This window comes from Streptomyces sp. NPDC001401 (assembly GCF_042895385.1).
Taxonomy (GTDB): domain Bacteria; phylum Actinomycetota; class Actinomycetes; order Streptomycetales; family Streptomycetaceae; genus Streptomyces.
The window spans coordinates 1-111,016 of the sequence record NZ_JBIAWI010000010.1 but is presented as its reverse complement, the minus strand read 5'-3'; the positions used below and the strand labels follow the sequence as shown (position 1 = coordinate 111,016).

113 protein-coding genes, 1 tRNA gene and 2 pseudogenes (1 of these 116 cut by a window edge) are annotated in these 111,016 nt (G+C 69.9%); 43 read left to right on the top strand and 73 right to left on the bottom strand.

Going from position 1 to position 111,016, the window contains the following annotated elements:
• Positions 1–387, bottom strand: partial view of a HAMP domain-containing protein gene (locus ACFY10_RS30160; protein WP_390668352.1) — the 5' portion only. The gene continues 1,464 nt to the left of window position 1, outside the view; the window shows 387 of its 1,851 coding nt (coding positions 1–387); it begins with the start codon at positions 385–387; the stop codon falls past the left edge of the window.
• A 555-nt stretch (positions 388–942) separates the two neighbouring features.
• On the opposite strand from ACFY10_RS30160, the gene ACFY10_RS30155 reads away from it, so the two are divergent.
• Positions 943–1,881, top strand: coding sequence for a hypothetical protein (locus ACFY10_RS30155; protein ID WP_390668351.1), 939 nt, complete (start codon positions 943–945; stop codon positions 1,879–1,881).
• Between the two features lie 10 nt (positions 1,882–1,891).
• On the opposite strand, the gene ACFY10_RS30150 is transcribed toward ACFY10_RS30155, so the two are convergent.
• Positions 1,892–2,182: a DUF3303 family protein gene (locus ACFY10_RS30150; protein WP_390668350.1), complete on the bottom strand. Its 291-nt coding sequence runs from the start codon at positions 2,180–2,182 to the stop codon at positions 1,892–1,894.
• 184 nt (positions 2,183–2,366) lie between these two features.
• Between ACFY10_RS30150 and ACFY10_RS30145 the strand changes: the two genes are divergently transcribed.
• Positions 2,367–3,224: an NAD(P)H-binding protein gene (locus ACFY10_RS30145; protein WP_390668349.1), complete on the top strand. Its 858-nt coding sequence runs from the start codon at positions 2,367–2,369 to the stop codon at positions 3,222–3,224.
• Between the two features lies 1 nt (position 3,225).
• On the opposite strand, the gene ACFY10_RS30140 is transcribed toward ACFY10_RS30145, so the two are convergent.
• Together ACFY10_RS30140 and ACFY10_RS30135 are read right to left on the bottom strand one after the other, a co-directional pair.
• The gene (locus ACFY10_RS30140; RefSeq protein WP_390668348.1) at positions 3,226–5,052 is read right to left on the bottom strand and encodes a bifunctional metallophosphatase/5'-nucleotidase; all 1,827 of its coding nucleotides are present in this window, start codon (positions 5,050–5,052) and stop codon (positions 3,226–3,228) included.
• A 157-nt stretch (positions 5,053–5,209) separates the two neighbouring features.
• The gene (locus tag ACFY10_RS30135) at positions 5,210–6,493 is read right to left on the bottom strand and encodes an adenylosuccinate synthase (protein ID WP_389072110.1); all 1,284 of its coding nucleotides are present in this window, start codon (positions 6,491–6,493) and stop codon (positions 5,210–5,212) included.
• 195 nt (positions 6,494–6,688) lie between these two features.
• Between ACFY10_RS30135 and ACFY10_RS30130 the strand changes: the two genes are divergently transcribed.
• On the top strand, positions 6,689–7,516 hold the full coding sequence (locus ACFY10_RS30130) for a diacylglycerol kinase family protein (protein ID WP_390668347.1): 828 nt from the start codon (positions 6,689–6,691) through the stop codon (positions 7,514–7,516).
• Here ACFY10_RS30130 and ACFY10_RS30125 read toward each other — a convergent pair.
• From ACFY10_RS30125 to ACFY10_RS30115, 3 genes and pseudogenes are all read right to left on the bottom strand, one after another.
• A pseudogene (locus ACFY10_RS30125) lies at positions 7,508–7,852 on the bottom strand (Uma2 family endonuclease); the annotation flags it as partial. The gene ACFY10_RS30130 and the pseudogene ACFY10_RS30125 overlap by 9 nt on opposite strands.
• Before the next feature lie 37 nt (positions 7,853–7,889).
• Entirely contained in the window at positions 7,890–8,660 is a 771-nt protein-coding gene (gene eutC, locus ACFY10_RS30120; RefSeq protein ID WP_390668346.1) for an ethanolamine ammonia-lyase subunit EutC, read from the bottom strand.
• Positions 8,657–10,051: an ethanolamine ammonia-lyase subunit EutB gene (locus ACFY10_RS30115; protein WP_390668345.1), complete on the bottom strand. Its 1,395-nt coding sequence runs from the start codon at positions 10,049–10,051 to the stop codon at positions 8,657–8,659. Before ACFY10_RS30115 ends, eutC begins: the two co-directional genes overlap by 4 nt.
• 171 nt (positions 10,052–10,222) lie before the next feature.
• Here ACFY10_RS30115 and ACFY10_RS30110 point away from each other — a divergent pair, with 171 nt between their 5' ends.
• Positions 10,223–11,734, top strand: a complete 1,512-nt coding sequence (locus ACFY10_RS30110; RefSeq protein WP_390668344.1) for an APC family permease — start codon at positions 10,223–10,225, stop codon at positions 11,732–11,734.
• On the opposite strand, the gene ACFY10_RS30105 is transcribed toward ACFY10_RS30110, so the two are convergent.
• The gene (locus tag ACFY10_RS30105) at positions 11,735–12,226 is read right to left on the bottom strand and encodes a GbsR/MarR family transcriptional regulator (RefSeq protein WP_390668343.1); all 492 of its coding nucleotides are present in this window, start codon (positions 12,224–12,226) and stop codon (positions 11,735–11,737) included.
• Positions 12,227–12,300: 74 nt separating this feature from the next.
• Between ACFY10_RS30105 and ACFY10_RS30100 the strand changes: the two genes are divergently transcribed.
• The 3 genes from ACFY10_RS30100 (at position 12,301) to ACFY10_RS30090 (ending at position 15,360) form a co-directional block, all read left to right on the top strand.
• Positions 12,301–13,203, top strand: coding sequence for an ATP-binding cassette domain-containing protein (locus ACFY10_RS30100; protein WP_390668342.1), 903 nt, complete (start codon positions 12,301–12,303; stop codon positions 13,201–13,203).
• Positions 13,200–14,801: an ABC transporter permease gene (locus tag ACFY10_RS30095; protein ID WP_390668341.1), complete on the top strand. Its 1,602-nt coding sequence runs from the start codon at positions 13,200–13,202 to the stop codon at positions 14,799–14,801. The genes ACFY10_RS30100 and ACFY10_RS30095 overlap by 4 nt, the downstream gene beginning before the upstream one ends.
• Before the next feature lie 136 nt (positions 14,802–14,937).
• Positions 14,938–15,360 carry a hypothetical protein gene (locus ACFY10_RS30090; protein ID WP_390668340.1) on the top strand — a complete coding sequence of 141 codons (423 nt, stop codon included), beginning with the start codon at positions 14,938–14,940 and terminating at the stop codon, positions 15,358–15,360.
• Here the strand turns inward: ACFY10_RS30090 and ACFY10_RS30085 are convergent.
• The 3 genes from ACFY10_RS30085 to ACFY10_RS30075 are packed head-to-tail and all read right to left on the bottom strand — an operon-like array spanning position 15,323 to position 17,589.
• Entirely contained in the window at positions 15,323–16,528 is a 1,206-nt protein-coding gene (locus ACFY10_RS30085; RefSeq protein ID WP_390668339.1) for a cytochrome P450, read from the bottom strand. The two genes, ACFY10_RS30090 and ACFY10_RS30085, sit on opposite strands and share 38 nt — an antisense overlap.
• Before the next feature lie 9 nt (positions 16,529–16,537).
• Positions 16,538–16,738 (bottom strand): DUF397 domain-containing protein, encoded by a 201-nt coding sequence (locus ACFY10_RS30080; protein ID WP_390668338.1) that lies wholly within the window; start codon positions 16,736–16,738, stop codon positions 16,538–16,540.
• Entirely contained in the window at positions 16,738–17,589 is an 852-nt protein-coding gene (locus tag ACFY10_RS30075; protein ID WP_390668337.1) for a helix-turn-helix domain-containing protein, read from the bottom strand. The genes ACFY10_RS30080 and ACFY10_RS30075 overlap by 1 nt, the downstream gene beginning before the upstream one ends.
• A 223-nt stretch (positions 17,590–17,812) precedes the next feature.
• Between ACFY10_RS30075 and ACFY10_RS30070 the strand changes: the two genes are divergently transcribed.
• Positions 17,813–18,229 carry an ATP-binding protein gene (locus ACFY10_RS30070; protein WP_390668336.1) on the top strand — a complete coding sequence of 139 codons (417 nt, stop codon included), beginning with the start codon at positions 17,813–17,815 and terminating at the stop codon, positions 18,227–18,229.
• Between the two features lie 22 nt (positions 18,230–18,251).
• On the opposite strand, the gene ACFY10_RS30065 is transcribed toward ACFY10_RS30070, so the two are convergent.
• From ACFY10_RS30065 to ACFY10_RS30055, 3 genes are all read right to left on the bottom strand, one after another.
• Positions 18,252–18,854: a DUF1326 domain-containing protein gene (locus tag ACFY10_RS30065; RefSeq protein WP_390668335.1), complete on the bottom strand. Its 603-nt coding sequence runs from the start codon at positions 18,852–18,854 to the stop codon at positions 18,252–18,254.
• A gap of 122 nt (positions 18,855–18,976) precedes the next feature.
• On the bottom strand, positions 18,977–19,201 hold the full coding sequence (locus ACFY10_RS30060; protein ID WP_390668334.1) for a helix-turn-helix domain-containing protein: 225 nt from the start codon (positions 19,199–19,201) through the stop codon (positions 18,977–18,979).
• Positions 19,201–19,809, bottom strand: coding sequence for a DUF2975 domain-containing protein (locus tag ACFY10_RS30055; protein ID WP_390668333.1), 609 nt, complete (start codon positions 19,807–19,809; stop codon positions 19,201–19,203). The genes ACFY10_RS30060 and ACFY10_RS30055 overlap by 1 nt, the downstream gene beginning before the upstream one ends.
• Before the next feature lie 161 nt (positions 19,810–19,970).
• On the opposite strand from ACFY10_RS30055, the gene ACFY10_RS30050 reads away from it, so the two are divergent.
• Positions 19,971–20,774 carry a class I SAM-dependent methyltransferase gene (locus ACFY10_RS30050; RefSeq protein ID WP_390668332.1) on the top strand — a complete coding sequence of 268 codons (804 nt, stop codon included), beginning with the start codon at positions 19,971–19,973 and terminating at the stop codon, positions 20,772–20,774.
• A gap of 159 nt (positions 20,775–20,933) precedes the next feature.
• Here the strand turns inward: ACFY10_RS30050 and ACFY10_RS30045 are convergent, their stop codons facing one another.
• From ACFY10_RS30045 to ACFY10_RS30015, 7 genes are all read right to left on the bottom strand, one after another.
• A complete protein-coding gene (locus ACFY10_RS30045; protein ID WP_390668331.1) occupies positions 20,934–21,599 on the bottom strand; it encodes a response regulator in 666 nt (221 codons plus the stop codon).
• A complete protein-coding gene (locus ACFY10_RS30040) occupies positions 21,596–22,936 on the bottom strand; it encodes a sensor histidine kinase (RefSeq protein ID WP_390668651.1) in 1,341 nt (446 codons plus the stop codon). The genes ACFY10_RS30045 and ACFY10_RS30040 overlap by 4 nt, the downstream gene beginning before the upstream one ends.
• 167 nt (positions 22,937–23,103) lie before the next feature.
• The gene (locus ACFY10_RS30035; protein WP_390668330.1) at positions 23,104–23,787 is read right to left on the bottom strand and encodes a response regulator; all 684 of its coding nucleotides are present in this window, start codon (positions 23,785–23,787) and stop codon (positions 23,104–23,106) included.
• Complete coding sequence (locus ACFY10_RS30030; protein ID WP_390668650.1) at positions 23,784–25,172, bottom strand: sensor histidine kinase; 1,389 nt, start codon at positions 25,170–25,172, stop codon at positions 23,784–23,786. Before ACFY10_RS30030 ends, ACFY10_RS30035 begins: the two co-directional genes overlap by 4 nt.
• A 25-nt stretch (positions 25,173–25,197) precedes the next feature.
• On the bottom strand, positions 25,198–26,379 hold the full coding sequence (locus tag ACFY10_RS30025) for an acyltransferase (RefSeq protein ID WP_390668649.1): 1,182 nt from the start codon (positions 26,377–26,379) through the stop codon (positions 25,198–25,200).
• A 214-nt stretch (positions 26,380–26,593) separates the two neighbouring features.
• Positions 26,594–27,688 (bottom strand): alpha/beta hydrolase, encoded by a 1,095-nt coding sequence (locus tag ACFY10_RS30020; protein ID WP_390668329.1) that lies wholly within the window; start codon positions 27,686–27,688, stop codon positions 26,594–26,596.
• 150 nt (positions 27,689–27,838) lie between these two features.
• On the bottom strand, positions 27,839–28,723 hold the full coding sequence (locus ACFY10_RS30015; protein ID WP_390668328.1) for an alpha/beta hydrolase family protein: 885 nt from the start codon (positions 28,721–28,723) through the stop codon (positions 27,839–27,841).
• Between the two features lie 359 nt (positions 28,724–29,082).
• On the opposite strand from ACFY10_RS30015, the gene ACFY10_RS30010 reads away from it, so the two are divergent.
• Entirely contained in the window at positions 29,083–31,020 is a 1,938-nt protein-coding gene (locus ACFY10_RS30010; RefSeq protein WP_390668327.1) for an FHA domain-containing protein, read from the top strand.
• Positions 31,017–31,376: a hypothetical protein gene (locus tag ACFY10_RS30005; RefSeq protein WP_390668326.1), complete on the top strand. Its 360-nt coding sequence runs from the start codon at positions 31,017–31,019 to the stop codon at positions 31,374–31,376. The genes ACFY10_RS30010 and ACFY10_RS30005 overlap by 4 nt, the downstream gene beginning before the upstream one ends.
• On the opposite strand, the gene kynU is transcribed toward ACFY10_RS30005, so the two are convergent.
• The 10 genes from kynU to ACFY10_RS29955 form a co-directional block, all read right to left on the bottom strand.
• A complete protein-coding gene (gene kynU, locus ACFY10_RS30000) occupies positions 31,369–32,565 on the bottom strand; it encodes a kynureninase (RefSeq protein WP_390668325.1) in 1,197 nt (398 codons plus the stop codon). The two genes, ACFY10_RS30005 and kynU, sit on opposite strands and share 8 nt — an antisense overlap.
• Positions 32,558–33,403 (bottom strand): tryptophan 2,3-dioxygenase family protein, encoded by an 846-nt coding sequence (locus ACFY10_RS29995; RefSeq protein ID WP_390668324.1) that lies wholly within the window; start codon positions 33,401–33,403, stop codon positions 32,558–32,560. The genes kynU and ACFY10_RS29995 overlap by 8 nt, the downstream gene beginning before the upstream one ends.
• 156 nt (positions 33,404–33,559) lie before the next feature.
• Positions 33,560–33,973 carry a DUF3151 domain-containing protein gene (locus ACFY10_RS29990; protein ID WP_030942162.1) on the bottom strand — a complete coding sequence of 138 codons (414 nt, stop codon included), beginning with the start codon at positions 33,971–33,973 and terminating at the stop codon, positions 33,560–33,562.
• A gap of 97 nt (positions 33,974–34,070) precedes the next feature.
• Complete coding sequence (locus ACFY10_RS29985; RefSeq protein WP_390668323.1) at positions 34,071–35,537, bottom strand: MFS transporter; 1,467 nt, start codon at positions 35,535–35,537, stop codon at positions 34,071–34,073.
• Between the two features lie 90 nt (positions 35,538–35,627).
• Positions 35,628–36,650, bottom strand: a complete 1,023-nt coding sequence (gene fbaA / locus ACFY10_RS29980) for a class II fructose-bisphosphate aldolase (RefSeq protein ID WP_275778211.1) — start codon at positions 36,648–36,650, stop codon at positions 35,628–35,630.
• Between the two features lie 177 nt (positions 36,651–36,827).
• Positions 36,828–37,376, bottom strand: coding sequence for an orotate phosphoribosyltransferase (pyrE, locus tag ACFY10_RS29975; protein ID WP_390668322.1), 549 nt, complete (start codon positions 37,374–37,376; stop codon positions 36,828–36,830).
• Between the two features lie 10 nt (positions 37,377–37,386).
• Entirely contained in the window at positions 37,387–38,175 is a 789-nt protein-coding gene (locus ACFY10_RS29970) for an aldose 1-epimerase (RefSeq protein WP_390668321.1), read from the bottom strand.
• A 33-nt stretch (positions 38,176–38,208) separates the two neighbouring features.
• The gene (locus ACFY10_RS29965) at positions 38,209–39,072 is read right to left on the bottom strand and encodes an SRPBCC domain-containing protein (protein ID WP_390668320.1); all 864 of its coding nucleotides are present in this window, start codon (positions 39,070–39,072) and stop codon (positions 38,209–38,211) included.
• Between the two features lie 97 nt (positions 39,073–39,169).
• Positions 39,170–40,807 carry a polyamine aminopropyltransferase gene (locus ACFY10_RS29960; RefSeq protein ID WP_390668319.1) on the bottom strand — a complete coding sequence of 546 codons (1,638 nt, stop codon included), beginning with the start codon at positions 40,805–40,807 and terminating at the stop codon, positions 39,170–39,172.
• A gap of 99 nt (positions 40,808–40,906) precedes the next feature.
• Positions 40,907–41,443, bottom strand: a complete 537-nt coding sequence (locus ACFY10_RS29955) for a DUF2617 family protein (RefSeq protein ID WP_390668318.1) — start codon at positions 41,441–41,443, stop codon at positions 40,907–40,909.
• A gap of 861 nt (positions 41,444–42,304) precedes the next feature.
• On the opposite strand from ACFY10_RS29955, the gene ACFY10_RS29950 reads away from it, so the two are divergent.
• Both ACFY10_RS29950 and ACFY10_RS29945 read left to right on the top strand, forming a co-directional pair.
• The gene (locus tag ACFY10_RS29950; RefSeq protein WP_390668317.1) at positions 42,305–43,495 is read left to right on the top strand and encodes a pyridoxal phosphate-dependent aminotransferase; all 1,191 of its coding nucleotides are present in this window, start codon (positions 42,305–42,307) and stop codon (positions 43,493–43,495) included.
• 99 nt (positions 43,496–43,594) lie between these two features.
• Entirely contained in the window at positions 43,595–44,785 is a 1,191-nt protein-coding gene (locus ACFY10_RS29945) for a hypothetical protein (protein ID WP_390668316.1), read from the top strand.
• 8 nt (positions 44,786–44,793) lie between these two features.
• On the opposite strand, the gene ACFY10_RS29940 is transcribed toward ACFY10_RS29945, so the two are convergent.
• Together ACFY10_RS29940 and clpB are read right to left on the bottom strand one after the other, a co-directional pair.
• Positions 44,794–45,327: a YbjN domain-containing protein gene (locus ACFY10_RS29940; RefSeq protein WP_390668315.1), complete on the bottom strand. Its 534-nt coding sequence runs from the start codon at positions 45,325–45,327 to the stop codon at positions 44,794–44,796.
• Between the two features lie 75 nt (positions 45,328–45,402).
• On the bottom strand, positions 45,403–48,012 hold the full coding sequence (clpB, locus tag ACFY10_RS29935) for an ATP-dependent chaperone ClpB (RefSeq protein WP_390668314.1): 2,610 nt from the start codon (positions 48,010–48,012) through the stop codon (positions 45,403–45,405).
• Between the two features lie 132 nt (positions 48,013–48,144).
• Here clpB and ACFY10_RS29930 point away from each other — a divergent pair, with 132 nt between their 5' ends.
• Positions 48,145–48,558 (top strand): pyridoxamine 5'-phosphate oxidase family protein, encoded by a 414-nt coding sequence (locus ACFY10_RS29930; protein ID WP_390668313.1) that lies wholly within the window; start codon positions 48,145–48,147, stop codon positions 48,556–48,558.
• 175 nt (positions 48,559–48,733) lie between these two features.
• Here ACFY10_RS29930 and ACFY10_RS29925 read toward each other — a convergent pair whose 3' ends face one another.
• Positions 48,734–49,069 (bottom strand): hypothetical protein, encoded by a 336-nt coding sequence (locus ACFY10_RS29925; RefSeq protein ID WP_016437222.1) that lies wholly within the window; start codon positions 49,067–49,069, stop codon positions 48,734–48,736.
• 397 nt (positions 49,070–49,466) lie between these two features.
• On the opposite strand from ACFY10_RS29925, the gene ACFY10_RS29920 reads away from it, so the two are divergent.
• Positions 49,467–50,411, top strand: a complete 945-nt coding sequence (locus ACFY10_RS29920; protein ID WP_390668648.1) for a helix-turn-helix transcriptional regulator — start codon at positions 49,467–49,469, stop codon at positions 50,409–50,411.
• On the top strand, positions 50,411–51,385 hold the full coding sequence (locus ACFY10_RS29915) for a LuxR C-terminal-related transcriptional regulator (RefSeq protein ID WP_390668312.1): 975 nt from the start codon (positions 50,411–50,413) through the stop codon (positions 51,383–51,385). The genes ACFY10_RS29920 and ACFY10_RS29915 overlap by 1 nt, the downstream gene beginning before the upstream one ends.
• Positions 51,386–51,683: 298 nt before the next feature.
• On the opposite strand, the gene ACFY10_RS29910 is transcribed toward ACFY10_RS29915, so the two are convergent.
• Positions 51,684–52,730 carry a LuxR C-terminal-related transcriptional regulator gene (locus tag ACFY10_RS29910; protein ID WP_390668311.1) on the bottom strand — a complete coding sequence of 349 codons (1,047 nt, stop codon included), beginning with the start codon at positions 52,728–52,730 and terminating at the stop codon, positions 51,684–51,686.
• A 265-nt stretch (positions 52,731–52,995) separates the two neighbouring features.
• On the opposite strand from ACFY10_RS29910, the gene ACFY10_RS29905 reads away from it, so the two are divergent.
• The 3 genes from ACFY10_RS29905 to ACFY10_RS29895 are packed head-to-tail and all read left to right on the top strand — an operon-like array spanning position 52,996 to position 56,313.
• Positions 52,996–54,540: a circularly permuted type 2 ATP-grasp protein gene (locus ACFY10_RS29905; protein ID WP_390668310.1), complete on the top strand. Its 1,545-nt coding sequence runs from the start codon at positions 52,996–52,998 to the stop codon at positions 54,538–54,540.
• Positions 54,537–55,469, top strand: a complete 933-nt coding sequence (locus tag ACFY10_RS29900) for an alpha-E domain-containing protein (RefSeq protein WP_390668309.1) — start codon at positions 54,537–54,539, stop codon at positions 55,467–55,469. Before ACFY10_RS29905 ends, ACFY10_RS29900 begins: the two co-directional genes overlap by 4 nt.
• A 1-nt stretch (position 55,470) precedes the next feature.
• A complete protein-coding gene (locus tag ACFY10_RS29895; RefSeq protein ID WP_390668308.1) occupies positions 55,471–56,313 on the top strand; it encodes a transglutaminase domain-containing protein in 843 nt (280 codons plus the stop codon).
• Here ACFY10_RS29895 and ACFY10_RS29890 read toward each other — a convergent pair.
• A complete protein-coding gene (locus ACFY10_RS29890) occupies positions 56,297–57,241 on the bottom strand; it encodes a LysR family transcriptional regulator (protein WP_390668307.1) in 945 nt (314 codons plus the stop codon). The genes ACFY10_RS29895 and ACFY10_RS29890 overlap by 17 nt on opposite strands.
• A 172-nt stretch (positions 57,242–57,413) precedes the next feature.
• Between ACFY10_RS29890 and ACFY10_RS29885 the strand changes: the two genes are divergently transcribed.
• The 8 genes from ACFY10_RS29885 (at position 57,414) to ACFY10_RS29850 (ending at position 66,702) form a co-directional block, all read left to right on the top strand.
• Positions 57,414–57,866 (top strand): pyridoxamine 5'-phosphate oxidase family protein, encoded by a 453-nt coding sequence (locus ACFY10_RS29885; protein WP_390668306.1) that lies wholly within the window; start codon positions 57,414–57,416, stop codon positions 57,864–57,866.
• A gap of 67 nt (positions 57,867–57,933) precedes the next feature.
• Positions 57,934–59,262: an acetyl-CoA carboxylase biotin carboxylase subunit family protein gene (locus ACFY10_RS29880; RefSeq protein WP_390668305.1), complete on the top strand. Its 1,329-nt coding sequence runs from the start codon at positions 57,934–57,936 to the stop codon at positions 59,260–59,262.
• The gene (locus tag ACFY10_RS29875) at positions 59,255–60,547 is read left to right on the top strand and encodes an MFS transporter (RefSeq protein WP_390668304.1); all 1,293 of its coding nucleotides are present in this window, start codon (positions 59,255–59,257) and stop codon (positions 60,545–60,547) included. The genes ACFY10_RS29880 and ACFY10_RS29875 overlap by 8 nt, the downstream gene beginning before the upstream one ends.
• 210 nt (positions 60,548–60,757) lie before the next feature.
• On the top strand, positions 60,758–62,560 hold the full coding sequence (locus ACFY10_RS29870; RefSeq protein ID WP_390668303.1) for a GH3 auxin-responsive promoter family protein: 1,803 nt from the start codon (positions 60,758–60,760) through the stop codon (positions 62,558–62,560).
• Positions 62,557–63,432 carry an alpha/beta hydrolase gene (locus ACFY10_RS29865; RefSeq protein WP_390668302.1) on the top strand — a complete coding sequence of 292 codons (876 nt, stop codon included), beginning with the start codon at positions 62,557–62,559 and terminating at the stop codon, positions 63,430–63,432. The genes ACFY10_RS29870 and ACFY10_RS29865 overlap by 4 nt, the downstream gene beginning before the upstream one ends.
• Positions 63,429–64,706 carry an enolase C-terminal domain-like protein gene (locus ACFY10_RS29860; protein ID WP_390668301.1) on the top strand — a complete coding sequence of 426 codons (1,278 nt, stop codon included), beginning with the start codon at positions 63,429–63,431 and terminating at the stop codon, positions 64,704–64,706. Before ACFY10_RS29865 ends, ACFY10_RS29860 begins: the two co-directional genes overlap by 4 nt.
• Entirely contained in the window at positions 64,703–65,902 is a 1,200-nt protein-coding gene (locus tag ACFY10_RS29855) for a PLP-dependent aminotransferase family protein (RefSeq protein ID WP_390668300.1), read from the top strand. Before ACFY10_RS29860 ends, ACFY10_RS29855 begins: the two co-directional genes overlap by 4 nt.
• A 14-nt stretch (positions 65,903–65,916) precedes the next feature.
• The gene (locus ACFY10_RS29850) at positions 65,917–66,702 is read left to right on the top strand and encodes a carbon-nitrogen hydrolase family protein (RefSeq protein WP_390668647.1); all 786 of its coding nucleotides are present in this window, start codon (positions 65,917–65,919) and stop codon (positions 66,700–66,702) included.
• On the opposite strand, the gene ACFY10_RS29845 is transcribed toward ACFY10_RS29850, so the two are convergent.
• A complete protein-coding gene (locus ACFY10_RS29845) occupies positions 66,695–67,810 on the bottom strand; it encodes a sugar ABC transporter substrate-binding protein (RefSeq protein WP_390668299.1) in 1,116 nt (371 codons plus the stop codon). The two genes, ACFY10_RS29850 and ACFY10_RS29845, sit on opposite strands and share 8 nt — an antisense overlap.
• Positions 67,811–68,105: 295 nt before the next feature.
• Here ACFY10_RS29845 and ACFY10_RS29840 point away from each other — a divergent pair, with 295 nt between their 5' ends.
• Positions 68,106–69,764, top strand: a complete 1,659-nt coding sequence (locus tag ACFY10_RS29840; protein WP_390668298.1) for a PA14 domain-containing protein — start codon at positions 68,106–68,108, stop codon at positions 69,762–69,764.
• 86 nt (positions 69,765–69,850) lie between these two features.
• Here the strand turns inward: ACFY10_RS29840 and ACFY10_RS29835 are convergent, their stop codons facing one another.
• From ACFY10_RS29835 to ACFY10_RS29815, 5 genes are all read right to left on the bottom strand, one after another.
• Entirely contained in the window at positions 69,851–70,300 is a 450-nt protein-coding gene (locus tag ACFY10_RS29835; protein WP_266518527.1) for a heat shock protein transcriptional repressor HspR, read from the bottom strand.
• A 5-nt stretch (positions 70,301–70,305) separates the two neighbouring features.
• Positions 70,306–71,484: a molecular chaperone DnaJ gene (dnaJ, locus tag ACFY10_RS29830; RefSeq protein WP_390668297.1), complete on the bottom strand. Its 1,179-nt coding sequence runs from the start codon at positions 71,482–71,484 to the stop codon at positions 70,306–70,308.
• A 57-nt stretch (positions 71,485–71,541) separates the two neighbouring features.
• Positions 71,542–72,201 (bottom strand): nucleotide exchange factor GrpE, encoded by a 660-nt coding sequence (grpE, locus tag ACFY10_RS29825; RefSeq protein WP_390668296.1) that lies wholly within the window; start codon positions 72,199–72,201, stop codon positions 71,542–71,544.
• Positions 72,198–74,042: a molecular chaperone DnaK gene (gene dnaK / locus ACFY10_RS29820; protein ID WP_390668295.1), complete on the bottom strand. Its 1,845-nt coding sequence runs from the start codon at positions 74,040–74,042 to the stop codon at positions 72,198–72,200. The genes grpE and dnaK overlap by 4 nt, the downstream gene beginning before the upstream one ends.
• A 96-nt stretch (positions 74,043–74,138) precedes the next feature.
• Positions 74,139–75,173, bottom strand: coding sequence for an MraY family glycosyltransferase (locus ACFY10_RS29815; RefSeq protein WP_390668294.1), 1,035 nt, complete (start codon positions 75,171–75,173; stop codon positions 74,139–74,141).
• Between the two features lie 231 nt (positions 75,174–75,404).
• Between ACFY10_RS29815 and ACFY10_RS29810 the strand changes: the two genes are divergently transcribed.
• Positions 75,405–77,687 carry a (Fe-S)-binding protein gene (locus ACFY10_RS29810; protein WP_390668293.1) on the top strand — a complete coding sequence of 761 codons (2,283 nt, stop codon included), beginning with the start codon at positions 75,405–75,407 and terminating at the stop codon, positions 77,685–77,687.
• Positions 77,688–77,761: 74 nt separating this feature from the next.
• Here the strand turns inward: ACFY10_RS29810 and ACFY10_RS29805 are convergent, their stop codons facing one another.
• Positions 77,762–78,088, bottom strand: a complete 327-nt coding sequence (locus tag ACFY10_RS29805) for an antibiotic biosynthesis monooxygenase family protein (protein ID WP_390668292.1) — start codon at positions 78,086–78,088, stop codon at positions 77,762–77,764.
• Positions 78,089–78,189: 101 nt separating this feature from the next.
• Here ACFY10_RS29805 and ACFY10_RS29800 point away from each other — a divergent pair, with 101 nt between their 5' ends.
• The 3 genes from ACFY10_RS29800 to ACFY10_RS29790 all read left to right on the top strand — a co-directional run bounded on the left by ACFY10_RS29800 (position 78,190) and on the right by ACFY10_RS29790 (position 82,201).
• Positions 78,190–79,479 carry an FG-GAP repeat domain-containing protein gene (locus ACFY10_RS29800; protein WP_390668291.1) on the top strand — a complete coding sequence of 430 codons (1,290 nt, stop codon included), beginning with the start codon at positions 78,190–78,192 and terminating at the stop codon, positions 79,477–79,479.
• A 181-nt stretch (positions 79,480–79,660) separates the two neighbouring features.
• Positions 79,661–81,142 carry an FG-GAP-like repeat-containing protein gene (locus tag ACFY10_RS29795; protein ID WP_390668290.1) on the top strand — a complete coding sequence of 494 codons (1,482 nt, stop codon included), beginning with the start codon at positions 79,661–79,663 and terminating at the stop codon, positions 81,140–81,142.
• An 84-nt stretch (positions 81,143–81,226) separates the two neighbouring features.
• Positions 81,227–82,201: a YIP1 family protein gene (locus ACFY10_RS29790; protein WP_390668289.1), complete on the top strand. Its 975-nt coding sequence runs from the start codon at positions 81,227–81,229 to the stop codon at positions 82,199–82,201.
• Positions 82,202–82,612: 411 nt separating this feature from the next.
• Here the strand turns inward: ACFY10_RS29790 and ACFY10_RS29785 are convergent, their stop codons facing one another.
• The 16 genes from ACFY10_RS29785 to ACFY10_RS29710 all read right to left on the bottom strand — a co-directional run bounded on the left by ACFY10_RS29785 (position 82,613) and on the right by ACFY10_RS29710 (position 91,221).
• On the bottom strand, positions 82,613–83,146 hold the full coding sequence (locus ACFY10_RS29785) for a DinB family protein (RefSeq protein WP_390668288.1): 534 nt from the start codon (positions 83,144–83,146) through the stop codon (positions 82,613–82,615).
• A 475-nt stretch (positions 83,147–83,621) separates the two neighbouring features.
• Positions 83,622–85,040 carry a recombinase family protein gene (locus ACFY10_RS29780; protein WP_390668287.1) on the bottom strand — a complete coding sequence of 473 codons (1,419 nt, stop codon included), beginning with the start codon at positions 85,038–85,040 and terminating at the stop codon, positions 83,622–83,624.
• 126 nt (positions 85,041–85,166) lie between these two features.
• A complete protein-coding gene (gene repSA / locus ACFY10_RS29775; protein ID WP_390668286.1) occupies positions 85,167–86,567 on the bottom strand; it encodes a replication initiator protein RepSA in 1,401 nt (466 codons plus the stop codon).
• Between the two features lie 4 nt (positions 86,568–86,571).
• Positions 86,572–86,760, bottom strand: coding sequence for a hypothetical protein (locus ACFY10_RS29770; RefSeq protein WP_390668285.1), 189 nt, complete (start codon positions 86,758–86,760; stop codon positions 86,572–86,574).
• The gene (locus ACFY10_RS29765; RefSeq protein ID WP_390668284.1) at positions 86,753–86,995 is read right to left on the bottom strand and encodes a hypothetical protein; all 243 of its coding nucleotides are present in this window, start codon (positions 86,993–86,995) and stop codon (positions 86,753–86,755) included. Before ACFY10_RS29765 ends, ACFY10_RS29770 begins: the two co-directional genes overlap by 8 nt.
• A gap of 5 nt (positions 86,996–87,000) precedes the next feature.
• On the bottom strand, positions 87,001–87,183 hold the full coding sequence (locus ACFY10_RS29760) for a hypothetical protein (protein ID WP_390668283.1): 183 nt from the start codon (positions 87,181–87,183) through the stop codon (positions 87,001–87,003).
• Between the two features lie 94 nt (positions 87,184–87,277).
• The gene (locus tag ACFY10_RS29755) at positions 87,278–87,496 is read right to left on the bottom strand and encodes a hypothetical protein (protein ID WP_390668282.1); all 219 of its coding nucleotides are present in this window, start codon (positions 87,494–87,496) and stop codon (positions 87,278–87,280) included.
• 1 nt (position 87,497) lies between these two features.
• The gene (locus ACFY10_RS29750; protein ID WP_390668281.1) at positions 87,498–87,803 is read right to left on the bottom strand and encodes a SpdD protein; all 306 of its coding nucleotides are present in this window, start codon (positions 87,801–87,803) and stop codon (positions 87,498–87,500) included.
• 24 nt (positions 87,804–87,827) lie between these two features.
• Entirely contained in the window at positions 87,828–87,983 is a 156-nt protein-coding gene (locus ACFY10_RS29745) for a hypothetical protein (RefSeq protein ID WP_390668280.1), read from the bottom strand.
• Positions 87,984–87,997: 14 nt separating this feature from the next.
• The gene (locus ACFY10_RS29740) at positions 87,998–88,186 is read right to left on the bottom strand and encodes a mobile element transfer protein (RefSeq protein ID WP_390668279.1); all 189 of its coding nucleotides are present in this window, start codon (positions 88,184–88,186) and stop codon (positions 87,998–88,000) included.
• Between the two features lie 19 nt (positions 88,187–88,205).
• Positions 88,206–88,859, bottom strand: a complete 654-nt coding sequence (locus ACFY10_RS29735) for a DUF2637 domain-containing protein (protein ID WP_390668278.1) — start codon at positions 88,857–88,859, stop codon at positions 88,206–88,208.
• Between the two features lie 74 nt (positions 88,860–88,933).
• Entirely contained in the window at positions 88,934–89,113 is a 180-nt protein-coding gene (locus ACFY10_RS29730) for a pRL2-8 (protein ID WP_390668277.1), read from the bottom strand.
• A 31-nt stretch (positions 89,114–89,144) separates the two neighbouring features.
• A complete protein-coding gene (locus ACFY10_RS29725; RefSeq protein ID WP_390668276.1) occupies positions 89,145–89,315 on the bottom strand; it encodes a hypothetical protein in 171 nt (56 codons plus the stop codon).
• 5 nt (positions 89,316–89,320) lie between these two features.
• Positions 89,321–89,557 carry a hypothetical protein gene (locus tag ACFY10_RS29720; RefSeq protein ID WP_390668275.1) on the bottom strand — a complete coding sequence of 79 codons (237 nt, stop codon included), beginning with the start codon at positions 89,555–89,557 and terminating at the stop codon, positions 89,321–89,323.
• 12 nt (positions 89,558–89,569) lie between these two features.
• Complete coding sequence (locus ACFY10_RS29715; RefSeq protein ID WP_390668274.1) at positions 89,570–90,889, bottom strand: FtsK/SpoIIIE domain-containing protein; 1,320 nt, start codon at positions 90,887–90,889, stop codon at positions 89,570–89,572.
• Positions 90,890–90,891: 2 nt separating this feature from the next.
• Positions 90,892–91,221, bottom strand: a complete 330-nt coding sequence (locus ACFY10_RS29710; protein WP_390668273.1) for a hypothetical protein — start codon at positions 91,219–91,221, stop codon at positions 90,892–90,894.
• Between the two features lie 190 nt (positions 91,222–91,411).
• Here ACFY10_RS29710 and ACFY10_RS29705 point away from each other — a divergent pair, with 190 nt between their 5' ends.
• Positions 91,412–92,170, top strand: coding sequence for a GntR family transcriptional regulator (locus ACFY10_RS29705; protein ID WP_390668272.1), 759 nt, complete (start codon positions 91,412–91,414; stop codon positions 92,168–92,170).
• A 539-nt stretch (positions 92,171–92,709) separates the two neighbouring features.
• Here the strand turns inward: ACFY10_RS29705 and ACFY10_RS29700 are convergent.
• The 4 genes from ACFY10_RS29700 to dcd all read right to left on the bottom strand — a co-directional run bounded on the left by ACFY10_RS29700 (position 92,710) and on the right by dcd (position 96,415).
• Positions 92,710–92,886, bottom strand: a complete 177-nt coding sequence (locus ACFY10_RS29700) for a hypothetical protein (protein ID WP_266582281.1) — start codon at positions 92,884–92,886, stop codon at positions 92,710–92,712.
• Positions 92,887–93,708: 822 nt separating this feature from the next.
• Positions 93,709–94,526, bottom strand: a protein-coding gene (locus tag ACFY10_RS29695) for an IS5 family transposase (protein WP_390668271.1) whose coding sequence is annotated in 2 segments (ribosomal slippage) — positions 93,709–94,184 and positions 94,184–94,526 — 819 coding nt in all. Because the reading frame shifts where the segments join, the coding sequence is not laid out codon by codon here.
• A gap of 789 nt (positions 94,527–95,315) precedes the next feature.
• The gene (locus ACFY10_RS29690) at positions 95,316–95,825 is read right to left on the bottom strand and encodes a phosphoribosyltransferase (RefSeq protein ID WP_390668646.1); all 510 of its coding nucleotides are present in this window, start codon (positions 95,823–95,825) and stop codon (positions 95,316–95,318) included.
• Positions 95,826–95,839: 14 nt separating this feature from the next.
• Positions 95,840–96,415, bottom strand: coding sequence for a dCTP deaminase (dcd, locus tag ACFY10_RS29685; protein ID WP_390668270.1), 576 nt, complete (start codon positions 96,413–96,415; stop codon positions 95,840–95,842).
• A gap of 523 nt (positions 96,416–96,938) precedes the next feature.
• Between dcd and ACFY10_RS29680 the strand changes: the two genes are divergently transcribed.
• Together ACFY10_RS29680 and ACFY10_RS29675 are read left to right on the top strand one after the other, a co-directional pair.
• Positions 96,939–97,012, top strand: a tRNA-Gly gene (locus tag ACFY10_RS29680).
• An 82-nt stretch (positions 97,013–97,094) separates the two neighbouring features.
• Positions 97,095–97,241, top strand: coding sequence for a hypothetical protein (locus ACFY10_RS29675; protein WP_275778267.1), 147 nt, complete (start codon positions 97,095–97,097; stop codon positions 97,239–97,241).
• 537 nt (positions 97,242–97,778) lie between these two features.
• Here the strand turns inward: ACFY10_RS29675 and ACFY10_RS29670 are convergent.
• On the bottom strand, positions 97,779–98,606 hold the full coding sequence (locus ACFY10_RS29670) for an oxidoreductase (protein ID WP_275778269.1): 828 nt from the start codon (positions 98,604–98,606) through the stop codon (positions 97,779–97,781).
• Between the two features lie 95 nt (positions 98,607–98,701).
• Between ACFY10_RS29670 and ACFY10_RS29665 the strand changes: the two genes are divergently transcribed.
• Positions 98,702–99,154 (top strand): MerR family transcriptional regulator, encoded by a 453-nt coding sequence (locus ACFY10_RS29665; RefSeq protein ID WP_390668269.1) that lies wholly within the window; start codon positions 98,702–98,704, stop codon positions 99,152–99,154.
• Between the two features lie 185 nt (positions 99,155–99,339).
• On the opposite strand, the gene ACFY10_RS29660 is transcribed toward ACFY10_RS29665, so the two are convergent.
• Together ACFY10_RS29660 and ACFY10_RS29655 are read right to left on the bottom strand one after the other, a co-directional pair.
• Positions 99,340–100,161 carry a phosphotransferase gene (locus ACFY10_RS29660; RefSeq protein WP_390668268.1) on the bottom strand — a complete coding sequence of 274 codons (822 nt, stop codon included), beginning with the start codon at positions 100,159–100,161 and terminating at the stop codon, positions 99,340–99,342.
• A 42-nt stretch (positions 100,162–100,203) separates the two neighbouring features.
• On the bottom strand, positions 100,204–100,797 hold the full coding sequence (locus ACFY10_RS29655; RefSeq protein ID WP_275778272.1) for a TetR/AcrR family transcriptional regulator: 594 nt from the start codon (positions 100,795–100,797) through the stop codon (positions 100,204–100,206).
• A gap of 165 nt (positions 100,798–100,962) precedes the next feature.
• Here ACFY10_RS29655 and ACFY10_RS29650 point away from each other — a divergent pair, with 165 nt between their 5' ends.
• The gene (locus ACFY10_RS29650) at positions 100,963–102,108 is read left to right on the top strand and encodes an FAD-dependent oxidoreductase (RefSeq protein ID WP_390668267.1); all 1,146 of its coding nucleotides are present in this window, start codon (positions 100,963–100,965) and stop codon (positions 102,106–102,108) included.
• Positions 102,109–102,192: 84 nt separating this feature from the next.
• On the opposite strand, the gene ACFY10_RS29645 is transcribed toward ACFY10_RS29650, so the two are convergent.
• The gene (locus ACFY10_RS29645) at positions 102,193–102,498 is read right to left on the bottom strand and encodes a hypothetical protein (protein ID WP_390668266.1); all 306 of its coding nucleotides are present in this window, start codon (positions 102,496–102,498) and stop codon (positions 102,193–102,195) included.
• Between the two features lie 234 nt (positions 102,499–102,732).
• On the opposite strand from ACFY10_RS29645, the gene ACFY10_RS29640 reads away from it, so the two are divergent.
• From ACFY10_RS29640 to ACFY10_RS29625, 4 genes and pseudogenes are all read left to right on the top strand, one after another.
• The gene (locus ACFY10_RS29640; RefSeq protein WP_390668265.1) at positions 102,733–103,740 is read left to right on the top strand and encodes a terpene synthase family protein; all 1,008 of its coding nucleotides are present in this window, start codon (positions 102,733–102,735) and stop codon (positions 103,738–103,740) included.
• A 51-nt stretch (positions 103,741–103,791) separates the two neighbouring features.
• Positions 103,792–104,403 carry a winged helix-turn-helix transcriptional regulator gene (locus ACFY10_RS29635; protein WP_390668645.1) on the top strand — a complete coding sequence of 204 codons (612 nt, stop codon included), beginning with the start codon at positions 103,792–103,794 and terminating at the stop codon, positions 104,401–104,403.
• Between the two features lie 24 nt (positions 104,404–104,427).
• Positions 104,428–104,571 (top strand): annotated as a pseudogene (locus ACFY10_RS29630) (IS5/IS1182 family transposase); the annotation flags it as partial.
• A 109-nt stretch (positions 104,572–104,680) separates the two neighbouring features.
• Positions 104,681–105,400 carry a hypothetical protein gene (locus ACFY10_RS29625; RefSeq protein ID WP_390668264.1) on the top strand — a complete coding sequence of 240 codons (720 nt, stop codon included), beginning with the start codon at positions 104,681–104,683 and terminating at the stop codon, positions 105,398–105,400.
• Between the two features lie 36 nt (positions 105,401–105,436).
• Here the strand turns inward: ACFY10_RS29625 and ACFY10_RS29620 are convergent, their stop codons facing one another.
• The 5 genes from ACFY10_RS29620 to ACFY10_RS29600 all read right to left on the bottom strand — a co-directional run bounded on the left by ACFY10_RS29620 (position 105,437) and on the right by ACFY10_RS29600 (position 109,130).
• Positions 105,437–106,135 (bottom strand): DUF4232 domain-containing protein, encoded by a 699-nt coding sequence (locus ACFY10_RS29620; protein WP_390668263.1) that lies wholly within the window; start codon positions 106,133–106,135, stop codon positions 105,437–105,439.
• A gap of 215 nt (positions 106,136–106,350) precedes the next feature.
• Positions 106,351–106,497 (bottom strand): DUF4333 domain-containing protein, encoded by a 147-nt coding sequence (locus ACFY10_RS29615; protein WP_275778281.1) that lies wholly within the window; start codon positions 106,495–106,497, stop codon positions 106,351–106,353.
• A 236-nt stretch (positions 106,498–106,733) separates the two neighbouring features.
• Positions 106,734–107,156 (bottom strand): organic hydroperoxide resistance protein, encoded by a 423-nt coding sequence (locus ACFY10_RS29610; protein WP_275778283.1) that lies wholly within the window; start codon positions 107,154–107,156, stop codon positions 106,734–106,736.
• Positions 107,157–107,262: 106 nt separating this feature from the next.
• Positions 107,263–108,321, bottom strand: coding sequence for a hypothetical protein (locus tag ACFY10_RS29605; protein ID WP_390668262.1), 1,059 nt, complete (start codon positions 108,319–108,321; stop codon positions 107,263–107,265).
• Between the two features lie 377 nt (positions 108,322–108,698).
• Complete coding sequence (locus ACFY10_RS29600; RefSeq protein WP_390668261.1) at positions 108,699–109,130, bottom strand: hypothetical protein; 432 nt, start codon at positions 109,128–109,130, stop codon at positions 108,699–108,701.
• Between the two features lie 130 nt (positions 109,131–109,260).
• Here ACFY10_RS29600 and ACFY10_RS29595 point away from each other — a divergent pair, with 130 nt between their 5' ends.
• Both ACFY10_RS29595 and ACFY10_RS29590 read left to right on the top strand, forming a co-directional pair.
• Positions 109,261–110,181, top strand: a complete 921-nt coding sequence (locus ACFY10_RS29595) for a helix-turn-helix domain-containing protein (RefSeq protein ID WP_390668260.1) — start codon at positions 109,261–109,263, stop codon at positions 110,179–110,181.
• Positions 110,151–110,387 carry a hypothetical protein gene (locus ACFY10_RS29590; protein WP_275778288.1) on the top strand — a complete coding sequence of 79 codons (237 nt, stop codon included), beginning with the start codon at positions 110,151–110,153 and terminating at the stop codon, positions 110,385–110,387. Before ACFY10_RS29595 ends, ACFY10_RS29590 begins: the two co-directional genes overlap by 31 nt.
• Positions 110,388–110,703: 316 nt before the next feature.
• On the opposite strand, the gene ACFY10_RS29585 is transcribed toward ACFY10_RS29590, so the two are convergent.
• On the bottom strand, positions 110,704–110,883 hold the full coding sequence (locus tag ACFY10_RS29585) for a hypothetical protein (RefSeq protein ID WP_390668259.1): 180 nt from the start codon (positions 110,881–110,883) through the stop codon (positions 110,704–110,706).
• Positions 110,884–111,016 lie beyond the last annotated feature (133 nt).

Below are 111,016 nucleotides of genomic sequence, written 5' to 3'. Positions count from 1 at the left end.
GTCCCGTACGTGCGGGCCGCCGGGCACCTCCCCGCGCCCGATGACGTAGTACCGGCCGCCCGCGCGCCGTACATCGAGATCCCAGTCCTGTACGGCCTTCCGCAGCCCGGCATCGCCCGCGTGCGGTCCGGACGCCAGGACGGTGCGGCCGTGCGCGTCGGTGACGTAGGCGCTGCGGCCGCCGTACTGGTCCGGCAGCCGCAGCGGCCCGGAAGCGACGACCAACTGCTCGGTGCCGTCGGCCCGTTCGAGCCGGGCGGCGGACACCAGCCGGGGTGCGCCCGAGCCACCGCCGACGAGGCGGGAGCGCGGCTCGTCCGGGTCGAGGCCGTCCAGCGGTATGTGTTCCCCGCGGGAGGCGAGCAGCTTGCCCGAGCCGGGGTCCACGACCGCGAGTCCGCGCCACTTGCCGTAAGCGGTTGCAAGGGAGGCCAGAACGGCGTTCGGGGACTTGCGCCCACCCCGCTCCAGCAGGGAGACGGCGTCGTGCAGATCCGCCGAACTCTGCTCCAGGGAGGCGCCCAGAGAACGCGCGGAATCGACCGCGATATCTCCCTGTGAATCGACGATCGCACGTGAAACTGCCTGGTCGTCAGAGTTCCCGACCGTGAATGAAGTAAGGCAGCAAACGGTTACCAACAAAGTGAGCAGAACCGCTACGGGAGGCCGGACACCGCCGAGCAACGGCATGTCCACGCGCCTTCTCCGCAGCAGGCGTCGGCGACGGGCAGGCCCGACTGCCTGCATGAAATCACTCCTGAGTGGGGGACCAGAAGGACAGGTGAATTTCCCGGACCGAAAGGCCCGGCAAGCGACCTGCAAGACGAGGCAAGACGCGCGCAGGTTCATCAGCACCAGCAAATTAATGCTCAGTTGACGCTGTGATCGACCCCACGCCATTCACAGGCAACCAGGGTCTACGCTCGGCGCATCATGCAATTCGTGAGCGAGTTTCAGCCACGCCGCCGCACCCTCCTGATCGCCCTCGCCGCGGCGGGCGCGGCGGCGGCCGTGCCGACGACGTACGCCCTGCTCTCCCCGGAACCCCCCACCACCCCGAAGCTCCACCTCACCGACGAACTCCGCGCATACGTCGAGCACTTCCCCCGCAACGGCGGCTACCGCACCCCCACCAGCAGCGAACGCACAGCCGTGGCCGAGGCCGTGACAGGCACCCTGCACGGCAGTCGCTCCATCGCCGCACAGCACCTGCTGCGGCAGATCGACTACGGCCTGACGAGACATCAACTGGCAGGCTCCGGCCGCGAGGTGGCCGAGATCGCCGAGCCGACCGAGCACATGACGGGAACGGGCCGCGGCTGGGGCCGCGTCTACGTGGACCTCAGCGCCCCCGTCCGCTGGAGCGTCCAGATCCCGCACCCCCGCTCGGACCTGCACACCGAGCTGATCGGCGCCGACCTGTTCGCCCGTGTGCCCGGCGGCGTGCTCGTCCTCGCCGGTGCGCCCCGCGACGCCGCCGCGGGCCGCACCGCCGACATGGCTCATCGCAGCCATACGGTCTTCAACGCGGTGTGCGACGCCCTGGTCACCCGGCGCATCCCCGCCCTCCAGGTGCACGGCTTCGCCGACGCCAGCTCCCCCGGCCACGACGTGGTGCTCTCGACGGGCCCCGCCGGGCGCACCCCGACGGCCGTCGCGGCGGCCGACCGGATCGCGGCACAGGGCTTCGAGGTCTGCCGGGCCTGGTCCGGCGACTGCGGCGGGCTGGAGGGCCGGACGAACGTCCAGGCCGGTACGGCGGCCGACCTGGGCGTGGAGTTCCTGCACGTGGAGAACAGCTACAGCGTCCGCTCCGACCCGGCCGCCCGGGCCCGCCTCGTCACGGCGCTCGGCGAGGTCGCGCAGGGCTGGTCGGGCTGATCACACGTGGTCAGCGCAGCTGGGAGAGGCCCTTCTGCAGGTCCTCCAGGTTCATCACCGGGGTGTAGGTGATCTCGGCGTCCAGGTTCACGAAGAGCGGCTCGGCGAACACCGGCATCTGGGAGCTGTCCTGCATGTCGAAGACCAAGAAGGCGGTGCGCTTGCCGTGGTCGGCAGTGAAGTAGGCCGCCTCGGGCTTGATCTGTTCCACTGACTCCTGCATCAGTTTCGTCAGGGTGCCGTTCCGGATGGCCTCGTTCGACTTCTCCGTGTCGAAGGACGCCTTGAGCAGCATGCGCATAGCACTCACCTCTTCTGTATCTGCTGACGCACACGCACGTACAGCATCAGAATATGCCCGTTAAGCCCGTTATGTTCTGTCGGTACTTCCCCGGGAGCAGAGGGGATGCCTCCGCGTGTGCGACGCGCAGGGGAGGCGGGCGCGCGCAGTCTGAAGTCATCGGCATCGACGAGAGGAGACGGCGATGATCCTGGTGACGGGCGCGACGGGGCATGTGGGCGGCGAGCTGGTACGACGACTGGCCGCCGCCGCCCACCCGGTACGGGCGATGACCCGCCGCCCGGCCGAGGCACGCTTCCCTGCCGGCGTCGAGACGGTGTACGGCGACGCGGACGACCCGGCGAGCCTGGACGCGGCGTTCGCGGGTGCGGAGGCCGCCTTCCTGATGTCGGCGCAGGGCGTCGGCACGGCCCCCGGACCGACCCACGACCTCGCCCTCGCGGCAGCGGCGGCGAGGGCGGGGCTACGGCGCCTGGTGAAGCTGTCGGTACTGGACGGCGGCGCGGGCTCCGACGTGATCGCCCGCTGGCACGCAGAGGCCGAGGCCGCGGTGACGGACCCGTCCCGGGACTGGACCTGGACCCTGCTCCGCCCCGGCCGCTTCATGTCGAACGCCCTGCAGTGGGCGGGCCAGATCCGCGCGGGCGACGAGGTGTCCGTCCCCTTCGCGGACCGCCCGGCGGCGAGCATCGACCCGGCGGACGTGGCGGAGATCGCGGCACTGGCCCTGACCACCGACGAACACGCGGGCGCCGCCTACGAGTTGAGCGGCCCGGAATCCCTCACCCCGGCGGACGAACTGGCCGTCCTGGGCAAGACGTTGGACCGCGACCTGCACCTGCGCCCCGTCCCGGACGACGCGGCGCGCACGGGCATGACGCGGTACGGCTTCCCCCCGGAAGTCGTCGACGCGATCATGCAGCGCACCCTGGAAAGCGACCGGGGCGCAGAGGTGCTTGCGACCGTGGAGAAGGTGCTGGGGCGCCGGCCGCGGACGTTCACGGAGTGGGCCGGCGCCCATGTGTCAGCCTTCGGCGGCTGACCTAGAAGACCGCCGTCCCGTCCTGCGTCAGCTTCCAGTTGGCGACGGCGAAGTCCGCCGGGTTCAGCGTGCCCTTCGCCGTCACGTAGTCGATCATCAGCTGGCGGATCTCGTTGGTCGAGCTGTAGGCGATGTCGGCGGTCGCGATGTGCGGGTATCCGGAGCCGCCGTTCGCGCGGTAGTTGTTGACCGCGACGACGAAGACCTGGTCGTCGGCGACCGCCTTGCCGTTGTACGTGAGGTTCTTGATCCGCGAACCCTCGGCCTGCGCGATGTCGATGTCGTACGAGACGCCGGCGGCGGTGTCGTACATGTAGTCCCAGAACTTGTTGGCGTTCGTCAGCGTCGAGGTGTCGACCTTCGTGCCCGACGGCACCTGGTAGTAGTACTTCGCCGCGAACTCCAGGTAGTCCTTCAACTGCGCACCCGTGAGCTTCTTGCCGTAGAGCGTGTTGTCGTAGATGTACAGGCCGGCGATGTCCTTGATGGTGACGCTGCCCGCGGGGATGTCGGCGGTGCGGCTGAAGGGTGCGGCGACGGAGATCAGGGGCAGGGCGGCATCACTCGTCGACAGGCCCGCCTTCACCGACTGCATCTGGACCTCGTGGATGAAGTCCATGATGGGGACGTCCTTCCAGCAGGACTCCGCCGCCGAGAGGTCCTGGGTGCAGGTGCCCACGGCCGTGTTGACGTACTTCACCACGAGGTCGTGGTCGGCCTTGAGGAGCTTGGTGATCTCCGGGTCCTCCTCGACGTCCTTCGGGTTGAGGGTCTGGGCCGTCTTCTTCGTCACCTTCCACTGGCCGTGGTGGAGTTCGAGCTCGAAGTCGAAGACGGTGAGGCGGTAGCCCCAGCAGTACGGCTCGGAGAGCAGGACCTCCTCGCCGGTCTCCTCGTTCTTGACGGTGTACGAGGACACCTCGGTGTGCGTGTGGCCGACCAGGATCGCGTCGATGCCGGGGACCTGCTCGGCGACGAGGTTGGAGGCGTTCTCGACGTACGGCAGGGAGTCGCCCCACGACGTCGAACCGTCCAGGCCCGAGTGGTCGGTCAGGAAGACGACGTCGCAGCCGAGCGCGCGCAGCCGCGGCACGTACTTCTTCGCCTGCTCGACGAGCCCCGGGAAGACCATCTTCCCGCTGACGTTGTCCTTGTCCCAGAGCGCGATTCCGGGGTTGGTCAGGCCGAGGATGCCGACCTTGATGTCCGGGGCGCCGGGGACGCAGATGCGCTTCACCGTGTACGGGTGGAAGGCAGGCCGCAGGGTCTTCGCGTCGAGGGCGTTCGCGCCGAGCAGCGGGAAGTGGCACTGCTTCTCGAACTTGCGCAGCGTGTCTATGCCGTAGTTGAACTCGTGGTTGCCGAGGGCGGCGGCGTCGTAGCGCATGTGGTTCATGGCGACGGCCATGGGGTGCTTGGGCCCCCTCTTGCCGTCCTTGCCGGTGATCGGGTCGACGCGCGCGAAGTAGTACGCGAGCGAGGTGCCCTGGATGATGTCGCCGGCGTCGACGAGCAGGACGTGCTCCTCGCCCTTGGCCTCGCGCTGCTGCTTGATGAGGGTGGCGACGCGGGCGACGCCGACGGAGTTGCCGGCCTTGTCGCTGTAGGCGGCGTCCTTGTAGTAGTCCCAGTCGAAGACGTGGCTGTGCAGGTCGGTGGTGCCCAGGATGGAGAACGACCAGGTCTTGGGGGCCTTGGCGGCGTTTTCGGGCGTGCGGTCGGCGGCCTGTGCAGGGCCTGCCGCGACGGTCCCGGCCGCGGCGACGGCCGCCCCGGTGACGGCCGACTTCTTCACGAACTCCCGGCGGTTCAGCGGACTGACGGGCATACGGGGCTCCTGGTCATGGAGAGGAACTGGAGGCGGGCGCGGCGGGACTACCCGCGTAGATAGTTGCGCCCCTCTAGTTACATTCGGAACCAGGAACAAGCCATGGACCGGTCAAGGAAGTCCATGACCGGCCCAACAGCTAGCGGACATACGGGATTTACAGGAACGAATTGATCTCGATCGTCTCGTCCCGGCCGGGGCCCACACCGATCGCGGAGATCGGCGCGCCCGACATCTCCTCGAGCGCCTTCACGTAGTTCTGCGCGTTCTTCGGCAGGTCGGAGAAGGACTTCGCCTTGGTGATGTCCTCCGACCAGCCCGGCAGGGTCTCGTAGACCGGCTTCGCGTGGTGGAAGTCCGACTGCGAGTACGGGAGTTCCTCGACCCGCTTGCCGTCGATCTCGTACGCCACGCAGACCGGGATCTCCTCCCAGCCCGTGAGGACGTCGAGCTTGGTGAGGAAGAAGTCGGTCAGGCCGTTCACGCGGGTCGCGTAGCGGGCGATGACGGCGTCGAACCAGCCGCAGCGGCGGTCACGGCCGGTCGTCACGCCCCGCTCGCCGCCGATGCGGCGCAGCGCCTCGCCGTCCTCGTCGAAGAGCTCGGTCGGGAAGGGGCCGGAGCCGACGCGGGTCGTGTAGGCCTTGAGGATGCCGATGACCCGGCTGATCTTCGTGGGGCCCACGCCCGCGCCCGTGCACGCACCACCCGCGGTGGGGTTGCTGGACGTGACGAAGGGATAGGTCCCGTGGTCGATGTCGAGGAGCGTGCCCTGGCCGCCCTCGAACAGCACCACCTTGTCCTGCTCCAGCGCCTGGTTGAGGACGAGGACCGTGTCGGCGACGTACGGCGCGAGCTTGTCCGCGTAGCCCAGCAGCTCCTCGACCACCTGGTCGATGGCGATCGCGCGGCGGTTGTAGAGCTTGGTGAGGATCTGGTTCTTGACGTCGAGGGCCGCCTCCACCTTCTGGGTGAGGATGGACTCGTCGTAGAGATCCTGTACACGAATGCCGACGCGGTTGATCTTGTCCGCGTAGGTCGGGCCGATGCCGCGCCCGGTGGTGCCGATCTTCCGCTTCCCGAGGAAGCGCTCGGTCACCTTGTCCACCGTCACGTTGTACGGCGTGATGATGTGAGCGTTACCGCTGATCAGGAGCTTGGACGTGTCGACGCCGCGCTCGTTCAGCCCGTTCAGCTCGGAGAACAGGACCGACGGGTCGACGACGACACCGTTGCCGATGACCGGGGTGCACCCCGGGGACAGGATTCCGGAAGGGAGCAGGTGAAGGGCGTACTTCTGGTCGCCCACGACTACCGTGTGGCCGGCGTTGTTGCCGCCTTGGTAGCGCACCACATAGTCGACGGAGCCGCCTAGCAGGTCCGTCGCCTTTCCCTTGCCTTCGTCACCCCACTGAGCACCGAGCAGCACAAGTGCGGGCACGCGCGTACACCCCTTCCGGGCGGGGCATGTCCAAGGTCAGGGGCGTACGCGTAAGGTTCACCGCCGCGTGCACCGCGGCCGTCGTTGGCCGCAAACCGTCGGACCGGATGCCCCGGAATAGACGAAGCCCCTGGCGCAATAGCGCAAGGGGCTCTTGCACAAAGATGCTACCCGAGGAAGCGAGGCAGGACCGAGGTGGCGACTTCCGCGACTTCCGACCAGCTGCTGGTGGTCATCGATCCGGTGGCCCGACGGACGGACGGGGAGTCGGTACGCATCGCAAAAGACGTGCTCAGCGCGGGTGCGCAGACGAAGGTGTGCCTGCCGGAGGGTCCGGAGGAGTTCGCCCGGGCACTGGCCCGGCGGGGGTCGCGGCGACCGGTGGTCGTCGGCGACGACCGGGCGCTGGTCCGTGCGGTGTCCCTTTTGCACCGGCAGCGGGAGCTGGCCGGATGTGCACTGTCGGTAGTGCCGGTGGGCAGCCTGCTCTCCGTGGCCTGTTCGCTGGGGGTGCCCACGGGGGCGGTGGCGGCGGCGCGGGCGGTCCTCGACGGGGTCGTGCGGCGGCGGGATCTGCTGGTGGACGAGAGCGACGGCGTGGTGCTCGGCGCGCTCCACATCCCGCCGATGACCGCGCAGGCCCCGTCCGTGGAGGCGGGGCGGCCCTGGCTGCGCACGGCCCAGTCCCTCGTACGGACCCTGGTACCGGCCCGGGAGGTCCCGGTCCCGGCGCCTCGGCCGGCCCGCCTGCGGGTGGAGGTCGACGGCGTGACGCTGCTGGACCTGGACCAGCCGGTGGAGGCGGTCTCGGTGACACCGGGCGACGCGGGCCTGGCGGAGGTCGAGGTACGTCCGCTGTCGGTGGGCGCGGAGGCTTCGCCCCTGCGGGCACTGGGACGGACCGTGAGCGTGTCCGGGGCGGATTTCCGCTACCGGGCGGATGCGGGGGTGTGGGGGCCGGTGCGGAGGCGGACGTGGACGGTTTGGGAGGGGGCTTGGGGGTTGACGGTGCCGTCAGCCTGAGCCGGGCCGTTGGAAGCCGCCGGTGTCGAGCGGGCAGTCGAACGGCTCCGGGATGTGCAGTTTCTCGCCGAACGGCGCGGTGAAGCGCCCCTGGTATCCCAGCGGTGAGGGGGACCAGAAAACGGTGGCCTGTTCTTCCTGCATGTCCAGGAGCAGGTAGACGGGGATTCCAGCCTTGCCGTACGTCTCGACCTTGTCGGTACGGTCGTCGTCCCGGGTGGAGGGAAGGGTCAGCTCCACAACGAAGGAAAGCGCCTTGCCGTCCACACGGTTGCTCATCGTCTCGTAGGTACGGCGGTGCACCGCGTGGATGTCCGGTTCGTAGGCGCGCTCCGCGCTCGAGGACCTCCCCGCGCCGCGAACTAGCTGCGACTCAGAGTAGTTGCTCAGACACCGCACTGTGATCGGATTCGTCCTTCAGTGCCACGCCCGTGACCCCCAACTCCCGCCCCCTCCCCATCAACCCCGCCAACTTCCCCGCCGCCCCCTCGTACGTCAGCCCCAGCGGCGGCCGGATGTTGCTCAGGCAGTTCCTGTCGGCGTCCGTCGTCACACCCGGTGTCGGCCGGTACGTCAGGTACGCGCCCAGGGAGTCCGCCGCCGACATGCCGGGGCGTTCGCCGACCAGGACGACGACCATCGTCGCCCCCATCGCGTGGGCGATGTCGTCGCCGAGGGCCACTCGGGCCTGTTCGGCGAGGACGACGGGGGCGATGCTCCACCCCGCAAGCCGCGCCGCCGTCTCCCGCACCACCGCCGCGGCATGCTCGTGCACCGCCCGGCTGGACAGCCCGTCGGCGACGACGAAGACGACGTCCCAGTCCCCGGCGGGAAGGTGCGCACGGTCCGTGGGGTGCAGGCGGCGGCCCAGGTCGGGGCGCTGGAGGTAGGTGAGCCGGTCACCGGCGGCGCTGCGGACCCGTACCGTCGGCATCCCCGCCAGCCCCGCCGCGACCGCATCCGGCTCGAACGGCGAGTGCACCGCGTCCCTGGCGGCCGCATGCGCGGTCTGGAGTTCCAGACGGTGCCGGGTCGGGAGGGCCGAGCCCGCGCGGCCGAGGCCGATCCGGGCCTGGGTGTGCCGGCGCATGGCGGCCCACAGCGCCAAGTCGTCCGTAAGCACTGCTACTTGACGATCCGTCATGCCGCCAGCTCCCTTCCGATAGCCGTCAGGGGATGGGCCCCTGATGCGCCCGACACGTCCTTGATCGACCCGCTCTCGTCCAGCAGCCCGATCGACCCCAGCCACGCCTCGAACTCCGGCGCCGGGCGCAGCCCCAGCACCTCGCGCAGGTACAACGCGTCGTGGTACGAGGCCGATTGGTAGTTGAGCATGATGTCGTCGCCGCCCGGCGTGCAGATCACGAAGGACGCGCCCGCGACGCCGAGCATCGTCAGCATGGTCGCGACGTCGTCGTCATCGGCGTCCGCGTGGTTCGTGTAGCAGATGTCCAGGCCCATCGGCAGGCCGAGCAGCTTGCCGCAGAAGTGGTCCTCGAGGGCCGCTCGGAGGATCTGGCGGCCGTCGTAGAGGTACTCCGGGCCTATGAAGCCCACCACCGTGTTCACGAGCAGGGGGTCGTAGCGGCGCGCCACCGCGTACGCCCGTGCCTCCACCGTCTGCTGGTCCACCCCGTGGTGCGCGTCCGCCGACAGGGCGCTGCCCTGCCCCGTCTCGAAGTACATGACGTTGTCGCCGACCGTCCCCCGCCCCAGTCCGCGCGCCGCCTCGTACGCCTCGTCCAGCAGGCCCAGCGTCACGCCGAAGGAGGCGTTCGCGGCCTGTGTGCCCGCGATGGACTGGAAGACCAGGTCCACCGGTGCACCGCGCTCCATCAGGTCCACGCTCGTCGTGACATGGCACAGGACGCAGGACTGGGTGGGGATGGAGTAGCGGTCGATCACGCCGTCCAGCAGTTCCAGCAGGTCCCGTACCGCCTTCGGGCTGTCCGTCGCCGGGTTGATGCCGATCACCGCGTCGCCGGAGCCCAGCAGCAGGCCGTCGAGCAGCGCGGCCGCCACGCCCGCCGGGTCGTCGGTGGGGTGGTTGGGCTGCAGGCGCGTGGCCAGGCGGCCCGGCAGGCCGATCGTCGAGCGGAAGGCGGTGACCACCTGCACCTTGCGGGCGACGGCCACCAGGTCCGCGTTGCCCATCAGCTTCGAGACCGCCGCGACCATCTCCGGCGTCAGTCCCGGCGCCACCGCCGCCAGCGACTCGCTCTCCGCCGCCAGCAGCCACTCCCGGAACTCCCCGACGGTCATCCCGGCCACCGGCGCGAAGGCGCCCGCGTCATGGGTGTCCACGATCAGCCGGGTCACGTCGTCGGTCTCGTACGGGATCACCGGCTCGGCCAGGAAGGCCGCCAGCGGCACCTCCGCCAGCGCCCAGCGCGCCGCGACCCGCTCCTGGGCGCTCGCGGCGGCGAGGCCCGCCAGCCGGTCGCCGGAGCGTTCCGGGCTCGCGGCGGCCAGCAGGCGCGCGAGGGAGTCGAAGCGGTACCGGTGGCCGCCGAGGGTGGAGGAGTACGAGCTCATGGCGGCGACCGTACGAGCCGCTTGTTGCCGCCAGATTGCGTCAGATTTCTAAAGGTCTGGTTGACAAACATTTAACGCGCCGACACCCTTGACCGACTCATTCGGGCTACAGAGTTCCGGTCCAGTGCACCAACTGCGCCACAGCGGATCACCAGGAGAGGGGCCACCCCGATGGCAGTGGATGAGGGCGTCGCCCCGGCGACGAAAACAGACGGCGAAGGCACGGTTCACCGGCTCAAGCCCAACGCGATCGGCCTGCTGGGCGTGGTCTTCATGGCCGTCGCGACCGCCGCCCCGATCACCGCGATGACGGGCAATGTGCCCTTCATGGTGTCGTCCGGCAACGGCATCGGCGCCCCGGCGAGCTATCTCGTCGCAATGGTCGTCCTGGCAATCTTTTCCGTCGGCTTCACGTCGATGGCGAAGCACATCACGTCGACGGGCGCCTTCTACGGCTTCATCTCCTACGGCCTCGGACGCACCGCCGGGCTCGCTTCCGGCCTCCTCGCGACCTTCGCGTACGCCGTCTTCGAGCCGGCACTGATCGGCATCTTCTCGACGTTCGCCACCGGAACCCTCAAGGACCAGACGGGACTTGACATCCCGTGGTGGGCCTTCGCGCTGCTCATGCTCGCCGTCAACGCGACGGGCACCTGGTTCGGCGTCTCGGTCGCCGAGAAGCTCCTCGTGGTCCTGCTCGGCACCGAGGTGACCGTCCTCGCCGCGATGGCCATCTCGGTCGCCCTGCACGGCGGCGGTCCGCACGGCTTCACCCTCGGCCCGGTCAACCCGGTCAACGCGTTCAAGGGCACGTCCGCGGGCCTCGGTCTCTTCTTCGCCTTCTGGTCGTGGGTCGGCTTCGAGTCGACGGCGATGTACGGCGAGGAGTCCCGCGACCCGAAGAAGATCATCCCCAAGGCGACGATGATCTCGGTCCTCGGCGTCGGCGTCTTCTACGTCTTCGTCTCCTGGATGGCCATCATCGGCAACGGCGAGACAGAGGCCGTCAAGGTCGCCTCGTCGGCGAACCCGCTCGCACTGTTCTTCAACCCCACCGAGCACTACGTCGGCCACTGGGCGGTCGACCTCATGCAGTGGCTGATGATCACCGGCTCGCTCGCCTGTGGCATGGCCTTCCACAACTGCGCCGCCCGCTACATGTACGCGCTGGGCCGCGAGGGAGTCCTCCCCTCCCTGCAGAACACCATCGGCCGCACCCACCCCCGGCACGGCTCCCCGCACATCGCGGGCCTGGTCCAGACGGTCGTCTCCGCCGTCCTGATCGTCGCGTTCTGGGCCACGAGCAAGGACCCGGCCAACGCCCTCTACGTCCTGCTCGCCATCCTCGGCACGATGGCGATCCTGATCGTGCAGGCGGTGTGCTCGTTCGCCGTCCTGGTCTACTTCCGCAAGAACCACCCCGAGAGCCGGCACTGGTTCAAGACCTTCGCCGCCCCGCTCATCGGCGGCGTCGCGATGCTCGCAGTGGTGCTGCTCCTGGTGTCCAACATGAGCGTCGCGGCCGGCTCGGAGTCCGGCTCGCTGCTGCTGAAGGCGACGCCGTGGCTGGTGGCCCTGGTCGCGGCGACGGGCATCGGCTACGCGCAGTACCTCAAGCGCCGGTCGCCGGAGCGGTACGCGCTGCTGGGGCGGACGGTGCTGGAGGAGACCAAGGAGCGGTAACTACCGGTCCCCGAAAGTCTGTTGGCGGTGCACCCGCCACCGCTCCATCATGGCCGAGACCTCGCCCTCGATGAACTCGAAGAAGGCGAGCGTCTCGGCCATGCGGCGTCCGGCGGGCGTATCGGCGCCGAGGCTGCTCACGCCGTCGCGCAGGGCGACCTCCCACCGCTTGATGATGGCCTCGCGGTTGGTCAGGGCCTCGTACCACTGGTCGCCGTGCACCCGGTAGCGCTCGCGGCGTGAACCGGGCTCGCGCTCGCGCGAGACCATGTGCGTCATGGTCAGATAGCGCACCGCGCCGGAGACCGCCGCCGGGCTGATCTGCAGCTGCTCCCCCAGCTCGGCCGAGGTCATCGAGCCCTCGTCGGAGGCGAGCAGCGCGGCGAAGACACGGGCGGGCATGCGCTGCATCCCGGCCTCGACCAGCTGCGCCGCGAAACCCTCCACGAACTTCGAGACCGCCTCCGGGTCACGCCCCGCCTCATCCCTCATGGTCACCACCCTAACCGGGCTTCATACGCTTCCTTAACTTCACAAATTTCTGAAAGAAGCGTACGTTCTGAAGCATGACGAAGGCAAACCCCGCTATCGAGGTATCCGGGCTGCACAAGTCGTTCGGCCGCACCCACGCCCTGGACGGCCTCGACCTGGAAGTGGAGACCGGCGAGGTCCACGGCTTCCTCGGCCCGAACGGCGCCGGCAAGTCCACCACCATCCGCGTCCTGCTCGGCCTGTTGCGTGCGCAGTCAGGCGCCGCGCAGGTGCTGGGCCGCGACCCGTGGCAGGACGCGGTGGAGGTGCACCGCCGGATCGCGTACGTCCCCGGCGACGTGACCCTGTGGCGGAATCTGTCGGGCGGCGAGGTCATCGACCTCTACGGCCGCCTCCGCGGCGGCCTCGACGCCGCCCGCCGCGCCGACCTGATCGACCGCTTCGAGCTGGACCCGACGAAGAAGGGCCGCACGTACTCGAAGGGCAACCGCCAGAAGGTGGCTCTGGTCGCCGCGTTCGCCTCGGACGTCGACCTGCTGATCCTGGACGAGCCCACCTCCGGCCTGGACCCGCTGATGGAGGAGGTCTTCCAGCGCTGCGTGGAGGAGGAGCGGGACAGGGGCCGGACGATCCTCCTCTCCTCCCACATCCTCAGCGAGGTCGAGGAGCTCTGCGACCGCGTGAGCATCATCCGCAAGGGCCGGACGGTCGAGTCCGGCTCGCTCGCCGACCTGCGCCACCTGACGCGGACGAGCGTGACGGCCGAACTGGCCGGTCCCCCCAACGGGTTGACGCACCTGCCGGGCGTCCACGACCTCGACGTACAGGGAAAGCGGGTGCGGCTGCAGGTCGACACCGACAAACTCGACGCCGTGCTGCGCTCGCTCAGCGAGTCGGGCGTACGGTCGCTGACCTCGACGCCGCCCACGCTGGAGGAGCTGTTCCTGCGCCACTACCAGGACGAGGTGTCACGATGACGAGCCTCGCCGTACGCACGACCGGCGGCTCCCGCCAACTGGCAGGCACCGCAACCCTGTTGCGCTTCGCCCTGCGCCGTGACCGCGTGATGATCCCGGTCTGGGTCGGCGTGAACGCGCTCATGGTCCTCTCCATGCCGAACACCCTGAAGAACCTGTACGGCACCCCGGCCGAACGCACCGACCTGATCCATCAGGTGGCGACCAACGCCTCCTTCCGCGCACTGATCGGCCCGGTCTTCGACACCTCGATCGGCGCACTGACGGCCTGGCGCGTCGGCGTGTATGCGGGTGCGCTGGCCGCCGCGACGAGCCTGATGATCGTCGTACGGCACACCCGGGACGAGGAGGAGAGCGGCCGCCAGGAGCTGGTGGCGTCCGGGATGGTGGGCCGCCGGGCCTCGCTGACGGCGGCCCTGTTGGCCGCGGGGGTGGCAAATGCCGTACTGGCGCTGCTGGTTGTGGCCGGACTTGCCACCCAGGGAGCCGTGGGCGCCCTCGCCTTCGGCCTCGGTCTCACGGCCGTCGGCATGGTCTTCGCGACGATGGCGGCGATCGTCGCGCAGCTGACGGAGAGCGCGCGGCTGGCCCGCGGGCTGACGGCGGGCGTCCTGGGCGCGGCCTTCGTCCTGCGCGCGGCGGGCGACGCGGCGGCGGACGACGGCTCCTCCGCCCTGACTTGGCTGTCCCCCCTCGGCTGGCTGGAGAACCTGCGCCCCTACGCCGACGAACGCTGGTGGGTGCTGCTGCTGTTCGCGGCGGCGGTGGCCCTCCAGGCCGCGGTGGCATACGGCCTCGCAGGCCGCCGGGACGTGGGCATGAGCTTCCTGCCGACGCGCCCCGGACCGCCGGCCGGCCGCCTGGCCACGGCGGGCGCGCTGGCCTGGCGACTCCAGCGGGGCAGCGTCCTGGGCTGGTCGATCGGGTTCTTCCTCGCCGGCGTCGTCTACGGCGGTCTGACGGACGGGGTGGCCGACCTCGTCGGCGACAACAAGAACGCCCGCGAGATCTTCGAACGGATGGGAGGCCACAGCGGGCTGACCGACGCCTTCCTGGCGTCGATGGTCGGCATGCTGGGCCTGATCGCCGCGCTGTACGTCGTGGCGTCCGTGCTCCGCCTGAACGGCGAGGAGACATCGGGCCGGGCGGAGCCTCTGCTGGCCAACGCGGTGGGACGCCTGCGCTGGGCCGCGGGCCACCTGACGATCGCCTTCGGCGGCTCCGTACTGATCATGCTGCTCGCCGGCCTCGGCTTCGCAGTCGGCTACGGCGAGGAGGTCGGCCCGATACTCGGGGCGTGCCTGGTGCAGGTGGCCGCGGTGTGGGTGGTCGGCGGGCTGGCGGTGCTGCTGTACGGCGTGCTGCCGCGGGCGGCGATGGCGGCGTGGGGTGTCGCGGGTGCAGTCCTGCTGATCGGCTGGGTGGGACCGGCCCTGGACGTCCCGCAGGCGGTGCTCGACGTGTCCCCCTTCGGCCATCTGCCGAAGCTGCCGGGCGGGGGGATGGAGTGGGGACCGGTGCTGATCCTGCTCCTGGTATCGGTCGCGCTGGTGGCCGGCGGACTGGCGGGGCTGCGGCGGAGGGACATGACGACGTGACCGACGGCACCGACGGCCCGGGTGCGGGCCGGGCTCCGCGGTCTTGTTCTGCCGTACACCCCGGCCCTAGCATTTGAGCGACTGCTCAACCGAGGGCCCGGGGACACGCGCTCGATGTTCCGGGCGAGGAGGACGGATGAGAACCAGCAGTTGGCCGTGGTTCGGTGCCTGGTTCATCGTGGGTGGACTGGCCTCGCTCAGCCTTCTGACCGCCCTCACCATCGGCGTCTACCTGCTGCCCGTCACCGTCGTGGCGGCCGCCCTCCTGGTCACCGCCCGGCGCAACTCGTCGGTCGGGCTTCCCGGCCTGGTCTCCGGACTCGGAATACCGCTCCTCTACGTGGCCTTCCTCAACCGCGGCGGCCCGGGCAACGTGTGCACGACGACGGCCACCGGCCAGTCGTGCGTGGACGAGTACAACCCCTGGGCGTGGCTGGCCGCAGGGGTGGCCTTCCTCCTCTGCGGAATCGTGCTCGGCGCGGTCCTGCAGCGCAGGACGACCCGCGCCGACTCACGCCCGCTCACCGGACCGAGACGGCCAGGCCATCCAGGCCCCTGATGACGAAGTTCGGCTTACGCTCCGGCTCCGCCGTCAGGCTCAGCCCCGGGGCCCGCTCCAGCAGCGCCCGCATTGATGCCGCCAGTTCGATCCTCGCGAGCGGTGCGCCGATGCAGTAGTGGATGCCGGCGGAGAAGGAGATGTGCGGGTTCTCCTTGCGGGTGAGGTCGAGCGACTCGGGGGCCTGGAACACCTCCGGATCGTGGTTGGCGGACCCGAAGAGCATGGCGATCTCCGCGCCGCGCGGGATGGTCGTACCGTCGATCTCGATCTCGTCCAGGACCCAGCGCTCGAAGAGCTGGAGCGGAGTGTCGTAGCGCATCAGCTCCTCGATGGCGGAGGGGATGAGGCTGTGGTCGGCGCGCAGGGCAGCCAACTGCTCCGGGTTGCGGAACAGGGCGTACCAGCCGTTGACGGTCGCGTTGACCGTGGCTTCGTGCCCGGCGTTCAGCAGGAGCACACAGGTCGAGATCATCTCCTGCTCGGTGAGGCGGTCGCCCTCGTCGTGGGCGGCGATGAGGCCGGAGATCAGATCGTCCCCCGGCTCCTTGCGCCGCTCGGCGATGAGCTCGCGCAGATAGTCGGAGAACTCGACCGATGCGCGGACCGCCTTGGCCGCGACGTCCTCCGGCGGGTTCAGCTCGTACATCCCGCAGATGTCCGCCGACCAGGGGCGGAGAGGAGCCCGATCGGCCTCCGGAATACCCAGCATCTCCGCGATGACGGCGACGGGGAGCGGTTCGGCGACATCGCTGAGCAGGTCGCCGCCGCCCCGCTGCACGAGCCCGTCGACCAGCTCCCCCGCGAGCTTGGCGACGTACGGCTTGAGCTGCTCGACGGTCCGCGGTGTGAACGCCTTCGAGACCAGCCGCCGGATGCGGGTGTGGTCCGGCGGCTCCAGATCCAGCATCCCGTGGTCGTTGAGGGTGTGGAACGGCTCGTGTTCGGCAGGCGGGGCCGTACGCCCGAAGTCCTCGTGCGAGAAGCGGTGCTGGTACGTCCGCCCGAGCCGCCGCTCCCGCAGCAGCGCGGAGACGTCCGCGTGGTGCGGGACGAGCCACTGCCCGGTCGGCTCGTAGTAGTGCACGCGGCCCCGGGCACGGAGCTCGGCGTAAGCGGGGTAGGGGTCGGCGAGGAAAGCCGGGTCCCAGGGGTCGAAAGCTGCCATGCGGGGACGCTAACCCGGTATCTGCCCCTCTGACCAGGGGTGTTCCTTCAGGTGGTCGATCAGGGCGGTGAAGGCGGGTGCGGGGAAGGAGAGGGTGGCGCGGGTGGGGAACTTGGAGTCGCGGATGGCTATGCGGGTGGGGAGCTCGGCGATCTCGACGCAGCTGTTGCCCTCGGAGCCGCCGGAGTAGGTGGACTTTCGCCAGTTCATCAGAGTTCCTTCGTCAAACGGTGGATGAAGTCCCGGGACCCCGAGGGGTCGAGCGACGACTTCTTCACCGTGCGGAAGAGTGTTCGGAGCCGATTCAAGTGCGCTTCGGCATCGATGAACAGGGACCCGGTGGGGGAGTCGAGGTGCCCCGTGTCCAGCTTCGGCACCGGACCACCCATGTACAGCAGCGAGGCGTCGGCACCGGCGAACCCGTCCCGGTCAAGCGGGATGACCCGCACGGTGGCGTGCCCCTTCTCGATCTCGTCCAGGATGAGGCGGAGCTGAGACACGGACGTCTGACGGTCGGCCACGCGGATACGCAGGACACACTCGTGGACGACCGTCTCGTACGGGGTCGGGTCGTCACCCTCGATGACGACGCGCCGCCTCATCCGATGCTCCACCCGGGGCGTCAGCTCGCTCTCGGGCAGATCCGGGCGCATGTACCTGAAGACCGCGCGCGCGTAGTCCGGAGTCTGCAGCAGACCGGGGACGTAGGACATCACGACTTCACGCAGGAACGTCGCTCGATGCTCCGCCTCCGCCAAGTCCAGGTTCACCTGGGGCAGGACTCCGCGGTAGTCGTCCCACCAACCACGTGAACGTTCACCGGCCATGGCCGCGAGGGCGTCGACGAACGCCTCGTCCGCACAGCCGTAATGAGCCGCAAGCCGACGGACGCGCTCTTCGCTGACCCCGGAGATACCTGCCTCTATCTGGCTCATCTGCGCCGAAGTCGAGTCCAGGAACGCCGCCACCTCACGCGCCTTCAGGCCCGTCGACTCGCGCAGCTTGCGCAACTCGGCCCCCAGACGCACCTGCCGAGCGGTGGGGTTGCTTCTCGGCGCCATTCGTTCTCCCGTCCCCAACGCCCTTGCAGACGTTCCACGTTCGGGTGCCAGATTACGACAGCAGGTTGCGCGAGGAGAAAATTCTCCTCTACCGTCGGTGACGCGACGCACACGCTGCGAATCCCCGGGGCACCGGAAGCGCACCGCTCCGTCCTGCCATGACGGACGCGGCACTGCCACCGACCCCTCTCCTCAACTCCCCTCTCCCCCACAGGAGTTACCCATGCCCGAATCCGAACCGTCGGCCCCCTGGGAGTACTCCCTCTACATCCCCAACGACCCCCGAGCGGTCACGGTCTGCCGCCGCACGCTCCGCCTGATCCTGACCCTGCACGGCCTGATCACCTTGGTCGACACCGCCGAACTCCTGGCCACCGAGTTGGTCTCGAACGCCGTACTGCACACGAAGGGCCCCGCCGCCCTACGGGTCCACTGCTCGGCAGGCGTACTGCGCCTCGGCGCATGGGACGCGGACCCCGAACCGCCGGACCCGCCACGCGCGTTGGACCACCTCACCGAAGCCGAAAGCGGCCGCGGCCTCGCCTTGGTCCGCGCCTGCGCCGACGTATGGGGCTGGCAGCCGCAGTCCAGAAACGGCAACCGAGGCAAGTACGTCTGGTGCGAACTGGCAGCAGCGTGAGTCGTCTCCCCCGGCGAGGCCGTCAGACGGACCAGGCGAACGGCGCGGAGTGCCCGTTGCGACCCGCCAGGTCGAGGTCGAGACCGAACGCCCGTATCCGGGCGACATTGGACTTCGCGATCGTCACGACCGGGTTGGGCGTGATGGTCATGCCATGCAGAGTCGCGCCTTCACTCGCGCCTTCGTGGAAGAAGTCCTCGACCTCGATGTCGACCGAGTCCCCGATGGTGACGCGGTGGATCCGGCCCTCGGAGTCGAACGTGATCGGAGCGGTTTCCACCCCGACGATCTCGCCCACCAGGGGAGTGAGGACCTCCGGCGGCCCGCCCATCGCTCCGCTGAACACCGCCTGCAGCTTCTCGGCCTGCTCGGCCGAGGCCGCCTCGTCGAGGAACAGTCCCACGCGCCAGCCGCCCAGGGACATCTGTCCCGGCGCGTCCGCCAGCAGCGCGACGGTGAGCCCACCGACGTCGACACCTTCGACGTCCCCCCGGTCGACGTGGAACACCAGCGTCACCTGACACCGCTCGGTGTCCGCCGGCATCGCCAAGGCCGAGACGGTGCACGGACACACCACGTCACAAGGACATGCTTCGAAATACCGGCCTTCCAGACTCCATCCCATAGCCCGCTCCGCTTCACTACTCGTCGGCACTCAGACGGGATCCGTTCTCCGGATACGGCTCCAGCATATGTCTTATATATGATGCATATGTCAGGACATTGCCTTCACAAGGCATTCCTTGCCTATGCGTCGCGGTAGCTCAACAGGTCACCGGGCTGGCACCCCAGTTCCCGGCAGATCGCACCGAGCGTGGAGAAGCGGATCGCCTTGGCGCGGTCGTTCTTCAGAACGGAGAGGTTGACCACCGTGACACCGACCCGTGCCGCCAGTTCGGCCAGGGTCATGCCGCGTTCCGCGAGCAGTCGGTCGAGGTGGACCTCGATGCGGTGGTCTTCCTCCGATGGCATCAGACGAGCCCCTCGGTGTCCTCGCGCAGCCGCGTGCCCTGCCGGAATACCTCGGCCAGCGCCGCGACGAGCAGGCCCAGCAGGAGCGGCGCGGCCGAGACGGTGTAGGCGAAAGGCACTGCGGGACTGACGGCCGTACCGCTGATCAGGAGGTGGGTGGTGATCGCGTCCACCGCCGGACCGAGTACGCCCATGGCGACGATCGCCGCCGCGATGACCTGCAGCCGCCGGGCGTTCTCCGGCACGAAGACGTCCCCTTCGCGCAGCGTACGGGCCATGCGGAGCAGGAGAGCGAGAACCAGGATCAGCAACGCACCGTAGAAGAGGTCGGGCAGAGCCAGCAGTATCCGCTGCTGGACATCGGGATGGGCCAGGGCGATCTCCGCCCGGTGGGTGCCGTGGAGCGTCACCGGTCCGCTCGACACTGCGGCCGGCACCCGGGTGACGGCTTCGATCGTCACGTCACGCGCCCTGCTGGAGTCGAAGGGCCCGGTCACCCCGAGGAACGGCAGGAACACCCCGAAGATTCCCGCCAGCGCCAACGCCAGACCAAGGACGACCTCCAGCAGCCGACCACCACGCCTGACCTGCAAAGACTCCACGCTCACGATTCCCCCGTCAAGACAATCCATCCACCGACCTATCGTTTATCGATAGTATCGATAAACGATAGGTCGAGCAATCCAGGCAACGCGCACAGGCGGAAGGCAGTACCGGTACGGTGTCCAGCTCACTGGACACCGGCCACCCCGCCCTCCCGAGGAGCCCCATGCCTCAAGCGCCCATGACGCCGGCCGAGTACTGGGACAAGTACAAGCCGTACAAGGGTGAGGGTTCCCAACCGGCGCCATTGGCCGACCGGTTCGACTGGACGCAGTATCCAGGTCACGGCCCTGGGGCCGAAGTCCTCGGCCACCCCCTTCGCGCTCTGGAGCTCGGCCCGGCTGAAGGCAAGGAAGCCGCTCATCTGGCCCGCCAGGGTGTTGAGGTGATCGGGGTCGACTTCTCCTCTGTCCAGGTCGAGCGCGCCCGCACTTGGTGGAAGGGCACTCCCGGGCTGTCCTTTGTCCAGAGCGAGGCCTGCGCCTACCTCACGTCTGTCTCCACTACGTACGACGCGATCTATTCGGTATGGGGGGCCGTGTGGTTCACGGACCCTGAGGAGTTGTTCCCGTGTGTCCTCAAGCGGCTGACACCCGGTGGGGTCTTCGCGTTCTCGCAGGCCGAACCAGTCGCCGGTTCGTACGGCCCTCAGCAGATGCGGGGCAAGTGGCTCGAAGGCCGCGAGCGCGAACTGACCGTGCTTCGCTGGCAGTACACCCCCGAGACGTGGGCGGACATCCTCAAACGGCACGGCTTCACCGACATCGACGCCCGCGTCCTCCAGGCTCCGGAACCCGGGAACCTGGGCACCCTCCTGGTGCGTGCCCACGCACCTACGACGAGTTCTGCAGCAGTGCCAGAACCACGGCACGTCACCGTGTCCGGCGGCGCGCCCGCTGCGGCCATCTCACCGCTGAGCGGATCCGCCACCACAGCTTGCGTACTCCAGGGGTCTCGGTGGAGTAGGTGACCTTCGCCGCCGACTCGTAGTCGGGGCCGTGGCCCAGTGATTTGCCCTCCGGCGGATATTTCTCGGGCGGGGTTTGCGCCATTCGCCCTCCTACGGACGATACGTGCCGCAGTCTTTTCGCAGGCAAGAGACCAAGCCCGTGGTTTCCGGCGCCCCACACTAGCCCGGCGTCACCAACCGCGCCTCATAAGCAAACACCGCCGCCTGCGTCCGGTCCCGTAGCCCCAGTTTCACCAGGATCCTGCTGACGTGGGTCTTGATCGTCGACTCGGCGACCACCAGGCGCTCGGCTATCTCCGAGTTCGACAGGCCCTGGGCGATGAGGACCAGGACCTCCGTCTCGCGGTCGGTCAGGTCGCCGTAGGCCGCCATTGCGGAGTGCATCGGGCGCGGGGTTTCCGACAGTTTTGAGAACTCCGTGATCAGGCGCTTCGTCACCGAGGGGGCGAGGAGTGCCTCGCCCGATGCCACCACCCTTACGCCGTCGGCCAGTTGGCGGGCCGAGGCGTCCTTGAGGAGGAAGCCGGAGGCTCCCGCGCGCAGTGCCTGGTACACGTACTCGTCGAGGTCGAAGGTCGTCAGGACCAGGACCTTTGCCGTGCTGTTGGCGGCCACGATCTCGCGGGTCGCCTCTATGCCGTTCAGCTCCGGCATGCGGATGTCCATCAGGACGACGTCGGGGGCGAGTTCGCGGACGCGGTCGACCGCCTCTCGGCCGTTGACCGCCTCGCCCACGACCTCGATGTCCGGCATCGCGTTCAGCAGGACCGAGAAGCCCTCGCGCACCATCATCTGGTCGTCCGCGATCAGGACGCGGATCGTCATGCTTCTCCTTCGCTCGCTGCGGCGACCGGCAGGAACACCGTCACCTCGTAGCCTCCCTCGTCCGTCCGGGCCGCTGTCATCTCGCCGTTCAGCATGGTGACGCGCTCCCGCATGCCGGTGATGCCGTGGCCGGCGCCGGGCGAGGGCTTGACCAGGGACGGGTTCGGTGGCGGTTCGTTCACTATGCGCAGGCCCAGGCCGCCGAGGACGTACGAGACCTCCACCTTGGCAGCCGCGCCCGGTGCATGGCGCAGGGTGTTGCTCAGCGCCTCCTGCACTATGCGGTACGCCGACAGCTCGACGCCCTGCGGGAGTTCACGTATCGCTCCGGTCGTCGTCCTGTCGACGCTCAGGCCCGCGTCCCGCACATTGGCGAGCAGCGCGTCCAGGTCGGCGAGGGTGGGCTGGGGGGCGTCCGGGGCCTCGTAGTCCTCGGCGCGGACCACGCCCAGCACGCGGCGCAGTTCGGCGAGCGCCGCCACCGCGTTCTCCCGGATGGTGGCGAACGCCTTCTCCAGTTCCGGGGGTGGGTTCTCGACCCGGTAGGGGGCGGCCTCCGCCTGGATCGCCACGACCGACATGTGGTGGGCGACCACGTCGTGCAGCTCACGGGCGATCGTCGTGCGCTCCTCCAGCAGGGTGCGCCGGGAGCGCTCGTGCGCGGTCACCGTCTGCTGGGCGGTCACCTCCTGGCGGGCCTCGCGGCGTATGTGCCGGACGCTGACGGCGAGGAGGACCAGGGCGGAGAAGGACAGCAGCTGGGCGGTGTCGGAGCCGAAGGCCGAGTGGCCCCAGTCGAAGAAGACGTCGACCACCAGGCCGTACACCGCCGTCAACGCCCACATCCACGCCGCCGTGCGCGGCCTGGTGCGTATCGCCACGATCGTGAGCACGAACAGATGGCAGGCGAAGGCGCCGGCGAGCCACGGCCATTCGTCACCCCAGCTGGCACCGACCACCGCGGCGACCGGGGTCGCAGCCATCGACATCCAGAACGCACCGATCGGCCGGACCATGGTCAGCAGGACCGGGACCAGGGCCAGCAGGCCGAGGATCGCGTTGTCACCCGCGCCGCGCATGGCGCTGTTCGAGGCGATGAGCATGGCGAGGACGCCGAACGCGGTGATCACGGCGTGCGGAGTCCAGGTCGCGTACTCCCCAATGCGGCCGCGCAGGCGGCGGACGAGCGGGGCGTGGGCGCTCAGGCGCGGCAGCGGACGGTATGCGAAGGCGTCGTGGAACAGGTCCTGACGCATTCCGCGCAGGGCGTCCATGGCCGCCCGGAACTCCGGGCTGCTCGGCTTGTACGGCTCGTACGCGCTGTCCGGTGGCTCCATCTGCCTGGTGGGCTCCGGTGGTATCGGCTGCGTCTGGGGCATCTCGGTCACGTTGAAAAAGGTAGGCCGTGGCGGGGGTCGCGGTCGTCACCAGTGAGGAGGGTCCTGCGGCCTCCCCCTCAGGTACTACGGGTACCGGGCGGATCCCGGCGCCCGGCGTCCTCGGGTCAGTAGCCGGACGGCCGCACCAGCCCCGACTCGTACGCGAACACGGCCGCCTGTGTGCGGTCCCTGAGGCCCAGCTTCACCAGGATGCGGCCCACGTGGGTCTTCACGGTCTGCTCGGCGACGACCAGACGCTGGGCGATCTCCGCGTTCGACAGGCCCTGCGCGATCAGTGCGAGGACCTCCGTCTCGCGCTCGGTCAGGTCGCCGACGCGTTCCTTGAGCGGGGCCCGGGGCCTGTCGTCCAGGCGGGAGAACTGGGCGATCAGGCGTCGGGTGATGCCGGGCGCGAGCAGCGCGTCGCCGGCCGCCACCACCCTTACCGCCTCGGCCAGTTGGTCCGCCGAAGCGTCCTTCAGGAGGAACCCGGACGCGCCCGCGCGCAGCGCCTCGTACACGTACTCGTCGAGGTCGAAGGTGGTGAGCACCAGCACCCTGATGTGCGGTGTCTTGTCGGTGATGCGGCGGGTGGCCTCGATGCCGCCGAGCTCGGGCATGCGAATGTCCATGAGGACCACGTCCGGGGCGAGTTCGGCGACCTTGGCGACGGCGTCCAGCCCGTCGACCGCCTGGCCGATCACCTCGATGTCCGGCTTGGTGTTGAGCAGCACGGTGAAGCCCTGCCGGACCATCTGCTGGTCGTCGGCGATCACTACGCGGATGGGGCTGTTGCTGCTGCTCGTCATGCGGTGTCGTCCTTCGGGTCGGTGGCGTTGATGGCGTCGGTGGCGAGGTCAGGGGCATCGGGGAGGTCCGGGCCGGCGGCGCGCGGGTCGACCGGCAGGAAGGCGGAGACCTGGTAGCCGCCGTTCGGCCGGGGGTGTGCGGACAGGTCGCCGCCGAGCATCGCCGCCCGCTCCCGCATGCCCAGCAGACCGTGTCCCGCGCCCGGCGACGACGGAGCCTTGTGCAGCGGACGCGAGTTGACGACCTCCACACGCAGTCCGTAGGGGACGTAGGCGACTTCGACGCTCGCGCTCGCGCCGGGTGCGTGGCGCAGTACGTTGCTGAGCGCCTCCTGCACGATCCGGTACGCCGACAGCTCCACGCCCGACGGCAGCGGGCGCCGCTCGCCGACCGTCTGCGTGGTCACGGTCAGACCGGCGGCCCTGGTGTTCTCGACGAGCGCGTCGAGCCGGTCCAGGGTGGGCTGGGGGCTGTGCGGGCCGTTGCCGGCGCCGTCGAGGGCGTCCCGCGAGCCGGGGTCCTCCGAGCGCAGCACGCCCAGCACCCGGCGCAGTTCGGTCAGTGCCTCCAGCGCGTTGTGCCGGATGCCCTCGAGGTTCTCCTTGAGCTCCTCGGGCGGGTCCTGGACGAGGTGCGGGGCGACCTGGGCCTGGATGGAGATGACGGACATGTGGTGGGCGACCACGTCGTGCAGCTCGCGCGCGATGCGGTTGCGCTCCTCCAGCAGGGTGCGCCGCGCCCGCTCCTCCGCGGTGAGCGTGGTCAGCCGTCCGACCTCCGCACGTGCCTCGCGGCGGCTGCGCAGCGCGATGCCGAGCAGGACGACGACGGCGGACAGGGCGATCGCGAGCGGGCCGGTCGACTGCTGCCGGACGGCGGACTGCTGGTGCGGCACCTCCCACACGCCCTGCAGGACAAGGGTGACCAGCACCGTCCCGACCAGTGCCTCCACGGACACGCGGGTACGCACGCGCAACGCGAGCAGCAGCAGCACAAGGAGGTTCGCGATGATCCCGGCCGCGGTCCAGGGCCATGTGAATTCGCGCGTCGCACGGGCGCCCAGCTGGAAGTGCACGGCGACGGCCCCCACGACGGAGGCCGTCGTCGACAGCCACCAGGCGGGGATCGGCCGCCACAGCGCCACAACCACCGCGCCGCCCTGCGCGAGCCCGATCAGGAAGGCGTAGACGAAGCCCAGATGTCCGTTGTCCGTGAGCTGCGCGATGCCGCCGAGCATGATCCCGAGCGCGGCAATGCACAGCACACCGTGCGGGACCCGGCGCAGCCGCCCGAAGGCGGGCAACGGGTCCGCACGGACCGTCCACAGGTCGTCGCGGAGCACCCGCAGCCAGCGCAGTAGGCGGCCGCCGAGCATCCGCTGCATCCCCGTTTCCGTCACGCGGCCAACCCTAGGCACGATGGGCGATCCCCGCTCGCGTCCGGTCCCGGCCGCGGTGGGCTCGGATCACCCGGGAGGGGCCGGTACTTCTGCGACGCGGGCCCCGGCGTTCGTAGGAGTGGAAGGCCGTCCAGCAGACCGTGAGGGCCAGCGCGAAGACGGGGAGCCAGGCCAGGCGGAACGCCACCCAGCCCAGGTCGTCGGGTGAGGTGTGCAGGCCGGGCAGGTGTCCCGCCAGGAGGCCCGTGGCCGTCGTCGCCATCATCGCCGTCTGGTGCCAGAGGAAGATCGTCATCGCGGAGAGGTTCACGAAGGCCACCGCGGCCCAGGCCAGGGGGCGCCGCAGCGTGCGGCGCAGCCGGTCGCGCAGGAGCAGGGCGAGGCCGCACTGGGCCAGGCCGAAGGTGACCGCGGCCAGGGTCGGCGGGTTGAGGTTCGAGATCGTCTGCCCCGGAACGCCGACCATCGAGGCCGGGTAGTGCGCGAAGGCGACCAGCACGGCCGTCGCCGCCGTGCCTCCGGTGAGCAGGATCCAGCCCGCGCGGGGGCGGTCCAGTTCGCCGCGAGTCCAGGCCGCGCCCAGGGTGTACGGCACCAGCCAGCCCGCCGCCAGGTTCACCCAGCCGAGGCTCTGCGGGGCGCCGAGGCCGAAACGGAGAAGGTCCACGTGGAGGACGACGGCCAGCGGCCACAGGGGGTTGAGTCGGGTGAGGAGCGGGGTCGCCGCCGTCAGGGCCGCGAAGACCAGCAGGAACCAGAGGGGGGAGAGGGCGAGTTTGACCAGCGTGCGGATCGTTTCGAACTCCGCGCCCGACAGGAGCAGGGCGGCCGCGGCGATCGTCCACAGGGCCAGTACGGCGGCCACCGGTTTGAACAGCCTCGACAGACGAGCCGTCAGCCACTGCCGGTACGGCGTGCCCTTGGCCCGGGCCGCCGCATAGCTGCGGGTCGCCACATGGCCGCCCACCAGGAAGAACACGGCCAGAGTCTGGAAGGCCCAGGAGATCGGGGCCAGCCACGGCATGTGCTGGAGGGGGCTCGAGGCGTGCAGGGTGCCGCCGTCCGCCACCAGGGCCGTGACCAGCCAGTGGCCCAGGACCACGCCGAGGATCGCGAAGGCGCGCAGGGCGTCCACGGCCCGGTCGCGGTCCGCGGGGGTGGCGGCGTCGATACGGTCGGCGCCCTGTCGTATGCCGTCCCACGCGCGGCGCACGCGAAGCGCTCCGCGGGATGTGCCGCGATCTGCCGTCGATCGTCTGCGGCGCCATCGTGGCTGGTCGCTCCCCCACTCTCGACTTCGCTCGAGCGGGGGGACCCCCATCGCGGCGGAGCCGCACATCGACACAGCCCCGCGCCCCTTCAGGGCGCTCCGGAACCGCAGCGGAGTTCGCGCACCCTGCTTCAACTCACGCACGGGTCACCTCCTTTGACTCGCCGAGCACGATCCGGGTGAGGTTGGCCAGGGAGACCGAGCCCGGCCTGAAGTAGTCGCTGTGGCCGCCGGGGCCCGCCGCGAAGACATGGGCGCCGAAGGCCGGTGACACGGGGTCGGTGCCGAAGCCGACGGTCGCTCCGAACAGGTCCGCCCTCACGTGCGGGACCTCCTCGATCCAGTCGTCGGCGCCGCGCGCCGCCCAGACGCGGGCCCGTGTGTGCAGGGCCGCTGCCGAGTCCGCGCCGGTGCCGGGGCTGCCGACGAGGGCGATGTCCTGCACGTCCAGGCCGGCGGCGGCGCGGGCGCCGACGACCGTGCCGTAGGAGTGGCAGAGGAGGGAGATGTTCGCCTTGCGGCCCGCTATGTGGCGCAGTTCGCCGATGAACTCGCGCAGGTGCGGGGCTGCCTGGTCGGCGCGGTCTGTGGTGAGGACCGTGGTGCTGATCGTGCCGGGGGTCTTGTAGCCGAGCCAGGCCACTACGGCGGTGCGGGTGCCCTGCGGGGCCTGTCGGGTGAGGCGGTCCTGCAGGGCGAGAGCGCCCGCGCGGAAGCGGTCGTAGGTGTCGATGGATGTGTCGGAGCCCGGGACCAGGACTGCGATGTGGTCTGCGTGGGCGAGGTTGCCGAAGACCTCGGTGGCCTGGCCTGCGCCGCGGCCGTCGAAGTGGAGGAACTGGCGGGAGGGGGCGGCCATGGCGTGGTCCGCTGCGGCGCGTTTGTTGTCGCCGTGGGCGGAGGCCATGCGGGAGGCTGCCGCGGCGTTGGTGCGGTTGGCTTTGTAGGCCGCGTCCAGGGTTGATGCCGTCAGCGGCGCGAGGGATGCCGGGGCTGGAGCGGGGATCTCAGGTTGCGCGGCACCCGAGAGAGGGAGGACCACCGCGCCGGTGATGAGGGCTGCGAGGGTGGCTCGGCGCCATTTGTGGGTGCGGCGGCGCTTGGGCTTGGGTGGCGGGGTTTCGCTTGCCGGCGCTGGCCGGGTGCCGCCTGCGCCCACCCGTGCCGCCCTAGGCGGCACGAATGCCCGCAGGCTACGCAGGTCCAGCCGCTCCCCCGTCTTGAGCCCCATGGTCGTCTTCCCTTCAGTCCGCCCGGCCATCGGGCTTGTCTGATAGGGAAGTTACGGACGGTGACGTGTCGTCCGCGTCACGCCAGGGAGCTGTCCTGGGGCGTAGCTCTCAGGTACTACGGGTATGAAGGGGGTCCGCCCACAGTCGCGTCACCACGCCAGTTGGGCGATCTCCTCCGCCACCACCGCGCACGCGTCCGCCGCCGGGTCGATCAGTGGGAAGTGGCCGACGTCCTCCAGGAGCGTGAGGCCCACGACCTCGCCGGACTTCGCCGCGGCGTCGGCGTACGACTCGGCGACCGCCTGCGGGACGACGAGGTCCGTGCGGCCCTGGACCAGGGTGGTCGCAATGCCGGTGGGGAGCAGGAGGGACGGGTCGGCGTACGGGCGGCGTTCGGCGAACTTCTCTTCGCCGCCGAGCAGTTGGCGTGCGGCGCCCGCGCACACGTCCAGTTTGTCGGCGACCTCGAAGTCGGCGATCGGGGCCAGGGCGACGACACCGCGCAGGGGCGCGGGACGGGCGATGCGCCAGGGGGCGTCGGCGGGCAGCAGATGGCGGGCCGCGACCCACAGGGCGAGGTGGCCGCCGGCCGAGTGCCCGGTGATCACCATGCGGCGCGGGTCGGCCTGCGGAAGGGCTTCGCGTACGAGTGCGGGCAGCGCGTCCAGGGCGGCCGCGACGTCGTCGAAGGTCTCCGGCCACCGGCCCGCGACAGCGCTGCCGCCCTGGGCCGGGATCGCGCTCCCCCGCCGGTACTCGACACTGGCCACCGCGAAGCCCCGCTGGGCCAGGAAGTCCGCGAACGGCGAGATGTGCCGCCGGTCGTACGGCGCCCGCCACGCGCCCCCGTGCAGGACGACGACCAGTGGGGCGGGACCTCTGGGGACCGGCTCGGTGCGCGGGGCGTAGAAGTCGATCAGCTGGTCGGGGTGGTCACCGTACGCGGCGGTGGAGTCGGGATCGACCGCCGGGTGCGAGAACGCCGACTCCTCTTCTTCGGCGGCCCGGGCTGCTGCGGCGTCGTCGTCCGGCATGCTCCAACCTCTCAGCGACGTAACGGTATTGATGTTTGGCGGACCAGGGAGGGAAACCGGCCGTTGGCGGGGACGGTACCAGGCCGGTGACGTGCGTCGACACGGGGATGTCACGCTCGGTGAGGGTCAAACGGTTCTGCTCGTTCGTTGCGCACCGTACGCCTCCGAGGGCCTACCGCGCGTGTCCGTGAGGTCGTCCCAGCACGGAACACGTCCTGCCGCCACCCTCAAAAATGACGAATTGCCGCTCACGGGGGCGCGTAGGGAGCATGGGCGCAATACCGCGGAATCCGGGCTTCGGCGACGTGTTCGCAGACAGCGCCGGACCGCGGACGGGGGATACGGGGGAAGGGGGCCCCATGTCGGGGACCACGGCGCCGGCCGGGAACGGGGGAGTTTCCCCCTGCCTGATCGTCGCGCATCCGGCTCATCTCGCGGGCACCCGCTGGCCGCTGACGCGGCCCGCGCACATCGTGGGCCGGCTCGGGGACATCCGGCTGACCTCGCCGGACGTCAGCAAACGCCATGCCGAACTACGGCAGGGCAGCGACGGGGTGTGGCTGAACGACCTCAACTCCAGCAATGGGGTGCTGCGCAACGGGCGGCCGCTGGAGCCGGGCAGACCGGTGCTGCTGAAGGACGGGGACCGGCTGCGGTTCGGATCACTGGAGCTGACGTTCCACCAGCCGCCGCCGGGCCCCGCGGGTTCCGACACCGTCACCGACGTCACGCATCTGCACGCCTACCGCAACCGGCGCACGTCCCACACCGACCCGCCCGTCCCGCCCCTGCCGGACGCACCCCCGAGACACGCGCCGCCGCCCCCGGTCGAGGACGACGCCCGCTCGGCCACGACCCGCTATCTCACGGCGGCGACCCAACTCGACCCCGGCTTCGCCGACCTGGTCGTACGGCAGGTGGTCGACGAGCCTTATCGGGCGCTGGCGCCGGTCTTCGGCGCGGACCTGGGTGTGGTGACCCGCTGGGCGCTGTCCGCACGCAGGCGTCGCCTGGCCCGCGACCTGGCCCTGCTGTGCGTTCTGTCGGCCGTCCTGGCGACGCTCGGCCTGGGCGCACTCGGCCACAAGGAGGATCTCGCGTCCGGCGCCGTCGGGGACTGGTGGCACCGGTACGCCGTGCTCGCCGGTCTCCTGCTGGTCGCGGCCTGGTTCGTCCTCGCGCTCGACTCCTGGGTGACCGAACACCGCGTGCTGCGCCGGAAGATGACCCACGGGCGGTTCGACCCGGCCCAGGCACCGGACGCGCTGGGCGGACGGGCCCGGGAGCGACTGGCGGCGGTGAAGCTGCGGCCGGCCGGGAACGTGATCGTCTGCTCCCACTACTGGCCGTTCGCGGGCAGCGGCTACATCGTCGAGCAGTGGGACTCACCCATCGACATCCGCCGCGGCATGCTCCTGCCGGACGGGGGCGGCCGCCGCAGCCCGCAGCGCTTCACCAACGGTGAACTCTACGAGGTCCTCGTCACCGCAGCCCGGCGGATGGGACTGGCCAATCTGCGCGTCGAGGAACGGCTGTTCGTCGACGGCCAGAACGTGGCCCGGGACCAGAACCTGCTGCCGGACCCACTGCACCCACCGGTGACCCGGATCTCCGTCCCGCTCATGCGCGGCATGCCGGACGGGCTGAGCGCCACCAGGCGGTCGTACGTGAGCATCGAAGTTCCCGCGTGGAGCGGCCAGTTGGTGCTCACCATGTACATGCGAGCGGTGCAGGTCGAGGGCACCCTGTACCTGGAGTGGTCGGCGCACGCGCTGGTGCCGATGCGGAACGAGTACTACGCCGTCGACCATCTGCCCCGCCGCACTGCCGTCGGCGCGGCGCTGCGGGCCCTGGCGGTGGCACTGTTCCGGGTACCGTCCGCGCTGCTGTGGTCGCCCAGGGGCGTGCTGCGCCGGGTTTCGGCGGCGCTGGCCGCGTCCGCGTACCGGGGGCGGCAGCGGCGGACGATCCGGGGGAAGTACGTCTTCGACTACGGCGCCGAGCGCAGCGTCCGGGAGCTGGCGTGCGGTGAGGAGTTCGGCCATCACTTCGTCGACCAGGACGCGAGCCGGATCGTCCGCACGACCGAACAGCACCTGATGAACACGATCGGCGACTTCCTGGAGTCCAAGGGGATCGACTCGGAGAACTTCCTGCGGTTCCAGCAGAACATCAACAACTACAACGACAACCGGGACCAGAGCTTCCGGGCCGGGAACATCAACAACCACGGCAACCTCGCCGCGGGCCACGGCGCCCGGGCGGGCGGGCCGCCACAACGGGGAGGCAGGACATGAGCGAGGACCGCGGTTTCCGGGTCGGTGACGTCAACAACCAGGGCAACCTCGCCATGGGCCACGGCGCCCGGGCAGAGGGGAACGTCTCCATCGGCGGGTCCAGGGAGTCGAACGAACTCCACCGGCGTATCGACGAATTGCAGCAGTTGCTGACCCAGTACGCCGACCGGCTCCCTGATGCCGACGAACTGCGCGCGGTCACCGGGGAGTTGCGCAGCCAGCTGCAGAGCCCGCGCCCCAACCGCGTCCTGGTGGGCAGCCTCCTGACCGCCCTGACGGCGGGAGCCGGCGGCGTCAACGCCGTGCTCGCCGCCGTCAACGGCATCGGTGGGCTCGTCAACCGCGTGCTCAGCTGACCGCGAGCGTCTCCCCCAGCACCCGGGCCGCCCGCTCCACGTCCGCGAACCCGACGTACAGCGGCGTGAAACCGAAGCGCAGGACGTCCGGGTGCCGGAAGTCCCCGACCACCCCCCGCTCGATCAGCCGCTTCATCACGTCCCCGGCGTCGTCGCAGCGCAGCGCTACCTGGCTGCCGCGCTCCTCATGGGCCAGTGGGGTCAGCGGCTCCACCCGCCCCTGCGGGACGTACGCCGACACGCACTCCAGGAAGAAGTCCGTCAGCGCCAGGGACTTGGCCCGCACCGCCTCGATCGAGACCCCGTCCCAGACCTCGAGTGCCGCCTCCAGGGCGAGCATGGAGAGGATGTCCGGCGTGCCGACCCGGCCGCGCAGGGCACCGGACGCCGGTTCGTACTCGGACCGCATCCCGAAGGGCTCCGCGTGGGAGTTCCAGCCGGGGAGGGGGGAGTCGAAGCGGTCCTGCACGTCTTGGCGGACGTACAGGTATGCCGGTGAACCGGGGCCGCCGTTCAGGTACTTGTACGTGCAGCCGACCGCCAGGTCGACGCCGTGCTCGTCCAGCCCGACCGGCAGCGCGCCCGCGCTGTGGCACAGGTCCCAGACCATGATCGCGCCCGCCGCGTGTACGGCGGCGGTCAGCGAAGGCAGGTCGTGCAGGCGGCCCGTGCGGTAGTCGACGTGGTTCAGCAGGACGGCAGCCGTACGGGCGGACAGCGCGCCGGGCACGTCCGCCGGAGCCAGCGGCCGCAATGCGCACCCCGTCATCCGGGCGGCCGACTCGGCGATGTAGCCGTCGGTGGGGAAGGTCGTGGCGTCGACCAGGATCTCGTCCCGGCCCTCCCCCGCCATCCGCACGGCGGCGACAAGTGCCTTGAAAACATTGACACTTGTCGAGTCGCCAACGACGATCTGGCCCGCCGCCGCCCCGACCAGCGGTGCGATCCGGTCGCCGATCCGCTCGGGCGCCGTCCACCAGCCGCTCTCGTCCCAGGACCGGATGCGCAGCTCGCCCCACTGACGCCGTACGACGTCGTCCACCCGCCCCGGGACCGCCGCCGGCAGGGCGCCGAGGGAGTTCCCGTCCAGGTAGACCGCCTCGTCGAGGACAAACTGCTTGCGCAGTCCGGCCAGTTCGTCGGAGGCGTCCAACTTCCCTGCGCGCACGGTCAGTTCATGCTCAGACATGGGACCTCGCCGTCCACAGCTCGGGGAAGACGTTCTTCTGCGCGCGCTTCTCCAGCCAGGCGACGCCCGCCGAGCCGCCCGTGCCGGGCTTGGCGCCCATCGCGCGGCGGGTGGCGACCAGGTGGTCGTTGCGCCAGCGCCACACCAGTTCGGCGACGTCGGTCAACGCCTCGCCGAGGCGGGCGAGTTCGGCGTTCTCGTCGCCCGCGTAGATCGCGGTCCAGGCGGCCTCGACGGCCTCCGAGGGCTCGTACCGGCGCGAGACGTCGCGGCGCAGCACGGACCCGGGGATCGCACAGCCGCGCCGCGCCATCAGCCGCAGCACCTCGTCGTAGAGGCTCGGCTCCGCAAGGGCCTTCTCCAGTTCGGCGTGGACGCGGGTCGCGCCGCGGTGCGGCACCAGCATGGACGCGGACTTCTCACCGAGCAGGAACTCCATCCGGCGGTACATCGCCGACTGGAAGCCGGAGCCCTCGCCCAGCGCGCTCCGGTAGGCGTTGAACTGGGCCGGGGTCAGCTGGCCGAGCGGCTTCCAGGAGGCGTTCAGCGCCTCCAGCTCCCGTACGGAACGCTTCAGCGCGGCGACCGCCGTGGGGATGTCGTCCGAGCGGAGCGCGTGGGCCGCGGTCTCCCACTCGTGGACGATCACCGTGAACCACAGCTCCATCACCTGGGTCGTGACCAGGAAGACCATCTCTCCGGGGTCGTCGGAGAGGGTGTGCTGGAGGTGGGTGAGCACGTCCGCCTTGACGTAGTCCTCGTACGGCGTCGTACCTGCGAAGTCGAGATGCGGGGTCTCGGGCTCCGAAGCCTCATGGGGCTGAGCCTGGTGGGACATCGCTGTCTCCTGTTGTTGCTCCGGGTAGCGGTCCGCCCCTGCCGTTACCGACACGGGGGCCCCGGTCCCCGCCGGGCATCCTCTTCGATGGTCCGCCCGGAACGCAAGGCCCGCCTGGTCACACTCACGCAGGCGGGCCCGTACGACGGACAGGCTCTAGCCGAGCGTCTGGGCCGCCGTGGGTGAGGAGTCCTTCAGGAACTGGGTGCAGCGCTCGTACTCCTCCTGCTCGCCGATGGATCCGGCGGCGCGGGCGAGGGCGTGCAGGGCGCGCAGGAAGCCGCGGTTCGGCTCGTGCTCCCAGGGCACCGGGCCGTGGCCCTTCCAGCCGCTGCGGCGCAGGGCGTCCAGGCCGCGGTGGTAGCCCGTGCGGGCATAGGCGTACGACTCCACGACGCTGCCCCGCTCGAACGCGTCGTCGGCCAGCTGGGCCCAGGCCAGCGAGGACGTCGGGTACTTGGCGGCGACGTCCGCGGGCGCGGTGCCGTTCGCCAGGAGCTCGCGGGGCGCGGGGTCGTCGGGGAGGTGGGTCGGGGGCGGGCCCCCGAGGAGGTTTTCGTGAATCGACATGTTCACCAGTGTCGCCCCTGCTGGGGGCTGCCGCCCCCAGGCCCCCGCTGTCGGCCTGAACGGCCTCGTCCTCAAACGCCGGACGGGCTGAAAGACCCTACGCGATCCGCTTCCGCGCCCGCTCCCCCTCCAGCGGCGGTGCCATGACCGACCCGTGCCTACGGCACTCCGGGCGGCGGCAGCCCGGCCGCAGTGGCCGTACGGTCGCGAACGCGATGCCCGAGCCGACCAGCAGGGAACCCGCGCACCACAGCATCGCCCGGTGGAAGGCGTCGTCGAAGGCGGTCGGGGAGAGGTATGCGTCCGGGCCCATCCCGGCGAGCAGCGGCAGTGCTGCCACGGCGATCAGGCCGGCCGCGCGGGCCGCCGCGTTGTTGATGCCGCTGGCCAGGCCCGCCCGCGCGGTGTCCACGGAGGCGAGGACGGTGGCCGTCAGGGGTGCCACCAGGGTGACCAGGCCGAGGCCGAGGACCAGCACGGCGGGCAGCACGTCGGCGACGTACGAGGCGCCCGGGCCGACCCGCAGCATGAGCAGCATCCCGGCCGCGCAGACCAGCGGGCCGACCGTGAGCGGGATGCGCGGGCCGATACGGTCGGCGAGGGCGCCCGAGCGCGCCGAGAACAGCAGCATCAGGGCGGTCGTCGGCAGCAGGGCCGTACCTGCGGCGAGCGGCGACCAGCCGACGGCGACCTGGAGCTGGACGGCGGTGAGGAAGAAGAAGCCGCCCAGCGCCGCGTACACGCACAGGGTGACCAGGTTGACGGCCGTGAACTGGCGGGACGCGAAGATGTCCAGCGGCATCATCGGGTCCGGACGCCGCTTCTCGACGTAGACGAAGGCGATGGCCGCCGCCACACCGGCGACCGCCGTGACCACGACGACCAGGGAGCCCTGGCGGGCCTCGATCAGTGCGTACGTGATGAGGGCGAGCGCCAGGGCGCCGAGGGCCGCGCCGAGGACGTCGAAGCGGCCGTGGGCGCGCTCGTCCATCGACTCGGGGACGTGGCGTACGGCGATGGGCGCGCACAGCAGGGCCAGCGGGACGTTGAGGAGGAAGACCCAGCGCCAGCCGGGGCCGTCCACCAGCCAGCCGCCCAGGAACGGGCCGACGGCCGCGCCGATCCCGCCGAACCCGGACCACAGGCCCACGGCCCGGCCCCGGTCGTCGGGATGGAAGGACGCCTGGATCAGGGCGAGGGAACCGGGTGTGAGGAGCGCGCCGCCGACCCCCTGCAGGGCGCGGGCGGCGACGAGCACGCCGGCGGTGGGCGCCAGCCCGCACAGCAGGGAGGCCGACGCGAACCACACGACACCGATCACGAAGATCTTGCGGCGGCCGTAACGGTCGCCGAGGGAGCCGCCGAGGAGGATCAGTCCGGCCAGCGTGAGCATGTACGCGTTGACCGTCCACTGGAGGGCGGCGAGGTTCGCGTCCAGGTCGCGGCCGATGCGCGGCAGGGCGACATTGACGACGGTCGAGTCCAGCATGGCCATGCTGGAGCCGAGCACGGTGGTCAGCAGGATCCACTTGCCCTGCGGGGTGGCGATCCGGACGTCGGGCATGCCCCAGGTATACAGCGAGCCCGGTGCCGTAGCACCGGGCTCGCCAAAAGACGGCAGGCCAAAGACCGCAGGCGGAAGACCGCAGGCGGGTTACTTGATCTTCGTGCCCGAGGAGCGCAGGTTGGCACAGGCCTCGGTCACGCGCTTGGCCATGGACGCCTCGGCCAGCTTGCCCCAGGTGCGCGGGTCGTAGGTCTTCTTGGAGCCGACCTCGCCGTCGACCTTCAGGACGCCGTCGTAGTTGCGGAACATGTGGTCGGCGACCGGGCGGGTGAAGGCGTACTGGGTGTCCGTGTCGAGGTTCATCTTCACGACGCCGTTGTCCAGCGCGGTGGCGATCTCCTGCTCGGTGGAGCCGGAGCCGCCGTGGAAGACGAAGTCGAACGGGGAGGCCTTGCCGTACTTGGCGGCGACGCCCTCGTTGAGCTCCTTCAGCAGCTCGGGACGGAGGACGACGTTGCCCGGCTTGTAGACGCCGTGCACGTTGCCGAAGGACGCGGCCAGCAGGTAGCGGCCCTTCTCGCCCAGGCCCAGGGCCTCGACGGTGCGGATCGCGTCGTCGACCGTCGTGTACAGGGAGTCGTTGATCTCGTGGGAGACGCCGTCCTCCTCGCCGCCGGTCGGGGTGATCTCGACCTCGAGGATGATCTTCGCGGCGCGGGCGCGCTCGAGCAGCTCCTGGGCGATGGCCAGGTTGTCGGCGAGGGTCTCCGCGGAGCCGTCCCACATGTGCGACTGGAAGAGCGGGTTGCCGCCGGCCTTCACGCGCTCCTCGGAGATCGCGAGCAGCGGACGTACGTACCCGTCGAGCTTGTCCTTGGGGCAGTGGTCCGTGTGCAGGGCGACCGTGACCGGGTACTTCTCGGCCACGATGTGCGCGAACTCGGCCAGCGCGACCGCGCCGGTCACCATCTCCTTGCTGTACTGACCGCCCAGGAACTCGGCTCCACCCGTCGAGATCTGGATGATGCCGTCGCTCTCCGCCTCCGCGAAACCGCGCAGGGCCGCGTGCAGGGTCTGGGTCGAGGTCACGTTGATCGCCGGGTAGGCGAACTTGCCTGCCTTCGCCCGGTCCAGCATCTCGTTGTAGACCTCGGGAGTTGCGATGGGCATCTGTCCGCTCCTTGGTATGTGCGGGTTGGCGTGCTGCGTACTACGGCCCTGACCTAGACCTTGGGGGCTGACGTCGTCGTCGATGCCATCTTTCCAGACTTGGCCGGATGCTTTGCCCGCCGTGTCCGGCTTGTGGACAACGCCGTCGAGGTACCCGGGAGTAGCTCGGTCGAGGCGTCAGTCGAGGGCGAGGTCGTCCTTGGAGTAGGCGAAGAGGTACGGCACTCCCGCGCCCTCCTGGATCTTCTCGGCGGCACCGGTGGCGCGGTCCACGATGGTCGCCACGGCGACCACCTCGGCGCCCGCCTCGCGCACCGCCTCGACGGCGGTCAGCGGGGAGCCGCCGGTGGTGGAGGTGTCCTCGACGACCAGCACCCGGCGGCCCGCGATGTCCGGACCCTCGACGCGGCGCTGCAGCCCGTGCGCCTTGGCCGCCTTGCGCACGACGAAGGCGTCGACGCGCTTCCCGCGGGCGGCGGCCGCGTGCAGGATGGCCGCCGCGACCGGGTCGGCACCCATGGTCAGACCGCCCACCGCGTCGAAGTCGAGGTCGGCGGTCAGGTCAAGGAGCACCTGCCCGACCAGGGGGGCGGCCTCTCCGTCGAGGGTGATGCGGCGCAGGTCGACGTAGTAGTCGGCCTCCAGCCCCGAGGAGAGGGTCACCTTGCCGTGCACCACGGCCTTGTCCTTGATCTGCTGCAGCAGCTCGCCACGTACGTCCGTCATGCCGCCCAGCTTAAAGGCGGTGCCAAGTCCACGTGGTCGAGGCTTCGAGCGGCTCCAGCGGGGTGACCAGGCGGGGCAGGGTGTTCAGGCCGTCGGGCGGGCCGGTCTGCGGTTCCACGCACACCGCGGCCTCCTGCTCGTCGTAGACGACGACCCACTCCTCGCGGCTGGCCACCTTCAGCTCCAGCTGACCGGGCCAGGTGAGGGTGACGTCGACGCCGCCGGGCATGCCGAAGCAGTCGTCCCAGGGGCCGGGGCCGGGGTCGACGCGGTTGCCGGTGGGGAGGTGGTCGTCGCCGCGCTCCTCCTGCCAGGCGGGGGTGAAGGCGAGCTGTACGTCCTTGCCGCCGAGGTTGCGGTTGAACCAGGGATGCCAGCCGATCTGGGCCGGGAAGGAGGAGTCGATCGTCTCCACGGACATCGTCAGGGTCAGGGCGTCCGGCGTGAGGGCGAACTGCTGCGTGACGCGGCCCGCAAAGGGCCACGGCTCGACCAGGTCGTACGTGAGGACGGCCTCGTCGGCGTTCACTCGCGCGGCGCGCCAGGCGCCGTCGCGGACGGTGCCGTGGATGGCGTGCGGCGGGGAGTTGAGCGGCATCTGGTGGACGGCCGCGCCGTCCCGGAAGCGGCCGTCCCGGATCCGGCCGCACCAGGGGACCATCGGGAAGCAGCCGAAGCGGTCGCCCTGCCGCAGCAGTTCCGTGCCGCCGACGCGCAGTCCTCCGACCCGGCCGCCGTTGCCCGGCTGCACGGTCACCTCCGCGTCGCCCGCGGTCAGCGTGATGTCTTCGTTACTCACGGGACGACCCTACTGGGGCGATCAAGACCCCCGTCAGTGGCGCCTGCGCAGCAGCCGGCCCACGACGATCGCCGACGCGACCACGAGGGCCGCCGCCGGGGCCGCCCAGCGCAGGGAGGAGCCGGCGGAGACCGTCTGCGGGGCGGGGACCGGGGCGTAGCGGCCGCGGGGCGGGGCGTGGTCGACCTCCTCCGCGCTGCGGCCGATCATCGTGCGGCGGGCGTGCGCCGCTTCGGCGGGGGGTTCGCCCTCGTCCGTGTCGTCGGCGCTCTCGGCGAGCGGGTCCAGGGACGGCGGGGGGACCTCGGTGTCGTAGACCGAGGTGTGCTCCACGGGCTCGGCGGCGGGGGCGGGCGCGTCGTCGGCGTCCGGGGTCGTTTCGAAGTCGCTGGTCGCCTTGGGCTCGAACTCCTGGGTGACGAGGGGCTCGGGCTCCTCGGGTTCCTCAGGGGCCTCGGGCTGCGCAGGCTGCTCCTGCGCCCCCGCGACCAGGTTCTCCGCGAAGCGGCTCAGCAGGCGGGACGCGGCCGACGCGACCTGCTCGGGCGGCAGTTCCGTGAGGCGGCCGTCCGCGGAGGCCGCGCCCTCGAAGGTCAGCCTGCAGCCGCCGTCGGCCTCCTCGACGCGGAGGGTGAGGGCGAGCTTGACCGAGCCGGTGCCGCGGGTCTCGGTGGCATCGCCCTCGGCGGCGTACGAACCGTCGTCCTGCAAAGTGATACGGACGGTGCCGCGGTAGGTGACGGAGTGGCTGCCGACGCGCATCTTCAGCCGTCCGGTGACGGGCTCGGCGCCCGCGTCCTGCTGGAGCCCGGGAACCGCCCGGGCCACCTGCGCGGAGTCGGCGAGGGCCTCCCTCAGCCGCCGGGCCACAACCGGAACGAACACCTCATGCTCCATGTCGGCCGAGCCTACCGTTCCTGGCGAGATCAACCAGGGTTGTTGGCCGACTCTCGCGGTCGAGCCATTCGCCCTGCCCGTGATGGAAGGACCGCCTTCAGTAGCGGGGGTGCACCAGCGTCGACGCGGGCAGGCCCGTGATGCGCGCGGCCGTCGCGGCCGCGCCGTCGGCCGTCAGGGCCGGCTGGGTGAGGGTGCGCGGGTGCGGCTCGTGCGGGTCCAGGCGGAGGCGGGGGCGGGTGTCCGCGCATGTCAGGACGAACCCCCAGTCGCGCGGGGCGCGGGACGCGTCGGCCGTGCGGTCGGGGCCGGCGGCGAAGCCGGAGTCCCGGCCGCCCACCCGGTAGGGGGCGGTGTGCAGACCGGCGGCGCGCAGGGTCGCGACAACCGTCCAGAACACGCGCGGGCGGGTGGCGAACGGGCCGGCGTGCACCACCAGGCGGCCACCGGGCGCGAGGGCCCGCCGGGCGAGGCCGTAGAACTCCTGGGAGTACAGCTTCGTACTGGCCGTGATGCCCGGGTCGGGGAGGTCCGAGATCACCACGTCGTACGTCGAGGTGGGCGCCGTGCGCAGCCAGCGGAAGGCGTCGGCCGTCGTCACGCGCACGCGTGGGTCGTCGTAGGCGTGGCCGTTGAGCTTCGACAGACCGGGGTCGCGGCGGGCCAACCGGACGACTCCCGCGTCGAGTTCGACGACGTCCACGCGCCGCACGCCCGCGTGGCGCAGGACTTCGCGGGCGGCCAGGCCGTCGCCGCCGCCGAGGATCAGCACGCGCGCGTGCGGGCCGTTCATCGCGGGGTGCACCAGGGCTTCGTGGTAACGGAGTTCGTCGCGGCCGCCGACCCTGAGACGGCCGTCGAGGAAGAGGTCGAGGGGGCGGCCGCCGGTGCCGCCGGTGAGGACGACCTCCTGGGTGCCGGTCTGCAGCGCCACGCGTACGTCGTGGCCGTACACCGCGTGCCGGGCCGCCTGCTCGAAGTCGTCGACCAGGACGGCCGCCGCCGCGAGGACGCCGAGCACGGCGAGGTTGGCGACCAGCAGCAGCCAGCGTGCACGGCGGGTGAGGTCGCGGCGGAACAGGCCGAGGACGAGGGTGCCGCCCGCGACCGCGTTGACCGCGCCGGTGATCAGCGCGCCGGTCAACTGGCCCAGGAGGGGCAGGAGCAGGAAGGGGAAGGCGAGGCCGCCGACGAGTGCGCCGACGTAGTCCGCGGCGAACAGGTCGGCCACCGCGCCGCCCGGGTCCTGGCGCCGGATGCGCTGGATCAGCTCCATCAGCAGGGGGACTTCGGCGCCGATCAGCAGGCCGATGGTGAGGGAGAAGGCGACCAGCAGCCAGCGCGGGCCGCTCGCCCACAGGCCACCCCAGTCGCCGGTCCACGCGAACACGGCGTACAGGGCCATCGCGCTGCAGCCGCCGACCAGCGCGAGCGTCGCCTCGATCGCACCGAAGCCGGCCGCGGCATGCCAGCGCAGGCGCTTCGCGCCGAGCGAGCCGATGCCCATGGCGAACACCATCACCGACAGGACGACCGAGGCCTGGGTGACCGAGTCGCCGATCAAGTACGAGGCCAGGGCGACGAGTTCGAGTTCGTACACGAGTCCGCAGGCCGCGCAGACGAAGACGCATGCGAGCACCAGGAACCGTCCGGTGCTCGGCTGGACGGGCAGCCGCGCCGGGCCCGCCCAGGGGGGCGGGGAACCGGGTGGTGCCGGCGCGTGCGGTTCGATCACGACTGCGACGTTACGTCACTGCAACTTCACGCTTCGTCACCCACACGTGTGGAACTGTCGGACAGTTCGTCACCGCGTGTTTGAGGCCGTGTGTTCGGGTCAGGCGCCCAGCGGACTGACCTGCGACGCCGGAACCCGGGCTCCGACCCGCGTCCGCGTCGCCACCAACTGCCCGTCCTGCGGGTACGCGTGCCAGGTCCGCCAGTGGACCTGGCCCCCGCGCCGCTGGGCCAGCAGTGCGGTGAAGGCGTGCGGGCTGCCGGGGAAGACGCCCGCCAGGCCGTGCGGATGGTCGGAGACCAGCGCGAGCAACTCCTGCGCGCGCCCCGCGAACGACCCCGGTGACAGGACCTCCACCCGGGCCGCGAACTCGTACTCCCAGTCGCCCATCCGCTTGGCGACGCCCAGCGGCAGCGGTGTGCTGCTGCCCGGCATGCAGGCCACCGTCTCCGAACAACTGCCCCGCTGCTCCTCCAGGAGCACCTGGTGGGACGCACCGAGGAGTCTCAACTGCAGCTTCGCCCCGGCCAGTTCGAGGTCGAGCGTGGCCAGGGCGGGAAGCGGTTCAAGCCCGAGGGCCCAGGCGAGGTCGGCCGCGCGCGTGTCGGTGTATGAGGTGTTCAGGGTCGTGAGCATGGGTCGGCTCTCCGCTGGCACGCAAAGAAAGTTAAGGAGGAAGGTGTGGGGGTCCGGCACACCCGGGCGACACCGGGGGATCGGCCCGGACGGCCCGGTCGGCCCAGTCGGGAGGTCAGGGAGGTCAGGAAGGTCTCAGCAGGACGTCCGAGGGCCGCACCGGTGTTTCAGAGGGAATCATGAACGGTGGCGCCGTCACAGCGTTTTTACCCAACTTCGTGGGGTTTCCATCCCTCAGAGGGCTCCACTGCTCAACTGTTCAACCACGGCGTACGCCACGGCGGCCCAGGCGTACGCCGGAGCGTACGAGCACCCGCCGGGGCGTGGGCTCCGGCGGGTGCTCGAGGGGTGTGACGGGGGGATATGCGGTTCCCCCTCAAGGAGCTCAGCTGCCCCGTGTCAGCTGCCTCCCCCGCATCCACCGCCGCCACCGCAGGACGACCCGCCCCCGCAGGAGGACCCACCACCACACGAGGAGTGACCGCCACCGCAGGAGTGGTGCCCTCCCGAGTGGTGACCCCCGGAGTGGTGCCCGCCCGACGAGCCGCCGTCTCCCCCGCCGGCCCACCAGCTGCTGCTCCCGCTGCTGCGGCCGCCGCTGTACGACCTCGACCCGCCCTTGCCCTTGCCCGCTGCCGACACGACGATCCCCACGAAGACGATCACTGCCGCCGCCACGATGAAGCCGGTGAACATAACGCCACCGTCCTTTCGATTCCCCCGAAGCAACCCCCCGTGGGCGCCTCGCTTCTTGCCTGGACTCTTGCTGGATCTGTTGCTGGAACTCTTGCGTGAACGGCGAATGCCCGGCTGTCTCACCCCCCAAAGCAGAGTTGAGGAACTCCAGAGCTTCGGCGCAGGATGACCGGCATGACCTCCAGCACCCGCCCCCTCCTCAACCGCCGCCTCGCCGAGTTCGGGACGACGATCTTCGCCGAGATGTCGGCCCTGGCCGTGCGGACAGGCTCCATCAATCTGGGCCAGGGCTTCCCGGACACGGACGGCCCCGAGGAGGTCCGCGAGGCCGCCGTGCGCGCCCTGCGCGACGGCCGCGGCAACCAGTACCCGCCGGGCCCCGGCGTCCCCGAGCTGCGCACGGCGATCGCCGCACACCAGGAGCGCCGCTACGGCCTGTCGTACGACCCCGACACCGAGGTCCTGGTCACCGCCGGCGCCACGGAGGCCATCGCCGCCACCCTCCTCGCCCTGCTGGAACCCGGCGACGAGGTGATCGCCTTCGAGCCGTACTACGACTCGTACGCGGCCTGCATCGCCATGGCGGGCGGAGCACGCGTGCCGGTCACTCTGCGCCCCCACGAGGGCAGCTTCCGTCTGGACCTCGACGAACTGCGGGCGGCGGTCACGGACCGCACCCGCCTCCTGCTCATCAACACCCCGCACAACCCCACCGGCACGGTCCTCACCCGCGAGGAACTGACCGCGATCGCCGAGCTGGCGGTGGAGCGCGACCTGCTGGTCGTCACGGACGAGGTCTACGAGCACCTGGTCTTCGACGAGGCCGAGCACCTCCCCCTCGCCACCTTCCCGGGCATGCGCGACCGGACGGTCACCATCGGCTCGGCGGGCAAGACCTTCTCCTTCACCGGCTGGAAAGTGGGCTGGGTGACGGCGCAGCCCGCGCTGGTCTCGGCGGTCCGCTCGGCGAAGCAGTTCCTGACGTATGTGTCGTCGGGCCCGTTCCAGTACGCCGTCGCCGAGGCCCTCGCCCTCCCCGACACGTACTTCACCGCCTTCCGCGAGGACATGCTGGCCAAGCGGGACCTGCTGGCGGCGGGCCTGAGGGACGCGGGCTTCGAGGTCTTCAACACGGCCGGCACCTACTTCATCACCACCGACATCCGCCCCCTCGGCGAGACCGACGGCTTCGCCTTCTGCCGCGCCCTGCCGGAGCGGGCAGGGGTCGTCGCCATCCCGAACGCCGTGTTCTACGACCACCGGGAGGCGGGAGCACCGTTCGTGCGGTTCGCGTTCTGCAAGCGGACGGATGTGCTGGAGGAGGCGGTGAAGCGGCTCAAGGCGCTGGCGGGCTGATCCGAGGCCCGTCACGCCGCCACGCCGAGCGCCGCGAAACCGTACCCGGCCGGACGCGCAGCGCTCGCGCATGCCCCGTTCACCCTGCAATGTGCCGGTGTGACCACCGCCAGTACCCTCGCCAGTCCCCCCGTCGCGGAGCCCGGCGCCCAGGACCGTGTCCACGCGTCGTGGGCGGCAGCCATGGCCACCGCGCTCGGCCTGTTCCTCACCGTCCGGCTGCTCGGTGTCGCCGCACTCGCCCTGGTGGCCCGGGCGACGACCGGGCGGAACCCGCTCGGGCTGCTCGGGCGGTCCTGGGACTCGCTGTGGTACCTGGGGATCGCCGCCCACGGGTACGGCCGCATCCAGAACCTCCGCACGGGGGTCGTGTTCAGCGACATGGCGTTCTTCCCGCTCTACCCGGCGCTGGTGCGCGCCGTGCAGGCGGTCGGTCCGCTGAGCGGGGGTGCGGCGGGCCTGGTGGTGTCCTGGGGCGCGGCCGCCGTCGCCGCCTGCGGGATCTACGCGGTCGGCGCACGGCTGCACGGGCGTGCCGTCGGGTTCGCGCTGGTGCTCCTGTGGGCGCTGCTGCCGCACTCCGTGGTGCTGTCCATGGCGTACACCGAGCCCGTACTGACCGCGTTCGCCGCCTGGTCGCTGTACGCCGTGCTCGCCGGGCGCTGGCTGTGGGCGGGCTCGCTGGCCGCGCTGGCGGGGCTGGCCCGGCCCAACGGGTTCGCAGTCGCCGCGGCGGTGCTCGCGGCAGCGGCGTACGAGGTGGCCAGGCGGCGCGGGAAGGTTTCCCACAGGCTGTGGACGGGCGCCGTGCTCGCGCCGGCCGGGTGGGCGGCGTACATCCTGTGGGTCGGGCGCCGCCAGGGGAATCTGCTCGGCGGGTACTTCGCGGTGCAGCGGCGGTGGGGGTCGCGGTTCGACTTCGGGCGGGGCTCGCTGCGGTTCGTGCGGCACCTGCTGCTGCACGGGGACCGTTTCGTCTTCCCGATGACGATGGTGATCGTGGCGGCGGGCGTCGTGCTGTACGCCCTGCTGCTCGCCGACCGCGCCCCGCTCCCGCTCCTCGCCTACAGCGGCGTACTGCTGCTGATCGCCCTCGGCGGGTCCGGCTTCTTCGAGTCGAAGCCCCGCTTCCTGCTCCCCGCCTTCCCCCTCCTGCTGCCCCTCGCCCGGGCCCTCGTCCGCACGGCGAGAGCCCGGCCGTGGCACGCGACCGTGGTGGTCGGTGCCCTGGCCGGGCTCTCTTTCGGCTACGGAGCGTATCTGGTCGTGATCGCCCATACACCGCTGTAGCGGGAGGACTACTCCTCGTCGTCCCCGGGCTTCTCGTCCGCCTCGTTGATCTCCTCCTCGAGGCCGAGCTGTTCGATGAGCCACTTGTCGAACTCGATGGCGGCGCGCACCCAGCTGACCGTGGAGGAGACGAAGTGCTCCAGGCTGACGCCGGTGCCGATCAGCATCTGCGCCTCGCCGATCAGGCGGACGGTGCCGTCGTCGTGGGTGTGGCTGTAGACCTTGGGCCACAGGGTCCGACGGTTCCAGTCGTCGATCGACTCGAGCAGCTGCGGCTTCTCGTCGATCTGGTGGGGCCGGTCGTAGAACGTCCGCACCGAGAAGACCTGCTGGTCGCCCTCGCCACGGAACATGAAGTACGTACGGAACTGCTCCCACGGCGCCGCGAGGTCACCCTCGTCGTCGACGACGTACTTGAGCTCCATCTGGTCCAGGAGCTGCTTCACGAGGTCCTGATCCGGGACGACGGGGCCCGCCGGTCCGCCGGGCTGCGGCTCGGGCTGGCCCCCGAAGTTCGGAATCGAGGACGGGTCGATGCTCACCGTGATTTTCCCTTCGTACGGATGCCGTCATCCTCCCTCATCCGGGGAGGGGGGTGGCAACCCCGGCACCCTCCGCTACAGGGTCTTACCGAGCGTCTTACCGGTCGCCGGTCCCACGATCAGGCCCTCGCCGAACGCGTCCACCCGGACCGTGTCGCCGTCCTTGACCTCTCCGGAGAGGATCTCTTTGGCGAGGCGGTCGCCGATGGCGGTCTGGACGAGGCGGCGCAGGGGGCGGGCGCCGTAGGCCGGGTCGTTGCCCTCGTCGGCGAGCCAGGCCAGGGCCTCGTCGGTGACCTCCAGGGTGAGGCGGCGCTCGGCGAGGCGCTTCGCCAGCCGGTCGATCTGGAGGCGGGCGATGCGGGTCAGCTCATCCTTCGACAGGGCCGAGAAGACCACGAGGTCGTCGAGGCGGTTGAGGAACTCCGGCTTGAAGGATGTCCGGACCACCTCCAGGACCTGCTCCTTCTTCTCCTCCTCGCCGGTCATCGGGTCCACCAGGAACTGGCTGCCCAGGTTCGACGTCAGCACGAGGATCGTGTTGCGGAAGTCGACCGTACGGCCCTGACCGTCCGTCAGGCGGCCGTCGTCCAGTACCTGGAGGAGGACGTCGAAGACCTCGGGGTGGGCCTTCTCGACCTCGTCCAGCAACACCACGCTGTACGGGCGCCTGCGCACCGCCTCGGTGAGCTGGCCGCCCTCCTCGTAGCCGACGTAGCCGGGGGGTGCGCCCACCAGGCGGGCGACGCTGTGCTTCTCGCCGTACTCGCTCATGTCGATGCGGACCATTGCCCGCTCGTCGTCGAAGAGGAAGTCGGCCAGTGCCTTTGCGAGTTCGGTCTTGCCCACGCCCGTCGGGCCCAGGAAGAGGAACGAGCCGGTCGGGCGGTCCGGGTCCGCGATGCCGGCACGCGTGCGCCGTACCGCGTCGGACACCGCCTGCACGGCCTCCTGCTGGCCGATCAGGCGACGGCCCAACTCCTCCTCCATGCGCAGGAGTTTCTGTGTCTCGCCCTCCAGGAGGCGGCCGGCGGGGATGCCGGTCCAGGCTGCGACGACGTCCGCGATGTCGTCGGAGCCGACCTCGTCCTTGACCATGGTGTCCCTGGACACCTCCTCCTCGGCTTCCGAGGCGGCCTCCAAGTCCCGTTCCAGGGTGGGGATCTCGCCGTACAGGAGCTTGGAGGCGGTGTCGAAGTCGCCGTCGCGCTGGGCCCGTTCGGCCGTGCCGCGGAGCTCGTCGAGCTTCTCCTTCAGCTCGCCGACGCGGTTGAGGGACTGCTTCTCCTTCTCCCAGCGGGCGGTCAGGCCCCGCAGCTCCTCCTCCTTGTCGGCGAGGTCGCGGCGCAGCCGCTCCAGGCGCTCGCGGGAGGCCGGGTCGGTCTCCTTCTCGAGGGCGAGCTCCTCCATCTTCAACCGGTCCACGACGCGCTGGAGTTCGTCGATCTCGACGGGGGACGAGTCGATCTCCATGCGCAGGCGGGAGGCCGCCTCGTCGACGAGGTCGATGGCCTTGTCGGGCAGGAAGCGGGAGGTGATGTAGCGGTCGGAGAGGGTGGCCGACGCGACCAGCGCGCTGTCAGCGATCTGGACCTTGTGGTGGGCCTCGTAGCGGCCCTTGAGTCCGCGCAGGATCGCGATCGTGTCCTCGACCGTCGGCTCCGCCACCAGCACCTGCTGGAAGCGGCGCTCCAGCGCCGGGTCCTTCTCGATCCGCTCGCGGTACTCGTCGAGGGTCGTCGCGCCGACCATGCGCAGCTCGCCGCGCGCCAGCATGGGCTTCAGCATGTTGCCGGCGTCCATGGCGGAGTCCCCGCCGGCGCCCGCGCCCACGACGGTGTGCAGCTCGTCGATGAAAGTGATGATCTGGCCGTCGGAGTCCTTGATCTCGGCCAGGACGGTCTTCAGCCGCTCCTCGAACTCACCGCGGTACTTGGCGCCCGCGACCATCGCGCCGAGGTCCAGCGCGACCAGCCGCTTGTTCTTCAGGGACTCCGGCACGTCGCCCTTGACGATCCGCTGGGCGAGCCCCTCGACGACGGCGGTCTTGCCCACGCCGGGCTCGCCGATGAGGACGGGATTGTTCTTCGTACGGCGCGACAGCACCTGCACGACGCGGCGGATCTCCTGGTCCCGGCCGATGACCGGGTCGAGCCGGCCCTCGCGCGCCGCGGCCGTGAAGTCCGTGCCGAACTTCTCCAGGGCCTTGTACTGGCCCTCCGGATCGGCTGTGGTCACCCGGCGTCCTCCCCTCGCCTGCTGGAAGGCCTCCTGCAGCTTCTTCGCACCGGCCCCCTGCCCGGACAGTACGTCACCGGCGGCGCCGCCCTTCGCGGCGATGCCGATGAGCAGGTGCTCGGTGGAGAGGTACTCGTCGCCGAGATCCTTGGCACGCTCGGCGGCGTCCGCGATCACGGCGAGCAGCTCGCGGTTCGGCTGCGGGGGCGCGACGGTCGAGCCGGTCACGCTGGGCAGCCCGGCGAGGATCTTCTCCGCTCCGGCGCGTACGGCCGCCTGGTCGGCGTCGACGGCGGCCAGCAGATCGGTGATGTTCTCGTTGTCCTGGCCCTGCAGCAGGGCCAGCAGCAGATGGGCCGGGGTGAGGTCGGCGTGCCCGTCGGTCAGGGCCCGCTGCTCGGCCGCCCTGAGGGCGTCCCGGCTCCGGTTGGTCAGCTCGGCGTCCACTGTCGCGTTCTCCTCCTGATGTCAGCCGTCGGCCACGTCTCTCCCAGTGCTGACTCGGTCAGCGTACACAAAGTTGAGTCTATTCCACTCAAGGCAGGAGCCGGGAGGACTTGGGGGCTAAGTTCCGGAGCCATGGCGACCTATTCGCAGGACCCCGGCGCCCCCGACGCCGCGTACCTCGACTTCTGGCGGGAACGGCACCTGTGCACGCTGACGACCCCGCGCCCGGACGGCAGTCCGCACGTGGTGCCCGTCGGGGTCACATACGATCCCGGCGCCGGGCTCGCTCGGGTGATCGCGAACAGGACGAGCACGAAGGTGCTGAACGTGCTGGCCGCCGGAGCCGAGGGCGCCCGGGTCGCGGTGTGCCAGGTGGACGGGCGCCGCTGGGCGACGCTGGAGGGCCGGGCCGTCGTACGGACCGAGCCGGAGCGGATCGCGGAGGCGGTGCGGCGGTACGCCGAGCGCTACCGGCGCACCCCCGGGCCGAACCCGTCCCGCGTGGTGATCGAGATCGAGCTGACACGGGCGATGGGCCTCGCATGACGGCCGCGACGGCCACGACCGCGAAGATTGTTTTCGGCCAGCGCCCGGAGACGGCCGAATCTGCCGATACCCGGAAATGTCCCGCAAAACTGCAGCGGCGTCACCGTGTTCAGGTCACGGTGACGCCGCTGCGGGGGGAAGCACCTGAGCGAACTGTTACGACGGGGGATTCGCGTCAGGCACTGCGGGGGGTGGCTGAGATGGTCCGAACATCGGGGGTTTCCGGTTCCACCAGCCGGTGGTCTCGTTGGTCGAGATTCACAAAGATCATTCCGTACCGAATGGCACATCGCACGGGCTGCGGCGCCCCCCGAGGCCGCCGCAGACACCGGTACGCCCGTACGTCCTCGTCCTCGTCGCGCGTGACGACGACCGGCTCTCCGAAGACGGTCACCATCAGCGAGTCACCGGAATGGGGGATCGCGGTGACAAGGTCGATGAAGTGCCAGCCGGAGCGGTAGGCCGTGGCCATTTCGCGGCGGAAGGACCGGTCGTCGGGTGGAGTGGTCATGACGATACGGCCCAGCTGCTGTCAGCCGGAGCCACCCATGAACTGTCCCCCGGGACGTCGGACGCAACGATCACCCAACTGCTGTCGCCGGGAGGGGCAGCTTTCGTGCTCCAGCTGCTGTCCTGCGCGACATCACCCTTCGTCGCCGTGAGGCCGCTCAGCGCTCCGAAGGCCACGACGGCGGAGAAGGCGGCGGCAAGCGCCGAGCGAAGCATTCTCTTATGCATAGTCGGCTTCGTCCTCATTTGAAGGTCACCTCTCCCCCGTCCGAATACGACGATGGCCCATTCCGGCACGTCATGGCCACACAAACGATGCATCATGTTCCTGCACGTTCAGGACCCTGGGGGGTGGAGATTTGACGATAAATGAGACTAAGCGGACACATCCTCATGGACTGACGGACCTGTGCGAGGACGGGCGTCGCCTCTACGGGAGCGCTCTCCGGACGGGACGCATAGCCCGTACGGATGTGGAACCCGCGCCCTGCTTGATGGAGTTCGCCCTGCTTCATCCCGATCCCGACGACCCGAACTGGCTGCGCCCGGTCCCCCCCTCGGTGGCGCTCGCCCAACGGCTCAACCCGATCGAGAACGAGATCACCCAGCGCAGGCGGCTGTCCATCGAACTCGCAGACGCTTTCGAGCCGTTCATGGCGCTCAGCGCCCAGTCGACGGCGACCACGCACTCGATCACCGTGCTGGAGGGCCTCGACCGGATCAACTCGGCGCTCGATCTGGCCACCGCCCAGTGCCAGACCGAGATGCTCACCGTCCAGCCGAGCCGCCGCCGCCTCGAGCAGGTCCTCACCAAAGCGCTGGACCGCGACCGGCCGCTGATCGAACGCGGCTGCCGCATCCGGACCCTCTACCAGCACCCGGCCCGCTACAGCCCGGAGACGCTGGCCTACGTGGCCCAGTTCACCGACGGCAAGGTGGAGTACCGCACGATCGACGAACTCGTCGAGCGGCTGATCATCTGCGACGAGACCGTGGCCTTCATCCCGACGCGCGACGACGGGGAGATCGCCCTCGAACTCCGTCACCCGGGGCTCGTCCGCTATCTGATCAAGGTCTTCGAGTTCATGTGGACCCGTGCGGTCCCGCTGAGCGCCGGCGCCCCCTACGAGACCGCCCCCGACGGCATCACCGAGATCCAGCACTCAATCGCCAAGCTCCTCGTCGAGGGCCACGTCGACGAGGCGATCGCCCGGCGCCTGGGCATGAACGTCCGCACCTGCCGCGCCCACATAGCCAAGCTGGCCACGGCCCTGGGCAGCGGCAGCCGTGCCCAACTCGGCTTTCTCATAGCGCAGTCGGGGATCCTGAAGCAGGAGCCCTGATGACGGCACACGCACACCGGCACGGCCCGGAGGAGCTGTGCGAGGCAGGCCTCGAGTTGTACGGGCGCGCCCTGCGCGAGGGGGCCGTCCCGGAGCAGGCGGCGGCCGAGGTGCCCTGCGTGATCCGTGCCGGACTGCTCCAGCCGGACCTGGAGGACGTACGCCGGCTGCGTCCCGTCGCCCCGGCGCTCGGTCTCCCCCGGCTGCTGCGCGGCATCGCCGAGGACATCGCCCTCAGACGACAGGCGGAGACCCGACTGGCCGAGGCCTTCGAACCGCTGCTGGCGCTCGGCAGTGGCCCCGCATCGGCCGCGGACACCGGACTGATCACTCTGGTCAGCGGTTTCGAGCGGATCAACGATGCCATCCGGCAGGCCATGCTCCGGTCCTGTGACGAGGTGCTGACCATCCAGCCGGGCGGGAAGCGCCCCGTCTCGTCCCTGGCTCTGGCCCTCCCCAAGGAGCAGGAACTGCTCTCGCGGGGTGGCCGTATGCGCACCCTGTACCAGCACACCACCCGGCACGACCCGGCCGTCCTCGCCCACTACGAACTCCTGGACGGCGACGTCGAGGTGCGCACTCTCGACGAGGTCCCCGACCGTCTCATCGTCCTCGACCGGGCGATCGCCTTCATCCCCGCCAACGCGGACCGGACGGTGGCCGCGGAGGTCCGCCATCCCCCGCTGGTCAGCTACCTGGCCACCACGTTCGACCGCCTCTGGCGCCTGGCCACCCCCATGTACCCCGAGGCCGTCTCCCCGCCCGCCCTGGGCGGCGTCACCCCCCGCCAGCGCGCCATCGCCGCCCTCCTCGTCGAGGGCCACACCGACGCCGTGATCGCCGACCGGCTCGGCATGAACGTCCGCACCGCCCGCGTCCACATCGCCAAACTGGCGGCCACGCTGGGCAGCGAGAGCCGGGCGCAGCTCGGCTATCTCATCGGACAGTCGGGGATCCTCGACCGCGAAGGGTGACCGTGCGGTACCGGCTGCCGCGGGTGGTCCGGGCACCGTCCCCAGGGGCTGCACCCCCAAACCCCCCTTCGGCCTGAACGGCCTCGTCCTCAAACGCCGGACAGGCTGGGATGGCTCAGCCCGGCTGCCTCAGCGGACCGTCGGGGATCCTCGACCGCGAAGGGTGACCGTGCGGTGCCGGCTGCCGCCGGTGGTTCGGACAACCGTCCCCGGGGGCTGCGCCCCCAGAACCCCCCTTCGGCCTGAACGGCCTCGTCCTCAAACGCCGGACGGGCTGGGATGGCTCAGCCCGGCTCGCTCAGCTGACCCTCGGTGACTCTTGACCTGGAAGGGCGACCGAGGAGCCGACGTCCGCCGGGTGGCGGGGTCCGTGGAGGCCCACCTGGGCGATGCGGACGCCGAGTTGGGTGCGGCTGGCCGCGCCGAGGGTCTCGGAGAGCCGGGCGATATGGGCACGGCAGGTGCGCACGCTTATGCCGAGCCGCTCCGCGATCACCGCGTCCTGGTGGCCCTCCGCCAGCAGCGCCGCGATGGACTGCTCACGGTGGGAGATGCCCTCGATGCCGGTGTCGGGCAGCGGCGCGGTCAGCGGGATCGCCAGGCGCCAGAGCCGTTCGAAGACCGTGACCAGGTACTCGACCAGCGCCGGGTGGCGCAGCTCCAGCGCCAGGGTGCGGTCCGCGTTCGCGGGGATGAAGGCCACCGTGCGGTCGAAGAGGATCAGCCGGTCGATCACCTCGTCGAGGGTGCGGGCCTCGACCGAACCGCCCATCAGCTCGAGGTAGTTGAGCAGTCCCTGTCCGTGCCGGGCCACATGGGTGTACAGGTCGCGCATCCGCACGCCCCGCCCGCGCAGCGCCAGCGCCCGGTGCAGGCCCTCGGTCAGCTCGTGCTCGGGGCGGATACCGCCGGGCTGCACGGTGAGGACCTCCGTGGTGCAGGCCTCCGTAGCCTCGTCCATGGCGGCCTGGATACGGGACAGCCCGTCGAGGACGCGGATCGCGGTGCCCTCCGCACCGCCCGGGCCCGCCTGCGTCGCGGGGCCCAGGCCCGCGTACCGCTCCACGGCGGCGACCGCCGCGCCCACCCGCCGCTGGCTCGCGCTGACCTCGTCGTACACCCCGCGCAGCAGTCTGGTCATGACCTCCTGCGGGGAGGTGGGGACCAGCCAGTCCATGTCGTCGGGGTCGGGGTGCAGCAGGGCCAGTTCCAGCAGGCACGGCACCGGTTCGGCGTCCCGGCGTGTCACCCGGCCCCGCCGTACGGCCCGGGAGTACACGCGGTCCCCGGCGTCGCACAGTCGGTCGGCACCGTGTGGATGCTCATCCGTCCCGTGCCCGGCCATCGCCCATCCCACCCCCGGTTCCAGCGTCTGTCGCAGCGCAAACTATGCGCGGACGGGACCGGCTCCGCAACACGGCTCGGCCCGAAGTGAGCGGCCAAAAGCGCCTTTACGTCCGGGTATTTCCGGCCCTCCGGCGGCCGTCCTGCAACAAGCTGATGGTGGTCCTCGGCAACCGCCGGTTGCGTCGCGGCGCCCGCCGCCGCCCGCAAGCTGCCGGAAATACGTCAGTGATCACCTCGTTACACACCGCCTCTAACGTCCCCTCATGGCGGACATATTTGACGCATACGCGTTGGCCGATGCGTGGGACGAGATGTTTGAGCGGCCGGGTGAAGTCAGGACCGCCTATGAGCCGGTGCTGGCGGCGCTGCAGCCGATCGAGCCGAGTGAACTCCGGTTCCGGGCCGACCAGATGGCCCGGGCCTTCACTGACCGCGGTGTGACCTACGCCTTCGCGGGCGAGGAGCGTCCCTGGCCCCTGGACCTGGTGCCCCGCATCCTCGACGCCCTCGAATGGGATCTCATACAACGCGGGGTGAGCCAGAGAGTCAGGGCCCTGGAGGCCTACCTCGCCGACGCCTACGGACACGGCCGCGCCTTCGAGGACGGCGTCGTGCCCTGGCGGCTGCTGCTCAACTCCGCCCACTTCCACCGGGCGGCGCAGGGCGTCGAGCCACCGGGCGGCGTCCGCATCCACGTCGCCGGCATCGACCTCGTACGCGACGAGGCCGGGGACTTCCGGGTGCTCGAGGACAATGTGCGGGTGCCCAGCGGGGTGTCGTACGTCATCGAGAACCGGCGCGCGATGACCCGGATCTTCCCGTCGCTCTTCGCGGAACAGCACGTGGTGCCCGTCGACGGGTACGCGCAGAAGCTGCTCGCCGCCCTGCGCGCCGCCGCCCCCGACGGTGCGCAGGACCCGCGGGTCGTCGTCCTCACCCCGGGCCCCAACAACGCCGCCTACTTCGAACACGCCCTGCTCGCCCGTCTGATGGGCGTGCAGCTGGTCGAGGGGCACGACCTGGTCTGCCGCAACAACCGCGTCTGGATGCGCACCACGCGCGGCGAGGTGCCCGTCCATGTCGTATACCGGCGCCTCGACGACGACTTCCTCGACCCGCTCCACTTCCGCCCCGACTCGGTGATCGGCTGCCCCGGCATCATGGGCGCCGCCATGGCGGGCAACGTCACACTCGCGAACGCCGTGGGCAACGGAATCGCCGACGACAAGCTGCTCTACACCTACGTACCGGACCTGATCCGCTACTACCTCTCCGAAGAACCGATTCTCCCCAACGTCGAGTCCTACCGGCCCGACGAACCGGGGCAGTTGGACGCCGTCCTCGACCAGATCGGCCAGCTGGTCATCAAGCCCGTCGACGGCGCCGGCGGCCAGGGCATCGTGATCGGCCCCAAGGCCGACAAGGACACCCTCGAACGCACTCGCAAAGCCGTGATCGCCGATCCGCGGGGTTTCATCGCCCAGCGGCCCGTCGCCCTGTCCACCTCCCCCACCCTCGCCGGCGAGCGCATGGCACCGCGCCACATCGACCTCAGGCCGTTCGCCGTGAACGACGGCAACGATGTCTGGGTGCTGCCCGGCGGGCTGACCCGCGTGGCCCTCCAGGAGGGCAACCTGATCGTCAACTCCAGCCAGGGCGGCGGCTCCAAGGACACCTGGGTGCTCGCGGAGGGCCCGGCCGAGCAGCCGGCGCCCGTCGCCGAGGGCTCGCTCCCCGAGGTGGCGCCGCGCCAGCTCGGACCCGACGGCAACCCCACCGTCGTACAGGAAGGGGCCCAGCAGCAGTGAACGACGTGATCCTCTCCCGGATAGCCGAAGCCCTCACCTGGACCGGCCGTTACGTCGAGCGGGCGGACGCCACCGGCCGCATCCTCGACGCATACCTCCACCGCATGCTGGAGGACCCCTGGCGCGACGAGGACGCGGCCTGCCGGTCGTTGTACGCGATCCTCGGCGTCGACGCGGGCGACGAGCGCGTCGACATGCAGCTGGTCCTGGACCAGCTCGCCTTCGACGCCCGCTCGACCTGCTCGATCGAGGGCGCGCTGGGCGCCGCCCGGCTGAACGCGCGCAGTGCCCGTGAGGCCGTCTCGTCGGAGATGTGGGAGTGCCTCAACTCCACCTGGCACGCGCTCGCCGACCAGCGGATGGCAGCGCGCCGCACGGGCCCGTACGCCTACCTGGAACTGGTACGGCGCCGGGCCGCGCTCTTCTTCGGGCTCGCCGACTCGACCATGAGCCGCGACGACAGCTGGCGTTTCGTCGTCCTGGGCCGCAGCCTGGAGCGGGTGGACATGACCGTACGGCTGCTGTCGGTGCGTGTGCTGGACGCGGCGCACGCGCCCGACTGGCCGACGCTGCTGAGCGCTTCGGGCGCCGACGAGGCGTACGCGCGCGTGTGGGGCGGCTTCGGCGACACCCCGAGGGTGGCCGAATTCCTGCTCCTGGACCGGGACTTCCCGCGCTCCGCGCTGCACGCGCTGACGACCGCGGAGGAGTGCCTGACCGCGCTCGGCCGCCCCCGCCAGGACCCGGCGCGCCGCCCCATCGGCCGGCTGCGCACGCGCCTGGAGTACCTGGACACCCACACCCTCGAAGACCAACTGCCGGTCCTGCTACGGGATCTGCAGCAGGCCTGCATGGCGTCGGCCGACGCGGTTGCGGAGCGGTTCTTCCCGTACCAGGGGCCCGTCGAGTGGGCCCAGGAAGGAGCCTGACATGGCTCGTCGCCTCCGCATCAAGCACACCACCCGGGTCTCCTACGCCCAGCCCGCGGCCTCCTCGCACAACGAGGTCCGCATGACGCCGCTGACGCTGCCCGGCCAGACCACCCTGGACGCCCGCGTCACCGTCAACCCCACGACGCCCACCTGGTCGTACTGGGACTACTGGGGCACCCAGGTCACCGGCTTCGACCTGATGGACCCGCACGGCAAGCTCACCATCACGGCCTCCAGCCTGGTCGAGACGTCCCCGGCGGAGCCGCTCCCGACCGCGCCCACGTGGGAGGAGCTGGCCGAACGGATCGCGAACTCACGCCTGTTGGAGTTCGCCAACCCCACTGGTCGTACGACGGTCCCGCCGAAGCTGGTCAAGAAGGCGCGGAAGGCGGCGGCCGGACTCGACCCGCACGACACGGCGGTCGCGGTCTCCGCCCTGGTCCATGACCGGGTGTCCTACCTCCCCGGCGCCACCAGCGTGAACACCTCCCCCGCGGAGGCCTGGGAGCAGGGCGCGGGCGTCTGCCAGGACATCACCCACCTCACCGTCGCCCTGCTGCGGGGCGTGGGGCTGCCGGCCCGGTACGTGTCCGGCTACCTCCACCCGGAGCGCGAGGCCGAACTGCACCGGCCCGTCGCCGGGCAGAGCCACGCCTGGATCGAGTACTGGGCGGGCGACTGGTGCGGCTACGACCCAACCAACAGCACCCGGGCCGACGAGTCCCACGTGGTGGTGGCCCGGGGCCGCGACTACGACGACGTCACCCCGCACAAGGGCATCTACCGGGGCGTGCCCGGCGGACCGCCGGATGTGACCGTGGAGTTCACTCGGGTGGCGTGAGTCCCGGAGGACCCGGCTGCCGTACGTACGACGCGAACCTGGCCAGCACCGGGTTCGCGTCGTCCGTGCGGTGGGCGAGGGAGACGGCGTAGCGGGGCGGAGTCCCGGCTTCGGTCCTCGCTTCGGTCCCGGCTTCGGTCTCGGTTTCGGCGAAACGGCGGATGACGACCCCCGGCGGGCAGAGCTTGCGGGCCCGTCCCAGGTCCATCACCGAGACGCCCGTGCCCTCCGCCACCGACGCGACGACCTGCTCGAAGTCCGGTTCCTCTGCGGCCAGTTGGGGCGGCCCGTCCGGCCAGACGTCGGCGACCAGCTCCTCGTAGAGCGTGGGTCCCGCCTCGCGCGGCCACAGGACGACCGGCAGGCCGCGCAGGTCGCGGCGGGTGAGGCGGTCGCGGGCGGCAAGGGGGTGGTCGGCCGGGAGGACCACCGCCGCCTCCTCCTCGGCGACGACGGTGGCCGTGATGCCGGGTTCGCGGATGACCCCGCGGACGAAGGCGGCGTCGAGGTCGCCGTCCTGGAGCAGGCGCAGGCACCAGGACGACATGCCGGTGGTGACCGACACCTGGACGTCCTCGTGGTCCTTGCGGAAGCGGCGGATCACGTCGGTGACGAGGTCGTCGGCGCCCGAGCGGGAGTAGGCCAGGCGCAGCCTGCCGTGCGTGCCGTCGGCCACCGCCCTTACCCGGTCGGCCAGTTCGTCGGAGGCGGCCAGCAGCGGCTCGGCACCCTCCAGCAACGCCCGGCCGGCGGCGGTGAGGGTGACGCCCTGCGGGCCCCGGTCGAGCAGGGACACCTTCAGCTCCTGCTCAAGCACCTTGATCTGCTGGCTCAGCCCGGGCTGCGCGATGCTCAGTTCCGCGGCGGCCCGTCCGAAGTGCCGGTGCCGGGCGAGCACCACGAAGTACCTGAGGCGGCGCAGTTCCATAGGGGCATCGTAGGCAGCCCCGGCGGACGGCCCGGCCCGCCTCACGGACAGTTCATGGCCCGTACACACACCGCCCGGCCGCCCCGATGAACAAGCCCCATAAACAAGCCTGATCGGCGGCAAGAAAACCTGTATTGGACCCTCGCCGAAGTGCCCAGCAGGCTGGGACGACATGAGTGAGCGGGGGAAGGACCAGCAGGTGGGTGCCATGTCGGCGGCGGAACGCGAGGCGTTTCTGGCCGAGCCGCACATCGCCGTCGTCAGCGTCGCGGGAGAGGACGGCCGGGCGCCCCTGTCCGTGCCGCTCTGGTACGGCTACACGCCTGGCGGCGACATCACGCTGATCACCGCGCTGGACAGCCGCAAGGCCGCGCTGGTGCGCCGGCACGGCCGCGTCTCCCTGTGTGTGCAGCGGACCGAACCGCCGCGCACATACGTCAGCTTGGAGGGCCCGGTGGTGGAGTTCCGCGCCCCGGCCACGCTCGAGGAGCGGCGGGCGCTGGCCCACCGCTACCTGGGGGCCGCGGAGGGCGACGCCTTCGTCGAGGCGAGTGCCGGGCGGACCGCCGGGTCGGTGCTGATCCGGGTCCGGCCCGAGCACTGGCTCTCCCGCGGCGCGTCCTGAGCCGCCGCCACCCCCTTCCCCGGCCGCTCCCGACACCCATCACCACCCCATCAGAGGGGAAACACAGGTGGCCCACCTCGTCTTCGTCGAGATCACCGCGCTGGGCGTCCAGTCCATCGCGCACGCCAAGCGGCTCGGTCACGAAGTGACCCTGCTGCGTTCACCGTTGTACGACTTCGTCACCCCGCCCGCCGAGCGCGCCCGGGCGGAGGAGCTCGCCGACCGCACGATCCACTCGGACGACCTCCAGGACGCCGGCCCGCTGCTCGGCCTGCTGCGCGAGCACGGCATCGGGCCCGGGGACGTGCACGCCGTCCTGTCCACGCTGTCCCTGTGCGTGCTGAGCGCCGCGCGGCTCGCGGAGCGGATCGGTGCGCGCGGCACGCCGTACGAGGCCGTCGCCGCCGCCCGCGACAAGGGCCGCTGCCGGGAGGTCCTGCGCGAGACGGGCGTGCCGAGCCTGGGCTTCGCGGTGGTGACCACGCTGCCTCAGGCCCTGGCGGCCGCCGCCGACATCGGCTACCCGGTGGTGATCAAGCCGGTGTCGGGGGTCGGCAAGGCCGTCACCAGCATCGTCGAGGACGCGGACGGGCTGCGCGCCCATTTCGCCGCCGCCGCCGAGGAGTTGCGGGCGATGCAGCCGGGACTCGCGGCCGAGCTGGACGAGCGGTACATCGTCGAGGAGCTGGCGGTCGGCGAGCTGTACTCGGTCGAAGTGGCCGCCGACGGCGAGCGGTTCACCCCGCTGGTCGCGGTGGGCCGCAAGATGGGCCGCGACAATCCGGTGCTGGAGCTGGGCTGCACCGTGCCGTCGGGGCTGCCCTCGGCCGAGGAGGCGGAGCTCGGCGCGTATGCGGCCCGGGTCTGCGAGGTCCTCGGGCTCGACCTCGGCATCTTCCATGTCGAAGTCATGCGTACGGCCAAGGGGTTCCGGCTCGTGGAGGCCAACCCGCGGATCTCCGGCGGCTCGCTGCCGGACTCGGTGCGGATGGCCACCGACCACAACGTCTTCGAGATCCTGGTCGACCTCTTCCTGGGTGCACCCGCGCCCGCACACCCGCTGCCGTGGCGCCGGGCGGCCAGCCACACCTTCCTGGCCGCCGCGCAGGACGCGGTCGTACCGCAGGACCTCCCTGCCGACTGGTTCGAGGAGTTCCGGCCACGCCTGCACTCGGGCTGGGTCCGCGCCGAGCCCGGCGCCCAACTCCGGGCGATGAACGGCAACTTCGACACCTTCGGCATGATCCGGGTCGTCGGCGAGGATGCCGACCGGGCCGCCGAGGAGGTCGCGGCGGTACGGCGGGACATCGAGAAACGGCTCGGGTTCGCGCTCACGGCGGTGGCGGAGTCGCGAGGGACTCTGCCGGCAGCGGATCAGGCGCGGGGCGATGGATGACATGGGCGCCTCCTCCGACCGCACCGGCTCCCCTCGTACCACCGGCACCCTCGTCCGCTACCTCCTCACCGCCTCCTTGGTCCGCACCGCGAGCGGCGGCGCGGCAGTCGGCCTGTTCACCCTCACCGTCCGCAACGGCGGCTCCGGCGGTGCCGCCCTCGGCGGGCTGCTCGCCGCGCTGCTGACCGCGCCGTACGTCGCGGGGCCCTGGCTGGCAGGTGTGCTGGACCGGGCCCGGGACGGCCGCCGGGTCCTCGCCGTCTCGTTCATCGTGTTCGGCGTCGCGCTGGCCGCGGCCGCGCTGCTGCTCGGGCGCGTCCCGTTCCTCGCCGTGGCCGCGCTGGTCACGGTGGCCGGGCTGTGCGGGCCGCTGGTGACGGGCGGACTCAGCAGCCGTCTCGCCGCCGTGGACGGCTGGGACGAGCGCGGGCGGCGCAAGGCGGAGGGCTGGGACTCGGCAACGTACGGCATCGGCAACACGTTCGGGCCCGCGGCCGTCGGCGCGGTCGGTGCCGCGCTGGGTGCGCGCGCCGGGGTCGTGTGTCTCGGTACGGCGGCTGCCCTGGCCGCGCTCAGCGTGCTGACACTGCCCGCCGGAGCCCCGCCCTCCAAGGGCGCGTCAGGCCCACTGCGGGTCCGGCAGACCTTCCGGATCATCGCGACCGTCGGTCAACTGCGCCGTGTGATGCTGGCGATGGCGCTGACCGCGCTGGTCGCCGGCGGCATCACGGTCGTGGCGACCACGCTGGGCCGGCAGCTCTCCGGCAGCCCCGACGCGGGCGCCGCCCTGGCCGCCGTGTACGGCTTCGGCTATCTCGCCGGGTCGGTCGTGGCCGGCATCGTGCCGCTGCGGGGCGAGCCGGAGCGGACGTCGACCGTGCTGGTCGCGGTGAGCGCGGCGGCGGTGGCGTGCTGTGCGGTGGCGCCCGGCTATGCAGTCGCCGTCGTGACGTTCGCCGCCACCGGTGCGACCAGCGCCCTGCTGTTCACGGCGACGCTCGCGGTGCGCGCCGTGTACGCGCCGCCCGAGGCACGCGCCCAGGTGTACGTCTCCATGGGCGCCCTCAAGATGGCCGTCTCCTCGGCCGGCACCGCCCTCGCGGGCAGCCTGATGGGCCTCGGCCCGCGGACGCTGCTGGGCGCCGGATGCGCCGTCACGCTTTTCGCCCTGGCAGGCGTGCTGAGCGACCGCCGCATCAGCGGAAGGGGGAATTCCGCACCGGAATCACAGCGGAATTCATCGGCCCGCAACAATAGCCGTACATTGCCTTCCGAAATTTCTTGACGGACAGCAGTGAAACCGCAAATAATCATGTCCATGCGCAACTTCTGTCGCACTTCTCGCTGATCCTGCCGCGCCGGCGCGCTCTCCGCGCCCACCCCGCCTACGGCAGTTGACAAGCACCTTCACCACCTTCACCACCGGCTTCCCCACAGGCGAACCCGGTGATTCCCGCTGCACCTGCACACGTGAATCCGAAACCAGAGGACAAACATGGCAGCCCTGGCCGCACCCGCAGTGAATTCGGCCATCTCTTCCCCCACACCCTGCGCATGCCACGCGTTCGGCATCCGCACCCAGCACTCCCTGCAAAGCCAGCGGAAAATATTTGCAAATCCGAGTGATACCGCCCGGAATATATTCGAGGACATTCTCGACCAGAGCGCGGACACGGAGTTCGGCCGCGCCCACGCCCTGCATCGCGTCCGCACGCTCGACGAGTGGCGGCGGGCGGTGCCGATCCAGCAGTACGAGGACGTCGAGCCGTACATCCGCCGCGCCCGCGAGGGCCTGCCCGGGGTGCTGACCCGCAGCCGGCCGTACGCCTTCCTGAAGACCTCGGGCTCCAGCGGCACGCCCAAGCACATCCCCACCACCCGGCACTGGCGCGACCACTATCGCGGTCCCGCCCTGTATGCGCAGTGGGGCCTGTATTTCGAGGCGCTCGCGGAGGCCGACGCGCTGTCGGCGCCCGCCGCGCACATTCCGCAGGTCCTCGACCTGTCCTGGGAGCGCACCCCGGGCCGTCCCGCACCGGGCGGCGAGCAGCCCGTGTACAGCATCTCCAACCGCCCCGCCGCGGTGAGTTCACGGGACTGGCTGCCGCCCTGGTACGACGAGCCGTGGCTGCTCGCCGACCCGGGTGAGGGCTGGGAGGCGGCCCTGTACCGCAAGCTGCGCCTCCTCGCCGGCAGCGACGTACGAGCGGTCGTGGCCCTGAACCCGTCGAAGATCATCAGCCTGGCGCAGACGCTGGCCGCGTCCGGCGAGCGCCTGGTCGCCGACGTGCGCGACGGCACCCTCGACGGCCGCCGCCACCCCTCCCTCGCCCCGGACCGGGAGACCGCCGACCGCCTCGCCGCCGTCCTCGACGCGACCGGTGGCGCCCCCGGTCTGACGGACCTGTGGCCGCGCCTGGATCTCGCGGTCGCCTGGAACTCAGCGTCCGCCGCCCTGTACCGGGACTGGCTGGCGGAGGTGCTGCCCGGCGTACGGCGCCTGCCGTTCAGTACGACCGGCACCGAGGGCATCGTCACCCTGCCGGTGGACGACCACCCCTCCGCAGGGCCGCTCGCCGTCGGCCAGGGCGTCTACGAGTTCGTCCCCGTCGACGGCCCCCAGGCACCCGACGGACGCGACTCGCTCGCCCCGGACGCGCCGACCGTGCTCTTCGACGAGCTGGAGACCGGCCGCGAGTACCGCCTGGTGATGAGCCAGGCCAACGGCCTGCTGCGCTACGACGTCGGCGACGTCTACCGCGTCGTCGGCCACTACGGCGCCACCCCGCGCCTGGAGTTCACCGGCCGGGCCGGCTTCCGCGCCTCCTTCACCGGCGAGAAGCTCACCGAGACCCAGGTCCACGAGGCCGTCGTCTCCTCGCTGCCCGAAGGCCTGGGCGGGCGCCCGCTGTTCACCTGCGTGCCGGTGTGGGGCGCCCCGCCGCGCTACCACGTGGTCGTCGAGGGCGCCGCCGCCCTGGGCCCGGCGTGCCTCGAGTCCTTCGCCCGGGACGTCGACACCGCACTGCGCCGGATCAACATCGAGTACGGCGAGAAGCGCGCGTCCCGCCGCCTGGGCCGCATCGAGGTCACGGCCGCCGAATGGGGCGCCTTCGCCCGCGCCTCCGAGGAGCGGCTGCGCGCCCGCGGCACCTCCTCCAACCAGATCAAGCACCACTGGCTGCAACGGGACCGGGAGGTGCTGGACAACCTGGCCGAGCGGGGGCTGCTCAGGGCGACCACCGAACCGGGACTGCGGCTCGGTCCCGTCACCGAAGCGGCAGGTGCCGCCCGATGAGCCCCCTGACGGCACGTTCCCACGACCGTACGACGCACTCGCTCACCGCCTCCGACGGCACCGAACTCACCCTGCACCACTGGTCGCCCGGCCGCCCGCCCACGGCCGCCGTCTTCTATGTCCACGGCATTCAGAGCCACGCGGGCTGGCTCTTCGAGACCGGCCCCGAGCTCGCCGCGCGCGGCCTCGCCGTCTTCGCCCTCGACCGGCGCGGCAGCGGCACCAGCGGCGGCCCCCGCGGCCACCTCCCCTCGGCCGCGCAGGTCGTCGACGACTACGCCGGCGCCCTCGCGGCGGTGCGCGCACAGCTGCCGGACGTGCCGCTGACGGTCGTCGGCCAGAGCTTCGGCGGCAGCATCCTCGCGGCCCTCGTCACCGAGGGACACACCGCCGACGCCCGCCTCGTCTTCTGCGCCCCCGCGCTCGGCCAGCAGCGCGCCCGCCACGGCAGCGGCGAGGCCCTCGCGGCCCTGCGCTCGGCGGGCGGTCTGAGCACCGCGCCGCTGACGCTGGCCGACGCGGACTACACCGACGTAACGGCCTACCTGGACTTCATGGCCAACGACATCCTGATGATCCGCCAGGTCACCGCGTCCACCCGCTCGGTGATGGTGCAGCTGGAGGACGTCTACATGCGCGGCGGCACCTGGGACACGGGCCCGTCGGCACACTCCGCGCACCCGGTGCACTTCGTGCGCCCGCAGCACGACGCGATCATCGACCTGGACACCTCCTGGCAGGTCCTGACGGGCCTCACCCGGCGCGCGATCGCCGTCGACTTCACGGACTCGGGCCACTACGTCGAGTTCTCGGCGGCCCGGCACCGCTACTGGGACTGGCTCGCGCAGACGGCGGCCGGGAGCACGCGATGACGGCCGGTCTGCCCGTCCCGCTGGAGGTGTTCACCGCCGAGGTCCCCATGGCCCGTCCCTTCGCGCACGCGGCGCACGCGCGCCGCACATCCCGTTCGGTCCTGGTCCGCTGCACGCTGGCGGGCTCGACCGGCTGGGGCGAGGGAGCACCGCGGACGTACGTCACCGGGGAGAGCCTGGAGTCGGCGGTGCATGCTCTGCTGCACGCCCAACTCCCGGCGTTGGAGGGGGTGTTCACCGGCCTCTCCTTCGAGTCCGGCGTCCGCGCCCTCGACACCCTCGACCTCCCCGCGGCCCTCGGCGCCCCCGATCACCCGGCCCCGGCCGCCGCGGCCGCCCTGGAGACGGCCCTGCTGGACGCCTGGTGCCGCGCCCACGGCCGGGACGCGGCGGACGCCCTGGCCGTGGTGGGCGGAGAGGTGCTGCGCCCCGAACCGCAGGTCCCGGTTTCCGCACTGGTCGTCGACTCCAGCCGAACGCCCGCCGAGTTGCTCGGCGCGCTGCCGGAGGAGGCGCGCTCCCGGCTGACCCACGTCAAGGTCAAGGGCCTGCCCGACCCGGCAGCGACCCGCGAACTCGTCGTATCCGCAAGGGAGTTCACCGAACCGTCCCGCACCACGGTCTCCGTCGACGCCAACGGCGTCTGGTCACCCGACCAGGCCCTGCACGCGGCCACCCTCCTCGCGGACGCCGTCGACTGGCTGGAGGAGCCGACCCGCCCGCGCGACTGGGCCACCCTGCACCGCATCCAGCGGGAGGCCGGCTGTCCCGTGATGCTGGACGAGTCGGCGGTCGTCCCCACCGACCTCGACGAGGCGATCGGGCACGCGGCGGCAACGTACGTCAACGTCCGCGTCTCCAAGTGCGGCGGCCCGCTGGCGAGTCTGCGCATGCTGCGCCGTGCCCGCACCCTCGGCCTGCGCGCCCAACTCGGCGTACAGGTGGCCGAGGTGGGCCCGCTGTGGGCGGCGGGCCGGCTGCTCGCGGCCCATGTCGACGGCCTCGTCGCGGTCGAGTCCGGCCGTCAGGACGAGTGGTTCGCACCGGACCTCACCGTGCCGCCGTACGAGATCGACCGCATCCGCCACCGCGCAGCCCCGCTGCCGGGCCCGGGCTTCGGCCTGGTCCCGTCGCCCCGTCTCCTGCGGGCGCCCCAAAGGGGCGCGGGGAACGGCGCGATCAGCCACAACGAACCCGCAGACGGACAACGACCCATCCCCGCGCAACCCGCGGAGCGCCCCGTACCCGCATTCACGACAAGGACACCCGCATGACCACCGCACTCACCGTCCCCGCCCCCGACACCCTGATCTCCTCCCGTATCTCGTCGCTCTCCCTCTCCTCCCCCTACGCCGTCCCCGCCCGCAAGCCGGGCCTCGACTTCGTGAACCTCGTCAGCGGCGCCCCCGCCGTGGAAGCGCTGCCGCTCGCCGAGATCAGGGAGGTCACGAACGACCTGCTGGCAGGACCGGACACCGGCGGACCGGCCCTCGCATACGGCCCCAACGCCGGTGATCCGGCCCTGCGTTCGCTCATCGCCGCCCGCGAGGGCGTGGACCCCTCCCGCGTGCTGATCACCAACGGCGGGCTGCACGGCACCGCACTCGCGCTCCAGGCGGTGGCCGAGCCGGGCGACGTGATCGTCGTGGACGACCCGGTCTTCCCCGACACGATCCGCATCATCGAGAACACCGGCGCCGACATCCACCCCGTCCCGGTGGGCCCGCACGGCCTCGACGTCGACGTCCTCGCCGAGCGGCTGCAGGGCGGGCTGCGCCCCAAGGCCGTCTACACCGTGCCGGACTTCCACAACCCGGCCGGCGGCCTGCTGCCGTACGAGAAGCGTCTGCAGCTGGTCGAACTGGCCGAGCGGTACGGCTTCTTCGTGCTGTCCGACAACCCGTACCGTCACTTCGCGCCCGACGGCCGCAGCGAGCCCGACTTCCCGCTGGACAGCGACCGGGTGGTGGTCGTGCAAACCTTCGCCAAGACGCTCGGCCCGGGGCTGCGCCTCGGCTGGCTGATCGCACCCGAGTGGCTGGCCCCGCACGTCATCAACCTGCGCCGCCGCTACGACTTCCAGAGCTCGACCCTCTCGCAGGCCATCGCCCGCACCCTGCTCGCCCGCGACGGCTGGTTCGACCAGCTCCTCGCCCGGGGCCGGGACATCTACCGCGAGCGCGCCGAACTCACGGTCCGCAGCCTGCGCGAGGCCGGCGACCGGCTGGAGTTCGACGACCCCGCGGGCGGCTTCTTCGTCTGGGCGAAGGTCAACGGCGGCCTCCCGGCCGCCGAGTCGCTCGCCGAACGCGCGCGGGAGGCCGGGATCGTCTACTCCGTCGGCACCTTCTACGACCCGCTCCAGCAGGGCCGATACGCCGACCACGTACGGATCGCGTACTCGGCCGCCCGGCACGACCACCTGGTGGCCGGCCTGGACCGCCTGACGTCCGTCCTCAAGTCCCTGTGACCGCGCCCGCATCCCTGCGGGTCGCGCTCGGCCAGATCGGCAGCACCGCGGACCCCGCGGCGAACCTCCTCCTCGTCGAGAAGGAGGTCGCCCGGGCCGCGGCCGCGGGGGCGCAGCTGCTGGTGCTCCCCGAGGCGACCATGTGCCGCTTCGGCGTACCACTGCGACCGGTCGCCGAGCCGCTGGACGGCCCGTGGGCGACCCGGGTGCGGGAGCTCGCCGCCGACGCCGGACTCACCGTGGTGGCCGGGATGTTCACCCCTGCCGCCGACGGCCGCGTCCACAACACGGTGATCGTGGCCGGACCGGGCGGACCCCTCGGGCACTACGACAAGATCCATCTCTACGACGCCTTCGGGCAACGCGAGTCCGACACGGTCGCGCCCGGCACCGAGCCGCTGACCGTGGACGTCGCCGGCGTCCGGGTCGGCGTCGCCACCTGCTACGACATCCGCTTCCCCGGCCTGTTCACCGAACTGGCCTGGCGCGGCGCCCTGGTGACGGTCGTGCCCGCGTCCTGGGGCGCGGGCCCGGGCAAGCGCGACCAGTGGACGCTGCTGGCCCGCGCCCGGGCGCTGGACTCGACGAGCTTCGTCGTGGCCTGCGGTCAGGCCGATCCGGGCGAGGCCGTGTCCGGGCCGGCCCCCACGGGGGTCGGCGGCAGCCTGGTCGTGTCACCGCTCGGCGAGGTCCGCGCAAGGCTCGGCCCGGCTCCGGACTTCACGGCCGTGGACCTCGACCTGCGGGAGGTGAGCCGGGCCAGAGAGACGATCCCCGTACTGGCGAACCGAGTTACTTGAGGCCGATGGCCGCGCACTCCGACGAGTACTTCGAGGTGCAGATCTGCGAGATCTTGTAGATGCCGTCCGCGACGACCGTCGACTTGATGTTCTTCCTCGTCAGGGCGGTCACGGTGACGAGCTGCGCCGGGATGCCCTTGTTCGTGGGGCTGTCGACCGTGTCCTGGGTGAGGGCGTCGAACTCGATCTCCTTGCCCTGGACCTTGGCCACCGCCATCTGCGCGGCCGCCGCGGCCTCCTGCGGGTACGACTTGTAGACGCTCATGTACTGCTCGCCCGCGACGATCCGCTGCACGCCCGCAAGCTCCGCGTCCTGGCCGGTGAGCGGCGGCAGCTTCGTCACGCCGGCGTCCTCCAGGGCCTTGACGATGCCGGCGGCCATGCCGTCGTTGGCGGCGTAGACGCCGGCGATGTTGTTCTTGCCGATCGCGTCGATCGCGGCCTTCATGTTGGCCTCGGCGTTCTTCGGGTCCCAGTCCTTGGTGTCGTACGACTTGGCGACCGTCACCTTTCCGTTGAGCTCGGACAGGGCGCCCGCCTTGAACTGCTTGGCGTTCGGGTCGGTGGGCGAGCCGTTCATCATGACGATCTTGTCGGAGGTGTCGACGTTGCTGCCCAGCGCCTCGAGCAGGGTGCGGCCCTGGACCTCGCCGACGAGCTCGTTGTCGAAGGAGATGTACGCGTCGATCGGGCCCTCGGCCAGCCGGTCGTAGGCGATGACCGGGATACCGGCGTCCTTCGCCTTCTTCACCTCACTGGCGATGGCGTGCGAGTCCACGGCGTCCAGCAGGATGATGTCGACCTTCTCGTCGATCATCTTCTGCATCTGGCTCGCCTGCTTGGCCGCGTTCTGGTCGGCGTTGAGGTAGTCGACCTTGCCCTGCTGCTTGGTGAGCGAGGCGACCTGCTTCTTGATGATGGGGTAGTCGAAGTCCTCGTACCGGGTGTTGGCCGTCTCCGGCAGCAGCAGGCCGATGGTGACGTCGTTGCCCTTCGTGGGGCTCGCCGAGCTGCTGTCCCCCGACACGTTCAGCACGCCGCAGGCGGAGAGCGACAGAGTCATCGTGGACGCTGCCACGGCGATGGCGGTACGACGCGTGGGACGCATGGGGGAGCTCACTTATGGTGCCTTCCGGACGCGGGCGCAACATGCGACCCAGATGACTGAAAAGCCAACGCGGAGCGGCCCCCAGGCGTCAAGCGGAACTACTTAACGAGTGCGCAACGCAACACTCCGCTGAGCATGTAAAGACATGGCGGAAAAGCCTCCAAAGGTCCTTTACGGACTCTCCATGCAACCGCAGGCAATCGAAGGGCAAAGATCCGTACAACCAACCCGATTCCTCGCGAGTCGTGATCACGGCAGTTTCCATCAGCCGTTCCCATCCCGACCAGAGGACCGAATGAACCCAGCCAGACCCACGACCGCCGCGGCCACGACCGCCGTCGTGCTCGCCACCGCGGCCGGTCTGCTCTCCGCGACGGCCGCCCCGGCCTCCGCCGCGACCACCTGCACCTCGCCCGTCTTCAAGCGCCAGTTCTTCGCGAACACGTCGTTCTCCGGCACCCCGACGAAGACCGACTGCGACTCCGCAATCGACCAGAACTGGGGTACCTCCGCCCCCGCCTCCGGCCTCCCGAAGGACAACTTCGGCGTCCGCTGGACGGTGACGAGGGACTTCGGCTCGGGCGGCCCCTTCGCCCTGCCGGTCGCCACCCAGGACGGCATCCGCGTCTACCTGGACGGCGTGCGCAAGGTCGACCTCTGGAAGAACGTGTCCACGACGGTCAGGAAGACCGTCAACATCACGATCCCCTCCGGCAAGCACACCCTCCGCGTCGACTACGTCAACTGGACGGGCACGGCGAACGTCTCCTTCGCCTACAAACCCCGCACCTCCGCCGACATCGACAAGGTCAAACCCCTTGTCCCGACCGGGACTTCGGTCTCGTACGACTCCGCGACCGGCAAGGCCGGGCTGACCTGGTCGAAGAACAAGGAGATGGACCTCGCGGGCTACCGCGTCTACCGGCGGCTCAAGGGCACGTCGTTCGGCGCTACGCCGCTCGCCACGACCACCTCGACGTCGTACACCGACACGACCCTGCCGGTGACCGGCGACACGTACTACTACGAGGTGCGTGCCTACGACAGGGCCGGCAACGTCTCGTCCGGCACCGCCGACCAGGCCGTCACCACCGTCGACCGCACCGCCCCGCAGCAGGTCACCGGCCTCACCGCACAGGGCACCACGGCGGGCAACACGCTCACCTGGCAGCCCTCCTCGTCGGCGGATGTCCACCACTACGAGGTGTGGGGCGCCCCGGAGGGGCAGCAGGATCCGGACGGGCCCGAGATCGTGCTCGGCGCGTCCTTCACGGACGTCACCGCCGAGACGGGCACGGCCTACGTCTACCGGGTGCACGCGGTCGACGGCGCCGGCAACGTCTCCCCGGTCTCCGACCCGGTGACGGCCACCCGCCCCGAGCCCAGCGGCACGCCCGCCCCGACCGGCCTCACCGGCACCCTCTACGACGACCGGACCGAGATCCGCTGGGATCTGCCCGAGGACGCCCCCCAGTACCGCGTCTACCGCCGCACCGACGGCGGCTGGACCGCCATCGGCAACCTGCACGGCAACGGCTGGGACGACCGCATCGCTCCGGCGGGCAAGGCGTCCTACTACGTCGTCGCCGTGGATGCCGGCACGGGTGCCGAGTCCGCGCCCTCCGCGGAGATCACCGTCGACCGGCTCACCCCGGCCACCGCCACCGGACCGGCCGCACCGCAGCTGACCCTGGTCTCGGCGGGGATTCCCGCCCGGCAGGCCATCCAGGTCACGGCCGCGCCCGGCGCGGGCGACGAGGGACGGGTCCTGAAGGGCTACTCCTGGGACATCGGCGGCGCCTGCGGCGACAGCGGCACCCGGCTGTCCACCACCGGCTCCATCTCCTGGATCCCGCCCTACAACGGACCGTGCACGGTCACCGTGTACGCCGTCGACGCCTACGGGCGCCAGAGCGAGCAGAGCTCGTCCCTGGAGTTCTTCGTCGGCCGCTGACCTCGTCCGCCGACCTGGTCCGCCGACATACGACAGGGGCCCGGAGGTTCAACCTCCGGGCCCCTTCGACTGCTTGATGCGACGGGTCAGTCGGACTGCTGCCGCTTCGGCCGCCACACCACCAGCGCGCTGGTCTGCTGCACCTCCTGGTACGGCACCAGATCGCGGCGGTACGACGCATGCACCGCCGCCTCGCGCTGCTGCATCGCCGCTGCCGCGCCCTCGACCGCCGACTGGAGTTCGGCGACGCGCTGCTGGAGCGCGGCGACCTGGTTCTCCAGTTCGATGATCCGCTTGATGCCGGCCAGGTTGATGCCCTCGTCCTGCGACAACTGCTGGACGGTGCGCAGCAGTTCGATGTCGCGGGCCGAGTAGCGGCGGCCGCGGCCGGGGGTGCGGTCGGGGGAGACCAGGCCGAGGCGGTCGTACTGACGGAGGGTCTGCGGGTGCAGGCCGGAGAGCTGGGCCGCCACCGAGATGACGTAGACCGGGGTTTCCTCGGTCAGTTCGTACGGGTTGCGTCGACGGCCGTCCATCTCTCTCATGCTCCCTTCGCGGCCTGGAACAGCTCCGCCCGCGGGTCCTCGCCCGCGGTTGCCTCGCGATACGCCTCGAGTGCGTCACGAGCCTTCCCCGTCAGGTCCGCCGGGACACTCACCTCGACGGTGACCAGGAGGTCGCCGCGGGTGCCGTCCTTGCGGACCGCGCCCTTGCCGCGGGCGCGCATGGTCCGGCCGTTGGGCGTGCCCGGGGGCAGCTTCAGGGTGACGGGAGGGCCGCCCAGGGTGGGGACCCTGACCTCGCCGCCGAGAGCCGCCTCCGTGAACGTCACCGGCACGGTGACGGTGAGGTTGTCGCCCTTGCGGCCGAACACGGGGTGCGCGTCGACATGCACCGTGACGTACAGGTCGCCCGCGGGGCCGCCCCGCTCGCCCGGTGCGCCCTTGCCGCGCAGCCGGATGCGCTGGCTGTCGGAGACCCCGGCCGGGATACGGACCTGCATCGTCCGGGAGGACTTCGCACGCCCCGAGCCCTTGCAGACCTCGCAGGGGTTCTCCGCGATCAGGCCGCGGCCCTTGCAGTCCGGGCATGGGTCGGTGAGCGAGAAGCCGCCGCCGGAACCCCGCGCGACCTGGCCAGTGCCGACGCAGGTCGGGCACACCCGCGGGTTGCCGTTCGCGTCGCCGGTGCCCGAGCAGGCCTTGCAGGGTGCCTGCGAGGACATGCGCAGCGGGACCGTCGCCCCCTCGATCGCCTCGGTGAAGCTGAGGCTGACCTCGGTGTCGATGTCCTGGCCGCGCCTGGGCTGGACCCGCGTGGTGCCGGAGCTGCCCCGGTTGAACAGGCCCCCGAAGACGTCACCGATTCCGCCGCCGAAGCCGCCGGAACCCCCGCCGCCCTGGGTGCCGCCTCCGAAGAGGTCACCCAGGTCGAAGTTGAAGGAGCCGCCCGCGCCGCCCGGACCCGGGCGGTAGCCGCCGTTGCCGAAGAGGGTGCGGGCCTCGTCGTACTCCTTGCGCTTCTTGGGGTCGCCGAGTATGTCGTTCGCCTCGGAGATCTCCTTGAAGCGCTCCTCGGCCTTGGCGTTGCCCTTGTTGGCGTCCGGGTGGAACTCGCGGGCGAGCTTCCGGTAGGCCTTCTTGATCTCGGCCTCGGTGGCGTCCTTGGGGACGCCGAGGACCTTGTAGTAGTCCTTCTCGATGAAGTCCTTGGTGCTCATCCCCGACGTCCCTCCTCTCTCATCGATACAGCGGTCGGTACTGCGATCGGTTCAAGCTCAGCCCTCGTCCGGGCCACCGCTCTCCTTGTCGTCGGCCGCCTCGGTCGCTTCTTCGGCCTTGACGGTCTGGGCGCCGGGCTGCGGTTCGGCGACGGCCACCCGCGCGGGGCGGATGGTGCGCTCGCCGATGCGATACCCGGGCTGCAGAATCGCCACGCACGTCGTCTCGGTGACGTCGGGCGCGTACGAGTGCATCAGGGCCTCGTGGATCGTCGGGTCGAAGGGCTCGCCCTCCTTGCCGAACGCCTGCAGTCCCATCTTCGCCGCGACGGTCTCCAGCGACTCCGCGACGGACTTGAATCCGCCGACGAGTTCGCCGTGGTCCCGCGCGCGGCCGATGTCGTCGATCACGGGCAGGAGCTCGGTCAGGAGGTTCGCGATGGCGATCTCCTTGACCGTGATCCGGTCCCGCTCGACCCGGCGGCGGTAGTTCTGGAACTCGGCCTGGAGCCGCTGGAGGTCCGTGGTGCGCTCTTCGAGCGCCTTGCGCACCTGGTCCAGCTGCGCCGTCAGACCGGCGATCTGTACTGCTGCGTCCCCGGCCGGGGCCGCCCCCTCCCCCGAGGAGGGGGAGGCGGCCTTCGGCTCGGCGTCTTCGGGGGTGGCGCCGGAGGGGACGTCGGGCTTCTCGTCGAAGCCCGGAGTCTCCTCCGTCACGCGGCACCGTCCTTGCGCTCGTCGTCCACGATCTCGGCGTCCACGACGTCGTCGTCGGCCTTCGGAGCCTCGGCGCCCGCACCGCCGCCCGCGGCGGCCTGCGAGGCCTGGGCGTCGGCGTACATGGCCTGGCCCAGCTTCTGCGAGACGGCCGCGACCTTCTCGGTGGCGGTGCGGATCTCGGCGGTGTCCTCGCCCTTGAGCGCGGCCTTCAGCTCCTCGACGGACGCCTCGACCTCGGTCTTGATCTCGCCCGGGACCTTGTCCTCGTTGTCCTTGAGGAACTTCTCCGTCTGGTAGACGAGCTGCTCGCCCTGGTTGCGGGACTCGGCGGCCTCGCGGCGGGCGTGGTCCTCCTCCGCGTACTTCTCGGCCTCCTGGCGCATCCGGTCGACCTCGTCCTTCGGCAGCGAGGAGCCGCCGGTGACGGTCATCTTCTGCTCCTTGCCCGTGCCCAGGTCCTTCGCGGTCACGTGCATGATGCCGTTGGCGTCGATGTCGAAGGCGACCTCGATCTGCGGGACACCGCGCGGGGCCGGCGGCAGACCGGTCAGCTCGAACATCCCGAGCTTCTTGTTGTATGCCGCGATCTCGCGCTCGCCCTGGTAGACCTGGATCTGCACGGACGGCTGGTTGTCCTCGGCGGTGGTGAAGATCTCGGACCGCTTGGTCGGGATCGTCGTGTTCCGCTCGATGAGCTTCGTCATGATGCCGCCCTTGGTCTCGATGCCGAGGGACAGCGGGGTCACGTCGAGGAGCAGGACGTCCTTGACCTCACCCTTGAGAACACCGGCCTGCAGGGCGGCGCCGATGGCGACGACCTCGTCCGGGTTGACGCCCTTGTTGGCGTCCTTGCCGCCGGTCAGCTCGCGGACGAGCTCGGCGACGGCGGGCATACGGGTGGAACCGCCGACGAGGACGACGTGGTCGATCTCGTTGATGGAGATGCCGGCGTCCTTGATGACGTTGTGGAACGGCGTCTTGCAGCGCTCCAGCAGGTCGGCCGTCAGCTGCTGGAACTGAGCCCGGGTGAGCTTCTCGTCCAGGTGCAGCGGGCCCTCGGCGGACGCGGTGATGTAGGGCAGGTTGATCGAGGTCTCGGTGGACGAGGACAGCTCGATCTTGGCCTTCTCGGCAGCCTCACGCAGACGCTGCAGGGCCATCTTGTCCTTGCCGAGGTCCACGCCGTGACCGCTGGCGAACTGCTTGACCAGGTAGTCGACGACGCGCTGGTCCCAGTCGTCACCACCGAGGTGGTTGTCACCGTTGGTGGCCTTCACCTCGACGACGCCGTCACCGATCTCCAGGAGGGACACGTCGAAGGTGCCGCCACCGAGGTCGAAGACGAGGATCGTCTGGTCGTCCTTGTCGAGGCCGTAGGCGAGCGCGGCCGCGGTGGGCTCGTTGACGATGCGAAGGACGTTCAGACCGGCGATCTCGCCGGCCTCCTTCGTCGCCTGGCGCTCGGAGTCGTTGAAGTAGGCCGGGACGGTGATGACCGCGTCCGTGACCTTCTCGCCCAGGTAGGACTCGGCGTCGCGCTTCAGCTTCTGCAGGATGAAGGCGCTCATCTGCTGCGGGTTGAACTGCTTCCCGTCGAGCTCGATCTTCCAGTCCGTGCCCATGTGGCGCTTCACGGAGCGGATGGTCCGGTCAACGTTCGTGACCGCCTGGCGCTTGGCGACCTCGCCGACCAGCACCTCACCGTTCTTCGCGAAGGCGACGACGGACGGCGTGGTCCTGGCACCCTCGGCGTTGGTGATGACGGTGGGCTCGCCGCCCTCCAGAACGCTGACGACGGAGTTAGTCGTGCCCAGGTCGATGCCGACCGCACGTGCCATGGTTGATTCCTCCAGCAATGACTTGAGTGGAACGGACTCAAGTGTGCACGACGCCCGCCAATGGGTCAACAGACCTGAGTCGCACAGACTCAACTCTTATCCGTTCCTTACACGCAACTGGCCGCTGACCTGCGTCGATTGCGTGGACACCGGCCGCCGGAGTCCGTACACAGGCACCCGAAGGAGCATGAGTACGACGACGAGTGCCACCCCTCCCACCCACAACACCCCGGACCGGGCGGTCCATCCGATGTGCATGAGGACCCCGACGAGCACCCCGGCGAACGCCCCGATGCCGGGCAGCACGGTCGCCCCCTGCGGGGTGAGCCCCAACCGCCGCAGCCGGTGGGCGACATGGTCGGGCCCGCCGCGCAGCAAGGGCCGGCCGGCCAGCCGCCGCGACAGGACCACGAGCAGTACGTCGGCGCTGGCCAGGGCGGTGAGCGAGAACAGCACTCCCGCACTGGGCGCGAGCCCGTAGCCCGCCCGGGTGAACACGGCCGACGCGGCGAGCACGAAGCCCGTGAACAGCGCCCCGCACGCGCCGAGCCCCACGCGCGCGGGCGGCCAGTTGTGCATGAGGAACCCGGTCAGTGCGGCGGCCAGCACGCTCAGCAGCACCGCGAGCCCGTCCATCACCTCGGCCGCCGCACAGGCGCCCACCCCGAAGGCGGTGAGGACGCCGACGGTCCCCGCGAGCGCGTCCGCATGGTCGAGCGCCTTGAACCCGACGGTGACGAAGACGATCCATCCGACGGCGAGCAGCCCGACCGGCACCCCGGTCTCCTCGTACGGCACGACACTGGCCGCCGCGACGGCCGTACCGGCGACAAGGACCCGCGCCTTGACCCGCCCCACGTCCGCGACGAGCCCGAGCGCCGCGACGGCACCGCCCGCGACGAGCAGCCTCCCCACTCCGGCACCGAGGGGCGCGACGCCGGTCCGGTCCATGGCCACCGCCACGGCACAGGTGGCGAGCACCACGGCGGCACCCCCGAGCAGCGGCACCGGCCGCTGCCGCTGCCGTCTCCGCTCGACGATCCCGAGGCGCAGCGCGGGCACCCGCAGCAGTGCGGTGAGCACGGCGGCGAGCAGCAGGGCGGTGGTGGCGGCGGCGATCCCGTATAGCACGGGTCTAAGTTAGGCGCAAATGTACCAATTTGGCATGAATAACACGATCGGATCACCCCAAGCCGTCGTCGGCCTTTGCCGTCGGCCTTCGCCGTCGACCCTTAAGGCAACCCTCAGCGATCCAGATCACTGCACTCCTGGCTACAGTGCGAAGAAAGATGAGGGTAGTCTCAGACGGACTGCATAAGTTACCGCTTAGTAATCTCCCTCGCAGGCCCGAGGAGCCCCCAAATGCAACTCGCCGCGATCATCGTGTCGCTGGTGCTGACCGTGGTCGGCGTTGCGCTGCTCGCACGCGCCATCGGTCAGTTCGTCCGGTACTTCAAGCTGGGCCAGCCCGTGCCCGCCGGCAGCCGGACCGACAACCCCTATTCGCGCAGCGTGACGCTGGCACGGGAGTTCCTCGGCCACACGCGGATGAACCGCTGGGGCATCGTCGGCTTCGCCCACTGGTTCGTGGCCATCGGCTTCCTGACGCTGCCGCCGACCCTGGCGCAGGCCTTCGGCCAGATCTTCCAGGCCGACTGGACGCTGCCGATCGTCGGCAACTGGCTGCCGCTGGAGATGTACACCGAGTTCATCGGCGTGATGACGGTGCTCGGCATCGTCGTACTCATCGCGATCCGCCTGTCGAACCTGCCCTCGCGCCCCGGCCGCAAGTCCCGCTTCGCGGGCTCGAAGTCGGGTCAGGCGTACTTCGTCGAGTACGTCATCCTGACCATCGGCCTCGCGATCTACGTGCTGCGCGGCCTGGAGGGCGCGATCCACCACGTCGAGGGCTACGAGGCGTCGTACTTCGCCTCGTACCCGCTGGTCCTGGCCTTCAAGGGCCTGGGCGTGACCGCGCTGCAGAACCTGATCTACCTGGTCGCGATGATCAAGATCAGCACCTCGTTCATCTGGATGATCGTGGTCTCGCTGAACACCAACATGGGTGTGGCCTGGCACCGCTTCCTGGCCTTCCCGAACATCTGGTTCAAGCGCAACGCCGACGGCGGTACGGCCCTGGGCGCCCTGCAGCCGATGACGTCGGGCGGCAAGCCGATCGACTTCACCGACCCGGGCGACGACGACGTCTTCGGCGTCTCCCAGGTCGAGCAGTTCTCCTGGAAGGGCCTGCTGGACTTCTCCACCTGCACCGAGTGCGGCCGCTGCCAGTCGCAGTGCCCGGCCTGGAACACGGGCAAGCCCCTCTCTCCCAAGCTCCTGATCATGTCCCTGAGGGACCACGCCCACGCCAAGGCCCCGTACCTGCTGGCCGGTGGCGGCAAGACCATGGAGGGCGAGGAGAAGGCCTCCGAGGAGCAGCTCAAGGACGTCCCGGCCGCGGCTCTCGCCGAGGCCGAGCGCCCGCTGATCGGCACCGCGGAAGAGAACGGCGTCATCGACCCGGACGTCCTGTGGTCCTGCACCACCTGCGGCGCCTGCGTCGAGCAGTGCCCGGTGGACATCGAGCACATCGACCACATCGTCGACATGCGCCGCTACCAGGTGATGATCGAGTCCGCGTTCCCGTCCGAGGCGGGCACGATGCTCAAGAACCTGGAGAAGAAGGGCAACCCCTGGGGCCTGGCCAAGAAGCAGCGCCTGGAGTGGCTCAAGGAGGTCGAGTTCGAGGTCCCGGTCGTCGGCCAGGACATCGAGGACCTCACCGAGGTCGAGTACCTGTACTGGGTCGGCTGCGCGGGCGCCCTGGAGGACCGCGCCAAGAAGACCACGAAGGCCTTTGCCGAGCTGCTGCACATCGCGGGCGTCAAGTTCGCGATCATGGGCGGCGACGAGAAGTGCACCGGTGACTCCGCCCGCCGTCTGGGCAACGAGCCCCTCTTCCAGGAGCTCGGCATGGAGAACGTCATGGCGCTGAACATGGCGTTCGGCGAGGAGCTGGACGACGACGGCAAGGTCGTCCCGGAGTCCGCCAAGCCGAAGTCGGCGAAGAAGATCGTCGCCACCTGCCCGCACTGCCTGAACACCATCGGCAACGAGTACCCGCAGCTCGGCGGCGACTACGAGGTCATCCACCACACCCAGCTGCTGCAGCACCTGGTCGACGAGGGCAAGCTGGTCCCGGTCACCCCGGTCGAGGGCATCATCACCTACCACGACCCCTGCTACCTGGGCCGCCACAACAAGATCTACACGCCGCCGCGCGAGATCATCGCCAACGTCCCGGGCCTCCGCAACGAGGAGATGCACCGCCACAAGGAGCGCGGCTTCTGCTGCGGCGCCGGTGGTGCGCGCATGTGGATGGAGGAGCGCATCGGCAAGCGCATCAACAACGAGCGTGTTGACGAGGCGCTGTCGCTGAACCCCGACATCGTCTCCACGGCCTGCCCGTTCTGCCTCGTCATGCTCACGGACTCCGTGAACGGCAAGAAGAACGAAGGCAAGGCCAAGGAGTCCATCCAGGTGGTGGACGTCGCCCAGCTGCTCCTCGAGTCCGTCAAGACCCCGGTCGACCCGGCCGGCGAGGAGGAGACGGAGACCGCACCGGAGCCGGAGCCGGTGAAGTAGTCCGTAGCTCTACGGCTGTATCGACGCCCCCATGTCCTCCGTGGACGTGGGGGCGTCGGCGTTTCCCGGCCGCTCTACGCGCCCTTCGGCCCCGCCTGCTGCACCACCTCGAAGGACCACAGGGTGGAGCCACTGGCCGCCGGCTTCGGCCGCTCCCCGCCCTCGCCGCCGCCCTGATGGGCGGACCTCATCGGCCCCTCCAGCCATGCCTGGAAGGACTTCTCGTCGCGCCACCGCGTGTACACGAGATAGGTGTCCGTCCCCTCGACCGGCCGCAGCAGCTCGAACCACTCGAACCCGTCGGAGCCCTCCACGGCATGGGCCCGCGACGCGAACCGCTTCTCGAGAACCTCCCGCTGCTCGGCGGGCACGGTCAGCACATTGATCTTGACTACGCTCATGGCCCCATCTTGAACCCCGCCCCGCTCCGAGCGACTGTCGCCCCACCCCGAACGTGTGCATCATTACCGAGGCGTTGTCGACGGTGCTGACGAGGTGGACGGTGCGCGTACGAAGAGGCGGGGCCGCGGCTGCGGCATCGGTGAGCGGCTGTCTCCTTCTCCTCGCCGCCTGCGGCCCCGGCGCCGACGCGGGCGCCGCCGAGCACACCCCCGTACAGATCGCGGACGCCCCGGCCAAGCTGCCGATCCCGCACGGCAAGGGCAGCAAGAGCCCCGACGACTTCAACGGCGACGGCCACCGGGACCTCGTCCTGGACGACCTGGTCAAGGCGCAGAGCCACGCCGACGACGCCGGCATCGGCATCGTCTACGGCGGCGCACACGGACTCGCCCCGGGGGCACGGCAGTTGCTCACCCCCGCCCGGTACGCGGCCCGCACCAAGGGCCAACTCCCCGCTGTCTTCGACGCGGAGGCGACCTGCGACCTGGACCAGGACGGCTTCACCGACCTGGTGGTGTCGACCGACCCGCCCTACGACGGCCAGGGACAACCCCCCGTCCCCCTCCAGCTCCTCTTCGGCTCGCCCACCGGCCTCACCCACGCCGCCCGCCTCACCGTCCCGGCCCGCGCCCGCCTCGGCAACGACTGGCCCGACCAGCCGGTGTGCGGCGACTTCGACGGCGACGGCGCCCCGGACCTGGTCCTGCACGCATCCGGCGGTCAACTCACTTATCTGCGCGGCCCGTTCAGCCGTAAAGGCACGCCGCACGCGGCCACCGCCCCCATCCCCTCCACCGGCGAGCTCCCCACCGGCCCGGCGGCCGACGTGAACCACGACGGCTACGACGACCTCGTTGTCCGTACGGCAGAGGGCAGCAGCAAGGTGTCGATCGTCCTCGGCGGCCCGGACGGCCCGACCCGCACCACGGTCGCCCTCCCGGAGGGCATCGACGTCGTCCTCGGCCGCTTCGGCCGGGGCAAGGCCCTCGACGCGGCGGTCGGCACGCTCGACGGAACGTCCCTGCGCTACGACCTCCCGACCCCCACCCGGGCCACTCTCGCCTCCCCCGGCACCATGCTCGACGCCGCCGACTTCGACGGCGACGGCCTGGTCGAACTCGTCTCCAGCGGCTCGGGGCTGAAGGTGTTCCGGGGCCGTACGACAGGTCTGTCCACGGCGGGCATGGTGACCGTCGAGCCTCCGGCGCAGGGCACGACCATGGTTCTCGCGGCCGGCGACTTCGACGGGGACGGGCGGGCCGACCTCGCGGTGCGGACGTACCGGGGCGAGACGAAGGACACCGTCGCCGTCTATCGGGGCGTGAAGAAGCGGCTGGTGGCCAAGGAGCCGACGGTGACCTTCTCCACCTCGGAGTTCCTGGCCGACTGACGCCGCAACAACCTCAGGAATTTACCGGTCTCACGTACAACCCTTACGCCCCACCGCAGGTCTCCTGATCGCCGACCGCCCGTGAACCCGAGGACAACTCCCGGCAAACACGGGTGGACGCGCACCCCATCGACTGTGGATGCCCGCCAGGCATCCCCCGCATGCCGCAGGAGAAACCCGCATGCACAAGCCTCTGCGACTCGCCCTCGCGACGGCCGCCGCCGTCGCTCTGACGGGCGGTCTGCTCACGTTCTCGGCCGTGAACGCCACGGCCGCGGACTCCACACACGTCCCGAAGGCCGACTTCAACGGCGACGGGATCGGCGACGTGGCCTTCTCCGCCTCCGGCGCCTACGTCGGCGGCCACAAGAACGCCGGCCAGCTGGTCGTCCTCTACGGCACCGCCACCGGCGTCTCCTCCGCCAAGCGCTCCACGATCAGCCAGAACACCGCAGGCAGCCCCGGCACCGCCGAGACCGGTGACGCCTTCGCCTCGGACACCGCGTACGCCGACTTCAACGGCGACGGCTACGACGACCTCGCGGTCGGCTCCCCCGGCGAGGACGTCGGCAGCGACGTCGACGGCGGCGGCCTCGCCATCCTGTGGGGCTCGGCCTCCGGCATCACCGGCAAGGGCGTCACCGTCGCCGACCCGGCCCCCACCGCGCACGACTACTGGGGCAAGAACCTCGCCGCCGGCGACTTCGACGGCGACGGCAAGGCCGATCTGGCCGTCGGCAGCTCGGCCTCCACGATCTACGTCTTCAAGGGCGGCTTCAACTCCTCCGGCACCGCCGGCGGCCGCTACACCGTCAAGCCCGCCATCCAGAGCGGCGGCGACGCGAACGGCCCGCTCAACCTCACCGCCGGAGACGTCAACGGCGACAAGCGCACCGACCTGGTCGTCGACGGCTTCGAGACCTCCACCGACTACGGCTGGAACCGCAACTACTACATCCCCGGCACCGCGAGCGGCCTGAGCGTCGCCTCCGCCCAGGTCCTCAAGCCGGGCGTGATCACCGCGATCGGCGACATCAACGGCGACGGCTACGGGGACATCGTCACCGGCGCCCAGTGGGACACCACCACCAGCGACGGCACCGCCATCCCGGACTCCGGCAAGGGCGGCAAGGTCTGGATCACCTACGGCTCCGACGGCGGCCCCCTCACCACCGACTCCACCGGCATCACCCAGGACACCGGCAACGTCCCGGGAACCGCCGAGGGCAAGGACTGGTTCGGCTACGAGCTCGACCTCGGCGACATCAACGGCGACGGCTTCCTCGACCTCGCGATCGGCGTCGCCGGCGAGAACATCGGCAGCGCCGTCAACACCGGCGCGGTCACCGTCCTCTACGGCACGTCGAGCGGCCTGAACACCACCTCCGGCGCCCAGGGCTTCGCCCAGAGCGCCCCGGGCGTGCCCGGCAACGACGAGAACGACGACATGTTCGGCGCCGACGTCAAGCTCGACGACGTCACCGGCGACGGCAAGGCCGACCTGGTCGTGGGCTCGTACGAGAACGACGGCAACGGCGCGGTCACCTACCTGCCCTCCGACGGCAGCGTGATCACCACGACCGGCTCCCGCGCGATCTCGCCGAGCACCTCGGGCGTCTCGACGACGGGAACGCCGTCCTTCGGCGCCAACTTCGCCGACTGACCCACCCTGTACGGGAGCCGGGCCCTCACCCTCGGGCCCGGCTCCTCCTTCTCCCTAGGGGTCCCCTTACCGTCCCCTTAAGGGATGTCACAGCTCGGCAGCAAAGCCGGGCCCGAACCGCCGGGCCCGGCACCTCACTCTCCGGGAACAGGTACGTTCGAAGGCGTGGCTGGATTCAGGATCGGACGCGGCGCCCGGAACAGCGGCGCTCCGCAAACGCGACCGCAACAACCCCCGTACGGACAGCAGGGCCCGTCGTACGGCCAACCCCCGGCGCCGCAGCCCCACCCCGGGCAGCAGCGCTACGGGAACGGCGGCGGCCAGTGGCCGCAGGGCAACGGCGGTGGGTACGGCGAGCCGGAGTACTTCGGCGACGGCGGCGCCTACGCACCGCAGGGCAACCCGGACCCGTACGCGGCCAACAACCCGGGCCACACCCAGGCGTTCACGGTGGGCGAGGACCCGTACAACCAGGGCGGCACCTACCGCGCGGGCTCGACCCCGGCGGCCCCGGTGGGCCCCCGCCTCCACTGGAAGGACCTGCTGAGGGGCATCATCCTGTCCCCCACCCAGACCTTCCTCCAGATGCGCGACTACACGATGTGGGGCCCGGCCCTCATCGTGACGTTCCTCTACGGCCTCCTCGCGGTCTTCGGCTTCGACGGCGCACGCTCGGACGCGATCAACGCCACCCTGGCGAACGCGGTACCGATCGTCCTGACGACGGCCGTAGCGCTGGTCCTCTCGTCCTTCATCCTGGGCGTGGTCACCCACACCCTGGCCCGCCAGCTCGGCGGCGACGGCGCCTGGCAGCCCACGGTCGGCCTCTCCATGCTGATCATGTCCCTGACGGACGCGCCCCGCCTGGTCTTCGCCATGTTCTTCGGCGGCAACGCAACCTTCGTCCAGGCCCTGGGCTGGGCAACCTGGGTAGCGGCAGGCGCATTGCTGACAATGATGGTCAGCCGCTCCCACGACCTCCCCTGGCCAAAGGCCCTGGGCGCCTCGGCGATCCAGCTGATCGCCCTGCTGTCGATCGTGAAGCTGGGCACGTTCTAGTACGACCCCAGTACGACACAAAGGGCTCCCGGCACACCACCGGGAGCCCCTTTTTGCACCGTCCCAGTGCCACTCAGGCGTCGAGAACCTGCCCGGTCCGGTTGATCACGGGCGGTTGGACGGACCAAGGGTCATTGACCGCATGAGGAACATCACCGAAGGTGAGACACCGCAGGTCGGAGGGATGTGACCTTGTGCAGAGGAGCCCGGCACGAGGCCGGGCCTTCCTACAGTCACAACGGCGAGGTCAGCGCCAGACGGGCTCGATCAGGCTCGGATCGAACTTCCGCGGCCCCTTGCCAGCGGGGTGGATCAGTACGGCCGACAGACTGTGCAAGACCCAAAGCCGCTCCGTAAGTTGTTTGGCGGTCCGGACGGCGTTAATGGCCAGGCCCGAAGGTGTGAGGGGACTCAGCTCTGCATACTGCCGTCGATCAGCTCGCGGATGACGTCCGCGTGGCCGTTGTGTTGGGCGTATTCCCTGATCATGTGCATCATGATGCAACGCACGTCGAGATCCCCAAATCGGTGGTGCGCGCAAACATCATCCAGTGAAACCCCGGCGAAGATCTCGCGGCTGCGCTCGCAGGCGGCCAGGTAGCGCGCGACGTCCTCAGCCAGTGTCGCGCCGTCGTCCAACAGGAAGTCACCGTCCCTGCGCTTCGGCCAACCGAAGGGCGCGGGTTCCTCGCTCTGCTTGATGACACTAATAAACCAAACAAACTCGACCTTAGTGAGGTGTCGCACCAACCCGTGCAGGGTGGTGCGGGAAGGAACGACACGCCTGGCAGCCTGTTCCTCGGTCAACCCATCGAGCTTCCTCAGCAACTCGGCGCGATGGTAGTCGAGCCACCCGGCCAAGGCCTCACGTTCAGGCGCGATGGTGCGCAGGTCGACGGACTTGAGCGGCGAAGCGAAGGTCTGCGGCCCAGAGGCGTCACTCATGGGCGCATTCTCGCAGACGAGGTCAACGCCCGATCCTGATAGGGAAATCTCGCTGTACAGCAGAGAAATACGGCAGCCACAGCAACCCTCAGGAGCCGAACGACTGCCTGTATGAACTCCGTTGACCGATCTCGTAGAGCTACGGATCAGAAGGTCAAATACAGGAGGCCCCGGTGATCACCGAGGCCTCCTGCACGCAGGTCAGAGCGCTTCTTTGGACGGCGTGATCGGCTCGCCCAACTTCCGTACTGGAGGCAACACACTCCAGGCTGACTTGACTGAATGAGGGTAGTCACCGGCTCCTCATATCCGCAGGTCAGCGACGTACCGCCCTGATCGAAACTGATCAAATCTGGGCTGCCGGCTTCGGGCTGACCTTGTGGGCCGCCACCCGACGTCTGCGAGCCCAAACGCAAGCACGCGAGGCCGGCAGATGCACAGCCTCGCGTCCGTGGTGAGTGGTGCGTGAATCAGGTCAGCGCCATACCGGCTCGATCAAGTTGGGATCGAACTTGCGTCTCCCCCTCCCAGCGGGATGGATCAAGACTGCCGAGAGGCTATGCAAGATCAACGCTTGCTGGCGCTCAAGTGGAAGCAGCAGGAAGTCTTCGACTGTATCCACACTCAAAGGCGCTGCCTGCTGCCGCTTCTTGCTGAAACGCCCCCGTTCCACCTTCAACTCATCACGCCGCCGCTCCAAGTCCGGCAGGAGCTGGAGCAGGGTCGACACGGTGATCTCTTTAGCCTTAGCGGCCCGGGTCAGGGCAGCGATGTCCGCCTCGACATCAGCCAGCTGGGAGGCGTTGGGCCACGGTTCGGCTTCTTCCACTGTGGTGCTCGCGGCCCTTGCACGCTGCTCGGCAAGGACGAGGCTGATGACGAACTCATCGACGGCTTCCCCGGCGCGCCCCACCCCACCGCAGCCGCCATTCACGACGGAGCACTGATAACTGAACCTGGGGCTTGTCGAGTTCGCCTTGCGACGCCTGTTGACCTGGCCTCGAATCTTGGCGTGGCAGAGGCCACAGCGAGCGATGCCGGAAAGCAGATACTTCCGAGCGAGAGATCGACCGGGGTAGTTGCGCTTGCGCTCTGCAACCACGGCGCACACCGCTTCCCACTCTTCAACGGTGTTGATCGTCTCCCAATCGCCGATGACCGGTTGCCCGTCGTCGTCGAGGACGATCTCACCTCGGTAGGCGCGGTATCCGCACAGGCGCGGATTGGTCAACATGTGTTCGACGAGGTGGTGAGGGAGCCGAGTCGTCCCCTCACGGGCATGGCCGATCCCTCGCCGCTGCCAGTCCGTACGGATGGTCCCGATCCGTACGCCGGCAAGCACCTCTTGCTGAGCAACGCGGATGTGCTCTGCGGCAACGGGATCGACCTTGCGTCCACCCTTCAACCACCCGTAGGGAGCCGGACCACCGCTGGACTTCCCCTGTCGCGCCAGCTCAAGGTGCTTGCGCTGAATGCGGCGCGATGCGTCGTGCGAGGACTTGTTGGCGAACGCCACCATCACACGCGCCATGGTCCGGCCATCAGCCGTGCCCAAGTTCACGTCGTTCGTGACCGTGGCGAACACCAGCCGCTTTCGGCCGTCGTACAGGTCGATGAGGCGTTCAAGGTCTTTCGGCTGACGGGCGAGCCGATCAAGGTCGTAAGCGACCACCCCATCAACCAGCCCGTCCGCCAAGTCGCTCAGCATCAGCTCGAACTCGGGCCGGCGAACATTCCGCTTGTAAGCGGACACGTCGTTGTCCTCATAAGCCTTGGCCACGGCCCAGCCGCGAAGATCCGTCAAGCGTTCGCAGTCCACGCGTTGACGTGCGACCCCGAGGCCCTCGCCCTCGTCATCCCGAGAGATTCGCGTATAGATCGCGACTTTGGGCACCACAGCTATGCCCTGCCTTGCAGGACGAGGAGACGCTGCACCCACTGTTCATCCCTCGCCGGGGCCTGGCGGAGGTGCTTCGCGATCCACTCCTCTTTCGTCATCACGGCCTTTCGAGACTTCTGCTCAGTCTTGCGAGTCATCGAGGTCACCTCCGTTCCAGTCAGCGAGCGCTTCACGTGCGGTTTCGCGGTTAAGTTCGATGTCGCGGCGGATGGTGGCGGCGAGCCAGGATTCGCCGGGGGTGTGGCCGTGGCCGGCGTAGGTCCAGTGGGCGAGGGTGAGCGTGGTTACCTCCGGGTTCTCGTCGGGGTCGGGCAGGCCGAGGGCTTCGCGTTGTTGGGCGGCGCGGTAGTCGGCGCGGACCTGGCGCAGGGCGCCGAGGGTGGTGGAGTATCGGCGGGACTTGGTGGAGAAGTGGCCGCGGAAGCCGAGCATGTGTGCCCAGTCCCGCAGCTTGCGGTCCGGGTAGAGCGGGTGCAGGTCGAGGCACGCCGCGATTAGCCGGGCGGGGTGGTCGGGCACGTCGAGCAGGACCAGGGCCTCTTTGTTGCCGATCCGGCGGTCCACGGTGCCGGTGGTCTCGGCCGCCTTGGTGGCGTACTTGGCGACGTAGGAGGCAACGGCCTGTTCGGTGATGTCTTCGCCGTTACCGAAGGCGCGGATCTGCCGGACGTCGAGTTGCCTGCCCCAGCGCAGGACGCGGGCGGGCTGGTCCCCCGCCGGGGGAACGTCGACCGTGACGCGTTTGGCGGCGGCGCGGATCGCGTCGGTGAGGAGCTCGAGGGTGGCCCAGGCCGGCGGAGGATCGTCGGGCCCGCCGGGGCCGTCGAAGCGGATCACGGCATGGAAGTGGATGCCGCCGCGCTTCTGGTATTCGGCGACCTTGCCGAAGGAGACCCGGGAGTGTTCCCGGGCGTACTTCTGCGTGACACCCGCCCGCTTGGCGATCTCGCGGCGCAGGTAGATCGTGAAGTAGCGCCACAGGTCGGAGGCGTGGTTGTTCCACAGCACGGCGCCCGCGTAGTCATACGCCTCGGGGTCGAGCGGGGTGCCGAGTTCCGGCGCGTCCTCGGGGTGCCGGACACCGCAGCGGCAGGGCCGTGTGCCGGGGCGGTTGTGGACCGGGCCGAACGAGGGCGCGGTGAGGGTGGCGAAGACGCGGGGGTGGTCGCGGATGGTGTGCGGGGTGCCCTTGTCGGGGTCGCCGACGAGGCCGGCGCGGATGAGGTGGTAGGTGTCTCCGGCGTAGGTCCAGGCGCAGGCCGGGCAGCGGGAGGCGCGGCGGTTGCCGCACGCGATGCGGAGCATGCCGCCCGGCTCGGTGTCCGTGGAGTACGCGTGCAACACGGTCTTGGTCGCCGGGTCGATCGTCTTGGTGGCGCCGATGAGGCGGATCGGGTCGGAGCAGCCGCCGGTTCGCTTGATCTGGTCTTGCCAGCGGTCGAAGTCGGCCGAGCCGGCCACCCTCAGCACATCGGCGAGGGTGGCCGCATCGAGGCCCGCCATGGTGGCGGTGTCGGTCACAGGGTCACCTCCGGTTGTGGGCGGGGCCGTGGTTGGCGGTGTAGCCCTCGACCAGCGCCTTGACCTGGTCGTCGCCCTTGCCGGTGGCGCTGGCGCCGCAGTGGCAGACGGCCGATGCGGTGGCGGGGGCGGACGGGGACGGCTTGCTGACGTGCAGGCCCGGACGCTCCGGGGTCGGGGTCAGGTCAGCCACGGTCGGTCACCTCCGCCGTGTCGGTGGCCATGGCGTCGAGTGCGCCGGCGGCTTCGGTCGCTGCGGTGGCCAGGTTGCGCAGGGCCTGGGAGGTGCCGAGACGGGCGATGAACGCGATCTCGACGACGGCGCCCCCGATCCGGAGGCTGACGAAGGGGTCCTTGCCGTCGGCGAAGGGCGTGACGCGGAAGCGGGTGTCCGGCTCGATGTGGGCCGTAGTGGTGAAGTTCTCCACGGTCGTCACCTCCCGATCCGGGCGAGGTGAGCGGCGCGGGCGGTGTGGCCGGTGCCCTGGCAGGCCGGGCAGTCGACGCGGAGGGTGACGCGGGAGCCGTCGTCGTCGCGGGTGCCGGTGTCGATGGCGGCGGCGGCGAAGCCGTCGCAGTCGCGGCAGACGGACGTGTTCGGGGCGTGCTGGGGCATGATGGGGCTTCCCTTTCGGGTCCGTTGGATCTGGAAGAGGTGCAGGCGCCCGGAGCGGCGGAAGTTTGGCGACCGAGGCCGCTCCGGGGGCCGTTTAGCGGCGGCGGGAGTAGCCGTGGCCGGCGGGCGGGTAGGCGTCGGGGTCGCCGCAGTCGTCCGCCAGGCCCTGGGCGTTGGCCGTGGCGAGCAGCGAGCCGGTGACGACGTGGGTGAAGTCGTCGCTCTTGCCTGCGATCAGGTCCACGCCGATGTCGTCGAGCATCTTCTGAGTCAGCTCTCGGTCTGCCTTGACGGGGTTACGGAAGAGGCCCATGTCAGTGCTTCCTTTCCTGGTTGACGAGCGAGCGGAGAACGACGGCGGTCACGGCCACGGACATGCCGGTGATGGCGACCGCGAGGAGCATGGAGACCAGGACCGCGCCGACGACGAGGACCACGGCGGTGCCGCCACCGACGAGGACGAGCGCAGTGCCGGGGGTGATCTGGAGTGTCGGCCGGTTCGAGGTCCGGGCGACCGGAGCGGGCGCCGACGTGACGGGAGCCAGGGACTGAGAGGCCGGGGCCTGTTCGACGGTGGCCGGCGGGGCGGTGTCCTGGGGCGGGTACTTCGGGGTGAACACGGGTGATGTCCCTTCCGGTGCGGGCTACTTGACGACCGAGCCGACGACGGGGCCGAGGAAGCTTTGGGCGATGAGGTAGCCGCCGAGCAGGAGCAGGACCACGAGCCAGACCGGCGGGCGGGTGAGCTTGACGCCGAGCCATCCCACGACGATCACGGCGAGCCAAAGCGGAATGCCCATGACAAGATCTCCTTCTAGGCCTTGCAGCGGTGGGTGTTGGCGGCGAGTTCCGCACCAGCTCGGTCGGTGTAGTCGGCCGAGAAGCCGCAGCCGGGGGCGGTGCAGGCGGCGGCGTGCTTCTCGCGGCCACGGCCGTCGTTGTAGGTGGCGACCTCGACGGGGCCGATACGGCGCCGATCACGGAAGCGGCGGTAGGCAGTCACGGGCGAACTTCCTTTCTTGTCAGGCGAGTTGAAGGTGTGCGGCGATTGCTTGGGCCATCGGGGCAGGCAGTTGGAGGCGGGCCGACAGGGCGTCCGCGGGCATCGGAGTGCCGGTGGCGACGCGGTGGGCGTCGGCGATCTTCCGGGCGTGGTCCAGCAGCGCGACCGGAACGGCCGGTGCGTCGACCGGGGGTGGTTCGGGCGTAGCCGGGGTCAGCTCCGGCACCGGGGCCGGGTCGGCTTCGTCGGCGCGGTGCATCTCGACTTCCGGCGCGGCCGGTTCGTCCACAGGCTGTACGGGAGCGGTCGGTTCGGCCGGTGCGTGGACCAGCAGGGTGCCGCCGAGGAAGGCCAGTGCGGGCCAGCCGGCGACGAGGATGCACAGCCAGGCGGGCACGTCGTGCAGGTCGAGGAGCCCGGCGGTGGCGATGTTGGCGCCGAGCGAGGCACACAGCGCAATGACGAACCAGGTCCACGCGGAGCGGTCCCGGCGAGCCGTCCGTAGCCGGCGCCAGGCGGCGACCAGCAGCAGATCGACCGAGACGGGGTAGGCCCAGGCCTTCCAGCCGGACTGTCCGGCAGCGGCGGCAAGGTCGTGCAGGTGGGCGAAGGACAGGGCGCCGGCGATGACGGCCTGAATCAAGACGGCATCCGCGCGGATGGTGCGGTTCATGGGTTGCACCTCCTTCGGGCGTTGAGCCGGGGGCGGGGCGGGGATCGATCTCCGGCCGCCGGGCCCCGGCGCGGTCAGTGGCGGTCGATGCCGGGGTGGCCGTTGAGCATGTGGTCCACGCACTGCGGGCAGTCCCCGCGCTGGCCCCTGTGCACCTCGGGGTCGTGGGCGTGCCTCCAGCACTGCGGGCACTCGCCCTTGGGCGTGACCATGGACGATTCAGCGGTACGCGGCGACGTTCCGAACAGGCCCATCACGGGCTCCTCTCGTGTGTGCGGTGGATGTTCAGTCCTGGGGCTTTTCACCGGAGCCGAGGCAGGTCAGGCAGATGCCCGCCTGGCGGCCGACGGCGCGGCGCTTGCGTCCGACGTGGACGGTGCGGGAGACCTCTCCGGTGCCCTTGCAGGTTGGGCACTTCGCCGGTTCGGCGGGCGCGCTGGTCTTGGGCGCGGCCATGGCGATCAGACGTCCTCGTCCAGGCGCGGGTAGCCGTGACCCGCAGGCGGGTACTGGCCGTCGCCGAGGGCGCAGCACTCGGCCTCCAGGGCGCCGGCCACGACCCTGGTGAAGTCGTCCACGACCAGGCCGAAGTGGAGATCGTTTTTCAGGGTGTCGTAGAGGTAGCCGAGTCGGAAGTTGTCGTCTCGCTCCTGCGGGGTGAAGCCGAACTCATCCCGTTCGGCGCGGTGCTGATCCATACCGGGGTCTCCCTACTTGACCAGTGACGGAGCATGGGCGGACGGTGCGGAGACGGCGGGCCGGAACGGTTCGAGGAACGGCAGATCCGGCACCAAGTGGTCGAAGTCCCGGCAGACAGCGGCGACTTCCTCACGGGAGATCTCGGGGGTGCGGATCCGGCACCAGCCGCCGGCCGCATCGGTGGCCACGGCCAGGCCAGGGCGGTTCGCGGGGATCACGCACGCAGACGGCACCGCGGTCGGGGCCACGTCCTTCAGCCCCATCTCGGCGGTTTCCTTGTCGTTGACCCGGTGCACCACCCGTCCGGTCAGCTGAGCACGGAGCATGGTGGCGCCCTTGCCCAGGTCGGAGCCGAAGCGCTGCCCACAGATCTCCAGGTAGATGCCGACCGCACGAGCCATCTGCGCCAGCCGGATCAACGCGGTGACGATCCTGGTGCGGCGGTCCTCGTCCTCCTTGCGGGAGATCAGGAACAGTTCGGCGATCTCGTCGACCAGCACCACGATCGGCGCCGGCCGCAGATCCTCCGGCAGTTCCCAGATGTCCGAGACACCATGGAGTTGCAGCAGGTCGAAGCGGTCTTCCATTTCCGAGACCAGGACGTCGGCCAGCGAGGCGGCATCGTCCGGGTTGGTCGCCAGGGCCGACAGGCGCGGCGCGTACGCGGACTGTTCCACCCCGCGCTTGCAGTCCATCCCGACCAGGGCCACCGGCAGTTGCGCCAGCCCCTTGATCAGGTTGCGCTGGAAGGTGGACTTGCCGGAGTTGTTCGCGCCCAGCGTCAGGGCCATGGGGACCTGGCGGTAGTCCCGCTCGAACGCGGTCCCGTCATCGCGCAGCGCGACCGGCACCACCAGGTCGTGCGGCTGTGCCTTGCGCGGCATCCGCACCCGGCGCAGCACGTCGTAACCGGTCATCCGCAGTTCCACGAACCCCGGCTTGGTCACCTTCACGCGCACGGCGTGCACACCCCAGGCGTGCCGCAGCCGCTCCGTGGAGGCGATCACGTCCGCCGGTTCCAGGCCGGCCGGAAGCCGCAGCGTGACCCGCAGTCCGGTCATGGTGCCCCGCATCCGGCGGATCTTCGGCGCGACCGGCTGCACCTCGCGGCGGGCGACGTTGCGGGTCATGAACGCCCGCAGGCCGGACGGCTGCACCGTCAGCCCGCACACGTCCATCGTCGAGCGGTAGGAGAAGCTGAACCGGGCCCACGTGCTCGGCAGACCGACCAGCGACCAGTACGCGCGCGGAGCACGGTACTTCGCGTAGCCGACACCGCCGGCGCCCGCTATGGCTCCCGTGGCCTCAAGCCACGTCGTCAGGTCGGCCATGATCAGGCCGCCGGGGTGATCGCGACGGCGCGGAACGAGATGCCGTGGCGCTTCTGGCCGTTGAACTCGTTCTCCCAGTCACGCGCCTTCAGGCCGATGACCTTGACCGGGATGCCCGGCACGAGCCCCTCAGGGAGACCGGTCTCCGGCACGGTCACCTGGTAGAGGTTCCCCTCCCCCTCGTCCGAGACAAGCAGCCCCACGGTCGACAGGCTCGCGTTGGTCTCACGATCCACGGCCCGCTCACCGGTCTTCTTGTTGACCATCTTCGGTTCCGGCGCGGTCGCCACGAACACCACAGCAGTCGAAGTGTCGATCTTGAACGACGGCATAAGCACATCCCTCAGCTCTCGGAGGCCACCTGGTCGCGACCTCTCTAGACATCTCCAGTAGGCCACACGTCTCTAGAGACGTCAAGAGAATCTGTCTAGAGATGTTGAGGGGCCGAGATTGGGGCTACACGACAGGGCGGGCGCCGTACCTATGGCCTAGGCTGTCTAGAGAAGAGGGGAGGGCTCCCGAATGACCACCACCGACGACGACCGTCGGCCGAAGTACCAGCGGATCGCGGACTCTCTGCGCGAGGCGATCCAGTCGGGCGAATACGGTCCCGGTGATCGGCTTCCGGGAGAGAACGACCTGATGGCCGCCCATGGCGTGGCCCGCATGACAGCGCGTCAGGCTCTGAGCGTCCTCAAGGACGAGGGCATTGCCGAGTCCCGCAAGGGCGCCGGCGTGTTCGTGCGATCCTTTCGCCCTCTGAGGCGCCGAGGCATCCAGCGGCTCTCACAGGAGCAGTGGGGTAGCGGCCAGTCCATCTGGGCTGCTGACACCGAGAACCGAACGCTTGAGGTAGATCAGGTGGCGGTGTCGGAAGAGGTGGCACCGGACGGCATTGATCGCGTGCTGGACCTGGCCGACGAGGAAACCGTGTGCGTGCGACGGAGGCGGTATGTCCTGGATGGGAAGCCCGTCCTCCTCGCCACGAGTTACCTCCCCACCTCGATGGTTGCAGGCTCAGCCATCACGGAGGCAGATCCGGGGGCCGGCGGGATCTATGCCCGTCTTGCCGAACTCGGGTACAAGCCAGTGCACTTCCGCGAAGAGATCCGCTCACGCATGCCCACGAAGGAAGAGGCGGCACAGTTGGGCATCTCCGCAGGTACGCCCGTGATCCTCATTTGCCGGACCGCGTTCGCAGACGAAGGGCGCCCCGTCGAGATCAACGAAATGACGCTCGATGCCGCCTCCTACATCCTTGAGTACGACTTCGACGCGTAGTCCAACGCAAGCTGTTACAGGTTTCTCTACCTCATCAAGCCCCGGCTGCGCTCCGCTCCGCCGGGCGCGCTCCCGGCTCCGCTGCGGGCGCCGCTCCTGCCTTCGGCCCGCTCCGCCCGCGCTGCGCCGACGCGCGCCCACTGGTGGGTAGGGCCGGTGGCCATGAGTCGATCACCGCATAGCGCGGCCACGGTCAGAACAGTGCCTCCGGCGGGGGATCGGCCGGCACCGGGATGGAGGGGCGCCGTCGCCGACTGCGGTCCGTCGTGGCGGAGGCTGGGGGCCTCCCATCCCGCACACCATCGACCCAGGCAGAGCCGAGCAGACGCGGCCCCTGGCGTCCAGGTCGTTCGTACAGTGGCGCGCTCCACCTGGACGCCAGGAACCACGTCCGCTCCACGGTGTGTGGGTCGACGGCGTACGGGATGGGAGCTGGGGAGAGTGGTGGGCGGAGGAAGAGTCCGACTGTGCCCCGCCTGGCAAGCCGCGGCATCCTCGCAGAACCCGGGTGCGGCTAGTTCACCCAGCCCCGCACCGTCTCACGACCCGAAGATCACTTGCAGAACGATGCCGACGAGTGCCAGCCCGGGGAGCGCGGCGATTGCCAGACACAACCAGGATGCCGCCTTCGTAAGCCGCGTTCCGTGCTCCCGCAAGACCGCGAAAGCTGTCAACGCGACGCCGACCACGACAGCGGAATAGAAAAGCGCGGCCATGGCTCACCTCCCCAGTCCGCGAGACTCTAGCGCCGGGCAGCGCTCAGCAAACACGCAGGTCTGCGTTATGCCCGGTCAGGCCGAATCTGCAGACGCGATCTTCCAAACTGGTGCTCCAAGACCCGGGCAGCGCGCTTGACTGAGTCTTTGAGACTCCGCCGACCTCACGCGATCGTAGCGGCGAGGCCACACTCTGTAACACTGATACCCCGGACCTCGCTGTACTGAGCAGAAGCGGGAAACGGAAAAGGTGCAAAGTGGCAGATATACTCTTTGTAGTGCTCTTATTACTGTTCCTCATTGCACTCGACAGGAAAAATGAGGGCAAATCGCGCTTTTTTTACATTTGCCTCACCTTCCTGACGCTCTATCTGGGGTTTGTCGTCCTCAATACGATCGTTGACTAGGGCCTACGATCTTTGCTGTATAGAGAAACCTCCAGGGTCGTCGCTGGGCCGTCCGAGGAAGACCGGTGGTGACAGACGATGGCAACTGGCCACACGTCAGCTACCTGCCCCCTGAAGCACGGTTCACGTGCCGTGGACCATCTATGGACACGCCCCGCCAACGCAAGAGCCCATGGAGCCCTGACCGGCTACTTTCCCTGAGACCGAAGGGGCCTCCGGAGCCGTTTCTCCAGGGGCGTAGATCGGCGATGTCAGCCGCAAGCGCCGCCAGCGAGCCGTGCCACTCCCGTGCCAGAACAGACGGGGACTCACGGGGAACCGAGGTTCGCAGGGGTGAGTTCCATCAGGCGGGACCAAGGTAGGGAATCCCCCGGTCAGGTCGGAGATCGCCCAACCTCGCTCCTAAGACCGTGTCCTATGTGGTGAGGCGGACGAGTCGCTTGTAGCAGCAGAGAGCGGCTGCGAGTCCGAGGAAGGCCAGGTAGTTGCGGGGATCGCGTTCATAGCGAGGGCTCAGGCGCCGGTAGCCAGAGAGCCAGGACATCGTCCGCTCGATGACCCAGCGGCGGCGCCCTAATCGTTCGCTGGATTCGACGCCTTTGCGGGCGATGCGTACTCCGATGCGCTTCCATCGGAGCCATCTGCGCAGGTCGGCGCGGTCGTAGGCTTTGTCCGCGTGGAGGCGCTGGGGCTTGAAGTGGCGGCCGCGGCGGGGGTCGTGTCTCGTTTGGTGACCCTCGATCATGGGCTTCAGCCCTTCACTGTCGTGGGTGTTGCCGGCCGAGAGGCCGACGACCAGGGGCAGTCCGTTCGCGTCCGACAGGACGTGCATCTTGGAACCCGGCTTGCCCCGGTCCACCGGGCTCGGACCTGTGAGTTCGCCCCCTTTTTAGCCCGCACGTGAGCGGAGTCGAGGACCACGCGCGAGACATCGATGAGGCCAGCGTCATCGAGCCGGTGCAGCACCGCCTCATGCAGCCGGCCCCACACCCCGGCCCGCGACCAGATCAGGAACCGACGGTGCGCGGTCGACTTCGATATCCCGAAACACGGCGGCAGAGCCCGCCAGGCACAACCGCTGACCAGCACATAGACGATCGCCGCGAACAGCGTCTCATCAGGCGTGTCCTGCGTTCCACCGCCCTGTGGCCGCACCTTCGACGGTGGGATCAGCGGCTTCGCGATCTCCCACAGCCCGTCCGGAACAATCCAACTCCACGTACCCCGCCCCATGTACGACTCAACGTCCGCCTCACCACATAGGACACGGTCTAAAAATGCGCTTCCCCGCGGCCCAAGGGGACCCGACGAAGCCCCCCGTTGATCCGTGACGCTCCTGCCAGCCTCGAAACCGTCAGGAGATAAGGAGTGGCAGAGGACTTCGAGTCATCTGCATAGCGCCGGCTGCTACGGATGCTGTTCCAGGGCGCCATCTGGATCGTCCAGGGCGGATCGTGCCAGATCACGGAAGTGGCTCAAGCTCGGCCAATGGGCAGGTCTGAACGGGGGCGGGTCGCCTTGCCTGGCTGGCTCCAGCCCTCGCACCACGAGAGTGCTACGCAGGATGGCCCCGTAACCCCGTGTTACTGATCTGGCTTCCGCAGCGACGATGCCAGGTCCCGCCAGCGCCACAGCGTCCTCAGCCTTCGCGAGCGCTGACATGAGTCGGCGCGCCTCAGCGGCTCGCTCCGGCAGGTCTGCCGGTGCCGAGTCCCCCATCGAGTTGAGGGCGGACACCACTGGCGCAAGTTCCGCTGTTGCGTTTACGAACTGGGCGTAGGCATCGGCGCGAGTTTGCCGCCGCCACTGCTCGTGCTGTGAGCGGCGCTGGGAGTTCCCCGTGTTCTTGGCCGCACGTACGGCCCCGAAGGCGCCCAGCCCTGCCCCAACTACAGCCGCAGCAGCGGCAATTGATGCTGTTCCCCCTAGATCCATTCGCGCATTATGCCAAGCCGTCCGGGCATGCTGCGAACCGGATCAGCGGTGGACTTCGCCGAGTCCGCTACGCGAAGGCTCACCGATTCAGAGCGCTTCCTTCGAGGGCGTCAGCGGCTCGCCCGACTTACGTACTACAGGCAAAACACTCCACGGAAAGTTGATCCAGTCATCCGTCCGCTTCCACACGTACTCGCACTTCACCAGCGACTGCGACTTCTCGTAGATCACCGCGGAACGCACCTCGGCCACATGGTCGAGGCAGAAGTCGTGCACGAGTTTCAGCGTCTTCCCGGTGTCGGCGACGTCATCCGCGATCAGCACCTTCTTGTCGGTGAAATCGATCGCATTCGGGACAGGAGCCAACATCACGGGCATTTCAAGCGTCTGTCCCACTCCTGTATAGAACTCCACATTCACCAGGTGGATGTTCTTGCAGTCGAGGGCGTAGGCAAGCCCACCCGCGACGAACACGCCGCCGCGCGCGATGCTGAGCACGACGTCCGGCTCGTACCCGTCGTCGGCGATGGCCTGCGCGAGCTCGCGCACGGCGCCCCCGAACGCCTCGTACGTCAGGTTCTCCCGCACACCGCTCACGCCGCTCACTCCACTCACACCTGGGTCCGATGGAAGTTGAGGTAGGACCGGGAGGCGGTGGGCCCGCGCTGCCCCTGGTACCGGGAGCCGTAGCGCTCGCTCCCGTACGGGTGCTCGGCCGGCGAGCTCAGCCGGAACATGCACAGCTGCCCGATCTTCATGCCGGGCCACAGCTTGATGGGCAGGGTGGCGAGGTTGGAGAGCTCGAGCGTCACATGCCCGGAGAAGCCGGGGTCGATGAACCCGGCAGTGGAGTGGGTGACGAGCCCGAGCCGGCCGAGGGAGCTCTTGCCCTCGAGCCGCGAGGCGAGATCGTCGGGGAGCGTGATGACCTCGTACGTACTGGCGAGGACGAACTCCCCGGGATGCAGGATGAACGGCTCGTCGCCCTCCGGCTCCACGAGCCGGGTGAGATCCACCTGCTCGACGGAGGGATCGATGTGCGGGTACCGGTGGTTCTCGAACACCCGGAAATACCGGTCCAACCGCACGTCGACACTCGACGGCTGCACCATGGATTCGTCGTAGGGATCGATCACCACCCGCCCGGCGTCGATCTCGGCCCGGATGTCCTTGTCAGAGAGAAGCACGCCCCGAGGATACGCAAGGCGCGCGGACCGACCACAATCGCGCCGACCCACGCGCCCGCTCCTGCTGTTCTCTGCCTGTGTTCCTGATGCTTCTAATGCTTCTCAAGGCTGACCGGCACCACACTGCGGAGCCGGGCACACCGTGGACACCGGACGAGCCGGCCGGGGCCGAGCCGCTCGGCCTGCTGCATCGGGAACGAAGCGGTGCTGAACACGTGCCCATCGGCACAACGGACGACGGTGCGCTCCATCAAGTCCTAGAGTCCCTTCCCCAAGAGCCGCGTCTGGCTACTGCTCGCCTGACGACAAATGCCACATTACGGGATCAACGGAACGGCTCTCCAGGCGGCACTCCAACCTCGCCCAGACCCTCTCCCACCCCTCCACCGTACGCCCCAACTCCGGCCCCACGCAGCCTCATCACCGCCCGAAACGCACGCCGGCCCCACGGCTTCAGCGCCGGGGGCCGGGGATGAGGTAAGGTGACGATGCGTTCGGACACCGGCTCGGGTCGGCGTCTTACGCGGGTGTAGTTTAATGGTAGAACATCAGCTTCCCAAGCTGAGAGCGCGAGTTCGATTCTCGTCACCCGCTCCATAATGAAACCCCAGGTCGGCGACCTGGGGTTTGTTTGTTGTCTAGTCCAATTCGGGGGTGGCGTGCCTGCAGGAGGTCGCGCATGGCCGGGTTCGAGATCAACAAGCGGGCCATCGAGAACGTGCAGCGAGAGATCGCGAAGGAATTCGAGCGCGCGGCCCGCAAGCATCCCATCCGCGTTCCGGTCCAGGTGGATGCTCCAGCGCTCCCGTCTACTTCACCTAACTGACTCCCAGGTCTTCCTCACTTGGCGGGCGACTCTCTGTCTGTGGACGAGATCCTCGGCGCGCTGGAGCACCTGACCCGGCGGGGGCTTGTCCGCCGGGTGGGCATGAACTCCGGTCGGCGGCGGGAGAGATGGGCGTGATTGGTCCGCTTGTCTCGCTCGTGGAGGCGGCTGGTGCTGTCGGTGCTTGGTTTGCTGGAGGCTCGGGAGAAGAGCGTCCGGGAGGAGGTCGCACGGTTGCGGGAGGAGGCCGAGCGGGTGCAGGCCGCGCTCGGTGATGCGGAATGCGCGCTTCAGCGGCTGGTGGATGCCCGGGCGACGGTGGCCGAGGTGCTGGCCGAGCCGCCTTCTGTAGTCCCGGAGCCGTTGCAGAGCGCGGTGGCGAGGTCGCCGGTCCCGCGGCGGGACGGGACCTCCCGGTACTCAGGTGACCCGCATCGCCGAACTACCAGGAGGTCCCGTCTTCATGCGTCGGCCCCGGTGCGATCGCCCGATCAGGAACCCGCGTTCGAAGCGGCAGCCCCGTAAGCGGATGACTTCTCAGATGGCGGTAGAGAGTGCTACGTGGCGCCATTGGTCGAGTTCACGCCGTACCAGATCCAGCTTCGCCTCGACGCGCTCGACCGCGTCCGCGCCCAACTGCAGGCGCAGCGGCGGCTCGGCGACCTCGGTGACATCGACGATGGCCTTGGCTCCCTTCAGCGGATCGCCTGGCTGGCGGCCGTCGTTCTTGGCCAGTGCCTCGCGCACCGGCCCCGCGCCGGCGACGTAGTCGGCGATGGCGGCTGGTTCGACCTGGATGCTGGAGCTGTTGAGGAAGTCGGTGCGAAAGCCGCCCGGCTCTATGATCGTGACGCGGACGCCAAGCGGGGCCAGCTCGCCGTGCAGTGCCTCGGAGATGCCCTCGAGGGCGAATTTCGACGCGCCGTACAAACCCGCCGCCGGAACAGTGGCGAAGCCGGCCACGGACCCGATGTTCAGGACATGTCCGGATCGCTGGGCACGCAACGTCGGCAGGGTCGCCCGCAATGTGTTGAGCACGCCGAACACGTTGACGTCGAACAGATCCCGGGCAGCCTCGTCGGAAGTCTCCTCGATCGCGCCCACGAGGCCGTAACCGGCGTTGTTGGCCACGATGTCGATCCGGCCGAACTCCGCCAGGCCGGCCTTCACCGCAGCCGTCAACTGCTCCGGTTTGGTCACGTCCGCGTTCACCGCCAGCAATCCGTCCGGCTTTTCCGGGTACGCCTGGAGCACCGCCGACACGTCCCTCGCCGTAGCGATCACGCTGTGCCCTCGGTCCAGCGCCTCCCGGGTGATCTCCGCGCCGAGCCCACGCGATGCACCGGTGACAAACCAAACGCTCATGTTTCCCCCATATTCAGATCGCCCGATTGGCCAACATCTCGACGCTAGAACCTAGAGTCGGGTCTAGATCAATATCTGTGTGACGGGAGTCGCAAATGGACCTGAGCATCGGTGAGGTGGCGGAGCGCAGTGGGCTGAGCGTTCACGCGCTGCGGTTCTACGAGCGGGAGGGCCTGTTCGCCAACCCCGTGCGCCGCCTGCCCAACGGCCGTCGGATCTATCGCGAGGAAGATTTGGAGTGGCTGGCGATCTGCACCAAGCTGCGCTCTTCCGGCATGTCACTGGTGATGATCCGGCAATACATCGAGCTGGTCCGCCAGGGCCCGGGCAACGAACATGAGCGGCTGGAGTTGCTACGCCGGCACGAAATCCACGTGGAGGCGCAGATCCGGGAGTTGCAAGAGACCTTGGACGTGATGCGGCACAAGGTGCGGATCTACGAGGATCATGTCGTCCGCGGTGAGGCCGACCGGCTATGGAATCCGTCCCACCCGGATGCCGCCCAGGCCGGCACTCACCATGAATGCCAGCCGCCAGAGGGCGAGTGATCGTCCGCGCACGGTCTGCGTGGAGTCGGCCCGCAACGTCTACCGCTCCTTCACCCGCAGCACCCAGTCCGCCAGCCTCCGGCTCCACGCCGCCAGGAACCCACGTTCGAACCGACAGAGCAGGCTCGGCAGCACGCGACACGCTTCGCCCGGCCGCGTCTGCCCGACCTCGAAACCCTCGGGATCTACCCCGCCGCGAAGGCGTCCTCGACCTGATCGAGCCGGTCCGTCCACCAGTGCAGCAACACCTCGTCCGCGGTGAACAACTCATCGCAGGAGAAGTCGCCGCGGTCGTAGTGGAACTCCAGCTGCCAGAAGTCCGTCATCCGCTTCCACCACAGCCTGCGAACACCATCCGCGAGCGCGCTGTCTTCCAGCGGCATCACGGACCGGTACCCACCGACGAACGCCGAGACACGGGCGAGGTCGAACACCCCGTCCACCCCGAACTGCACCTGCGCCGTCCGAGCGACCTCTTCCGCATACGGCCGCACGCCGACCCGGTCCCAATCCAGGACGGCGGCAAGCTCCTCGCCATCCCACAGCAGATTCCGGTACTGCATGTCACCGTGCGTCCACCCGTGCGCGCCTTCAGGGGCCACCTGCTGCGGGCGGCCGTCGGCTTGCTTGCTGATCAGCTCCCGACGACGGTCGAGAGCTGCGGCGGCCGCCTCGTCGAAGAGGCTGCCGGTCCCCTTGTCGGCCACTGCCGCGGTAAGTCGGTGCGACTTCTCAACCGCCTGCTCCGGCGACGTGACCTCCGCCGTAACCGCATCGGGCACGACGGGCAACAAGCCCATGCCGTCGCCGGCGAGCGCAGCGAGCACGCCGAGGTTGCGGCTCAGCCGGTCAAACGACACATCGGTGACCCGGCGCTCCCGCACCTCTTCCAGCCCGAAGGCGCTGGCCAGCTCGGCGAGGATGCTGCCGGGGATTAAGGGATGACGGGATGTCAGTTCTCGTTGCCAGGCAGGGTTTGAGTGCGACCGAGACGCGTCGTGGGGCAAGCCGAGGCTGGTCGAGGACGGGTCCGGGAAACGGCCCAGGCGTTACTGCGCGGGCGGCTTGCTTGGCGGCTCCCAGCCGTGGGTGAGGATGTCGAAGAGTGCCTCGACGGCGGCCCGGCGGTCCTGCCGGCCGCGAGCGAGCACCGGGATCTCGAGTACGAATCGGGCAAGAGCCACACATGCGATGTTGTCGTGGTCCACTCCGAACTCGTCGGCGATGGCTGCGCTGAGGCTGTCGGTATAGCGGGTCCACATGCGTTCGGCGTAGGCGCGCAGTACCGGCGTGGAGTTCACCAGGTTGGTGAACGCGGCCGCCTGAGGATGCGCCTCGATCGACGGCCAGGTGTCCAGGACGTGCTGTCGAAGGGCATCGAGGATGCTCTGGTCGGAGGGTCGCTGCCGCACCGCGGCGACCAACTGTGACTCTCGGTCTTCGTCCTGGTCGAATACCAGCGCTTCCTTGCCGCTGAAGTGCTTGAACACGGTGGCGGTCGACACGTCGGCGGCGTCGGCGATGTCGCGGATGCTCACCTGGTCGTAGCCGCGCTCCAGGAAGAGTTGCAGTGCGGCGTCGGCGATCGCCTGCCGGGTGGCCGCCTTCTTGCGGTCGCGGCGGCTGGCAGAGGGCATGGTCATGGCTGGAGCGTACCCGATAGTCGAATCAGTCACTAAGTAGAGTCGTTGCACTTTTCTACTCGCTCTGATTTTATAGGCGTGGCGGGCACCTGAGCGGCACATCCGGTGCCGAGGTCGACAACGCCCCGTCTGCTCGCCCCTCTTCGCCGACTGAAAGGGACAACCATGAACTCCCCAGACCCCGCCCGGGCCCGCATCAGCATCATCGGTGCCGGCCCCGGTGGACTGACCTGCGCCCGCATCCTTCAGCAGCGCGGCATAGCGGTCACCGTCTACGACCGCGACCGGGGCCCCGACGCGCGCAACCAGGGCGGCACCCTCGACCTGCACGCCGACAACGGCCAGATCGCCCTGCGCGAAGCCGGTCTGCTCGACGAGTTCTTCAAGCTCGCCCGCCCCGAAGGGCAGGAAATGCGCCGGATGGACCCGAGCGGCACGATCACGTCCCATGAAGTCCCGGCGGCCGACGAACTCTTCAAGCCGGAAATCGACCGTGGCCAGCTGCGTGACCTGCTGCTCGACTCCCTGCAGCCGGGAACCGTGCACTGGGGCCGCGCCCTCGACACGATCAGTGGACCCGACGACGGGCCGCGGCAGTTGCACTTCACCGACGGCACGACCATCCAGACCGATCTGGTCATCGGCGCCGACGGGGCCTCCTCCCGGGTACGCCCGGCCGTGTCCCCCGCCGTCCCCCAGTACACCGGGGTGAGCTTCCTGGAAGCATGGTTCTCAGACGTCGACAACCGGCACCCGGACATCGCCGAGCTGGTCGGCCAGGGCAGCGCCCACGCAGCCGACGGTGAACGCGGCCTGTTCGCCCAGCGCAACAGCGGAAACCACATCCGCGTCTACATCATCCAACGAGTCCCGGTCGACTGGATCGGCACGAGCGGCCTGACAACCGAGGACACCGACGGCATCCGCGCCCTGCTCCTGGGCGAGTACGCCCACTGGTCGCCCCGCATGCGCCGGATGATCACCGAGAACGACGGCCCCTACGTCGACCGCCCGATCTTCGCCCTCCCGGTCCCGCACACGTGGGAACACAACCCGACGGTGACCCTGCTCGGAGATGCCGCCCACCTCATGCCCCCGCTCGGCGTCGGCGTCAACCTAGCCATGCTCGACGCCGGCGAAATCGCCCTCGCTCTCGCGAACGCCGCCACCGTCGCCGACGCGATCCGCATCTACGAGAAGACCATGCTCCCCCGCTCCATCGAGACGGCCAAGGCCCTCGAAGGCGGCGCCGAACACCTGCTGTCCGCCGACATACCCGACCTCGGCAGCAACAACGACGCCCAGCGCTAAGAACTGACTGAGGTCTTCAGCCGCCGTCGGCACATGATGGTCGCAGCCGAGGGTGATGAAGGCTTGGTGGATGCCGTTGCGGATCTACCAGCGGATGCGCAGGCGCCGGAACCAGTGCAGCGGTGCGATGGCGCCCTCTGCGACCCAGCGGTGGACTCCGAGGCCGGAGCAGTGTTCGGCGCCGCGTCGGGCGATGACCGGAGTGATCTCGAGCCGGCGCACCTTGTCACGGTCGGCGTCGTGGTCATAGCCACGGTCGGCGTAGACCCGGCGGGGCCGACGCAGGAGCCGGCCGCTCCTGCCGCGGATCGGCAGAACGGCCTGGATCAGCGGGATCACCTGCATGACCTCCAGCAGCTCCGTCTTCTCCCGTCGGCCATCCCGCTGCAACTAGCGATAGTCGGCCAGGGCTAGTAGCACACACGGAAGGCAGCCGAGCGGCGGGCGTATTGGGCGGCCGTCACGGGCAGAACAATCCCGAGCAGCATGCGGCAGAGGCGGCCCGCCGAGCACGGCGGTGCACGAGCCTACCGAGTGCGAGAGACCAGCAACCACCTGTAGACGTAGGCGTCCGCGCCATCGAATCCCCCTGGACATCCTCGTCGCCCCTGCCCAGGAGGCACCATGAGCACGCCCCCGCCACCAAACGTCTTCATGCCCTTCCCGCCGGCAGGCTCCAACCCCCACGCCCCGCAGGCGGAGGCTGCCATGTGGGCCTGGCTGGAGACCTGCGGGCTCCTGCCGACCGAGGCGGCCCGGCTGCGTGTTGAACGAACCCGCCCGGCACTGATGTACGCACAGTGGTGTCCGACGGCCGATCCGGACGTGCTGGCGTTACTGACGCAGTATCTGGCCTGGGCATTCATCGTGGACGACGAGTTCGACATCCGGATCCCCGACCCCGATCGCTGCATCGCAACCGTTACCGCTCTGGACACGGTGTTCGATCCGCACTTCCGGGCGGCGGGGAACGGCCCCCTCGTCGACGCGTTCGCGGACCTGTGGAGGCGATTGTCCCTGGGGCGTTCCGAAGGATGGAGGAAGGCGTTCCGGTCCGAGGTGAGGGCGTGGCTGTGGACCTACTACCGAGAGGCCGTGGGACACCTGACAGGGCACCTGCCGGATATGGACGCCTACAGGGCACACCGCAGAGACGGAGTCGCCCTGTACATGTTCATGGACATCAGTGAGATCGCGTCGGATATCGATCTCCCCGAGAGCGTGCGGCAGTTGGCAGCCTTCCGGGACCTGAGGGATGCCGCCGAGGAGCACATGGGCCTGTACAACGACATCTGCTCGCTCGACTCGGACGAACGCGTGGGCTATCGCTACAACGCGGCGCTACTCCTCCAAGACAACCAGGACTTCACGCGTGAGCAGGCGGTCGGCGCCGTGAACAACATGCTCACCGCGTGCCTGCAACGGTTTCACACCGCGATGGAACAGCTCCCCGTCCAGCTGGAAACTGCAGGGATCAAGGGCCAGACGTATGCCGATACCTTGCGGACGGCAGAGGACTACGCCCGGTATGTGCGAGCAAACTTCGACTATCACCAGCAGACTCCCCGCTACACCAGCGTGCCGGAGGTCGCCCTGGAGGGCATGCTCGGGCTCAGCACGCCGGATGAGTAGTAGCTACGGGCCAACTATCGCTGAAGGTCACAGCGACCCCTTGTCCGCTCCCTGGATGTTGTCGGGGAACGGTGGAACCTCCTGCTGGTGCGGGAGCTGTCGCTGGGGCCGCGCCGCCCCCGCGACCTCGCGGCGGGCCTGCCGGGCATCCCCAGCAACGTCCTGGCCGCACGCCTGAAGGACCTTCAGGCCGCGGGCGTCGTCGTCCGGCGAACCCTCCCGGCACCGACCGATGTGACCGTGTACGAGTTGACCGACGCCGGCCGGGCGCTGCAGCCCGCGTTCAAGGAGCTGCTGGCCTGGGGCCGGCGTGCACCGGAACCGGCCCCGGACGACGCAGTGCAGCCCAGTTGGGCCATGCAGAGCGTCATAGGCCGACCCAGTGCGCTGGCCGAGGGGCAGACCTGCGAGCTGCGGATCGAGGACGAGGTCTTCTATCTGGGGTCCGACGGCGGCAGGGCCACCGTTCGCCGCGCGCCGGCACCGGACGGAGACGTGGTGGTCACCATGTCCCTCGACACCCTGTACAGCCTCCTGACCGGCCAGGCGACGGCGACCGACGCCCTCGGGCGCGGCACGGTCGACGGCGAGGTCGGCATCGCCCACCACGCTCTGGAGGCGTTCGCGGGGGCGGGACTCGTCGAGCAGGCAACTGCGGGCTGAGAGCCGGCCCGTACCCGAACCGGACATGCGAAGATCCGGGCCCTCGTCGAGCAGGCCGTCGCCGTCCTCAAGTCCTGGCAGCTCCTGCGCAAGCTCCCATGTTCAACCACTCGCATCACGCGCATCGTCCAGGCCGTCCTCTGCCTACATCTGGCCGGCTCAGACTGAGAATCAGACTCATCACGACGGGAATCGTCGCCTCCGTATGGCTGTCCAGCACGTAAAAGGTCGCGGGTGTCTGAGGCTGACCAGCCAGTAGAGTCCGTGCGGGATCCGCGTGGCACGTCGCAACGTCGAGGGGGAGGCGAGGCCGGTGGGCGCCGAGGCTGGGACGGTGGCGGCAGGGTTTCCGGAGGAGGAGTTCCCGTACGTCGGTGACAACAGCCGCAACTGCCGCATCGCCGTGGAGCGGCCGGAGGCGGGGCGGCCGGCGTTGTTGCATCTGGTGAAGCGGGGGGAGGGCGAGTTCGTGCTGTCCGGGCAGGAGCGGGGAGCCGGTGCGACCCGGGATGCGCCGCCCCACATGTACTCCACTGATGACTGCGATGCGCGACTCCTGCTGCCGGTGAACACCACCCATCTGAAGGTCGAGCCGTATGAGGGCGAGCCGTGTTCCTGGGCGATGCGGGTGCTGCCGCTGGGGGATGCGGCGGTGTTCACCGGCGAGCATGTGGGGGAGAGTTCGGACGTCCTGTATCGGTTCGACGCCGAGCCGGGACTGTTCGAGATAGAGGTCGAGAGAGCGGAAGATCACCAGAACTGGGAGGTGTCGTTCGTCTGTGACCACCAGTTGGGCGGGCCGCTTTACGTCGACTCCCTCTGCTGGGAGTGCAAGGCGATCACCGACCGAGAGGCCGAGCGGATCGGCACGCGGCTTGCGGACTACGTGGAGGCGACCGGCGAGGATGGCGGGCGCTTCTTCCTGCCGGGCAGTGGTGTGATCACCTTCGTCTCGGAGGACAACTGTCGGTGGTCGTTGCGCACTGCGCGGCTTTGAGCCCTGGCGAACCCGACGAGGGCGTTGCTGCTGGGCTCACTTGCCGGAGCCGACGTGGTAGCCGACGGGGTCGACGTAGACGTCCGGAGCGTTGCCGCTGGAGGCGGAGATGGTGAAGGCCAGATCGTTGAGATCCACGATCTCCGAGACCTTCTCGTTGGGCGGGGTGACGGAGAGCCGGGTGTAGGTCTTGCCGGAGCCGCTGGTGTCCGGGATGAAGTGCAGCAGGAAGCGTGTCTCCTCGCCGGGCCCGATGGTGACGGTGGACGCGGAGACGTCGGTACGGGCGGCGTCGGGCCCGGTGTCGCCCAGGCCATCGGGGCCTACGAGTTGGACGCCCGGGAAGCCGTGCATGCTGCACGCGCTGGAACCGGTGTTCTTCAGGTTGACGACTATCTCGTTCTTGGTCCCCGTGGCGGTGGCGCTGGGGGCGAGATGGTCGGTCTTGCACCTGGAGCCCGACGTCGAGGACTGGGCAGCGAGCTTGCTGCCCTTGCTGGAGCCGGTGGAGGTGCCGGACGAGGACGAAGCCGAATTCGAGCCCGTGCCGCCGGTGGAGGAGTCGGACGAGGAGGAACCTGAGGTCGAGCGCGTGCCGCCGGTCGAGCTGCTCGCAGCGGTGGACGCGCCGGTGTTGGCGGAAGCGCTCGATCCGTCGCTGCTGCCGCACGCGGTCAGCGAGAGGCCGGCAGCAGCGAGGATGAGGGCGAGGGCGGGCATCTTCTTGACGCGCATCGGTACTCCTGGGAAGTGGTGTTGTATCGGTCGTTCGCTCCGGCTGAGCGGGCACGGTTGGTTCATAGGAGGCCTGTTGCCGGGCGATGCGTTGCGTAGGGGTTGCGCCAAGACGCCTCTGTGACAGGGGAGTTGACGCGCCGTTACGGGAAAGCGGAGGAACTGGGACAGGCCGGGCCCGTTGCGCTGGCTGCCGGGGCTCTGAAGGTCTCGCCCTACTTCGCCAGGCCGTAGTCGAAGCTCACTCGGTCGCCGTTCACTGCGGTCACGGAGATCAGCATCGTCTTCTTCTCGCCGTTGAAGACGGCGGTGCACGCCACGGTGTCGTCCATCTTCGCGTGCAGCCCGCTCGGGCAGCTCACGGACTGCGGCCGTCCTGGTGTCCACCTGGACGGCCTGGAGGAGGCAGGGGCGCGGCTGTGGCCTGCAGCATGTGGCCTCGTCGGCAGCGGCGACGAGGACGAGCCCGACTGTGTGCCGGACTCGCCGCCCGCCTGGCCGCGAACGGTCGACATCGGATCGGCTCCCGGTGCCCGGTGAGCTCTCTCACCGAGCGGGAGCCTCCGTCATGAAACGGGCCTGGGCGGCCCGGAGAACCTCAGACCGTGGCTTTGAGGGTCACTTCGATGTTCCCCCGGGTGGCGTTGGAGTACGGGCACACCTCGTGCGTGGTCTTCACCAGCTGATCGGCGGTGGACTGCTCCAGGCCGGGCAGGTACGCCGTCAGCGTGACGGCCAGGGTGAATCCGCCGTTGTCCAGAGCGAGCAGGCTCACCGCGGACCGGACCGTCGACTCGCCCAGCTTGAGCTTCTGCTGACCCGCGATCAGTCGAAGTCCGTTGTGGAAGCACGCGGCGTACCCGGCGGCGAACAGCTGCTCGGGGTTCGTCTTGTCGCCGCCGGGGCCGCCCATCTCCTTCGGGACCGCGAGCACCTCGTCGAGTACGCCGTCGAGGGAACGGACCTCCCCGTTTCGGCCGTCACCGGTCGAGAGGGCCTCAGTGGTGTAGAGCGCAGACATGCTGTGTCCTTTTCGTTTCGTATCTGTAGGCGCCACAGTTCGTGGGCAGGCAAGGGTTCGGAAATGACGAGTAGTCAGCACGGTGGAGTGGGGGCCGCCGCAGAGATCACCCGACGTCGACGGGGCGCAGGGTGAATCCGTCGTTGGGCCGGCCCATCAGCAGGGCGGCCAGCCCACCGCTCAGGGCATACGTCGAGCCTCGGGGGCCGGCCGTGACGGCGCTGGTGACCGGGTCGGCGACGCTGTCCGTAACGGTCACGGTGGCAGCCTTCCAGTGGTCGCAGGGGCGCACCCGTTGCACTACGGCGGCCTCTCCGGTGAGCAGGCCGCTGCTGACCGCGGCGATCGAGCCGTCCGGCAGGACCCGGATGCCCGCGGTGAGAGCGGAGAGCCGGGTGGAAAGCCGTACCGCACCGGCCTGTTCGGGGTGGCGGGTCGGCACCCGCACCAGGCTGCCGTCGGCCTTGGCGACGATCAGGAAGTCCCCTGGCATCCACGCCACGGCGGTGGCGCCCACGCCGGTCAGGAAGTTCGGGATGTCCACCGTGCCGGCCAGGAGATCGTCGCTCAGCAGGACGGAGGCCCGTCCGTGGCGGTCGATCCGGAACACCGTCGGGGTCAGCTGGTCGACGGCGTATGCCGTTCCGTCCGGAGCCACCGTCACGTCGGCCAGCAGGTGTTGCTTGCCGTCGCCCGCGACCTTGTTGAGGTCGGCGTACCACTGCCGGCGCCCGCTGGTCGCGTCGTAGCTCGCGACGCCGGCGACGCTCAGTTTCGTGGAGGGCGACGAGCGGTCGGCGAGTCCGTAGTCCACATTCGTGGCCAGCACCCGGTTCCGTCTGGAGTCGACGCGGACGCCCTGAACGGACACCAGCCGCTTGTCGTCGACGAGGGTACGCACCGTACCGTCCGTGCTGACGGTGGAGATGGTGCTGTGCGCCAGCGAACCCACCACGAACTTCCGCGAGTGCGGGTCGTAGTCCACCGAGTGGGGGAAGACCCCCGGCCCCCGGGCGTCAATGGCCTGCGCCTGGTGCGGCCGGCTGTAGGCAGCGGCACTGATGTGCCGGCCGGGCGTGGCATGGGCGGCGGAGTTGGTCAGCGCCGTGCCGGCTGTCGCCAGCGCGGCAAGGACCACGGCGGCGGCGGAAAGCCTCAGTCTCATCGGTATCAGTGTCTTTCTCTCTCAACACGGCCATGGTGAAGCGCTGTTGACGCGTCACGCTCGCGACTTGAGCGGCAGTGTCGTGCGCCTACGGCTACTGAACGGTCAGACGGCCGGCTCCCCTCAGTGAGGGGGCGAGTGGTGCTTGCCGTTCGTGGATCCGAGTCTGCCTCCGCGGCCCGCGGGCAGCCTGCCTCCGTCAGGGGCAGGCTGCACTGCGACGGCACGCGGATACTCCCCCGCGTGATCAGAAAGCTGAGGCCGCAGGAGATCTCGTAACCAAGCCGTTTACGACCGCATCCGCTCTCTCAAGGTCACTTCGACTTTGAAATGGCCCGGCGGCTGACGGCGGTGCCGGAGATCCGCGGCGCACCACTTTACGAAACGATGAGCCGTTCGAACTGGAAGGTGATGCTTTCACCGTCGTAGCGAATGGGCTGCGCGGAGGCGAAGTTGTAGCTGTTGATCGGGTTGTCATTCCAGTCACGCAAAACGACGGTGAAGTTCTTGCGTCCGCCGCGATTGATCCAGTCGGTGAGGGGCTGGGTGCGGCCGGCCCCGCGTACCAGGGTCACCTGGTTGCTGCTCAGGCCCTCGACCCTCGCGAGGTACTCGGTGAGGGTGTTGTCCATGTAGAACGCGTACGAATGAGCGGTGAGATCGGCGGCGGCCCGGGGGCCGGAGGCCAGGGTGGAGACCGGCGCGGTGGCGGCAGACGCGCTGGCGCTGCCGGAGAAAAGGCCGAGGGTCAGCACAGCCATGGCGGTTGCACCAGGCAGGAGCAGGCGGCGGCTGATCGAGCGTGTCATCACGGGGTCCTCACGGTCGAGAGTGAAGCAGGTCGACTGGAGAGACCGGGCAGCAGCAGAAGGGGTTACGACGCAAGGTAACCATGGGAGGGGCAGGCTACGGGGCGCCGGGGCGTCCATACTCGGCCGCATGAACAAGAAACCGGGTCTGGGCGACTTCCTGCAGACGCGCCGGGCGCAGTTGCTGCCGGCTGACGTGGGGCTGCCGGATTTCGGAGAACGGCGGCGCGTGCCGGGGCTGCGACGGGATGAACTGGCCCAGTTGGCGGGGATCGGCCTTTCCTATTACACCCGGCTGGAGCAGGGGGTGTCGCTCAACGCTTCACCGGAGGTGCTGGACGCCCTTGCCCGGGCCCTCGGTCTGGACGAGGTGGAGCGAACTCACCTGCACGATCTGGCTCGCGCCACGCGTCGCAGCGGCAAGCGCCGCAGGCCGGCGCCCGAGCACATGGGTGAGACGACCATGCAGTTGCTCGAAGCGTTCGGTGACGCACCCGCGATCGTGCTGGGGCGCCGCAGCGACGTGCTGGCGTGGAACCGTACGGGACACTCCTTGTTCGCCGGGCATCTGGACCGGCGCATACCCGATCAGCCGGACCGGCGCCCGAACATGGCGCGGATGGTCTTCCTGGACGCCCACACCCGGGACCTGTTCGTGGACTGGCGGAAGAAGGCCAGGACGGTGGTGGGAAAGCTGCGACTTGCCGTCGGTCAGTATCCGGACGATCCGGCGCTGGCCACGCTGATCGGCGAACTGGCCATGAAGAGCACGGAATTCGCCGCCCTGTGGTCCGAAAACCGGGTCAGGAACTGGGAGATCGCGGCCTATCGCATGCGTCACCCTCTCGTCGGCCAGATGCACCTCAACCTGCAGACCCTGACAATCCCTCAGGAGCCGGGGCAGCGCGTCGTCGTGGCGACCGCCGAGGCCGGTTCGGGCTCACAGGCAGCCCTGCACCTTCTCGCCCGAGCCAGCTCCCCCGCCCCCCGGCAGGCAGGGCACAGCTCCGCGACCGCCGAATGCGCACAGGCCGAGACCAGCGCGATCTGACCACCGAGGTCCGCTTCAGCTTCGGCACCTTCGTACCCAGCGCCTACCGGGCCGGCGCCGCCAGCCGATTCGGCGGGACCTTGCCTCAATTCCGGAAGCGTTTCGAACGCGAGGCCGGTGCGCTGGACCGCGTCCAGGGGGCGCACATGGTTCGGCTGCTGGACAGCGGCTGCGACGATGATCTGGTGTGGGTCGCCACCGAGTAAGTCCCCGGGCCCACGCTCGTCGAAGTCGTCGACGCACACGGGCCGATCGACGCGACGGCCGCCCGGCGCCTGCCGGCCGGCCTGGGACGCACGGTCGAGGCCATCTGACGCTCGGGGATCGTCCACCGTGACCTCAAGCCGTCCAACGTGATCCTGGCGGCCGACGGCGCCCGCGTCATCGACTTCGGTGTCGTCCAGGCCGCCGGCGGCACCACGATCACCGCCGGCGGCCAGAACGTGGGAACCACCGCCTCTATGCCCGGAACATCCTCGTCATCACCGAGGCCGGCAGCCACGCGGACGTCGCGGCCCTCGCCTACATCGCCGCGTTCGCGCCGGACAAGGGCGAGCCGGTCAGCTCCCTGATCGCCGAGCCGCCGCCCGGGGCTCCGGTCCCGCCGATCCTGCCGCCCCAGGACGGGTTCCTGTTCCTGGACCGGGAGAGGTTCGCGGCCTCCTTCGCCGCCGACGTGCCCGAGAAGCCGGCAGCGATCACGGCCGACCGCAGGTCCCTTGGGGCCTCGACGCCCTCTTAGAGGCCCTAACAAAGGCGTCGTACGTGTCTGTAGGTGATGAGGCAGGTGGCGAGGCCGAGGAAGGCTTCGTGGATGTCGTCGCGTCGTTCCCAT

Bases quoted from the DNA above. Each gene is read 5' to 3' on its own strand.
- ACFY10_RS30020 (WP_390668329.1), bottom strand. From the start codon at position 27,688: ATGGGGCTCAAGACGGGGGAGCGGCTGGACCTGCGTAGCCTGCGGGCA.
- ACFY10_RS29640 (WP_390668265.1), top strand. From the start codon at position 102,733: ATGAGCACGCCCCCGCCACCAAACGTCTTCATGCCCTTCCCGCCGGCA.
- ACFY10_RS29995 (WP_390668324.1), bottom strand. From the start codon at position 33,403: ATGTCCCACCAGGCTCAGCCCCATGAGGCTTCGGAGCCCGAGACCCCG.
- ACFY10_RS29650 (WP_390668267.1), top strand. From the start codon at position 100,963: ATGAACTCCCCAGACCCCGCCCGGGCCCGCATCAGCATCATCGGTGCC.
- ACFY10_RS30010 (WP_390668327.1), top strand. From the start codon at position 29,083: ATGTCGGGGACCACGGCGCCGGCCGGGAACGGGGGAGTTTCCCCCTGC.
- ACFY10_RS29990 (WP_030942162.1), bottom strand. From the start codon at position 33,973: ATGTCGATTCACGAAAACCTCCTCGGGGGCCCGCCCCCGACCCACCTC.
- ACFY10_RS29870 (WP_390668303.1), top strand. From the start codon at position 60,758: ATGGCAGCCCTGGCCGCACCCGCAGTGAATTCGGCCATCTCTTCCCCC.
- ACFY10_RS30090 (WP_390668340.1), top strand. From the start codon at position 14,938: ATGAGAACCAGCAGTTGGCCGTGGTTCGGTGCCTGGTTCATCGTGGGT.
- ACFY10_RS30140 (WP_390668348.1), bottom strand. From the start codon at position 5,052: ATGCCCGTCAGTCCGCTGAACCGCCGGGAGTTCGTGAAGAAGTCGGCC.
- ACFY10_RS29590 (WP_275778288.1), top strand. From the start codon at position 110,151: ATGCGCACAGGCCGAGACCAGCGCGATCTGACCACCGAGGTCCGCTTC.
- ACFY10_RS29730 (WP_390668277.1), bottom strand. From the start codon at position 89,113: ATGGGCCTGTTCGGAACGTCGCCGCGTACCGCTGAATCGTCCATGGTC.
- ACFY10_RS29905 (WP_390668310.1), top strand. From the start codon at position 52,996: ATGGCGGACATATTTGACGCATACGCGTTGGCCGATGCGTGGGACGAG.
- ACFY10_RS30045 (WP_390668331.1), bottom strand. From the start codon at position 21,599: ATGACGATCCGCGTCCTGATCGCGGACGACCAGATGATGGTGCGCGAG.
- ACFY10_RS29840 (WP_390668298.1), top strand. From the start codon at position 68,106: ATGAACCCAGCCAGACCCACGACCGCCGCGGCCACGACCGCCGTCGTG.
- ACFY10_RS30040 (WP_390668651.1), bottom strand. From the start codon at position 22,936: ATGGAGCCACCGGACAGCGCGTACGAGCCGTACAAGCCGAGCAGCCCG.
- ACFY10_RS29755 (WP_390668282.1), bottom strand. From the start codon at position 87,496: ATGGGCCTCTTCCGTAACCCCGTCAAGGCAGACCGAGAGCTGACTCAG.
- ACFY10_RS29620 (WP_390668263.1), bottom strand. From the start codon at position 106,135: ATGCGCGTCAAGAAGATGCCCGCCCTCGCCCTCATCCTCGCTGCTGCC.
- ACFY10_RS29950 (WP_390668317.1), top strand. From the start codon at position 42,305: ATGACCGGCATGACCTCCAGCACCCGCCCCCTCCTCAACCGCCGCCTC.
- ACFY10_RS29895 (WP_390668308.1), top strand. From the start codon at position 55,471: ATGGCTCGTCGCCTCCGCATCAAGCACACCACCCGGGTCTCCTACGCC.
- ACFY10_RS29915 (WP_390668312.1), top strand. From the start codon at position 50,411: ATGACGGCACACGCACACCGGCACGGCCCGGAGGAGCTGTGCGAGGCA.
- ACFY10_RS29810 (WP_390668293.1), top strand. From the start codon at position 75,405: ATGCAACTCGCCGCGATCATCGTGTCGCTGGTGCTGACCGTGGTCGGC.
- kynU (WP_390668325.1), bottom strand. From the start codon at position 32,565: ATGTCTGAGCATGAACTGACCGTGCGCGCAGGGAAGTTGGACGCCTCC.
- ACFY10_RS30115 (WP_390668345.1), bottom strand. From the start codon at position 10,051: ATGAGCTCGTACTCCTCCACCCTCGGCGGCCACCGGTACCGCTTCGAC.
- ACFY10_RS30100 (WP_390668342.1), top strand. From the start codon at position 12,301: ATGACGAAGGCAAACCCCGCTATCGAGGTATCCGGGCTGCACAAGTCG.
- ACFY10_RS29865 (WP_390668302.1), top strand. From the start codon at position 62,557: ATGAGCCCCCTGACGGCACGTTCCCACGACCGTACGACGCACTCGCTC.
- ACFY10_RS30145 (WP_390668349.1), top strand. From the start codon at position 2,367: ATGATCCTGGTGACGGGCGCGACGGGGCATGTGGGCGGCGAGCTGGTA.
- ACFY10_RS30030 (WP_390668650.1), bottom strand. From the start codon at position 25,172: ATGCAGCGGATGCTCGGCGGCCGCCTACTGCGCTGGCTGCGGGTGCTC.
- ACFY10_RS29705 (WP_390668272.1), top strand. From the start codon at position 91,412: ATGACCACCACCGACGACGACCGTCGGCCGAAGTACCAGCGGATCGCG.
- ACFY10_RS30085 (WP_390668339.1), bottom strand. From the start codon at position 16,528: ATGGCAGCTTTCGACCCCTGGGACCCGGCTTTCCTCGCCGACCCCTAC.
- ACFY10_RS29610 (WP_275778283.1), bottom strand. From the start codon at position 107,156: ATGTCTGCGCTCTACACCACTGAGGCCCTCTCGACCGGTGACGGCCGA.
- ACFY10_RS30080 (WP_390668338.1), bottom strand. From the start codon at position 16,738: ATGAACTGGCGAAAGTCCACCTACTCCGGCGGCTCCGAGGGCAACAGC.
- ACFY10_RS29745 (WP_390668280.1), bottom strand. From the start codon at position 87,983: ATGGGCATTCCGCTTTGGCTCGCCGTGATCGTCGTGGGATGGCTCGGC.
- ACFY10_RS29675 (WP_275778267.1), top strand. From the start codon at position 97,095: ATGGCCGGGTTCGAGATCAACAAGCGGGCCATCGAGAACGTGCAGCGA.
- ACFY10_RS29790 (WP_390668289.1), top strand. From the start codon at position 81,227: ATGTCACAGCTCGGCAGCAAAGCCGGGCCCGAACCGCCGGGCCCGGCA.
- ACFY10_RS29725 (WP_390668276.1), bottom strand. From the start codon at position 89,315: ATGGCCGCGCCCAAGACCAGCGCGCCCGCCGAACCGGCGAAGTGCCCA.
- ACFY10_RS29735 (WP_390668278.1), bottom strand. From the start codon at position 88,859: ATGAACCGCACCATCCGCGCGGATGCCGTCTTGATTCAGGCCGTCATC.
- ACFY10_RS29600 (WP_390668261.1), bottom strand. From the start codon at position 109,130: ATGACACGCTCGATCAGCCGCCGCCTGCTCCTGCCTGGTGCAACCGCC.
- ACFY10_RS29890 (WP_390668307.1), bottom strand. From the start codon at position 57,241: ATGGAACTGCGCCGCCTCAGGTACTTCGTGGTGCTCGCCCGGCACCGG.
- ACFY10_RS30105 (WP_390668343.1), bottom strand. From the start codon at position 12,226: ATGAGGGATGAGGCGGGGCGTGACCCGGAGGCGGTCTCGAAGTTCGTG.
- ACFY10_RS29605 (WP_390668262.1), bottom strand. From the start codon at position 108,321: ATGAGACTGAGGCTTTCCGCCGCCGCCGTGGTCCTTGCCGCGCTGGCG.
- ACFY10_RS30150 (WP_390668350.1), bottom strand. From the start codon at position 2,182: ATGCGCATGCTGCTCAAGGCGTCCTTCGACACGGAGAAGTCGAACGAG.
- ACFY10_RS30015 (WP_390668328.1), bottom strand. From the start codon at position 28,723: ATGCCGGACGACGACGCCGCAGCAGCCCGGGCCGCCGAAGAAGAGGAG.
- ACFY10_RS29835 (WP_266518527.1), bottom strand. From the start codon at position 70,300: ATGGACGGCCGTCGACGCAACCCGTACGAACTGACCGAGGAAACCCCG.
- ACFY10_RS30070 (WP_390668336.1), top strand. From the start codon at position 17,813: ATGCCCGAATCCGAACCGTCGGCCCCCTGGGAGTACTCCCTCTACATC.
- ACFY10_RS30110 (WP_390668344.1), top strand. From the start codon at position 10,223: ATGGCAGTGGATGAGGGCGTCGCCCCGGCGACGAAAACAGACGGCGAA.
- ACFY10_RS29925 (WP_016437222.1), bottom strand. From the start codon at position 49,069: ATGACCACTCCACCCGACGACCGGTCCTTCCGCCGCGAAATGGCCACG.
- ACFY10_RS29860 (WP_390668301.1), top strand. From the start codon at position 63,429: ATGACGGCCGGTCTGCCCGTCCCGCTGGAGGTGTTCACCGCCGAGGTC.
- ACFY10_RS30035 (WP_390668330.1), bottom strand. From the start codon at position 23,787: ATGACGAGCAGCAGCAACAGCCCCATCCGCGTAGTGATCGCCGACGAC.
- ACFY10_RS30065 (WP_390668335.1), bottom strand. From the start codon at position 18,854: ATGGGATGGAGTCTGGAAGGCCGGTATTTCGAAGCATGTCCTTGTGAC.
- ACFY10_RS29805 (WP_390668292.1), bottom strand. From the start codon at position 78,088: ATGAGCGTAGTCAAGATCAATGTGCTGACCGTGCCCGCCGAGCAGCGG.
- ACFY10_RS30095 (WP_390668341.1), top strand. From the start codon at position 13,200: ATGACGAGCCTCGCCGTACGCACGACCGGCGGCTCCCGCCAACTGGCA.
- ACFY10_RS29715 (WP_390668274.1), bottom strand. From the start codon at position 90,889: ATGGCCGACCTGACGACGTGGCTTGAGGCCACGGGAGCCATAGCGGGC.
- ACFY10_RS29795 (WP_390668290.1), top strand. From the start codon at position 79,661: ATGCACAAGCCTCTGCGACTCGCCCTCGCGACGGCCGCCGCCGTCGCT.
- pyrE (WP_390668322.1), bottom strand. From the start codon at position 37,376: ATGACGGACGTACGTGGCGAGCTGCTGCAGCAGATCAAGGACAAGGCC.
- ACFY10_RS30060 (WP_390668334.1), bottom strand. From the start codon at position 19,201: ATGCCATCGGAGGAAGACCACCGCATCGAGGTCCACCTCGACCGACTG.
- ACFY10_RS29845 (WP_390668299.1), bottom strand. From the start codon at position 67,810: ATGCGTCCCACGCGTCGTACCGCCATCGCCGTGGCAGCGTCCACGATG.
- ACFY10_RS29665 (WP_390668269.1), top strand. From the start codon at position 98,702: ATGGACCTGAGCATCGGTGAGGTGGCGGAGCGCAGTGGGCTGAGCGTT.
- dnaJ (WP_390668297.1), bottom strand. From the start codon at position 71,484: ATGAGCACCAAGGACTTCATCGAGAAGGACTACTACAAGGTCCTCGGC.
- ACFY10_RS30050 (WP_390668332.1), top strand. From the start codon at position 19,971: ATGCCTCAAGCGCCCATGACGCCGGCCGAGTACTGGGACAAGTACAAG.
- ACFY10_RS30005 (WP_390668326.1), top strand. From the start codon at position 31,017: ATGAGCGAGGACCGCGGTTTCCGGGTCGGTGACGTCAACAACCAGGGC.
- ACFY10_RS29595 (WP_390668260.1), top strand. From the start codon at position 109,261: ATGAACAAGAAACCGGGTCTGGGCGACTTCCTGCAGACGCGCCGGGCG.
- ACFY10_RS29785 (WP_390668288.1), bottom strand. From the start codon at position 83,146: ATGAGTGACGCCTCTGGGCCGCAGACCTTCGCTTCGCCGCTCAAGTCC.
- ACFY10_RS29875 (WP_390668304.1), top strand. From the start codon at position 59,255: ATGGATGACATGGGCGCCTCCTCCGACCGCACCGGCTCCCCTCGTACC.
- ACFY10_RS29930 (WP_390668313.1), top strand. From the start codon at position 48,145: ATGGCGACCTATTCGCAGGACCCCGGCGCCCCCGACGCCGCGTACCTC.
- ACFY10_RS30075 (WP_390668337.1), bottom strand. From the start codon at position 17,589: ATGGCGCCGAGAAGCAACCCCACCGCTCGGCAGGTGCGTCTGGGGGCC.
- ACFY10_RS29655 (WP_275778272.1), bottom strand. From the start codon at position 100,797: ATGACCATGCCCTCTGCCAGCCGCCGCGACCGCAAGAAGGCGGCCACC.
- ACFY10_RS29760 (WP_390668283.1), bottom strand. From the start codon at position 87,183: ATGCCCCAGCACGCCCCGAACACGTCCGTCTGCCGCGACTGCGACGGC.
- ACFY10_RS29885 (WP_390668306.1), top strand. From the start codon at position 57,414: ATGAGTGAGCGGGGGAAGGACCAGCAGGTGGGTGCCATGTCGGCGGCG.
- ACFY10_RS29985 (WP_390668323.1), bottom strand. From the start codon at position 35,537: ATGCCCGACGTCCGGATCGCCACCCCGCAGGGCAAGTGGATCCTGCTG.
- ACFY10_RS29700 (WP_266582281.1), bottom strand. From the start codon at position 92,886: ATGGCCGCGCTTTTCTATTCCGCTGTCGTGGTCGGCGTCGCGTTGACA.
- fbaA (WP_275778211.1), bottom strand. From the start codon at position 36,650: ATGCCCATCGCAACTCCCGAGGTCTACAACGAGATGCTGGACCGGGCG.
- ACFY10_RS29855 (WP_390668300.1), top strand. From the start codon at position 64,703: ATGACCACCGCACTCACCGTCCCCGCCCCCGACACCCTGATCTCCTCC.
- ACFY10_RS29965 (WP_390668320.1), bottom strand. From the start codon at position 39,072: ATGGAGCATGAGGTGTTCGTTCCGGTTGTGGCCCGGCGGCTGAGGGAG.
- ACFY10_RS29955 (WP_390668318.1), bottom strand. From the start codon at position 41,443: ATGCTCACGACCCTGAACACCTCATACACCGACACGCGCGCGGCCGAC.
- eutC (WP_390668346.1), bottom strand. From the start codon at position 8,660: ATGACGGATCGTCAAGTAGCAGTGCTTACGGACGACTTGGCGCTGTGG.
- ACFY10_RS29910 (WP_390668311.1), bottom strand. From the start codon at position 52,730: ATGGCCGGGCACGGGACGGATGAGCATCCACACGGTGCCGACCGACTG.
- ACFY10_RS29670 (WP_275778269.1), bottom strand. From the start codon at position 98,606: ATGAGCGTTTGGTTTGTCACCGGTGCATCGCGTGGGCTCGGCGCGGAG.
- dnaK (WP_390668295.1), bottom strand. From the start codon at position 74,042: ATGGCACGTGCGGTCGGCATCGACCTGGGCACGACTAACTCCGTCGTC.
- ACFY10_RS29720 (WP_390668275.1), bottom strand. From the start codon at position 89,557: ATGGATCAGCACCGCGCCGAACGGGATGAGTTCGGCTTCACCCCGCAG.
- ACFY10_RS29710 (WP_390668273.1), bottom strand. From the start codon at position 91,221: ATGCCGTCGTTCAAGATCGACACTTCGACTGCTGTGGTGTTCGTGGCG.